Annotated in this window: 113 protein-coding genes, 1 pseudogene, 1 riboswitch and 1 other annotated feature (2 of these 116 running past the window's edge); of the genes and pseudogenes, 74 read left to right on the top strand and 40 right to left on the bottom strand. The window is 52.4% G+C overall.

Annotation, left to right across the window (positions count from 1 at the left end; translation table 11 throughout):
- Together ABE504_RS17940 and ABE504_RS17935 are read right to left on the bottom strand one after the other, a co-directional pair.
- Window positions 1–309, bottom strand: the start of a protein-coding gene (locus tag ABE504_RS17940) for a YpdA family putative bacillithiol disulfide reductase (protein WP_430091193.1). It extends 675 nt beyond the left edge of the window; only the first 309 of its 984 coding nucleotides appear in the window; its start codon is at window positions 307–309; the stop codon falls past the left edge of the window.
- An 83-nt stretch (window positions 310–392) separates the two neighbouring features.
- Window positions 393–569, bottom strand: a complete 177-nt coding sequence (locus ABE504_RS17935) for a hypothetical protein (protein WP_430091192.1) — start codon at window positions 567–569, stop codon at window positions 393–395.
- 178 nt (window positions 570–747) lie between these two features.
- Between ABE504_RS17935 and ABE504_RS17930 the strand changes: the two genes are divergently transcribed.
- A complete protein-coding gene (locus tag ABE504_RS17930) occupies window positions 748–1002 on the top strand; it encodes a DUF2164 domain-containing protein (protein ID WP_430091190.1) in 255 nt (84 codons plus the stop codon).
- Between the two features lie 24 nt (window positions 1003–1026).
- Entirely contained in the window at window positions 1027–1668 is a 642-nt protein-coding gene (locus tag ABE504_RS17925; protein ID WP_430091188.1) for an NUDIX hydrolase, read from the top strand.
- A 221-nt stretch (window positions 1669–1889) separates the two neighbouring features.
- Here the strand turns inward: ABE504_RS17925 and ABE504_RS17920 are convergent, their stop codons facing one another.
- A complete protein-coding gene (locus ABE504_RS17920) occupies window positions 1890–2054 on the bottom strand; it encodes a hypothetical protein (RefSeq protein WP_430091186.1) in 165 nt (54 codons plus the stop codon).
- Between the two features lie 15 nt (window positions 2055–2069).
- The gene (locus ABE504_RS17915) at window positions 2070–2324 is read right to left on the bottom strand and encodes a YpbS family protein (RefSeq protein ID WP_430091184.1); all 255 of its coding nucleotides are present in this window, start codon (window positions 2322–2324) and stop codon (window positions 2070–2072) included.
- Between the two features lie 176 nt (window positions 2325–2500).
- Here ABE504_RS17915 and ABE504_RS17910 point away from each other — a divergent pair, with 176 nt between their 5' ends.
- From ABE504_RS17910 to ABE504_RS17895, 4 genes are read left to right on the top strand one after another with little or no spacing between them, the layout of a single operon-like run.
- Window positions 2501–2689, top strand: coding sequence for a hypothetical protein (locus ABE504_RS17910; RefSeq protein ID WP_430091182.1), 189 nt, complete (start codon window positions 2501–2503; stop codon window positions 2687–2689).
- Window positions 2670–5156: an ATP-dependent helicase HrpB gene (gene hrpB / locus ABE504_RS17905; RefSeq protein ID WP_430091180.1), complete on the top strand. Its 2487-nt coding sequence runs from the start codon at window positions 2670–2672 to the stop codon at window positions 5154–5156. The genes ABE504_RS17910 and hrpB overlap by 20 nt, the downstream gene beginning before the upstream one ends.
- Before the next feature lie 27 nt (window positions 5157–5183).
- Window positions 5184–5930 carry a lipase family protein gene (locus ABE504_RS17900; protein WP_430091178.1) on the top strand — a complete coding sequence of 249 codons (747 nt, stop codon included), beginning with the start codon at window positions 5184–5186 and terminating at the stop codon, window positions 5928–5930.
- Complete coding sequence (locus ABE504_RS17895; protein ID WP_430091177.1) at window positions 5896–6162, top strand: hypothetical protein; 267 nt, start codon at window positions 5896–5898, stop codon at window positions 6160–6162. The genes ABE504_RS17900 and ABE504_RS17895 overlap by 35 nt, the downstream gene beginning before the upstream one ends.
- 849 nt (window positions 6163–7011) lie before the next feature.
- On the opposite strand, the gene ABE504_RS17890 is transcribed toward ABE504_RS17895, so the two are convergent.
- Window positions 7012–7515, bottom strand: a complete 504-nt coding sequence (locus ABE504_RS17890; RefSeq protein ID WP_430091175.1) for a hypothetical protein — start codon at window positions 7513–7515, stop codon at window positions 7012–7014.
- A 157-nt stretch (window positions 7516–7672) separates the two neighbouring features.
- Here ABE504_RS17890 and ABE504_RS17885 point away from each other — a divergent pair, with 157 nt between their 5' ends.
- The 6 genes from ABE504_RS17885 (at window position 7673) to ABE504_RS17860 (ending at window position 12690) form a co-directional block, all read left to right on the top strand.
- Complete coding sequence (locus ABE504_RS17885) at window positions 7673–8773, top strand: GntR family transcriptional regulator (RefSeq protein ID WP_430091173.1); 1101 nt, start codon at window positions 7673–7675, stop codon at window positions 8771–8773.
- A gap of 92 nt (window positions 8774–8865) precedes the next feature.
- Window positions 8866–10353, top strand: a complete 1488-nt coding sequence (gene araA / locus ABE504_RS17880) for an L-arabinose isomerase (protein ID WP_430091171.1) — start codon at window positions 8866–8868, stop codon at window positions 10351–10353.
- 134 nt (window positions 10354–10487) lie between these two features.
- On the top strand, window positions 10488–11489 hold the full coding sequence (locus tag ABE504_RS17875) for an aldose 1-epimerase (protein ID WP_430091169.1): 1002 nt from the start codon (window positions 10488–10490) through the stop codon (window positions 11487–11489).
- A gap of 97 nt (window positions 11490–11586) precedes the next feature.
- On the top strand, window positions 11587–11760 hold the full coding sequence (locus ABE504_RS17870; RefSeq protein WP_430091167.1) for a hypothetical protein: 174 nt from the start codon (window positions 11587–11589) through the stop codon (window positions 11758–11760).
- A 76-nt stretch (window positions 11761–11836) separates the two neighbouring features.
- Window positions 11837–12175, top strand: coding sequence for an ASCH domain-containing protein (locus ABE504_RS17865; RefSeq protein WP_430091165.1), 339 nt, complete (start codon window positions 11837–11839; stop codon window positions 12173–12175).
- Between the two features lie 68 nt (window positions 12176–12243).
- Window positions 12244–12690, top strand: coding sequence for a hypothetical protein (locus tag ABE504_RS17860; RefSeq protein ID WP_430091163.1), 447 nt, complete (start codon window positions 12244–12246; stop codon window positions 12688–12690).
- A 147-nt stretch (window positions 12691–12837) separates the two neighbouring features.
- Here the strand turns inward: ABE504_RS17860 and ABE504_RS17855 are convergent, their stop codons facing one another.
- From ABE504_RS17855 to ABE504_RS17835, 5 genes are all read right to left on the bottom strand, one after another.
- Entirely contained in the window at window positions 12838–13068 is a 231-nt protein-coding gene (locus ABE504_RS17855; RefSeq protein WP_430091161.1) for a cold-shock protein, read from the bottom strand.
- A 62-nt stretch (window positions 13069–13130) separates the two neighbouring features.
- Window positions 13131–13331: a cold-shock protein gene (locus tag ABE504_RS17850; RefSeq protein WP_430091160.1), complete on the bottom strand. Its 201-nt coding sequence runs from the start codon at window positions 13329–13331 to the stop codon at window positions 13131–13133.
- Between the two features lie 267 nt (window positions 13332–13598).
- Window positions 13599–14291, bottom strand: coding sequence for a class I SAM-dependent methyltransferase (locus ABE504_RS17845; protein WP_430091158.1), 693 nt, complete (start codon window positions 14289–14291; stop codon window positions 13599–13601).
- 155 nt (window positions 14292–14446) lie between these two features.
- Complete coding sequence (locus ABE504_RS17840; protein WP_430091381.1) at window positions 14447–14875, bottom strand: threonine/serine exporter family protein; 429 nt, start codon at window positions 14873–14875, stop codon at window positions 14447–14449.
- On the bottom strand, window positions 14875–15651 hold the full coding sequence (locus ABE504_RS17835) for a threonine/serine exporter family protein (RefSeq protein ID WP_430091157.1): 777 nt from the start codon (window positions 15649–15651) through the stop codon (window positions 14875–14877). The genes ABE504_RS17840 and ABE504_RS17835 overlap by 1 nt, the downstream gene beginning before the upstream one ends.
- A 143-nt stretch (window positions 15652–15794) precedes the next feature.
- On the opposite strand from ABE504_RS17835, the gene ABE504_RS17830 reads away from it, so the two are divergent.
- From ABE504_RS17830 to ABE504_RS17760, 15 genes are all read left to right on the top strand, one after another.
- Window positions 15795–16274: a GNAT family N-acetyltransferase gene (locus tag ABE504_RS17830; protein ID WP_430091155.1), complete on the top strand. Its 480-nt coding sequence runs from the start codon at window positions 15795–15797 to the stop codon at window positions 16272–16274.
- Window positions 16275–16307: 33 nt separating this feature from the next.
- On the top strand, window positions 16308–16862 hold the full coding sequence (locus ABE504_RS17825) for a DUF1697 domain-containing protein (RefSeq protein ID WP_430091153.1): 555 nt from the start codon (window positions 16308–16310) through the stop codon (window positions 16860–16862).
- Window positions 16863–17339: 477 nt separating this feature from the next.
- Window positions 17340–17573, top strand: a complete 234-nt coding sequence (locus ABE504_RS17820; protein ID WP_430091152.1) for a hypothetical protein — start codon at window positions 17340–17342, stop codon at window positions 17571–17573.
- Window positions 17574–17665: 92 nt separating this feature from the next.
- Window positions 17666–18508 (top strand): polysaccharide deacetylase family protein, encoded by an 843-nt coding sequence (locus ABE504_RS17815; RefSeq protein WP_430091151.1) that lies wholly within the window; start codon window positions 17666–17668, stop codon window positions 18506–18508.
- Window positions 18509–18602: 94 nt separating this feature from the next.
- Complete coding sequence (locus tag ABE504_RS17810) at window positions 18603–19535, top strand: manganese-dependent inorganic pyrophosphatase (protein ID WP_430091149.1); 933 nt, start codon at window positions 18603–18605, stop codon at window positions 19533–19535.
- A 250-nt stretch (window positions 19536–19785) separates the two neighbouring features.
- Window positions 19786–21399, top strand: a complete 1614-nt coding sequence (locus ABE504_RS17805; RefSeq protein ID WP_430091148.1) for a hypothetical protein — start codon at window positions 19786–19788, stop codon at window positions 21397–21399.
- An 81-nt stretch (window positions 21400–21480) separates the two neighbouring features.
- The gene (locus ABE504_RS17800; RefSeq protein ID WP_430091146.1) at window positions 21481–22440 is read left to right on the top strand and encodes an ABC transporter permease; all 960 of its coding nucleotides are present in this window, start codon (window positions 21481–21483) and stop codon (window positions 22438–22440) included.
- Window positions 22441–22470: 30 nt separating this feature from the next.
- Window positions 22471–23358, top strand: a complete 888-nt coding sequence (locus tag ABE504_RS17795) for a carbohydrate ABC transporter permease (RefSeq protein ID WP_430091144.1) — start codon at window positions 22471–22473, stop codon at window positions 23356–23358.
- Window positions 23359–23484: 126 nt separating this feature from the next.
- On the top strand, window positions 23485–25263 hold the full coding sequence (locus ABE504_RS17790; RefSeq protein ID WP_430091142.1) for a sensor histidine kinase: 1779 nt from the start codon (window positions 23485–23487) through the stop codon (window positions 25261–25263).
- A complete protein-coding gene (locus tag ABE504_RS17785) occupies window positions 25238–26848 on the top strand; it encodes a response regulator transcription factor (protein ID WP_430091140.1) in 1611 nt (536 codons plus the stop codon). Before ABE504_RS17790 ends, ABE504_RS17785 begins: the two co-directional genes overlap by 26 nt.
- A 188-nt stretch (window positions 26849–27036) precedes the next feature.
- Window positions 27037–29142, top strand: a complete 2106-nt coding sequence (locus ABE504_RS17780) for a hypothetical protein (protein WP_430091138.1) — start codon at window positions 27037–27039, stop codon at window positions 29140–29142.
- Window positions 29117–30046, top strand: coding sequence for a hypothetical protein (locus ABE504_RS17775; RefSeq protein WP_430091136.1), 930 nt, complete (start codon window positions 29117–29119; stop codon window positions 30044–30046). The genes ABE504_RS17780 and ABE504_RS17775 overlap by 26 nt, the downstream gene beginning before the upstream one ends.
- A gap of 134 nt (window positions 30047–30180) precedes the next feature.
- Window positions 30181–31161, top strand: a complete 981-nt coding sequence (msrB, locus tag ABE504_RS17770) for a peptide-methionine (R)-S-oxide reductase MsrB (protein WP_430091134.1) — start codon at window positions 30181–30183, stop codon at window positions 31159–31161.
- A gap of 80 nt (window positions 31162–31241) precedes the next feature.
- The gene (locus ABE504_RS17765) at window positions 31242–31496 is read left to right on the top strand and encodes a DUF3892 domain-containing protein (RefSeq protein WP_430091133.1); all 255 of its coding nucleotides are present in this window, start codon (window positions 31242–31244) and stop codon (window positions 31494–31496) included.
- 121 nt (window positions 31497–31617) lie between these two features.
- Window positions 31618–32568, top strand: a complete 951-nt coding sequence (locus ABE504_RS17760; protein ID WP_430091131.1) for a hypothetical protein — start codon at window positions 31618–31620, stop codon at window positions 32566–32568.
- Between the two features lie 54 nt (window positions 32569–32622).
- Here ABE504_RS17760 and ABE504_RS17755 read toward each other — a convergent pair whose 3' ends face one another.
- Window positions 32623–33513, bottom strand: a complete 891-nt coding sequence (locus tag ABE504_RS17755) for a cation diffusion facilitator family transporter (protein ID WP_430091129.1) — start codon at window positions 33511–33513, stop codon at window positions 32623–32625.
- Window positions 33514–33730: 217 nt separating this feature from the next.
- Here ABE504_RS17755 and ABE504_RS17750 point away from each other — a divergent pair, with 217 nt between their 5' ends.
- Window positions 33731–33994: an HPr family phosphocarrier protein gene (locus ABE504_RS17750; RefSeq protein WP_430091127.1), complete on the top strand. Its 264-nt coding sequence runs from the start codon at window positions 33731–33733 to the stop codon at window positions 33992–33994.
- A gap of 129 nt (window positions 33995–34123) precedes the next feature.
- Here the strand turns inward: ABE504_RS17750 and ABE504_RS17745 are convergent, their stop codons facing one another.
- Together ABE504_RS17745 and ABE504_RS17740 are read right to left on the bottom strand one after the other, a co-directional pair.
- Window positions 34124–34933, bottom strand: coding sequence for a YitT family protein (locus ABE504_RS17745; protein WP_430091380.1), 810 nt, complete (start codon window positions 34931–34933; stop codon window positions 34124–34126).
- 112 nt (window positions 34934–35045) lie between these two features.
- Window positions 35046–35426, bottom strand: a complete 381-nt coding sequence (locus tag ABE504_RS17740; protein ID WP_430091126.1) for a hypothetical protein — start codon at window positions 35424–35426, stop codon at window positions 35046–35048.
- 159 nt (window positions 35427–35585) lie between these two features.
- Here ABE504_RS17740 and ABE504_RS17735 point away from each other — a divergent pair, with 159 nt between their 5' ends.
- From ABE504_RS17735 to ABE504_RS17720, 4 genes are all read left to right on the top strand, one after another.
- Window positions 35586–35777, top strand: a complete 192-nt coding sequence (locus ABE504_RS17735) for a hypothetical protein (RefSeq protein WP_430091124.1) — start codon at window positions 35586–35588, stop codon at window positions 35775–35777.
- Between the two features lie 136 nt (window positions 35778–35913).
- A complete protein-coding gene (locus ABE504_RS17730) occupies window positions 35914–36423 on the top strand; it encodes a hypothetical protein (protein ID WP_430091122.1) in 510 nt (169 codons plus the stop codon).
- Between the two features lie 30 nt (window positions 36424–36453).
- A complete protein-coding gene (hisA, locus tag ABE504_RS17725; RefSeq protein WP_430091120.1) occupies window positions 36454–37206 on the top strand; it encodes a phosphoribosylformimino-5-aminoimidazole carboxamide ribotide isomerase in 753 nt (250 codons plus the stop codon).
- Window positions 37178–38602 (top strand): PDZ domain-containing protein, encoded by a 1425-nt coding sequence (locus ABE504_RS17720; protein ID WP_430091118.1) that lies wholly within the window; start codon window positions 37178–37180, stop codon window positions 38600–38602. Before hisA ends, ABE504_RS17720 begins: the two co-directional genes overlap by 29 nt.
- 12 nt (window positions 38603–38614) lie before the next feature.
- On the opposite strand, the gene ABE504_RS17715 is transcribed toward ABE504_RS17720, so the two are convergent.
- A complete protein-coding gene (locus ABE504_RS17715; protein ID WP_430091116.1) occupies window positions 38615–39355 on the bottom strand; it encodes an alpha/beta fold hydrolase in 741 nt (246 codons plus the stop codon).
- A gap of 324 nt (window positions 39356–39679) precedes the next feature.
- On the opposite strand from ABE504_RS17715, the gene ABE504_RS17710 reads away from it, so the two are divergent.
- The 7 genes from ABE504_RS17710 to ABE504_RS17680 all read left to right on the top strand — a co-directional run bounded on the left by ABE504_RS17710 (window position 39680) and on the right by ABE504_RS17680 (window position 45539).
- Window positions 39680–40585, top strand: coding sequence for an S-layer homology domain-containing protein (locus ABE504_RS17710; protein WP_430091114.1), 906 nt, complete (start codon window positions 39680–39682; stop codon window positions 40583–40585).
- A gap of 238 nt (window positions 40586–40823) precedes the next feature.
- The gene (locus ABE504_RS17705; RefSeq protein WP_430091112.1) at window positions 40824–41816 is read left to right on the top strand and encodes a DUF3231 family protein; all 993 of its coding nucleotides are present in this window, start codon (window positions 40824–40826) and stop codon (window positions 41814–41816) included.
- A gap of 142 nt (window positions 41817–41958) precedes the next feature.
- Window positions 41959–42132: a hypothetical protein gene (locus ABE504_RS17700; protein ID WP_430091110.1), complete on the top strand. Its 174-nt coding sequence runs from the start codon at window positions 41959–41961 to the stop codon at window positions 42130–42132.
- Between the two features lie 78 nt (window positions 42133–42210).
- Window positions 42211–42885: a cupin domain-containing protein gene (locus ABE504_RS17695; RefSeq protein ID WP_430091108.1), complete on the top strand. Its 675-nt coding sequence runs from the start codon at window positions 42211–42213 to the stop codon at window positions 42883–42885.
- A gap of 236 nt (window positions 42886–43121) precedes the next feature.
- Window positions 43122–43598, top strand: coding sequence for a hypothetical protein (locus ABE504_RS17690; RefSeq protein ID WP_430091106.1), 477 nt, complete (start codon window positions 43122–43124; stop codon window positions 43596–43598).
- Window positions 43599–43616: 18 nt separating this feature from the next.
- Window positions 43617–44525, top strand: a complete 909-nt coding sequence (locus ABE504_RS17685) for a Gfo/Idh/MocA family protein (RefSeq protein ID WP_430091104.1) — start codon at window positions 43617–43619, stop codon at window positions 44523–44525.
- 21 nt (window positions 44526–44546) lie between these two features.
- Entirely contained in the window at window positions 44547–45539 is a 993-nt protein-coding gene (locus tag ABE504_RS17680; protein WP_430091102.1) for a Gfo/Idh/MocA family protein, read from the top strand.
- 303 nt (window positions 45540–45842) lie between these two features.
- Here the strand turns inward: ABE504_RS17680 and ABE504_RS17675 are convergent, their stop codons facing one another.
- The gene (locus ABE504_RS17675) at window positions 45843–46907 is read right to left on the bottom strand and encodes an LLM class flavin-dependent oxidoreductase (RefSeq protein WP_430091100.1); all 1065 of its coding nucleotides are present in this window, start codon (window positions 46905–46907) and stop codon (window positions 45843–45845) included.
- Window positions 46908–47028: 121 nt separating this feature from the next.
- Here ABE504_RS17675 and ABE504_RS17670 point away from each other — a divergent pair, with 121 nt between their 5' ends.
- Entirely contained in the window at window positions 47029–47907 is an 879-nt protein-coding gene (locus ABE504_RS17670; protein WP_430091098.1) for an RNA polymerase sigma-70 factor, read from the top strand.
- 68 nt (window positions 47908–47975) lie between these two features.
- Complete coding sequence (locus tag ABE504_RS17665; protein WP_430091096.1) at window positions 47976–48419, top strand: carboxymuconolactone decarboxylase family protein; 444 nt, start codon at window positions 47976–47978, stop codon at window positions 48417–48419.
- Between the two features lie 47 nt (window positions 48420–48466).
- On the opposite strand, the gene ABE504_RS17660 is transcribed toward ABE504_RS17665, so the two are convergent.
- The 6 genes from ABE504_RS17660 to ABE504_RS17635 form a co-directional block, all read right to left on the bottom strand.
- Window positions 48467–52657 carry an Ig-like domain-containing protein gene (locus ABE504_RS17660; protein ID WP_430091094.1) on the bottom strand — a complete coding sequence of 1397 codons (4191 nt, stop codon included), beginning with the start codon at window positions 52655–52657 and terminating at the stop codon, window positions 48467–48469.
- A gap of 29 nt (window positions 52658–52686) precedes the next feature.
- A complete protein-coding gene (locus tag ABE504_RS17655) occupies window positions 52687–54570 on the bottom strand; it encodes an S-layer homology domain-containing protein (protein WP_430091092.1) in 1884 nt (627 codons plus the stop codon).
- A 280-nt stretch (window positions 54571–54850) separates the two neighbouring features.
- The gene (gene tatA / locus ABE504_RS17650) at window positions 54851–55048 is read right to left on the bottom strand and encodes a twin-arginine translocase TatA/TatE family subunit (protein WP_126144654.1); all 198 of its coding nucleotides are present in this window, start codon (window positions 55046–55048) and stop codon (window positions 54851–54853) included.
- Between the two features lie 20 nt (window positions 55049–55068).
- On the bottom strand, window positions 55069–55803 hold the full coding sequence (gene tatC / locus ABE504_RS17645; protein WP_430091090.1) for a twin-arginine translocase subunit TatC: 735 nt from the start codon (window positions 55801–55803) through the stop codon (window positions 55069–55071).
- 34 nt (window positions 55804–55837) lie between these two features.
- A complete protein-coding gene (locus ABE504_RS17640; protein WP_430091088.1) occupies window positions 55838–57559 on the bottom strand; it encodes a GMC family oxidoreductase in 1722 nt (573 codons plus the stop codon).
- Window positions 57560–57584: 25 nt separating this feature from the next.
- Window positions 57585–58364 (bottom strand): gluconate 2-dehydrogenase subunit 3 family protein, encoded by a 780-nt coding sequence (locus ABE504_RS17635; RefSeq protein ID WP_430091086.1) that lies wholly within the window; start codon window positions 58362–58364, stop codon window positions 57585–57587.
- A 173-nt stretch (window positions 58365–58537) separates the two neighbouring features.
- On the opposite strand from ABE504_RS17635, the gene ABE504_RS17630 reads away from it, so the two are divergent.
- Window positions 58538–58945, top strand: a complete 408-nt coding sequence (locus ABE504_RS17630) for a c-type cytochrome (protein WP_430091084.1) — start codon at window positions 58538–58540, stop codon at window positions 58943–58945.
- A 49-nt stretch (window positions 58946–58994) separates the two neighbouring features.
- Here ABE504_RS17630 and ABE504_RS17625 read toward each other — a convergent pair whose 3' ends face one another.
- Entirely contained in the window at window positions 58995–59948 is a 954-nt protein-coding gene (locus tag ABE504_RS17625; RefSeq protein WP_430091082.1) for an NAD-dependent epimerase/dehydratase family protein, read from the bottom strand.
- Window positions 59949–59960: 12 nt separating this feature from the next.
- Window positions 59961–61268 carry a UDP-glucose dehydrogenase family protein gene (locus ABE504_RS17620; RefSeq protein WP_430091080.1) on the bottom strand — a complete coding sequence of 436 codons (1308 nt, stop codon included), beginning with the start codon at window positions 61266–61268 and terminating at the stop codon, window positions 59961–59963.
- 287 nt (window positions 61269–61555) lie between these two features.
- On the opposite strand from ABE504_RS17620, the gene ABE504_RS17615 reads away from it, so the two are divergent.
- Both ABE504_RS17615 and ABE504_RS17610 read left to right on the top strand, forming a co-directional pair.
- Complete coding sequence (locus ABE504_RS17615) at window positions 61556–62062, top strand: hypothetical protein (RefSeq protein ID WP_430091078.1); 507 nt, start codon at window positions 61556–61558, stop codon at window positions 62060–62062.
- A 431-nt stretch (window positions 62063–62493) separates the two neighbouring features.
- The gene (locus tag ABE504_RS17610; RefSeq protein WP_430091076.1) at window positions 62494–63936 is read left to right on the top strand and encodes a transposase; all 1443 of its coding nucleotides are present in this window, start codon (window positions 62494–62496) and stop codon (window positions 63934–63936) included.
- Between the two features lie 304 nt (window positions 63937–64240).
- On the opposite strand, the gene ABE504_RS17605 is transcribed toward ABE504_RS17610, so the two are convergent.
- Together ABE504_RS17605 and ABE504_RS17600 are read right to left on the bottom strand one after the other, a co-directional pair.
- The gene (locus tag ABE504_RS17605) at window positions 64241–65383 is read right to left on the bottom strand and encodes a glycosyltransferase family 4 protein (RefSeq protein ID WP_430091074.1); all 1143 of its coding nucleotides are present in this window, start codon (window positions 65381–65383) and stop codon (window positions 64241–64243) included.
- A 20-nt stretch (window positions 65384–65403) separates the two neighbouring features.
- On the bottom strand, window positions 65404–67431 hold the full coding sequence (locus tag ABE504_RS17600; RefSeq protein WP_430091072.1) for a CotS family spore coat protein: 2028 nt from the start codon (window positions 67429–67431) through the stop codon (window positions 65404–65406).
- A gap of 291 nt (window positions 67432–67722) precedes the next feature.
- On the opposite strand from ABE504_RS17600, the gene ABE504_RS17595 reads away from it, so the two are divergent.
- From ABE504_RS17595 to ABE504_RS17570, 6 genes are all read left to right on the top strand, one after another.
- Window positions 67723–68331 carry a hypothetical protein gene (locus ABE504_RS17595; protein WP_430091070.1) on the top strand — a complete coding sequence of 203 codons (609 nt, stop codon included), beginning with the start codon at window positions 67723–67725 and terminating at the stop codon, window positions 68329–68331.
- 300 nt (window positions 68332–68631) lie between these two features.
- Window positions 68632–69654 (top strand): phosphotransferase, encoded by a 1023-nt coding sequence (locus tag ABE504_RS17590; RefSeq protein ID WP_430091068.1) that lies wholly within the window; start codon window positions 68632–68634, stop codon window positions 69652–69654.
- Window positions 69655–69925: 271 nt separating this feature from the next.
- Complete coding sequence (locus ABE504_RS17585; protein WP_430091067.1) at window positions 69926–70555, top strand: class I SAM-dependent methyltransferase; 630 nt, start codon at window positions 69926–69928, stop codon at window positions 70553–70555.
- A 126-nt stretch (window positions 70556–70681) separates the two neighbouring features.
- The gene (locus tag ABE504_RS17580; protein WP_430091065.1) at window positions 70682–71638 is read left to right on the top strand and encodes an acetylxylan esterase; all 957 of its coding nucleotides are present in this window, start codon (window positions 70682–70684) and stop codon (window positions 71636–71638) included.
- 257 nt (window positions 71639–71895) lie between these two features.
- Window positions 71896–72909, top strand: a complete 1014-nt coding sequence (gene bioB, locus ABE504_RS17575) for a biotin synthase BioB (protein WP_430091378.1) — start codon at window positions 71896–71898, stop codon at window positions 72907–72909.
- Window positions 72910–73015: 106 nt separating this feature from the next.
- The gene (locus ABE504_RS17570) at window positions 73016–73597 is read left to right on the top strand and encodes a YdeI/OmpD-associated family protein (protein ID WP_430091063.1); all 582 of its coding nucleotides are present in this window, start codon (window positions 73016–73018) and stop codon (window positions 73595–73597) included.
- A 120-nt stretch (window positions 73598–73717) separates the two neighbouring features.
- Here the strand turns inward: ABE504_RS17570 and ABE504_RS17565 are convergent, their stop codons facing one another.
- A complete protein-coding gene (locus ABE504_RS17565; RefSeq protein ID WP_430091062.1) occupies window positions 73718–74611 on the bottom strand; it encodes a LysR family transcriptional regulator in 894 nt (297 codons plus the stop codon).
- Window positions 74612–74734: 123 nt separating this feature from the next.
- On the opposite strand from ABE504_RS17565, the gene ABE504_RS17560 reads away from it, so the two are divergent.
- From ABE504_RS17560 to ABE504_RS17545, 4 genes are read left to right on the top strand one after another with little or no spacing between them, the layout of a single operon-like run.
- A complete protein-coding gene (locus tag ABE504_RS17560) occupies window positions 74735–76018 on the top strand; it encodes an adenylosuccinate synthase (protein WP_430091060.1) in 1284 nt (427 codons plus the stop codon).
- A gap of 15 nt (window positions 76019–76033) precedes the next feature.
- Window positions 76034–76489: a RidA family protein gene (locus ABE504_RS17555; RefSeq protein WP_430091059.1), complete on the top strand. Its 456-nt coding sequence runs from the start codon at window positions 76034–76036 to the stop codon at window positions 76487–76489.
- A 13-nt stretch (window positions 76490–76502) separates the two neighbouring features.
- On the top strand, window positions 76503–77195 hold the full coding sequence (locus tag ABE504_RS17550) for a hypothetical protein (RefSeq protein WP_430091057.1): 693 nt from the start codon (window positions 76503–76505) through the stop codon (window positions 77193–77195).
- A gap of 35 nt (window positions 77196–77230) precedes the next feature.
- Window positions 77231–78037: an ABC transporter ATP-binding protein gene (locus tag ABE504_RS17545; protein WP_430091055.1), complete on the top strand. Its 807-nt coding sequence runs from the start codon at window positions 77231–77233 to the stop codon at window positions 78035–78037.
- Here the strand turns inward: ABE504_RS17545 and ABE504_RS17540 are convergent.
- Window positions 78017–78235 (bottom strand): hypothetical protein, encoded by a 219-nt coding sequence (locus ABE504_RS17540; protein ID WP_430091053.1) that lies wholly within the window; start codon window positions 78233–78235, stop codon window positions 78017–78019. The genes ABE504_RS17545 and ABE504_RS17540 overlap by 21 nt on opposite strands.
- Window positions 78236–78468: 233 nt before the next feature.
- Here ABE504_RS17540 and ABE504_RS17535 point away from each other — a divergent pair, with 233 nt between their 5' ends.
- On the top strand, window positions 78469–78714 hold the full coding sequence (locus ABE504_RS17535) for a spore germination protein (protein WP_430091051.1): 246 nt from the start codon (window positions 78469–78471) through the stop codon (window positions 78712–78714).
- A 68-nt stretch (window positions 78715–78782) separates the two neighbouring features.
- Here the strand turns inward: ABE504_RS17535 and ABE504_RS17530 are convergent, their stop codons facing one another.
- Window positions 78783–80528 (bottom strand): chloride channel protein, encoded by a 1746-nt coding sequence (locus ABE504_RS17530; protein WP_430091049.1) that lies wholly within the window; start codon window positions 80526–80528, stop codon window positions 78783–78785.
- A 140-nt stretch (window positions 80529–80668) separates the two neighbouring features.
- Between ABE504_RS17530 and ABE504_RS17525 the strand changes: the two genes are divergently transcribed.
- On the top strand, window positions 80669–81070 hold the full coding sequence (locus ABE504_RS17525; protein ID WP_430091047.1) for a MarR family winged helix-turn-helix transcriptional regulator: 402 nt from the start codon (window positions 80669–80671) through the stop codon (window positions 81068–81070).
- A gap of 18 nt (window positions 81071–81088) precedes the next feature.
- On the opposite strand, the gene ABE504_RS17520 is transcribed toward ABE504_RS17525, so the two are convergent.
- From ABE504_RS17520 to ABE504_RS17505, 4 genes are read right to left on the bottom strand one after another with little or no spacing between them, the layout of a single operon-like run.
- Window positions 81089–82252 carry a Ger(x)C family spore germination protein gene (locus ABE504_RS17520; RefSeq protein ID WP_430091045.1) on the bottom strand — a complete coding sequence of 388 codons (1164 nt, stop codon included), beginning with the start codon at window positions 82250–82252 and terminating at the stop codon, window positions 81089–81091.
- A 5-nt stretch (window positions 82253–82257) separates the two neighbouring features.
- Window positions 82258–83832, bottom strand: a complete 1575-nt coding sequence (locus ABE504_RS17515) for a spore germination protein (protein ID WP_430091043.1) — start codon at window positions 83830–83832, stop codon at window positions 82258–82260.
- Between the two features lie 40 nt (window positions 83833–83872).
- A complete protein-coding gene (locus tag ABE504_RS17510) occupies window positions 83873–84976 on the bottom strand; it encodes a GerAB/ArcD/ProY family transporter (RefSeq protein WP_430091041.1) in 1104 nt (367 codons plus the stop codon).
- A 24-nt stretch (window positions 84977–85000) separates the two neighbouring features.
- Window positions 85001–85243: a hypothetical protein gene (locus ABE504_RS17505; protein WP_430091039.1), complete on the bottom strand. Its 243-nt coding sequence runs from the start codon at window positions 85241–85243 to the stop codon at window positions 85001–85003.
- A gap of 183 nt (window positions 85244–85426) precedes the next feature.
- On the opposite strand from ABE504_RS17505, the gene ABE504_RS17500 reads away from it, so the two are divergent.
- The 3 genes from ABE504_RS17500 to ABE504_RS17490 all read left to right on the top strand — a co-directional run bounded on the left by ABE504_RS17500 (window position 85427) and on the right by ABE504_RS17490 (window position 87643).
- Window positions 85427–86224 (top strand): hypothetical protein, encoded by a 798-nt coding sequence (locus tag ABE504_RS17500; RefSeq protein ID WP_430091037.1) that lies wholly within the window; start codon window positions 85427–85429, stop codon window positions 86222–86224.
- Window positions 86211–86672 carry a hypothetical protein gene (locus ABE504_RS17495; RefSeq protein ID WP_430091035.1) on the top strand — a complete coding sequence of 154 codons (462 nt, stop codon included), beginning with the start codon at window positions 86211–86213 and terminating at the stop codon, window positions 86670–86672. The genes ABE504_RS17500 and ABE504_RS17495 overlap by 14 nt, the downstream gene beginning before the upstream one ends.
- 170 nt (window positions 86673–86842) lie before the next feature.
- Window positions 86843–86975, top strand: a riboswitch (cyclic di-AMP (ydaO/yuaA leader).
- Between the two features lie 5 nt (window positions 86976–86980).
- The gene (locus tag ABE504_RS17490; RefSeq protein WP_430091033.1) at window positions 86981–87643 is read left to right on the top strand and encodes a CAP domain-containing protein; all 663 of its coding nucleotides are present in this window, start codon (window positions 86981–86983) and stop codon (window positions 87641–87643) included.
- A gap of 78 nt (window positions 87644–87721) precedes the next feature.
- On the opposite strand, the gene ABE504_RS17485 is transcribed toward ABE504_RS17490, so the two are convergent.
- Window positions 87722–89206: an oligosaccharide flippase family protein gene (locus ABE504_RS17485; RefSeq protein ID WP_430091031.1), complete on the bottom strand. Its 1485-nt coding sequence runs from the start codon at window positions 89204–89206 to the stop codon at window positions 87722–87724.
- Window positions 89207–89450: 244 nt separating this feature from the next.
- Between ABE504_RS17485 and ABE504_RS17480 the strand changes: the two genes are divergently transcribed.
- The 6 genes from ABE504_RS17480 to ABE504_RS17455 all read left to right on the top strand — a co-directional run bounded on the left by ABE504_RS17480 (window position 89451) and on the right by ABE504_RS17455 (window position 94299).
- Window positions 89451–90818, top strand: coding sequence for a hypothetical protein (locus ABE504_RS17480; RefSeq protein ID WP_430091029.1), 1368 nt, complete (start codon window positions 89451–89453; stop codon window positions 90816–90818).
- 111 nt (window positions 90819–90929) lie between these two features.
- Window positions 90930–91496, top strand: a complete 567-nt coding sequence (locus tag ABE504_RS17475; RefSeq protein WP_430091027.1) for a sigma-70 family RNA polymerase sigma factor — start codon at window positions 90930–90932, stop codon at window positions 91494–91496.
- Window positions 91497–91500: 4 nt separating this feature from the next.
- Window positions 91501–92268, top strand: a complete 768-nt coding sequence (locus tag ABE504_RS17470; RefSeq protein WP_430091025.1) for an anti-sigma factor domain-containing protein — start codon at window positions 91501–91503, stop codon at window positions 92266–92268.
- A gap of 84 nt (window positions 92269–92352) precedes the next feature.
- Entirely contained in the window at window positions 92353–93102 is a 750-nt protein-coding gene (locus tag ABE504_RS17465; protein WP_430091024.1) for a stalk domain-containing protein, read from the top strand.
- A 268-nt stretch (window positions 93103–93370) separates the two neighbouring features.
- Window positions 93371–93721, top strand: a complete 351-nt coding sequence (locus ABE504_RS17460) for a VOC family protein (protein WP_430091022.1) — start codon at window positions 93371–93373, stop codon at window positions 93719–93721.
- Window positions 93722–93843: 122 nt separating this feature from the next.
- Complete coding sequence (locus ABE504_RS17455) at window positions 93844–94299, top strand: GNAT family N-acetyltransferase (protein WP_430091376.1); 456 nt, start codon at window positions 93844–93846, stop codon at window positions 94297–94299.
- 69 nt (window positions 94300–94368) lie between these two features.
- Here the strand turns inward: ABE504_RS17455 and ABE504_RS17450 are convergent, their stop codons facing one another.
- The 6 genes and pseudogenes from ABE504_RS17450 to ABE504_RS17425 all read right to left on the bottom strand — a co-directional run.
- Window positions 94369–95049 carry an ABC transporter permease gene (locus ABE504_RS17450; protein ID WP_430091020.1) on the bottom strand — a complete coding sequence of 227 codons (681 nt, stop codon included), beginning with the start codon at window positions 95047–95049 and terminating at the stop codon, window positions 94369–94371.
- Window positions 95024–95965: an ABC transporter ATP-binding protein gene (locus ABE504_RS17445; protein WP_430091018.1), complete on the bottom strand. Its 942-nt coding sequence runs from the start codon at window positions 95963–95965 to the stop codon at window positions 95024–95026. Before ABE504_RS17445 ends, ABE504_RS17450 begins: the two co-directional genes overlap by 26 nt.
- 14 nt (window positions 95966–95979) lie before the next feature.
- Window positions 95980–96915 carry a sensor histidine kinase gene (locus ABE504_RS17440; RefSeq protein WP_430091016.1) on the bottom strand — a complete coding sequence of 312 codons (936 nt, stop codon included), beginning with the start codon at window positions 96913–96915 and terminating at the stop codon, window positions 95980–95982.
- 1 nt (window position 96916) lies between these two features.
- On the bottom strand, window positions 96917–97615 hold the full coding sequence (locus tag ABE504_RS17435; RefSeq protein ID WP_430091014.1) for a response regulator transcription factor: 699 nt from the start codon (window positions 97613–97615) through the stop codon (window positions 96917–96919).
- Between the two features lie 75 nt (window positions 97616–97690).
- Window positions 97691–98485, bottom strand: coding sequence for an ABC transporter permease (locus ABE504_RS17430; protein ID WP_430091012.1), 795 nt, complete (start codon window positions 98483–98485; stop codon window positions 97691–97693).
- Window positions 98486–98540: 55 nt separating this feature from the next.
- A pseudogene (locus ABE504_RS17425) lies at window positions 98541–99230 on the bottom strand (ABC transporter ATP-binding protein); the annotation flags it as partial.
- 192 nt (window positions 99231–99422) lie between these two features.
- On the opposite strand from ABE504_RS17425, the gene ABE504_RS17420 reads away from it, so the two are divergent.
- Both ABE504_RS17420 and ABE504_RS17415 read left to right on the top strand, forming a co-directional pair.
- On the top strand, window positions 99423–101879 hold the full coding sequence (locus ABE504_RS17420) for a prolyl oligopeptidase family serine peptidase (protein WP_430091010.1): 2457 nt from the start codon (window positions 99423–99425) through the stop codon (window positions 101877–101879).
- A gap of 165 nt (window positions 101880–102044) precedes the next feature.
- Window positions 102045–103247, top strand: coding sequence for an MFS transporter (locus ABE504_RS17415; protein ID WP_430091009.1), 1203 nt, complete (start codon window positions 102045–102047; stop codon window positions 103245–103247).
- An 846-nt stretch (window positions 103248–104093) separates the two neighbouring features.
- Here the strand turns inward: ABE504_RS17415 and ABE504_RS17410 are convergent.
- Window positions 104094–105545 carry a stalk domain-containing protein gene (locus ABE504_RS17410; protein WP_430091007.1) on the bottom strand — a complete coding sequence of 484 codons (1452 nt, stop codon included), beginning with the start codon at window positions 105543–105545 and terminating at the stop codon, window positions 104094–104096.
- Window positions 105546–105769: 224 nt separating this feature from the next.
- Window positions 105770–106032, top strand: a binding site (T-box leader).
- Window positions 106033–106162: 130 nt separating this feature from the next.
- Between ABE504_RS17410 and asd the strand changes: the two genes are divergently transcribed.
- The 7 genes from asd to ABE504_RS17375 all read left to right on the top strand — a co-directional run.
- Window positions 106163–107248, top strand: coding sequence for an aspartate-semialdehyde dehydrogenase (gene asd, locus ABE504_RS17405; RefSeq protein WP_430091005.1), 1086 nt, complete (start codon window positions 106163–106165; stop codon window positions 107246–107248).
- Window positions 107249–107365: 117 nt separating this feature from the next.
- On the top strand, window positions 107366–108043 hold the full coding sequence (locus tag ABE504_RS17400; protein WP_430091003.1) for a response regulator transcription factor: 678 nt from the start codon (window positions 107366–107368) through the stop codon (window positions 108041–108043).
- On the top strand, window positions 108040–109419 hold the full coding sequence (locus ABE504_RS17395; protein WP_430091001.1) for an ATP-binding protein: 1380 nt from the start codon (window positions 108040–108042) through the stop codon (window positions 109417–109419). Before ABE504_RS17400 ends, ABE504_RS17395 begins: the two co-directional genes overlap by 4 nt.
- A gap of 67 nt (window positions 109420–109486) precedes the next feature.
- Window positions 109487–110614, top strand: coding sequence for an ABC transporter permease (locus tag ABE504_RS17390; RefSeq protein WP_430090999.1), 1128 nt, complete (start codon window positions 109487–109489; stop codon window positions 110612–110614).
- The gene (locus ABE504_RS17385; RefSeq protein WP_430090997.1) at window positions 110611–111288 is read left to right on the top strand and encodes an ABC transporter ATP-binding protein; all 678 of its coding nucleotides are present in this window, start codon (window positions 110611–110613) and stop codon (window positions 111286–111288) included. The genes ABE504_RS17390 and ABE504_RS17385 overlap by 4 nt, the downstream gene beginning before the upstream one ends.
- A gap of 128 nt (window positions 111289–111416) precedes the next feature.
- The gene (locus ABE504_RS17380; RefSeq protein WP_430090995.1) at window positions 111417–112184 is read left to right on the top strand and encodes a sugar phosphate isomerase/epimerase family protein; all 768 of its coding nucleotides are present in this window, start codon (window positions 111417–111419) and stop codon (window positions 112182–112184) included.
- A gap of 423 nt (window positions 112185–112607) precedes the next feature.
- Window positions 112608–113936, top strand: the 5' portion of a protein-coding gene (locus ABE504_RS17375) for a protein adenylyltransferase SelO (protein WP_430090994.1). 147 nt of this gene lie beyond the right edge of the window; 1329 of the gene's 1476 nt are visible here — the first part of the coding sequence; its start codon is at window positions 112608–112610; its stop codon lies beyond the right edge, outside the window.

The raw sequence follows: 113936 nt of genomic DNA, 5'->3' as shown, positions 1-113936 counted from the left end.
GTCTCCGATGCGTTCGATCCGCACCGCTTCCTCATAGCTGTGAATGCGCAGCTGCTCCCGGCGAGCGACTTCCCGATAGTAGACAAGCGCTTCCTGGCGGTATGGCTTCTCGTGCGGCGTTGTGAATGAATATCCGCCAATTTCAAGCAGCTCCGGCGTACTGAAAAACTGCAAATACGTCGGATACAAGTAAATGGAATGGACGATGCAGTTTTTTTCTATGAGTAATGGCGAAAGCCCTTCCCGCTGCAAGGCAACGGCTGCGGATAAGCCGCAAGGGCCGGCACCGATGACAATGACGTGTTCCATAATTATTTCTCCTCCCGTGTCCCAAATCCAACCTTAATAGTAGCGCAACCGGGAGGAGATGCCAAGTGCAGCCGAGGTGCTGCCTACTTTTGATTCAGCTGCTTTTCTTCGTTATTCTCGCTGATATCGTCTTTGGCGATATTGACAGGCGTCGTGTTTGGCGCATTTTCCAATGTGTCGTTAACGAAGGCCATGTCTTGATTCTCAGCGTTCGTATTCGTAGTTCCGGTATAATTGCCTGCGTGTTTGTTGTTTTCCATTGTGGCACGTCCTTTTCTCTCATGGGTTGTTGTTGTGTAGTGAAACACTTTTAACGTGTACAGGTGGGTTCATTTTTATTCCCTTTAAAAGGAAATTGCCGCATATCGCGCGGGGGAGCTGTTGGAAGATAGTTCCGCGTGCCAAAATCCGCTATAATAATTGGGACAGGAGGAACTTATGAAACCGATTAAACTGCCAAAAGAAGAAAAACAGACGCTGATTGACGACTTGCAGGCGCATTTGGAGCTGGAGCATGGCGTCACGTTGGGGCAATTGGCCACTGAACAATTAGTGGATTACATGATAAATCAGTTGAAGGAACCGATCTATAATCAAGCGATTGAAGATGCGTGCCGAACGGTGAGTGACCGTATGGCGGTGCTGGAAGAGGATTTGTACGCATTGAAAGTGTCCAAACGGGCAAGAAGATAGCGAGCGAGGTTGAGGAGAATTAGCATGATGCAGGCAAAATCAGAAGAACAATTCGATATTTACGATGAAAATCGGAAATGGCTCGGCGTTGCGCCACGTTCGGAGGTGCATGCTAAGGGTTTATGGCACCAGACGTTCCAATGCTGGGTCGTCAATAGGTCGATGGAGACGCCTCAGCTTTATTTGCAGCTGCGCGCACCGAATAAAGACCTTTTTCCCGACTTGCTGGACATCTCTAGTGCCGGTCATTTGGCGGCTGGAGAAACCGTGGAAGCGGGAGTACGGGAGTTGGAGGAGGAACTGGGCCTGACGGCTCGTTTTGAGGATTTAATCCCTTGCGGTATGTTTGCGGAAGAGGATGTCATTTCGCCCACGCTGATTGATCGTGAGTTCTGCCATGTATTTCTCTATGAGGTAAGCAAGGACATTAGGGATTTCATTTTACAGGTTGAGGAAGTCAACGGGTTGTTTGCGGTGGATTTGCAGGCGTTCGCCAGGTTGGTTCAGGGGGAATTGACGGAAATTCCGGGGACGGGGATCCAAATCGGCGACGCTGGCGAGTACCAGGAAGCCAATATGACGGTGACGCGGGAAAATTTAGTTCCGCATCCGCCTGCGTATTATGAGCTTCTTTTTGGGGAGATGGCGAGGCAAGGATGGCTTTAGGGCGAGTCTGAATGCTCAGAGGGCCGCAGATTTTGCCGAATTTTCGTTCCATGCAAGGAACTTTTGTGAAGGCGTACCGGGGGTACGTCAAGCGAAAGTGACGCAGCAGGGGGCGAAAAGGTGGTGAAAGATGCCCCTGAGCGGGTTTTCAGACACGCCCTGGGCGGATACGAAAAAAGAACCGGTTCAGCCAGACTGAACGGTTCTTCCTGCGGGTCACACTAGACAAAGTAGGCATTTGCGATGTAGACATAGGCTACGTAGCAAACGATAGAAAGCGCGATGCATAGAATGCCAAACGTAATTTTACGCTTGAACAACAGCAGGAAGCCGGCGCTGAAAGCCGAACCCATCAGCAGCATCGAAATAAAGGTTAATACGCCCATAAATTATGTATCTCCTTACCCTTTTTTCACGTAATTACGGACCATTTCCTCGGTTACATAGGAACGAAGAGGAGAAATGCCTTCTTTGGCGTGTGCGATAATCTGAGCCGTTACCTGATTGATGGCGCCCACGGAAAAAGGAAGTCCGCGTCTGCACAGATCGACTGCAGCTTCAATGGCCTGCTCACGCTTGGCATCCAGCTCGGCAAAACGGACCAGGTGCTGGTGCTGCTTTTTTGAATGTTGGGATATAGCTTCATGTACATTCATGTAGAAAGTTCTCCTTTAAATAGGCAGATTCACACTGTAGTGCGAGTTCAAAAAGTCGGGTTTTCAGCACCGAGAAGATTGCGAGAAGCTGAAGAAGGAGGAGCGGAGTGTAGGCAAAACCTACATGAGCACCGCACTTCGAAGGTGAACGCAAGATTCGAAGTCGAGTCCGCTTCATGGATTACATCGTGATCAAAAGACGACTTTCTGAACAACCTCTTAATAGTATACACGATTGGAAAGAGAAGGAACAGGCTAGTCAAGGGAAAAGGAATGAAGAAACTGTGATTTTTAATTATCAACATGAATCATTAATGGTATTAACTAAAAGGCGGGGTGATCACGGTGCCGGTTTTACCGATTGACGCGATCCTGACGCCCCTGCTTGAAACGCTCGACCAAAGCGCGTGCGCGCTAGTCGTGGCCCAACCAGGCGCGGGGAAAACGACCCGCGTGCCGCTGGCCCTGCTGCGGGCGGAATGGCTGCAGGGCCGCAAAATCATCATGCTGGAACCGCGAAGGTTGGCGGCTCGGGCGGCAGCGCGATTTATGGCACAACAGCTTGGGGAATCCGTCGGCGAGACCGTCGGCTATCGGGTCAAAGGGGATACGCGTGTCAGCTCCGCCACGCGGATTGAAGTGATCACGGAAGGCGTCCTCACCCGGATGCTGCAGAACGATCCGGCGTTGGAGGGCGTCGGGATCGTTATTTTTGACGAATTCCATGAGCGCAGCCTGCACGCCGATCTTGGACTGGCGCTGTGCCGTCAAATTCAGACGGTGCTTCGCGACGATCTAAGGCTGCTCATCATGTCAGCGACGATGGAAGCCGAGGCGGTGTCCGCGCTGCTGGACGGCGCGCCGATTCTGGAAAGCGAAGGCCGCACGTATCCGGTCGAGACGCATTATGCGCCGAAGCCGATCACAGGGCCGATTGAGAAGGCCGTTGTGGCGGCGGTCGCGCAGGCGCTCAGGGCGCATGAGGGCAGCGTGCTGGTATTCCTTCCCGGTACGGCGGAGATCCATCGTACGGCGAGCGGCCTCGCTGCGCTTCAGCTTGGCCGGGAGGTGGAGATTGCGTCGCTCTACGGGAATTTGCCGCAGGAGGCGCAGGACCGTGCTTTGGCGCCTGTGCGCACGCCAGGCCACCGGAAGGTCGTGCTGGCGACCTCCATCGCCGAGACAAGCCTCACCGTGGAGGGCGTCACGGTGGTGATCGACAGCGGGCTCATGCGTGTGCCGCGCTTCTCGCCCCGCACCGGCATGACCCGTCTGGAGACGGTGCCGGTGTCGGTCGCCTCTGCGGATCAGCGCAGAGGCCGGGCGGGCCGGCTCGGTCCAGGCGTGTGCTACCGCCTGTGGACCGAGCCCGAGCACCGGCAGCTCCCGCCAAGCTCGGTGCCCGAGATCCGCGAGGCGGATCTCGCTCCGCTGGCTCTGGAGCTCGCCGCCTGGGGCGAACCTGACCCTGCTGCGCTGGTCTGGCTGGACCCTCCGCCGGAGGCTGCGTACCTCCAGGCGCGGGATCTGCTCGTTCAGCTCGGCGCGCTGAACGAGAGCGGCGGCTTGACGCCGCATGGGGGGCGCCTCGCTGTGCTGCCCCTGCACCCCCGGCTTGCGCACATGGTGCTGCAAGCCATTCCGCTCGAGCTCGGCGCGCTGGCGTGCGAGCTCGCGGTGATGCTGAGCGAGCGCGATGCCCTGCGCGCCGCAGCAAAGGATGCGGATGTGCGCAGCCGCATCGAACTGATCCGACGCGCTGCCGCAGGCGAGCAGCGCGAGGGTGTCGACGCCCGCGTGTGCCGCCGCATGGCGGCGGAAGCGGGCGAGTTGATGCGGTCGCTCGGCGTGAAGCCGAGCGGCGCGGACCCGGCGGCGAGCGGCTTGCTGCTCGCCTTCGCGTACCCCGACCGCGTCGCACAGCGGCGATCGACGGGGCGTTTTTTGCTCAGCGGCGGGCGCGGCGCTGAGCTGCCGGAGCTGCAATCGCTCTCGAACGAGCGGTATCTGGTTGCGGCCGAGCTCGAGGACAGCGGCGTGGACAGCCGCATTTATTTGGCGGCGCCGCTGGAAGAGGGGGCATTGTATGCGGCTTTTGAGGGACGCATCCGCAAGGAGAAGCTCATGCAGTGGGACGCGGCAGGCGGAGCGGTCAAAGCCAGGGAGCGTTGGCAGTTCGGCGCTTTGACGCTGAAAGAGACGGTGCTGGCGAATCCAGACCCGGAGCGTGTGCTGGAGGCGCTGTTGAGCGGCATTCGGGCGGAGTCGCTGGATATCCTGCCGTGGACGCGGCAGGCCAGACAGTATCAGCAGCGATGCCTCTTTTTACATCGCTTCGTGGAGGACTGGCCGGATATGCGCGAGGAGTCTCTGCTGGCTACGCTCGAGACGTGGGCAGGGCCGCATCTGTACGGCGTGAAATCCAAAGGCGGCTTGGAACGCATCAACTTGACAAGCCTATTAGAAGAAATGCTAACATGGGAGCAGCGGCGCTCCCTTGACGAATGGGCGCCTACGCATATCACCGTGCCGAGCGGTTCTCGCATCCCCGTCGACTACAGTGACCTAGAGTCGCCAAAGTTGTCCGTGCGGCTGCAGGAAATGTTCGGTTTGACGGATACCCCGAGGATTGCGAAAGGGCGGGTGCCGATCACAATCCACCTGCTGTCGCCTGCGCAGCGGCCTGTTCAGGTGACGAGGGATTTGGCAAGCTTTTGGCGGGATGCCTATTTCGAAGTGAAAAAAGACCTCAAAGGCCGTTACCCCAAACATTACTGGCCGGACGACCCGATGGCGGCAATGCCGACGAATCGGGCGAAGCCGCGCACGTAGCCGGCAAGGAAGGAAGCTGAGCGAGCGATGACCCATCAGACAGAGAAGCCCGCGATGGCGGTTTATGTGACGGCCGGCTTTGCGACAGCGCCCAATTTTCTGGACGAGTTCGCGGATAAGCTGGTTGCGCGATTGGTGCAGGAGGGGATCTCCGCGCGTGCCGTCATCCATTTTCCGTATGGCGACTGGCATCGATCGAAGCGGAATCAGCTTTTCGAAATCGCGAGCGACATGTGGCTTCATACGCACAGGCGGCCAACGAAGTTTGGCGGCATCGACATGGCGCGACTGATTCGGCAGGACGCTGCAGCAGACGAACGCCTCCTGCTCATTGGGCACAGCGCCGGTGCCGTGGCGGCTTTGATATCGGCGCAGTTGCTGCGGGGGGAGGGGCGCACGATTGCCGGCGTCATCCAGATCGGATCACCGCGATGCGCGGTCCCGGCGGCACTGCAGGATGTGGTGCTGAATATCGAGGGCGTGCATCCGGAGACGAGGCGGCGCGACGTGATCCCGCGTTTTGGCACCTGGGGCGGATTAAGCTGGCGCAAATGGTTTACGTTGGGTTGGCACCGAACAAAGCATGCGCCGGTTCATCGCATATCCCTGCCGCTGATCGGCGGGCATCCGGATTATTTTCGGAGCGGCGCTCCTTATAGATGGCAGGAAATAACGAATTTACAAGCAGTCATCGATGTCATTTGGCGGTGGCTGCAAACTCGCGAGGAGGCAACAATTCATGCTGGATATTATGAAAGCAACGATGGAACATAGCAAAGAAGACGGCTATCTTGGGCATGTGGCGTTTACGGTGAAAGGGCACGAGCATCCGTACGAAATCACGCTCCAAGACCCAAAGGGGAAGAATGACTGGAGCTATGCTCTGAATTTTTTGAACGAGTCCGGTAAGGAAGAGGATATTGAAGCCGTTGAGGAGCTGCTGGAGGACGATGAGATTTTCGATCAACTGATCGAAGCGGCGAGAGGGGCTTTGGCAGCGAAGTAAGCTGCGGCAGATGAAATCGAGCGGGTCGCCTTGTGGGCGACTCGCTTTTTTTAAGTCCTCTCCACTTTCTCGGCTGATGCACAAAGCCCATTCCCGGTTGTTGTAGCGTCCAGAGCGCTGTGGGGGACTGGAGCATTGGATGAGGCGGCGGTGTGCAGAAAATAGCGGAACCTCGTGCTGCTATTTGCACGGATTCGGCTAGTTTGGGTGAGCGAAGGGAGCGAGAGGTCGCTATTTGCTTCGATTTTGAGTGAAATGGCCGATTCAGTGCCAAATAAGGTTTCCTCGCTCCGCTTCCTCACTAAAATCGGTGAAATATACTGAAATAGCGGCGTATCGTTCCGCAAAGCAGAGCGGACATGGGAAGAACTAGCCAGTCAGCGTAAACTGTGTGGAAGTTGGAGGCATTCTTACTCATTCTCTATAGCTCAGCCACCCGGGTAAAAAGTATGAATTGGCGCAAACGACTTGCAGATACCACAGAATCAGCGTTCTGTCGATATTCCACTTCCGAAACTTGCAGATACCACAGAATCAGCGTTCTGCCGATATTCCGCTTCCGCAAACTTGCAGATACCACAGAATCGTCGTTCTGCCGATATTCCGCTTCCGCAAACTTGCAGATGTCACAGAATCAGCGTTCTGCCGATATCCTGCTTCCGTAACATGCACTTACCACAGAATCCCCCCATCACCAACTAGGGTAGGTAGGGCTATGACACAACGTACACAGTGATACGCTAGACGAGAGCACCTGCCGCCGGGCAAGAGCTGCACAAGCATCCTCATGCCACACGGCACAGCAGATTTAACTAAGCTGTCTCGCTCACCGTCTTTTCCGTCCTCTCCTCACGCTCGGCCCCTTTTCCCGCCCGGCTTGAACACCGACAGCAGGAACATCGCGACCAACGCGATAATCTGTATACCGATACCTGCGAAGAACATCAGGCTGTTCGACACATAAGCGCCTTGCGTCGCGCCGCCAATCCCTGTATCCTGAAGAAGTTCGATGCCGCGTAACGTCCATAGGTACATGCCGAATGGGCCGATCAGGATGACGAGCAGGGTGAGCACTTCTTTGGCGATAATCCAGCGGTGTTTGAAAAGTCCCCAGTGCGTCCAGACGGAAAGCAGAATGCCAGTGACTGTGGTGCCGATTGTCGAGGCTCGGATGGAAGTATCCGAAAGGACGTGCATGCTGCGATAGCAGGCAAGCACCAGTCCGGCGTCATTGGAAGCAGCGGCTGTAATACTCAGAATAAGAAAGACGACACTGGTTCCGAGCAAAATAGCAGAAAATAGAATGTGGAGGCTGAGCAGCCATTTTTTCGACTTCATCGAGAGAGTTGGCATTGTGATTCGCTCCTTGGTTCATAGATTAGCCCTAGCTTAACAGGCAGAGTTTAACACAAGCTAATCGATCTCTTAAAATTTTCTAAACTCGTTCATATGTACATACAAGTTGGAGGAATGGTATAATACGTTCACCATCAAGGCTTGGAGGAACCGCATGTCAGAAAAGCAATTACCGAAATACATACAGCTGAAGCAGGAAATTTTGACGTGGCTGCAAAACGGCAAACTGAAGCCAGGCGACCAGATGCCGTCGGAGAATGAGATTGCCGAGCAGTATATGATGAGCCGGCAAACGGTCCGGCAGACGTTCGGCGAGCTGGAAAAAGACGGCTGGCTATACCGCATGCAGGGCAAGGGGACGTTCGTGTCAACGCCGCAGCAGGCGGAAAAGGGCAGGGATGTACAGACGATCGGCATTATCACCACGTACATTTCGGACTATATTTTCCCGAATATTGTGCGAGGGGCGGAAGCTGCGCTGAGAGAGAGAGGCTACAGGCTGCTGCTGTCCTCGACGGACAACGACAAAGCGAGGGAGCGGGAGAGTCTGGAGATGATGCTCAGTGAGCCGCTGAGCGGGCTTATTATCGAACCGACGAAAAGCGCGGAGGGCAACCCGAACCTGAGCTATTATTTGTCGCTTGATTATCAGGAGATTCCGTATTTGATGATCAACGAGCGGTACTCCGGCCTGCAATGCCCGGTCATGATGATCGATGACGAGGAAGGCGGCTTTCTGGCAGCGCGGCACTTAATTGAGCTGGGGCATCGGCAGATTGCGGGCTTTTTCAAGATCGATGACTTGCAGGGGATGAATCGATTAAAAGGCTTCGTACGCGCGCACCAGCAGTACGAAATTCCGCTGCTGCCGGAGAATGTCGTGCACTACACGACCGAGCAGAAGTGGCAAAAGCCGTTCGCTGCCGCAATGGACATGCTGAAGCGGGAGCAGGCTTGTCCGACGGCGTTTGTCTGCTATAACGATGAACTCGCCGTTCATCTGTTGGAAGCTGTCCGCTCGCTGGGCTTGCAGGTGCCTGCCGACGTGTCTATGGTCGGTTTCGACGACTCATCGCTGGCGACAGCGACGGAAGTGAAGCTGACGACGCTCTCGCACCCAAAAGCGGAGCTTGGCCGGGAGGCGGCGGAGCTGCTCATCTCGATGATTGAGCAGCCCAAAGGAGATCAGCCCAAGCAAGGCAAGCTGTATAAGCCAGAGCTGATTGTAAGGGAGTCTACGCGACGATTCGCGTAGCTCCTCTTTTTTTGCCTGCCCACTTTTCAACTTGTACGTACAAGTGCTATACTGAGGATATGAGTTCGAACTTTTAAAAGGAGGCAATTCCTATGCATTCATTTGAAAATAAACAGTTTTGGTTCGTTACCGGCTCTCAGCACTTGTACGGACCAGAGACACTGCTGCAGGTTGAAGATCACTCCAAGCAAATCACAACCGGTATTGCGCAATCCGAGGCAATTCCGTATCCAATTGTCTTTAAAGACGTTCTGACGACGCCGGACAGCATCCGCAGACTGCTGCTCGATGCCACTTCGGACGACAGCTGCGCAGGAGTCATTACGTGGATGCATACGTTCTCTCCGGCCAAAATGTGGATTGCAGGCCTCGCAGAGTACCGCAAACCGCTGCTTCACCTGCACACGCAGTTCAATCGCGATATTCCATGGGATACGATCGACATGGACTTCATGAACTTGAATCAGGCGGCGCACGGCGATCGTGAATACGGTTTCATCGGCACGCGGATGGGTGTGGCTCGCAAGGTTGTTGTCGGCTACTGGGAAGACCCGGCTGTGCTGGAACGGATCGGCGGTTGGATGCGCATGGCGGCGGGCTACATGGAAAGCCGCAATTTGAAGGTTGCGCGCTTTGGCGACAACATGCGCCATGTAGCGGTGACGGAAGGCGATAAGGTCGAGGCACAGATCAAGTTCGGCTGGTCGGTGAACGGCTTCGGCGTAGGTGATCTCGTGCAGCGCGTGAACGACATCTCGGAAGCGGAAGTCGATCGTTTGATGCAGGAATACAGCGAGCTGTACACGATAGCAGAAGCGGGACGTGCAGATGGCCCAGTTCGCGATGCAATTCGCGAGCAGGCGAGAATCGAGCTGGGGCTGAAAGGCTTTTTGCAGGAAGGCGGTTTCGGTGCGTTCACGACGACCTTCGAAGACCTGCACGGGCTGAAGCAGCTTCCGGGACTTGCCGTACAGCGTTTGATGGCGCAGGGCTACGGCTTCGGCGGGGAAGGCGACTGGAAGACGGCGGCGCTGACGCGTGTCATGAAAGTGATGGCGGGCAACAAAGGTACGTCGTTCATGGAAGATTATACGTACCATATGGCGCCGGGCGAAGAGCTCGTGCTGGGTGCGCACATGCTGGAGATTTGCCCGACGATTGCGGCGACTCGTCCGACGGTGGAAGTCCATCCGCTTGGTATCGGCGGCAAAGCCGATCCTGCACGTCTCGTTTTCGACGGCGCTTCCGGCGCAGCGCTTAACGCTTCGCTGATCGACATGGGGCACCGTTTCCGGTTGCTGATCAACGAAGTGGACGCCGTTCAGCCGGTGCAGGCGATGCCGAAGCTGCCGGTCGCCCGCGTACTCTGGAAGCCGCAGCCGTCGCTGCGCGATTCTGCAGAAGCGTGGATTTACGGTGGGGGCGCGCACCACACTGTATTTTCATACCAGGTCAGCACCGAGCAGTTGATCGATTTCGCCGAGCTCGCGGGGATTGAAGTGGCCGTTATCAACAAAAACACGTCGGTTCAACAATTCCGCAACGAGCTGCGTTGGAACGAAGCCATTTATACGAAATAAAATGTCACATTTATCAATATCGCCATAATTTATGTCCATTGACTTCGGGAAAGCCGATGGGCTAAAGTAAAATGAGAGCATGGCCCGTCCAGGGTCTTGCTCTCATTTGGAATTTCAGGAGGAGAACGTAGAGGATGACGACGAAAGCTTTTCAAGGTACATTCCACGGTGAGCCCGTGATTTGGCTGCAAGCAGGACGTTACGAAGCGGCGGTGCTGCCTGAAGTAGGCGCGAATCTCATCGCATTTCGAGATACAGAGAATCAATACAACTTTCTGAGAGAGCCAGGAGCGGAAGAAATGGAAGCGTTTAAAGCGCGTCCGGTCGTTCACGGAATTCCGGTGCTTTTCCCGCCGAACCGCTATGAAGACGGCAAGTTTCCATGGAACGGCAAGGTGTATCAGCTGCCGGTGAATGAAGCGAAGACAGGCAATCATCTGCACGGCTTTGTGCATTACATTCCTTGGCAGGTTGAAAAGTTCAGCAGTGACGAGACAGAGAGCCGAGTAACGCTTGCTTTGCAGGTTAGAGAAGGGCACTCCGTGCACGCGTTTCTGCCTTTTGAATTTACGATCCGCTTAACCTACACGCTGTCGGCGCTCGGTTTGCAGCAGCAAGTTTCCGTACATAATGAAGGTAAGGAAGCGATGCCTTGCTTGCTCGCGTTCCACACGACGCTGAATACGCCATTTGCGTCAAACAGCGCGGCATCCGATTATACGTTCCAAATGACGATCGGCGAACGCTGGCACCTGAATGAGCGTATGCTGCCGACGGGCGATTTTCAAGCGCTTTCGGCTGATGAGGAGAAGATGAAAGTCGGCGGATTGTCGCCGTTTTTCGAATCCATGGACAACCACTACACAACGCTGCCGCAAAACAACCGCAGTTTCATGGCGCTGACGGACAGCCGGAACGGCGTCAAGCTGATCTATGACATCGGCACGTCTTACAAGCAGTGGATGATTTACAACAACGGCGCGCAGGAAGGGTGGTTCTGTCCGGAGCCGCAAATCAACCTGGTCAATGCGCCGAACGTGAATTTGCCGGCTAACCAAATTGGTCTTGCATCCCTTGCACCGGGCGAGATTTGGGAAGAATCGTCCAGATTGTACGCGATTCCTGCAGGTCAATAAACGATAAGGCAGTTTCAGCCCCCTTTTATGCATGCAGAAGTGCTTTCACGGCGCCGGTGCATTCAAGGGGGTATTCGATTGTAAAGGGGGACGTCAAATGCACAACTGGAATGAGCTTGATAAAGCGGAGTTGGTGGCCAAAGTGCTGGAACTGACCGCGGAGAATGACCGTTTGAAGCAGGAAATCGCTAAGTTGCGCGGAGCCAAGCGGCCGGCAAGCCATGCAATGGACACGATGGCGACAAAGCTCAAGGAGGCGCTGCGTGAGTAGCCGGTGACTTGAGCGTTGCTTGCGCTACCTGCGGTTTATTCGCTATAATGGGGTCTGGTAAAAGGAGGGAATACGCATGAATGTGAATGAAGCATTACCGCCAAAGACATGTTCCATTGATCGGCTCGTTACGAAAGAAGCGGAGGTAAGTAAGGTACTTGCGGGCCAGAAAACAGCTTGCCGCCGCAACGGACGTTATGCCGACATCGGTGAGATCATGGAGCTTGAGGGCAAATCGTTTGTCGTTACGAATGTCTACCAGCAAAGCCTGGGCGAGTTGACGGTTGAACACGCCAAGATGGAAGGTCATGAGACGGTTGAGGAGTATCGTGACAGCATTCTGTCTATGCATCCCGGCATGCCTTGGCTGCCGCAGATGAAGGTATGGGTGCACGAATTCGAGCAAGCGGAGTAAAATGAACGACACGAAGCAGTGCGCAGCCGGGAAGGCGCGCACTGCTTTCAATAAGTGTACAGAAACGGATGAGTGCATTGTCTTGGTATGTTGTACTGCTGTATTTACATATTTGTAGCGTTGTGTTAAGCATTGGGCCTTATTTCATTCTGTTTCCATTATTAAGCAAAATCAGATCCGCCCCGTTCGAGCTGCTGCCGGACTACCTGGAGCCGTTTCGGATCACCGTTCGGCTGACGAAGCATGCGGGCCACGTGCTCGTTGCGACCGGCATCATACTAACGTGGCTGACCTCGTGGACGTGGTCGACGTCCTGGATTGTGGCGACGGTGCTCATCATGGTCGCGTCGCTGTATTTTATCGCGCGGGCGTTCTCCCCACTGCTGCGTCAGTTGAAAGCGCCCCATGACGAACGCCAGTCGATCGTGGACAAGCTGCGCCGGGCGCTGGTCTTGTATGTCCTCATCACGCTCACGATGATGTGGTTCATGGTGGCGAAGCCGACGCTGTGGTGAAAGCCCATATTTTTTACGATTCGTTCCACACAATGAATTTCCGATACTTAAATTCGAAAAGGCCATGTAAAGGAGGCAACCTAACAAAAGGCAGCCTCCCCAAACAGTCAATCCCTTTCATAACTTGTGTCACACGATAGCAACAAACTAGGAAATCAGCCTGCCTTTATGAAGAGATTTCATATTTTTATTGGAGTTAGAAACGATAGGGAGCATTTTCAAGCTGCTAATCATGGGAGAAAGGCAGAGATGACAAGTTGGGACGTGTTCGAACGAAAAATTGTCCCGAATCCACCCATTACAACCTTCTCTTTTGCATGCCCATATTTTCGTGTTTTCTTGAACGAGATCCTCTGAAGATTTTTTACGAAAATACATAGTTTCTCCTCCTTAGATAAAAAAACTGCCCTCAACATGTGTTTAGGACAGTTCACTATGAATTACAGTTTTACAACATTTTCAGCTTGAGGACCGCGGTTGCCTTGAGCTATATTAAATTCAACGCGTTGTCCTTCGTCCAACGATTTGAAGCCGTCCCCTTGAATCGCGGAGAAATGAACGAATACGTCATTTCCGCCCTCCATTTCGATAAATCCAAAACCTTTCTCTGCGTTAAACCATTTCACTGTTCCTGTTTCCATAATTAAATTACCTCCAAATTGTTATTAACATGCTTTTTCAAAATAAAAAAACTCGCACATTGAAAAGGGCACCATTACACAAATGATCACTTTTCAATATGTGAGTTTATGTTCAAGCTATTTATAATCTAATACTAGCACACAATCGTGTGATAAGCAAAGCAATTTATTTAAACCCATGCTCCCAGAGGCTAGCGCATTCTCGAAGCAGCTCTATGCTGCTCGCAAACGCTGCCGTCCCCGAAGGGACGGCGAATCCGTTAATCTTTACAGCTTGCGCCCGTACATCACGACAAAATTATAGGACTTGAACACGCAATCCACATCCGCAAACCCACACTCGCGCAGCCACCCCAGCTGATCGTCCAGCGGCGCCATGCGGTCGAGCTTCGTCCGCTCGTAAGCGGCATTAAGTTCGTCACGCGTGAGGTCGGTCGCCTCGATTTTCGCCTTCCAGTCTGAACGATACAGCTCGTCGATATAAGGCGTTTTGCCTTGCACTTGATCGGCATTGACAAAGACGCCGCCAGGTTTCAGCAGCCCGTAAATATGATGGTACAGCGCCTGCTTCTCACTATCCTCCAGATGATGAATGGAGAGAGAGGAGATCACCGCGTCAAAAGGTGCGTCTCCAGTAAACTTCGTATAATCTTCTGCGATATACGTGATGTCGGAAGGAATGCCGTCAAAGCGTTCTTTCGCTTTGTCCAGCATGCCGACGGACAGGTCGATGAGCGTGAATGCGGCTTGCGGATATTTGGTGTAGACATACGATGAAAACAAGCCGGTACCAGCACCGAGATCAAGGATACGAGGGTGCTCGGACGCAGTTTGGACAAGGGCCGTTGCGCTTTGATAAAAGCCGTCAAAGCAAGGAATCAGCTTCCTGCGTTGGCTGTCGTATTTTTCGGCGACTTCGTTAAACTTGCTCAAAATTCTCGCGTGATCGTGTTCATTCATGGAAAATCAGCTCCATTTCGTTTCCCTGATAGTGGTAATGTGTTCATTGTAGAAGGTACGGCGCAGGAAATCCAAGATATAGTTCCGATAAAGCTTATAGGCAAAAATTATAAACAGTCATTTCGCTATAGTGTTATGATATAGTTCCAGAGCAGTTAAGCCTCACGTTTGCGCAGCAGTTGATTCAGCACTTCGGAGAAAACAAGGCCGATCGCGATGGCGCCGGAGAGCAGGAAGGCTTGAACCGCCAGCTGTACCGCAACGTCATAATGGTGAAGCACTACGTTGCGCATCGCGTCGTAAGCAAGACCGCCGGGCACGAGCGGAATGATACCGGAGACGCTGAAGACGATAACCGGCATTTTGAACGCTTTGGCGCATAAATGGCTGACTAAGGTCACGCTGAACGATGCGAGCAGCGTCGCCAAAATCGTATCGACTGCGTACTGCGTCATCAGCGTGTAGTGCACCCAGCCCAGCATGCCGACGAACCCGCATTGCAGCAGGGTGCCTCGGGGCACGTTGAACAAAATGGCAAACGCTGCCGTTGCGATAAAGCTCGTCACGAGCTGTTCCATAAGCATCATGCTGCATAACCTCCTGCATAGAGGGATAGCACAAGGGCAATGCCGGCTCCGATCGCAAATGCGGTCAGGAACGCTTCTGCGCCTTTGGACACGCCGGAGACGAAATGGCCCGCCATCAAGTCGCGGACGGCATTCGTAATGAGCAATCCGGGCACGAGCGGCATGACGGAACTGATAATGATCGTGTTCAACTCCTGCCCGAGCCCCGTGCGGACGAAGAGGTAGGCGACGGCGCCAATCAGCAGCGAAGCGAGAAACTCCGCGAAAAACTTGATCGGCAGCAGGCGGTGGAAATAAGTCAACGCCAGGAGCCCGGCGCCGCCGGTGACGAACGCGGGCGCAAAATCCGCCCACAGGCCCTGGAACATGATCAGGAAGCAGCCGCTGGCCAAGGCCGCTGCCAGAATCTGAAACCAGACGGGATACCTCGTCTGGTCTTGATCGACGGCCGTCAACTCGCGCATCGCCTCGTCCGGTTGGAGCTCGCCTTGCGAGATCCGACGCGAGATCGCATTGACGAGCGTCACTTTGCGCAGGTCGGTTGAGCGAGTGGAAATACGGATTAGCCGAGTGATCGGCGAGCTGCCGTCAATGGCAAAAATAATGCCCGTCGGCGTCACGTAGCTATGTGAATGGTCGGCGCCGAATGCGCCTGCGACGTGGTTCATCGTGCTTTCCACGCGGTACGTTTCGCCACCGCTTTCAAGCATGATTTTACCTGCCAGCAGGCAGACTTGGGCGATGTTGTCGTTGGATGGAGCGGGCTGAGACATGAGGGACGTCCTTTCTTTTTGCGATACTACGCTCAAGTATATCGGATTGGGGGATCTAATGAAAATTGAAAATTGAACATAGTTCAGTTACGATAGAGAGAAATTTATTTTGCTAGATAAGAGAGTTCATGGGAGGCCCGGTAATGCTGGAGTTAAAACTATTCTTCGTGCCCGATACCGATCCGGATTTGCACGCATTAATTGCCAAGTTGGACGACGATTTGATGCTGCGCTATCCGAAAGAAGATATATTTGTCGTGGACTTTCATGCGGCTTATGTGAAAACGATGAAATTTGCCGTCGGCTACATTGACGATAGAGCTGTGGCCTGCGGCGCGCTGCGGCCGATGGATGAGGAGAGCACGGAGCTCAAGCGCTTCTTTGTCGATCCGGCGTACCGGAAGCAGGGGGTTGCGTCGAGGCTGCTTGCTTTTCTGGAAGGGGAGGCGCTGCGGCAGGGCAGACGCTGGATTCGCCTGGAAGCGGGAGCCCCGCAACCGGAGGCGCTTGCCCTATATATGAAACATGGCTATTATCCTATCCCAAGGTTTGGGGAATATGTGGCATGCGCAAGTTCCCTCTGCTTCGAGAAAGCCATCGGCGGGGCGGAAAGTGTGGTATAATTTTCAGTAATTTTTTGGATGGAGGCGATCAACATGAGTGTCTATATTGCATTGCTTCGCGGCATCAATGTCAGCGGTCAGAAATCGGTGAAAATGGACAGGCTGCGCCAGCTTTTTGAAGGGTTGGGCTATACGGATGTCGCCACCTATATTCAAAGCGGCAATGTGGTGTTTCGGGCGGGATCGCAGCTGGCTGAGGGGCTTGAGTCAACAATTCACGAAGCGCTGCTCGCTCAGCTTGGCTACGATATCCCGGTGCTCGTGCGGACGCCCGCAGAGCTGCGGGCTATCGTTGCGGGCCTGCCTTGGCCGCTTCCGCAGAAGGGAGCTGCGTCAGAGCCGCAAGTGTATGTGACGCTGCTAGCGCAGCCGCCATCAGAAGCTGGATTAGCGAAGCTGCAGGGTGTGCAGAGCGGGGAGGATGCGTTCGTCGTCGTGGACAGGACCGTCTACGTGCTGGTTCGCCAGCGCTACGGTGATACGAAGCTCAGTAACCAGACGATGGAGAAGAAGCTCGGCGTCTCCGCCACGACGCGGAACTGGGAGACGATCAACCGGCTGATTCAATTAGCTGAAGCGACAGAGTAGGTCGGGGCTAGTTGGCGCTGGATGGGATGGCAGTTGTAAGCGGCAGAGGCAGATAAATCGGCTGAGTTAACTTGAAAAACCTGCGATAAAGCAGGCTTTTTTTGCAAATGGGGCTCATTTGGCTGAATGCCTGCGAAATGGCAGGTTTTTATGCGAGTTTCCTCCAAATGAGCGGAAATGGAGATAAAAGCCTGCTTCTGCGCAGGCATTTTCGAAAACCGAGGCGATTTGCGCAGAAAAGATGCTTATTTGCAGGTTTTGGAGGCAGCTTAGGGAGGGGGGAGCTACCATGCGCTCTCTGCGCTCTCTTGTCATTCATATAGTTGATGGATTTCAACGCGCTTCTAACACTCCCCATACGCTCAACTGGAATTTCTCCAGTTCATTGTGCCGAATCGGCGACAGAGAGCTTCCTGAACTGGAAAACCTCCAGTTTATTTCAGAGATTTCCTTAGAAATAGGGGAATTTCAAATGAGATGGAAAAATCCAGTTCAGATGCCCATTTATGCGAAAAGACAGTTCATAAGCGGGAGCTTTTCCAGTTCAGCAACGGAGTAACCGGTGAACAGGTAGGATTTCTGCCCAATTGTCCGGATTGGAGCGATTATGCCAAGATTTGCATAGTCCCGCGTCGGGCGGGAAAGCCTGAGAGGAGAGAAGCGGCGCTGCCTGTCAGCAAAGAGTCGTCGGCCGGCATCACGCTGCCGTAAGCTCAGAGCGACCACCGGCAGGCTGCCGCCACGCTGCGACAAGCCGCGTGGGGGTAGCGGCGCCGCTCAATTCGACGAAGCGGGTGAAAGCTATGCGAAGAAGAACGAGACCGGCTGCGACATACATCGCAGCCTTCACGATACTGGCGCTGCTCTGCGCAGCAGCAGCGCTGACACTAGCGCGGCCCGTCGCGGCGGCGGGCCGGGCGGAGCACGGGGCGGCCATCCCCGTGCTGAACTACCACAGCATCGGGATGGAGCACGGGAATCCGTACGTGCTCCACCCCGATGCGTTCGCGCGGCAAATGAACTACTTGGCCGCGCAGCACTTCACCCCGCTCACACTGGACGCCTTCGTCCGTGTGCTCGCGGGCCAGATGCCGTCACCGAACAAGCCCGTGCTGCTCACGTTCGATGACGGCTATGCCAACAACGCGGAGACGGCGCTGCCGCTTCTCCGCGAACATCACTTCCCGGCGACGTTGTTTCTGTCGACGGGGCTGATTGACCTGCCAGGCTATCTGAGCTGGCAGCAGGTTCGCGAGCTTGCGGAGGCAGGCTGGGACGTCATGCCGCACACGGTGACGCATTCGCATCTGCCCAAGCTCGATCAAGCGCACCAGCGCGCGGAGATCATGGACGCGCGCCGGAAGATCGAAGCGGTGCTGGGCAAGCCCGCGCGGGTTTTTGCATATCCATATGGGGAGTACAACCGGACGACGCTCCGCATTTTGCGGAAAAACGGTTTCCGCTACGCGTTTTCAACGGACGATGGGTGGGCAACGAACCGGCAAAATCCTTATAAGCTAAAGCGGATCGTCGTCCGCAGCGAGGACTCGTTTGAGACGTGGGTGAGGAAGCTGACGGATCGCGATTTTGCGGAAGGGAAAGAAGCTTGGGTTCCAAACTTGTCATTTCATATGAACGCTTTCTGAAATGCAGTGGATTTACTTGGATTTTTGAGTATAATCGTATAAGAGATACGTGCTTATGAGAATTTCAATAAAATACCGTGTAAGGAGTCGTCCCATGTCAAAAACACTAATTTTCGGACATAAAAATCCGGATACTGATTCAATCTGCTCGGCCATTGCTTATGCAGCGCTCAAAACCAAACTCGGCCAAGAAGTGGAAGCTGTCCGCTTGGGCGCGGTGAACGGCGAAACGCAATTCGCGCTGGACACGTTCAAAGCTGCTGCTCCTCGCCTTGTCGAAACGGTTGCGAATGAAGCTCAAAACGTGATCCTGGTTGACCACGTCGAGCGTCAGCAAAGCGCTTCGGATATTGACCAAGTGCGTGTCGTGGAAGTGATCGACCACCATCGTATTGCCAATTTTGAGACGAGCCACCCGCTGTACTACCGCGCAGAGCCTGTCGGCTGCACAGCGACAATCCTGAATAAATTGTATAAAGAAAACGGCGTTGCCATCGACCAAGACATCGCCGGCCTGATGCTTTCCGCTATCATTTCCGATTCCTTGTTGTTCAAATCCCCGACTTGCACAGAGCAAGACGTTGCAGCAGCTCGCGAGCTTGCGGCGATCGCTGGCGTTAACGCTGAAGAGTATGGTCTGAGCATGCTGAAAGCGGGCGCGGATCTGAGCGATAAAACGGTTGCTCAACTGATCTCCCTGGACGCGAAAGAATTCACAATGGGCAGCTACAAAACGGAAATCGCACAAGTGAACGCGGTTGACGTAAACGATGTGCTGTCCCAGCAAGATGAAATTGAATCTGCGCTGCAAGCGATCATCGCCGAGAAAAACCTGGACCTGTTCCTGTTCGTTGTCACAGACATCTTAAACAACGATTCCGTCGGTCTGGCGCTTGGCCGCAAAGCGGATGCCGTTGAGAAAGCGTACAACGTGACATTGGCCCACAACAAGGCGCTCCTGAAAGGCGTCGTTTCCCGTAAATCGCAAATTGTGCCTGTGCTAACAGACGTGTTCAACAACCTGTAAGCACAAGCTCATCTTCATAAAGGTTCCGTCAGCATAGTATCTGACGGAGCTTTTTTTTGTTGCGATGAGATATGTAACCGCTTACGTCAAGTCGCGATGTTTCTTGATTAGACACACCATTTCTTGAACCAGTCTGCTAGTTATGTCGATAAGCAGGACCTATAATAAATTCAAGTAAACGTTAACAAATTACGACATGCATGGGGTTTATGTTTACAAACGCACAGCAAACAGAAGGGTGTTGAAAGAGATGAAGAAAAAATGGCTAGTCATTGCCATGACAACAATGGTTGCGCTTACAGCATGTTCAAAGGACGACCCGTCCGCAACAGGGACGCCGGGTTCCACAGGCAATTCCGCTAAGACAACGGAAGCCGCCAAGCAGCCCAAGCTATCGCTGAATTGGTCCGTTACCAGTGCTTTCCTAGCGAATGTCACGCTGCCGTCAGCCGACAAGGATTTTGTGAAAAAAACAATTGAAGAGAAGTTCAATGTGGATTTGAAAATCGATTACATGGTCATTGGCAAAGAGTATCATGACAAGCTGAATGCTACGCTTGCCGGCGGAAGCGCGCCGGATCTGTTTATCTCCGGCGCAGCGGAGTCGCAAAAGTACATAAATGACGGCATCACGGCGAATTTGAGTTCGTTCGTCACACCGGAAGCGATGCCGAATTACTTCAAGTGGGTCAGTAAAGAGGAAGTGGATGCTTTCCAATTGAAGCAAGGGGAATTCTCGCGTGCCATGCTGCCTTTCCAGCGCAATACCTACGCTTCTTGGTACATTCGGCAGGACTGGCTGGATAAATTAGGGCTGAAGGCGCCGCATACTTACGCGGAATTGACCGAAGTGATGACCCAGTTTACCAAAGGGGATCCAGACGGAAACGGCAAGCAGGACACCTACGGATTCTCAGCGGCAGGGAGCGGTCAAAATTTACCGTTAGATTTTCCGCAATGGCTCAATAATGGCTTTGTCGCCGACTTTATGATTGTGGATAACAGCTATGTCGACAACCGGACGGATCTGAAAGTGCAAAACGTAATTGATCAAGTGGTTGATTGGAATAAAGCCGGCATTGTCGATCCCGATTGGTTCCTGAACAAGGCACCTGCGCATATCGACAAAGCCGCGCAAGGCAAGGTAGGCATGATTTTCACGCCGGGCGACAAAACCATCGCGTTGGACAGTGTGGCGACTTCGCTGCAGAACCGAAGCAAAGCGCTTGATCCGAAAGCGAACTGGCAGCCGATCTACCCGCTCGATAAGCCGGTAATGTGGAAGTACAACGTGCCGGAGAATACGATTCTGATCAGCAAGGCGACAGCCGACAAAAATCCGGAGAAAGTGAAACGCTCCTTGGAAATTGTCAATTGGCTGGGCAGTGAAGAAGGTTTCTTGCTGACCCACTATGGGCAAGAAGGCAAGCACTATACGAAAGACGGCAAGAAGATCACTCTCAATGTGGCCGCCTTTGAAAGCGATATCGCGAAAGCCGGCAACTGGCTGAACGTGTACGCCGTTTTCACTCCGGACGAACCGAATGTACTCGGTCTGGAATTGATCGACTCCCGTGTATCCGAGCATGATCGTGCCATTCTCAAGACTGTCGAGGGGTTCCCGAAAAACAACGCACTGCCGCCAGTAAGCTTGGTTCCACCGGATGGCATTAACATCGGAGATTTCCGTAAAGAAATGAGCAAATTCCATGCCAAAGCCGTTCTCGATGACAAAAGCGGCAAAAACTGGCCGCAATACCGCGAAGAGCTGATGACCAAGTTCAGAGGGAAAGACATTTTTACAGAGTATACCAAACAGATTAACGCAGCGCTGAAAGATAAGAAGCTGAACGACTTTAAATAAAAATGCCAGATCGGTAGGGAACTCTGAGAGGTTCGGAGTTTCCTTCTGCATTCGGATAGGATCACCAAGGAGGGAACGGCGATGGCCGAAATCGTAAGCGCAAAGATCGAAAATACAGCCGTGCCGCGCTTGGTCAAGCGGGACAGAGTGCGCAGCATCTACCGCTTAAAATGGTTTTACTTGATGATGGTGCCTGGGTTGATCTATTACATTTTATTCCATTATACGCCAATGGCGGGAACGCTTATCGCTTTCCAGAACTACAACTTGATGAAGGGCATCTGGGGGAGTCCGTGGGTCGGGTTTGATAATTTCCGTGTGATCTTTGATAGTCCCGAATTTCTGCATATTCTTCGTAATACGCTGTTAATCTCTGTCTATAAAATCGTAGGCAGCATGGTGCCGGATGTGATCTTGGCGCTGATGCTCAATGAGATTCGCGTCGGCTGGTTCAAGCGCGTTGTGCAGACGATTACGTACGGGCCATATTTTTTATCCTGGGTGATTGTATATGGTCTGGTTTTCTCTTTTCTGGCTCCAGGCTCTGGACTCATCTCAACATGGGTTCGCGATATGGGATGGGGGCAAATGGATTTATTAACGAATCAGGATTTCTTCAGACCGCTGCTCGTATTTACAGAAATTTGGAAAAACACCGGGTTTGGCGCGATTATCTATTTGGCTGCCGTGGCTTCCATAAATCAGGAGCTGTACGAAGCCGCTGTCGTAGACGGGGCAAGCCGTTGGCGCCAGCTCTGGCATGTGACGCTGCCCGGCATCCGCGATGTCTTTGTGCTGCTGCTGATTATTCGAATTGGCGGCATTCTGGACGCGGGTTTTGATCAGGTATTTATTTTCCTGAACGCGCGCGTCTATGAGGTGGGGGATATCGTTGATACGTGGGTCTATCGGTACGGCTTTGAACGGTTGGAGTTTGGTGTCGCCGCAGCGATGGGTGTGTTTAAATCGGTCGTAGGTTTCGTACTAGTGCTCGGTGCAAACCGGTTAGCCAAAAAAGTGGGAGGTTCGGGCATATGGTAAAGAATCAACGTGAAAAGGAGGAGGCAACGTATGTCTCTTGTCGTACATAAATCGAAAACGGACAAGGCGGCTGATGCCGTCATCTACGCTTTGCTGACGCTGTTCGCGCTTCTTGCGCTATTTCCGTTATACTACGTCTTTATTGTTTCGGTTACGCCTTATATCGAAGTAATGCGCAACGGCGGTTTTGTCATTTGGCCTGAACAGTTTACCCTTGATGCTTACAAGGAGATTTTTGGGAGTCCCCGAATTCCACAGGCGCTTAAAATTACGGTGTTTATTACGGTGGTAGGTACGTTGTTGAATATGGTCGTAACGACGTTGCTAGCTTACCCGCTGTCGAAAAAATTCGTGCCGGGGAGAAATTTCATTCTGATGGCGCTAGTCTTCACGATGATGTTTAGCGGAGGCATTATTCCCTTGTATATCATGGTACGAAGTCTTGGCTTGTACGATACCGTGTGGGCGATGGTCATTCCAGGCATGGTCTCCACGTTCAACTTATTAATTGTCAAAACGTACTTTGAAAATTTGCCGGCGGAAGTGGAAGAAGCGGCAAAAGTAGACGGGTGCGGCGATTTGTCCACCTTGTTCCGGATCGTGCTTCCATTGTCAGCGCCCATCATGGCAACGATCGGGTTGTTTTACGGCGTCACCCACTGGAACGAATATTTTAAAGGGATTTTCTATCTGTCGGATAAGTCGCTAATGCCGATGCAGGTTGTCCTAAGAAGCATGATTCAATCGCCGAATGTCAGTACGGAGCTTTCTCTGAACTCCCTGGCTCTGGATACGCTGCCTCCGGAAACGATCAAGATGGCTGTCGTCGTGGTGGCTACGCTGCCCTTGATGATTATTTATCCGTTCCTGCAAAAATATTTTGTCAAAGGAGCCTTGCTGGGCTCGGTGAAAGGGTAGAACCAAGGAGCGAATTTGGAAAGAGGCTGCGGAGAGCTGCGTACAGAGCGGCAAGGGTCATGCTATAATATGGTGAATATTGGCATGATCTGTTGAAACAGCTCACATGTAAGGGAGTGCACATGCATGATTCGTCGTCGACTCACAGGAGCAAGCTTTATTTCCAGCGTCAGCACCAAGCTGTTCATTCTAACCTTTTTGTCCGTCGTCGTCGTCTTCGTCGTGATCGCTTTTTTCGGATACCAGCGCTTATTTGCACCGATTCGTCAAAATAATGAAAAACAGCTGCAAAGCTCTGTCGTACAAATCGAAAACTATATAAAAACCGTCATGAACTCGCTCCAAAGTCAGCTGATCTTTCTTGCGAATCCGGTTCTCTACGACAACATGGACGAAGACGGATTCAGCCAACTGATTGATAATATTATGACGTTTCATCAGGATCAGCTTCAAAGCATCTATTTAATCGAGAACGGCAAGGTAAGGATCAGCTCGCCCTACGGCTATCAATTCTACATCGCGCCTGAGCTGATCACCGAGATTATGACACAGACGAGCAAAACAGGCTTCTGGTGGAGTCAACCCCACGCGGTCAGTCAACGTTCGGTCATAACCGTCGCCAAACAGGTCGATAGCAGACGCTTAATTGTACTGGATTTAAATTTGGATGCCCTCACCGGTCCGCAAATCATTCAAGGTGAGCAGCAGCGCATCTATTTGTTCACAAGTCAAGGTGACTATTTGTCAACGAATACGTATCTCGCCTATCCGAACTCGTACAAGGATCATTTGGAGATGAAAGACGCTTTGCAAGCGTTAACGCGCAAGAGCGGAACCTCTTACAACAACGTGCACACGTCCTTTGGCGATTATGCCGTGCTCAGCTCCAATCAAAATCGCTGGGACTGGGTTGTCTTTTCCGTGATCGAGGAATCGCAAGCGTTTCCTTTGCTGGCGCCGCTGAAGCGGCAATCAATTTTTGTCCTGCTGACAGCCATCATCCTGGCGATAATTGTATCTGTGTGGATTGCGAATTACATCCATAAGCCGGTAACGGTCATTACTCGTCAGTTTAAAGCTGCGGCACGCGGTGAGTTGGAAGCCCGCATCAAACTCCGACGAAATGATGAGTTTACATTTATTGCCGACGGCTTTAATCGGATGATGGGGAATATTCAGTCGCTGTTCGACGATCTGAGAGCTTCCGAAGAAAAGAAGCGGCATCATGAGTTGAAGGTGCTGCAATCGCAGATTCATCCGCATTTTTTAAATAATACGCTCAACGCGATTTACTGTTTAGGCGAAGCTGGCTATTCCGGGCAAATGGGGGACATGCTGCGATCGCTAATGGGGCTCCTGCAATATTCGACCGATAAAGTCGGAGATATCGTGACCGTTGAGGATGAACTCCTACAATTGGAAAACTACGCTCAGCTCATGAACCTGAGATATGGGGATGTGTTCGAAATGGATATCGCCATTCCTGAAAGCTTTTACAGCACGCCAATTCCTAAGTTAACGATCATTACGTTAGTGGAAAATAGTATTTTTTACGGACTGAGCAAAAAAGGGGTCAATCATGTCATCGTTTCCGGGAAACGGAGTGAGAATGGTTGTGTTGCCCTGGAGGTTTCCGACACAGGTCCTGGCATCGATCCGGCGAAACTGGCTGCCATGATGGCCGAAACGGAAACGTCTAATCCGCATAAAGGCTTGAATAATTTAGGGCTGCGCAATGTGCATGAACGGCTGCGCATGACGTTCGGCTTGGCGTATGGCCTGCAGTTCCACAACGAACCGGAGGAAGGACTGAGCGTCACGATTCATCTTCCTTCCGAGGAAGTATGGAAAAACCAATCCAGCCAAGGAGGGATGTCTCATGTTAAAGCTGCTGATGGTCGATGACGAGCAGTGGATTCGGGAGCGATTTTCAGAGCGGATTCCTTGGTCGGAAGCGGGTTTTACATTTCTGGGAGCAGCTTCCGGGGCGGAGGAAGCGATTGGCATGATCGAACGGAACATGCCGCATGTGCTGTTAACGGATATTACGATGCCGAATATGAACGGTTTGGAGTTAGCCGCCTATGTGCGCACGCGATGGCCGCGAATCCGAATTGTTATTTTGACGGCCTATGGTGAATTTGAATATGCCCGTCAAGCGATTGAGCTGGGCGTAGATAATTATTTGATCAAGCTGGCCCAAACCCCTGCGCAAATCCTTGATGCTTGCCGCAAGGTCGCCGAATCGATCGAGCAGGAGTTGGATGTCGACCAGAAGCTGGTCATGCGGTTGGAGCTGGAACGGGAGAAGGAATGGCTGCGAAAGCGCCAATGGACGGAGTATGTGTTGGAAAATGAAGGGAAGGGTGATCAGCGATTGCTGCCCGAGGACTGGTTCGGCAGCCTACATACGGCCAGCTATCTGGTTGATTTTACCCTCGGATGGCGGTTGCTCCCGGAATTTGGGCAAGCTGATCTTCAGACTGAGACGATCATTCAGTTTCAAAGGCAACTAGCTGAAGAGCTTGAACGGAAGATGGATTCGCAGCTCGGCGATGACTGTAAGCTTACTGTTCTGCCTCTGCGGCAGCGGAGACTAAGCCTGTTGGTGAGTTCGAAGCAGCCGATAAACGCGTTTCGTCTGAAACAGATTGCGATGCTGGCGCTGGACACTTTGAAAGAGCATCCGCTTGCACATACCTATTTGCATATTGGCGATGTGCGGGAACTCGGTAAGCTGCCTCTCAACGAGAAGCTGCTTGGCCAAATGCTTAGGGAGGGACTCGATCGTCTAGCTGCTTATTTCTATAAGCCAGATACGGCGATGATTGGCAAGCAAGCTGCACCGCTGCGGAGACTTGATCCGGATGTTAGCCGGGAATGGATCGCGAGCATCGTCAAAGCGCTGCGGCGGGGAAATGTCGAAGCATTCCGGGATAGCGCGTCCCGCCTGATCGAGCGGGCAGAGGCTCCGATTCATCCGGCAGATCTGCTGCGTTTGACGAAGCAAATCTTTCAACCGGAGCTTGTTCAATTGCCGGATTCTGTCATTCTGCGTTTGTCCGAAATCGACCAATTGGAAACGTGGGAGGCGTTCTGCGGATGGTGGGCGGAAACGATGGATGCTATCACAAGTTGGCAGATGGAGCGCTTCCAACCGCCGACTGCCGTTCGGAAGGAAATCCAGATGATGTTCCGTTACATTCACGAGCACTACATGGATGATATGCAAGTTGCGGAACTTGCGAAGCTCGTGCACATGCATCCCTCTTACGTGGGGCAGATGTTCAGGCAAGAGGTTGGCGAAAACCTCTCTGATTATGTCAACCGGGTGCGCATGGAAAAGGCGAGCGAGCTGTTGGAGAATACAACGATGAAAATTTATGAAGTATCCAGCGCTGTCGGTATTTCGGATTACCGTTATTTTTGTAAAGTATTCAAAAGCTATACCGGATTTACGCCAACGCAATTCAAAAGCAAACACAGCTAGCGGCCCAACTTATGTCCGTTATCAGGCTCTTCACACAAATAGAACCATGCCCCAATCGTCCCCACTGGTCACGACTTTCCATCAGGCGGACGATTTTTATTTTGCTTGAAGAAAGGAGGTGAGGATTGTGTAAGGCTGATCGAGCTTCAGCAAGAATGACAGTCAATCTTATGTGAGGAGTGATAAGAATGAGTTCAAGAAAGGTTCGCCAGTTGTACGTTCGCCTCGTCTGCCTGCTGCTATGCGGTTTGCTTGCCTTGCCCTTGTTCGATCACCAAGAGGCGCAGGCAGCCGGCATCACGATGTCTGTGGCCAATTCTTCGTTCGAGGAGAGCAGTACGACGCTTTCGCATTGGAGCACGCATCCCACTTATGGTACGGCTACCGCAACGCTTTCGAATGAAAGGGCTTACACGGGGACGAATAGCATGAAAATGGTAGACATCAGTTCTTCAAGTTCGCTGGCACGCGTGAGCGAAAAAATCAGTATTTCGCCAACGGAACAGGTGGCATATACGGCATCAGCGTACGCTTACATTGAGCAAGGCTCGATCGAAGTGTTTCTGATTTTTTACAACGGGACCGCTCAAACCGTCGTGACTCCCGTAAACGTTACGCCGCCCGTTCTCAACCAGTGGAACAAACGGTCGATTACCGCAGAAGCGCCAGTCGGCGCCACGGAAGTGGCCGTCATGATCTATAGCGGACTGAACAGCATTACGACGGCCTATGTGGACGATGTCTCGATCGGCAAGACGGTGAAAAATCCAGGTTTTGAATCGGCTTTGAGCGGAACCTGGAGCGTGTCGGGGGCAGCGGCATCGACGACGATGAAAACAGGAGGGACCTCCAGTCTCAAGTTGGAGGATGCCAGCACATCGGCATCAAGCTACGCGGAGAGCAGCGATGTCCCCGTTTCCTCCAGTGCGCGAGTATCCGCGGCAGCTAACGTTTATGTGTCGAGCGGCGACACCGGCGTAAGCCTTCATCTTCGCTTCAAGAATGCCGCCGGCACGGTGATTAAAGAGGTGGAGAACGTCTTTCAAGGTCCTGCGTCACAATGGACCCCGCTTGCGATATCGGCGACCGCACCCAACGTAACGGGGGCCAAAACCGTTTCCGTCTATCTTACGACGCAGAATGCCGCAACAACGGTTGCCTATGTGGACGATGTTACACTCGATACGCCGATTGACTATAATTTGGGCACGCCGATTATGAACAATCCGCTGGATGGTGCGGTGTTCGGCAGGGATGCCAGCGGCAGCTATGATCTGATGTACGTCGGTTCCAGTGGGTATCCGTCCAAGCTCGCCGTTTATGATGCGCGAACCGGCGAAAAGCTGGATGACCGAAATCTTGATCAAATCGAAGCCGTCTGGGGGATGACGGTCGCGCCTGATCAATCTGTCTACCTGGGCACGGCGAATAAAAAAACAATTTTTCGGTATGTGCCTGGCACGGTGATCGGTTCCGCGGGGAATCGAAGCATCCCTGACAGCTCGTTAGTGCCAATCCCGCTGCCCACAGGCTTGGATCTGATTTGGGATGTTGCCGCAGGGAGCAGCGGCAGCGTTTACGGCGGTACAGGCACTGCCGGTAAAGCCTTCCGATACAATCCGACGACGGATAGTGTAACCGTTTTGAACAATGATCAAGCGATTGTCAGCGGTGTGGCTCAAGTAAGGTCCATCGCTTATGCAAGCGATACCGAGGTGTATATGGGGATGGGGCCGACCTCCAATGCCACGATCATTCGTTTTGATCCAACAACCAGTACACAATCGACGATATCTCCAATCGGCTACGGAAGTACGTATGTGCTTGGACTTGATTACGTTCCGAATGGTACGGATTCCAGGTTGTTTGCCAAGCTTTCGAGCGAGCCGCTTATCGTCATAAATCCCGCAACCGGCGGTGTCGATGCTTCGCTTGGCAATGTGGATTCGATTGGCGTATCCATGAAACAGCCCGCGGATGATAAAGTGTACTACACGAAAGGAACGCATCTCTACGTCTACGATATTTCGGCGAAGACCCAAACCGATTTAGGCGACGTAGGGGGCAAAGCCGCGGGCTACACCTTCTTGACGGACGGGGGCAGCACCTATCTGTATGCCGCGCTTTCCTCAGGGAAAATTTTAAAATATAAGCTTGCCTCCACCCCAACCATTGACACCTCGACGTCCTTCACAATTCCTGAATCTCCGACCAAAATTCGCTCACTCGTCAAAGGTCCGGGGGATAACATCTATAACAAGCGGTTATTTGCGCGGAGGACTGAGTGTCTATGATCCGAGCAAGGGGCTGTTAACGCGCAATAAAGGCGCAGGCCAGGCGGAAAATATGACGACAATCGGCAACAATTTATATTTGGGCATCTACCCTGGCGCTTGGATCAAAAAATACGATACAACCGCATCGTGGAACGATATCACGAATCCAGCGCTCCTATTTGACGATATGGATGGCTCGCCTTTCTATCAGGACCGCCCATTCGGCATGCTGGCCGATCCTGCGCTGAACAGACTTTATGTCGGCAGCGTGGCAAGTTCCGGCAAACTGAACGGCGCTTTCACGGTGTATGATCTCACTACGAATCAACAAATCACGACTGTGCCTGACATCGTTGAACACCAAAGCATTATCGCTTTAACCTACAAGAACAATAAAGTATTCGGGGGCTCATCTGTCTACGGAGGCATTGGCAGTACGCCAGATCCGAGTGTAACGGAAGGAAAAGTGTTCACCTGGCAAACAACCGGCACGAATACACTTCCGGTTCCGCAGTACGTTCCGGTCGCGGGCAGGAAAGTCATTTCCGATCTCATCGTCGGTCCGGACGGCAACATCTGGGGACTTGCAGAAGGGAATTCATCCACCGACCCTTCACGTAATCTCACAGCCGATTTGTTTATTTTTGATCCGAACCATCCTGATGCCGCTCATACGACGATTTATACCAACAAGTTTAGTTCAGGCGGCAATGTGAGCTGGCAGGGCGGGAAAATGGTTGTTGGAAATGACGGCAACGTCTACGTTAGCATCGGTGGGAAATTATATGCGGTAGATGTGAACTCTCCCACGAAAGACGCGGTCGTGCTCGTCCCAACAGGGGTGTCGCTGCTGGCCTCGGATAAGGCTGGCGATCTGTATTACGTGAAGTACGAAACAAATCTGTACAAGTACGATAAATAGTTTTGTTCATCGCCCTCCCCTTGGCTGCTGTCAAACGGGAGGGCGATGTGTTTCAGCCTGCACCGCGCAACTTTGGTATTCCCGGAGGAATTTGCTATGATAGAGAAGAAACTTGAAAAAGAGGTGAGTGGAGTATGACGGAATTATCGCAGTCCCTATATGAAAAGGCGACATTTGCTGGCGGATGCTTTTGGTGCATGGTGACGCCATTTGATCAACTGCCGGGTATTCAATCAGTGGTCAGCGGTTATATTGGCGGGAACACGGTAAACCCGACGTATCAGGAGGTATGTTCGGAAACGACAGGCCATGCCGAAGCGGTGCAAATTACGTTCAATCCCGAGCTTTACTCCTACGATAAATTGCTGGACACGTATTGGCGTCAAATCGACCCGACGGATGCCGGCGGGCAGTTCCATGACCGGGGTTCTTCGTACCGGACGGCGATTTTTGCCCATACGGATGAGCAGTACGCGAAGGCGGGAGCGTCCAAGGCGGCGCTGGAGCAAAGCGGCCGGTTCGATCGGCCGATTGCCACGGAAATCGTACGCATCGACAGCGACGCTTTTTACCCGGGTGAGGAGTACCATCAGGATTATCACGTTAAAAATCCGGTGCGCTACAAGGCGTATCGCAAAGGCTCGGGACGTGACGCGTTTATCGAGCGGCACTGGAACACGGTGCGGGATAAAGAGGCGCGCAAGCAAGCGCTGACGCAGCTTCAATACGAAGTGACGCAAAATAGTGCGACCGAGCGCCCGTTCCAGAACGAGTTCTGGGATCATCACGAAGATGGGCTGTACGTGGACATTGTGTCCGGCGAGCCGCTGTTCACGTCCTACGATAAATTCGATTCGGGCTGCGGCTGGCCGAGCTTTACGAAGCCGTTGTTTGAAGGGCATGTGAAAGAAAAAGTGGATACCAGTCATTTCATGGTACGTACTGAGGTTCGAAGCCATGAAGCGGATTCGCATCTGGGGCACGTTTTTAACGACGGGCCTGGGCCGAATGGGCTGCGGTACTGCATCAACTCGGCGGCAATGCGTTTCATTCCGTTGGCTGAGTTGGAAAAGGAAGGATACGGCGCGTATCTGCGCTATTTTGATAAGCAGTAAGCGGCGTTCCCCACGATGTTATGCTCTAGATGCATCATCTCCCGTTCTTGGAGGCATACTACAAGCGGGAGGCGATTAACATGGATACAACATTCAACCAGAACAATGGACAGCCAGAAGAGGTCGTAGCAGTCCGCAAAAACGGTGACGGCGATATCGTCGAGCTGAAGCTGACGTCCGGCCGCGTTGTTGACTACAAGACGGCGCAGTCGATGGTCAAAAACAACGAAATTCAGCACCTGAATGTTTTCAAAGGCCGCGACCATGAAGAGCATCTGCGCTCCGATCCAGACGGCCGCAAGGACAACAATCTCGATAATTTGCCAACGTTTTAAAGGCGAACTGCAAGCGCCCCTTCTCCGAATGCTGGAGGAGGGGCTTTTTCTTCGCGCATGAAAGGAAAAATCAGTCAACTTGTCGAAGAGATGGACAAGTCGTTTTGTAGGGAGTGTTCCTATGTCCGTTTTAGAGTCTAGTGACATTGTACTCATGTGTAAGGATGAAGAAGTATTTGAAGTTGATACAGAAAAAATAATCCGCCGCGAACTGCTTCCCGGCACTCTTAACGTAAAGCCAAGCAAAGAGACCTTTTTTAGATGGATGCAGATTCGATATTCGCAAAATACAAACACGTTCGCCAGATCTCTCAGGGCTTTCACTTTCGGGCAAGGCAACAGAAAGCAGATTGATCTGACCACACATTCCTTTAGCTTATCTGATTGCTACTGGATAAAGAGAAGACAAGATCGTCTGAAGTTCAAGGATTTGTCCCCTTATCACGCGAATTTCTGGAGAGGGGATTCGGACTATCCTGGCGGGGCAGTTCCGACGTTATATGTGAATGGATTTCTGCCAAAATACTGGAAGGACAAAGATACTTTAGTTAAATCAAAAGACATTAAAGAAGTTTATTGTTATCAGTTGGCTAAAGAATTAGGCATACCTTGCGCGGAAGTTACGCCTTTTAAAGAAGGCATTGCAGTGAAGAATTTCACGAATGTTGATGTGATGTTCGAGCCCGCGAATTGTTCCGGAAGAATCCATCCAGAGGACTTCCTAGATGAAGACGTTGTTCGCGAACTAGGATATTTTGGATTCAGTATGTTGTTTTTCGATGCTCTAATCGCCAATGGAGATCGGCACTCAGGCAACTTCGGCTTTTTGAGAGACGCTAATACGGGAGCCTATTTGGGGCCAGCGCCGATGTTCGACTTCGATCATGCTTTTGAAAGTCACAACGCCAATGATATTCTTATACGTTCTGTCAAGGAGTTACAAGCAGTAAATGATGACTACCGGTTAAAAGGTGATGCTATGCTGGATACGTTGGATACGATGACAAGCATCGAGATCACGCCTTATCTGAGAGATCGGGCTATAAGTTTACGTTCTTTTGCCGAACAATAGCAACATAAAAACACACGGCCCCTGCGTCTTGCAAGCCGTGTGTTTTTGTGTTTATCAATCCGCATACCACGGATTCAAATGAATCAACACCTCGTCGACATCGGGATGTGCCTCCATGATCGACTTCTTGATGACGCGCGAGATGTCATGCCCCTCTTGAATCGTCAGCTCGCCAGAGACGGAAATCCGCGCGTCCACGAGGATGTAATGGCCGTGCTCGCGGGCGCGCACGCGGTCGATGCGCCGCACGTCGGGGCAGGCTTGAATCAGCTCCGTGATCTGCTCGAGCTTGTCATGGTCGACGATTTTCTCCATGAGAATATCAAACGATTCTCTGGCCATTTCGATGCCCAGCCGCAGAACAAGCAATGAGACGACGACACCGCCGGCCGCATCGCCGTAAGCCAGCCAGCGAATGTCGTAGTGCGATCCGACGAAGGCGAGACCGATCCCGACAACGGCGGCGAAGGACGCATAGACGTCGGCCAGATGATCCTGCGCAGTCGCGATGAGGCTCTTGCTGTTCGTCATCTTGCCGATGCGAATGGTGTAGACGTAGAGCCCATACTTCCAGGCCATGGAGATGGCGGCGGCGATAAAGGCGATGAGGCTCGGGGCGTCCGGCTCGTGAAAAAAGGCGGTAGCGGCGTGGTAGCCGATGTAGAGTGCAGCCAACACCAGGATGAAAGCGACGAAGCCCGAGCCAAGCACTTCCGCTTTGCCATGCCCGTAAGGATGGTCCTCATCCGCGGGCAGCTTGGAGATGCGCATGGCGCTCAGCGCCGCGACGGTGGCGATAATGTCCCCGGCGTTGTGGACGCCGTCGGCAAGCAAGACTTCACTATGAAAAATAAGTCCGATAACAATTTTGCCGATCGTCAGCAGAATGTTGCTGATCAGGGAGAGCCAGATGGCCCATAGGGACGAGGTGTTGCTGTTGCTCATCAATGATGACCTCCTGCGAAAGTGTTTCCTGAAGGAAAAAAAATCCCTCGACCGGGGGTCAAGGGATGGATTAGCGTAATCAGAGATATTGGCCTAATAGAAAAAGATAAAAAAGACATTGTCAACCACTTCACTTTACACAAAGATCTTTGTATAATACCACACATAACCGCAAATCACAATGCGGTCATGCGACTAGGGGAAGGAAGCAGAGACGATGCGAGTACATGAATTTACGATTCACCGTGAGCTAGAACGCAGCGACCTAGCAGGCCTGTCGGCCAAATCATCTCATTTTATGTCGGACATTACGCTAGATTTCGATTACGACGACAAGCACCATACGGTGGATGTGAAAAGCTTGCTGGGCATGCTGCTCATTCCAATCCGATCAGGCACACTGCTGCGGCTCTTGACGCGGGGCAAAGATGAGGAAGAGGCGATGCACTTTATTTTCGATCAATTCAAGCCTTTTCTCTAACCAGGCATTCGGCTGTGAAGTAAAATGTGACCGTTTTCATTGGGGAATGAGAACGATGATAAAAAAATGGCCTCCGTCCGCATAGGACAGAGGCCATTTGCCTTCTTAGGAGACTTTCCGAAAGCTCCTTTAGTGAATATCTTTCTTCTTAAATCGACCGCCCTTGACATCGTGAATGTTACCGATCGCGAGGAAAGCGCGCGGGTCGAGCTCTTCGACGATGTTTTTGAGCTTCGCTTCTTCCAGCCGCGTGATGACGCTGAAAATGACCTTTTTCTCGTCGCCCGTATAAGCGCCTTCGCCTTTCAGGTACGTCACGCCGCGTCCGAGCCGCGAGGTGATGGAATCGCCGATCGCCGCATACTCGTCGCTGATAATCCAGACGGATTTCGATTGATCCAGACCTTCGATCGTAATATCAATCATTTTGAAGGCGATGAAGTAGGCGATCAGCGAGTACATGGCGCGGTCCCAACTGAACACGAAGCCCGCGCTCGCTAGAATGAATAAGTTGAAAAACATGACGATCTCGCCGACAGAGAACGGCGTTTTCTTCGTAAACACAATTGCCACGATTTCAGTGCCGTCCAGCGAGCCGCCGGAGCGGATGACGAGTCCGACACCGATGCCGAGCACGATGCCGCCAAAGACGGCCGCGAGCAGCGGATCGATTGTAATCGCCTGCACCGAATGCAGCAGACTCGTGCCAATGGACATCAGAACGACGGAGAACGTCGTCGAGATGGCGAACGTTTTTCCAATCTGCTTGTAGCCAAGAATGACGAACGGTAAATTTAACAGAACCAAAAAGATGCTGAGCGGGATGCCGGAGAGATGGGAGACGATAATCGAAATCCCGACAATGCCGCCGTCGATAATGTGATTAGGAACCAGAAAAATTTCAAGGGCAACCGCAACGAGAATTGTCCCGATTATCATGAACAGAATGCGCTGTGCGAATTTCTGTCGCGTTAATTTTCCATGTTTTGCTTGAAAATTCGGATCTGTTTGTGCAAGTGAATTGGCCATGTCTCTTCCTCATTTCTTCAAATCATTTCGTAGGATGTACAGAATGAGAGGGAAATATCAGGCCCATGTACGTCGAAGTGAATTTGAGGAAAGCGAGGAGCAGCACTTTGAGCCGCTTCCAGATCGGATAAATGAGATACACAATGAAGATCACGAATACGGTCGTGTCGTAGCGCTGCTGCGCATCTTCATAAACCGGTTGGCTTGGCAATTGAAGCTGGATGATTTCTTTCGTAGGCAACCCCGGCTGAGCGGTGAGCACTTGCGATGTGCTCGCCAGCACTAGCGCGTCGGTATTCACTTCCGGCTGATGCGAGATTGGCGGGGTTAGCGGGAAAACAAACAAGCCAAGTATGATCCAGACCAGTAGTGTCCATTGCCATTTCCGTGTAAAAGGATGCATCCCAAGTCGTTCCCTCCCTTCGCCGAAGTATAGAAAATGTGTAAAAATTGTAGCACTTCCTTGTGGGATGAGTCAAACCCGCCCCCCTACGCATACAGTGTTAATAATGCTCTTCCATGAAGTTCATGAGAGGAAGACGCGCAAAGGTGGAGGTAAGACGTGAAAAGCCGTGTGCTCGTGATCAAAATGAATCTTTTGCCTTGGTACAACGAATTGGACGATGTCCTCGAGGTGGAGCGGCTCACCTTTCCGACAGCCGTACGTGAACGCATCCTCGCGTTTGGCGAGTACCGCATTGTTTCTATAGGCCGCAATCAGACCCGGCTGCGCAAAATACGTAAAGCAGAATAACGTTCCGGCCCGGTTGCTTACACGGAAGCGAAATGTGTTATAATGAAAGGCAGGATTTAGGAAAGAGGCAGGCTGAGTCCTGCTTCTTTTTGCGTAATGGTACGCATCACAGGACGGGGGTTCGTGAAAGGAAACTATGCTAACGTTAGAGCAAAAATTACGTATAATTGAGTCATTTCCAGAGCTGCAGCGCAAGGATGTGTCGCTGGGCCGCATTAACTTTCATTATGAAGAAAGCGTGTACGATAAGAAAAATGTGGTGTACCATTTGCACCCGAATGGCAACGGCTTCGTCTATGCGGAGCTGATCCATGGCTATGCTACGGATGACAGAGGCCTAGTCAACATCCGGGATTTTTCGGAGGACGAGATCCGCGACGTTGTGGCGAAATCGATTCTTTCGCTCACGGGTGTGTCCGTATCCAGAGGCGATGCATTGCCGGTGGCCGAAGCGGATGAGCCGACTGTGAGCGATGAGGAACAGCATCGGGAAGAATGGCGGGACGGGGAAGGGCATACGCTGACGGTCTTTTTCCTGGAGGATCTGTGGTACGTCTATGCAGGGGAGAATCTGGACTGCGCGTTTGAGACGTACGAGGAGACGGTGGAGTATTTGGAAGAGGAAGGCTTTATGAAGCACGACTAACATATGCGGTGAGGGGAAGTTGAACGTCGAATGAAATTCAGACCTTGTATCGATTTACATAGCGGCAAAGTGAAACAAATTGTAGGGGAAACGCTAGGCGGGGAAGGGGAATCCGTCGTTGAAAATTTCGTGTCTGTCCATGACTCTGCATATTATGCGGAAATGTTCAAGCGAGATCGTTTGACGGGTGGACATGTCATTATGCTGGGCGGCGGGAACGAGGAAGAAGCGGTCAAAGCGCTTCAGGCGTATCCCGGCGGCTTGCAGATCGGGGGCGGTCTCACGGCGGACAATGCGGCTTCGTATCTGGTGAAGGGCGCTTCGCATATTATTGTAACGTCGTATATTTTCAAGGACGGTCAGCTGAACATGGATCATTTGCAAAAAATCGTCGCTGCTGTCGGAAAAGAGCGGCTGGTCATCGATCTGAGCTGCAAGGAAAAAGACGGCCGATGGTTTGTGGCGACGAACCAGTGGAAGGTGCTTAGCAACTTTGAGCTCACGCCGGATAACATCAAGTTCCTAGAGCAGTACTGCGACGAGTTCCTGATCCATGCGGTCGATGTGGAAGGTAAACAAAGCGGCATTCAGCAAAGCCTTGTCAGCTTCCTGGCCCAGTGGGTATCGATCCCGACGACGTATGCGGGCGGCGCGCGTTCTTTTGAAGATTTGGCGCTCTTCCGTGAGCTGTCCGGCGGCAGGTTGGACATTACGGTCGGCAGTGCGCTCGATATTTTCGGTGGCAAATTGTCCTATGAGGAAGTCGTGGAACAGCTCGCTTGATTCTTGGGCCAAATGGGGGATGCGCATGGTGCTCGCGCGCAAGTTTTATTACAGCGGCATGTTGCTGCTGTTAGTGCTGATGATTGTGGGGGAGCTGATCTGGCTGCCTGACCCTCTGCGCTTCGGAGGCGGTACCTACTGGATCGATGCGATCGATTATGCGATTTATGTACTGGCGTTGGTACCGGTGATGTGGCTCGTTGGCGGCGTAAGACGGTTGTGGGCTGAGAAGCGCGGAGGCGTACGCGTGCTGCTAAGCCTAGTCGTTCTGGTGAATCTGTGCAGCGCAATCCTGCTCGTCACGATTCCGAAAACGATCACGTACTCGGGCGGCGCGCTCGCCCTGAGTTGGCTGCTCGTGCTCGCTGACCTCGGCGTGCAGGAGAGACAGAGGCGCAGAGTGCCTCGGCGGACCCTGTGGACGTTCGGTCTATCCCTCGTTGTGTTGGTGCTGCTCTTCTGTCCGACGAATTATCTCGTGACGTATCCGGGCCTGACGCTGCCGATGAATCGTTACGCCCAAGCGGGCGGGGGCGAGGCGCACGGGGAGATTACCGGCGTGCTCGTCTTTGAGCGGCCGGCTTTTCCGATCGATTGGGTGTATGCGAAGCTGTTCAAGGATTACTCGTTCGAAATTGAAAACCTCGGCATGAGCATCTCCGAATACAACCAAGAGGTGCGCACCGAGAAGGAAGAAGCGAATGCGGCGGGCAGCGCGATTGCGTTCCAGAAGGTCGGGCTCGGCAAAGGCATCACGTCCGAAGGGGTTCGGATTACGGCGATTCTCAAGATCAGCCAGGCGAATGAGGTGCTTCAGCCGGGCGACGTGATTGTTTCGCTTGGCGGCAAAGGGATCCGCACCGTGGAGGAACTGAGCGCACAGATGAAAGGTGTTCAGCCGGGGCAACCGGTTTCGGTGACGGTAAAAAGGGACGGCACGTCACGCGAGCTGAGCGTGAAAACGAGACCGAGCAGCGATGACCCGAATCGGGCGTCCATCGGAATTCTGATCGCGAATCAGATGAACTACGATATTCCGGATACCGTGCAGTATCACAATTATTTCCTGCATGAAGGCGGCCCTTCGCATGGCGCGATGCTGGCGCTCACGCTGATCGATCAGCTGACGCCGTGCGGCGTCACGTACGGCCATCATGTGGCGGGTACAGGCACAATCGAGCCGGACGGCTCCGTTGGAGCGGTAGGCGGGCTGGAACAGAAAGCCTACACGATTTCCCGCACGGACGCCGACGTCTTCTTCGTGCCGGAGAGCAATGAGGCCGACGCGCGCAAAGGCGCGCCGGAGTTGAACATCGTGCCGGTGCGCACGCTCGATGATATATTGAACTGGCTGAAGGCGCACCCTCAGCCAGGTTATGAAGCGGCCTGCCGGTAACGGAGGCCGCTTTTAGTCGCGCGCGGCCTCGTAGAGCTTGCGGGCGACCAGTTCGCCATCGAACATCGTCGTCGACATATGGTCGCCATGCAGTTGAATGAGCCGGTACAGGCCGAGCCGGCTGGACATGTGGGGGTGCCACCCGTAGCGCGGATCGCCAAGTGGAATGGCGGTATCTTCCAGGAGGTGCACGTAGCTTTTAGGGACAGGAAGCGCGTAAAATTTCTTCAAATTGAGCTTTTCAAAAAAGGGCCGAGCCGGTTCAGGCTTGACACCTTTGTAGATGCGCTGCGCATCGCTGAGGCTGGCGAGGTTCGTGAACGTTTCGCGGAACAGGGGAAAGGGCAGCATTAACGTATTGTTGCCGGAGCTGGCGATGAGCTGACGAAACTGCTCCACAACGGCCGGCGGAAATTCGTCCGCGAGCATGCCGCCGTCCTGGATTACGAACGCATTCAGGAAGACAAGCCGTTTGAGCCGATCCGGGACGAGTTGGGATACCGTTTGCACGAGCGACCCGCCGAAGCTGTGTCCGACTAGAATCACATCATGGAGGTTATGCTGGATGATAAAATCGGCAATGGACTTTGTCATCGTGCTGTGGGAGACGTTGGTGTTTGGGTCAGCGCCGTGTCCAGGATATTCGGGGACGTAGACGGTGTGGCCCATTTTTGTCAGCTCGGCGGCAACGGGTGCCCAGAAGCTGGTGTCGGCCCAGGCGCCATGGATGAGCACAAACGTTAACGGCTGCAACTGATCCCGCTGGGGAAATGGGGGGTCCTGCCGCCAGATGCCGGGCGAATAGGTCCAGGCGGGCTGGGCGTAGGTTGTCTGGGTATTCGCCAGCATGGCGGGCCAATCCGGGTACATCTGAACCGGCGGTTCAGGAAATTGCGTGAAAGTCATCGAAAGCAAATCCTCTCTATCCGTGATAAATGCCTATGGGATTACCATATGCCCAGGGCTTGAAATGTGTCCGTGCAACATGAGGTGCACGTGCAACCTTTTGCCGGGAGAAGCCGTTTAGAGGGTACAAGGGGGCGTCAGGAACGCCTCGCAAGAAAGGAGCTTGGGACGATGAAAAAAATGATGGCGATGGCAATGACGGTGCTGTTAGCGAGCAGTTTGACGCTAAGCTCGGCTTACGCGTTCTCGGATTTGGATGAGGGACAACAAGAGGCGATTATGTCGCTGAAGGACCGCGGTATAGTGAGTGGGTTTGATAACGAGCATTTTGTCCCGCGCGGGAAAATCAGCTATGCGCAAAGTGTGCAAATGATCGTGAAGGGGCTTGGGCTTAATCTGGATCATATTCAGTTTTTTAAAAAGCCACAGGCGTCCGATTCGTTCACGAACGTGCCGGATGACGCTTGGTATGCCGACGCGTTTATCATTGCCAACTTCAACAGCATGTCCATTCCGCGCGACGTGAACCCGAACGGGACAATTACCCGCGAGCAGTTCGCCAACCTGCTGGTCAGCGCGCTGGAGTCGAAGGGCGACTTCCCGATGGTCAAAATGTTCATGATCATCAAGGACGAGGATCAGATCACGCCCGAGCTGCAAGGTACGATTCAGCGGCTCTTGCTCTATAAAATTGCCGCACTTGACGGGAACGGTAATTTCAATCCCAAAGCGGAGCTGACGCGCGGAGAGGCGGCCGTATGGCTTTATAACGCGATCAAGATACTAGATGCGCACTCGCATGCGGAAACGCCGCAGACGGAGAATGTGAGCGTATCGGTGGAGAAGGTAACGGACGATGTGAACAAAGTTACGCTGTCCCGCGGCAGCAAGCCGACCGGCGGCTATGCAATAGACATTCAATCGATCCAGTTCACGGATCAGAGTCACGCAGTCGTAACGTACGTACTGCGCAATCCGGCGCCGGGCGAGATGGTGACGCAAATGGTGACGGAGCCGAAGGCGGTCACATATGTGGCTTCGGGTTATGAGGTGACGGCCGAGCCGGCTGCGAAGTAAGGCGATATGGCGTCGCTTTGTCTCGCCTCGCTGGTGCATAGCGGTATTTTAGAACGCTTCTTTCCTCTTTCGTGCGAGGGGAGGGAGGCGTTTTTCTTTGTGCCGTGCCGAGCTAAGCACGTATGTTCTAACCGGTGAAACCTGGGAATTAATGAAGATTACACATAGATATTAATCGTTTGGGTATAATTACAATAAATTTTTGCAACTTTGGCTGTAGAAAAGAGGACTTGGTATTATGAAATCAGTGTTAACGGCAACTGAAATGGGGAAACTTTGGGCGACTTATATCGGAAATACAATGGGTAAGTGCGTCCTTAGTTATTATCTTAAGCATATAGATGATCCTGATATTAGAGTTGCTTTAGAACACGCAATGGAGTTAAGTAATAATAATATCCAAACGATTGAGCTTTTCTTTAATCAAGCAGACTTTCCTATACCGACTGGATTTAGTGATAGTGACGTTGACTTAAAAGCGCCTCGTTTATTTAAGGATGAGTTTTATCTTCATTATTTGAAATATGCGAGCAAAGCAGGTATGAGTCTCTACTCAATTGCTGTTCCATTGGTGACGAGAAGTGATATTCGGGATTTTTTTATTAAATGTGTTGAAGGAACAATGAAATTGCAGTCTGCTATTGCTGTTATTTCAGAATCAAAAAATGAACTTATGAATTCACCTGTTATCCCTCCCCCCGATAAAGTTGATTTTGTACATAGCGAAAAGTTTCTAGGCTCTTTTTTCGGAAAAAGCAGACCTCTTCAAGGATTGGAAATTGCGCATATCTTTGGAAATCTGAATAACGATATCACAAGTAAAGCTCTTATTATTGGGTTTGCTCAAGTAACGAATGACAACAAGGTAAGAGCATTTCTTGAGCGCGGAAAGAATATTAATCAAAATCATATTGAATCATTATCTGAAAAGTTGTCTCACGATGGATTACCATCCCCGACATTAATAGATCATTTTGTGACTTCATCGACCGTCTCACCATTCTCTGACAAGCTCATGGTTTTTCATAAAGTTGACATGTTTAATGTGAAAATAAGGGAGTATGCCAATGGCATATCGCTTGACGGTAGAAAAGATATTGGTGCTTTATTTACGAAATGCCAAGCGGAAGTAATGTTATATGTGGAAGATGGTGCAAATCTCTTGATTGAAAATGGATGGTTAGAAAAACCGCCAGAGGCAGTTGACCGTAGTAAATTCTTAAAAAAATAAATGCTTAATCAGACGCCATTCTAGCAGATTCCACATTCCTCCCCATGATTCTGTACGTTTGCTACCGTTCACTTGGACAGGTCGTCTCATTCCAACTCCGCATACAATAGAGCATCCTACGGAGAACAGGCGGTGAGACTTCATGAATGTGAACTATTACACACTTGCGCTCGGCTTGCTTGGTGCGGTAAAGCTGATTTTAAACGCATTTGGCGTTGAGTTGTTTACAGACGAGACGATGAACGCTGTAGCCAACGGCTTGGCTGCCATTATGGCGGTCGTCGGCGTGTACACGAACCATCACAAAGAGGAGTAGGCTGTTGTCACGCTTATCGTTTCGCTGCATATCATGCCTGTAGTGCGATTGATATGTGATTGGAGTGAGCTTGGCACGATGGATCCATATGTGGAATATACAAATCCGAATCTCCAATTCTCGTTCGATTTGAACAAGAACAGGCTGTTCACCAGAAACCAGGAAAATTTTATTAACCGGCTTGGACGGGACAATCTGAATACACTTGGCAATGTGTCGCTATTGGATATTTATTTGAGCCGAGGCCATGTCGTCGAACCGCATTATCATCAAAATGCTGCAGAACTCGTATACGCGACCGCAGGTTCGGCTGCGGTGTCGCTCATCAATCCCTTTACGAATCAAGTGACGACAGTGATGATTTCACCAGGCCAAGTAGCGAACATTCCGCAAGGCTGGTGGCATTGGGAGGTCGCGTTGGAGGATAACACGCATTTGCTTGCGATTTTTGACGCGCCGTATCCCGAATATATTTTCGGGTCGGACATTTTGACGAAAACCCCGATTGACGTGCTTGCCCATACGTATTGTCTTGATCGCGAATTGCTTAGCAAGGCACTGCAACCGCTCAATAACGAAACGATTATTATTGGGCCGACCGATCAATGCGTCATGCAGATGCACCGCAATCAGCAAACGGCGGGATACACCCAGCAAAGCTATGAACAGCAGGCGTACCCGAGCTACAGTCAGCAGCAGCCTGTCGTCGATTTTAACACGCCATATCCCGTGCAAGGGCAAACTTATCGTTAGTCGTTGAAAATAAATAGAAAGAAGCTGCCTGGTGAGAACGCTCAGGCAGCTTCTTTTGTGTGAGTAAAACAGGAAATCATCGGAAAAGGGTTGTTTCTTTACTGGTATCGACCTATACTAAGTAAAAAGAAAGCGCTGTCATCATGCGGTATTCAAATTTTATAGACATTTAAAAGACTTGTCTTTTATATAAGGCATTGATTATGATGACTATAGCGACATCAAGGGGGCAGTTCATGAACTACGATTGGAAAATTGCTTTTGTGTCCGACACTTACATGATAAACGGAGAGAGGGAGGGCGCGGTGCCCGGCCAGCAAGATGTTCATACGGAGCAGCATATTTCTTATGCGGATGACAACGAGGATCAAGCAACGATTACGGTTCAGACACGGCTGCATCATGACAAGGCGAAGGCTTGCGACTGCGCCGTGACGGTGTACTTGGTAGATATGGAGCGGGGCATCGTTGTCAGCCAAATGTCCTCCCGCACGACGCTGCTTGAACCGACGCAGGAGATTTGTTTTGAGCAGCGCGTGCTGGCGCTGTCTCCACGGCATGAACATCCGAATTGCCCGGCGAGCTATTCCTTGTATACGTTTATTTATGTGGATGATGCAATTGTACACGAACTGACGGCGTCTGTCGGCATCGGCCGGCCTTGCGTCGTCAACTTCCTGTCCGAAACTTCATGTCTGCTCCCGCGAGTATGAAATAGTGGAGGGTAACCCATGACAGCATCTACGTTACGAATTGGCATTATCGGTCTTGATTCATCCCATGCCCCGGCATTTACAGGACTTCTTCACGATGAGCAGCATCCCTATCATGTGCCGGGCGGAAGAGTGACCCATGCGTATCCCGGCGGTTCGGACGATTTTGAAATGAGTTATTCCCGTATTGAGGGGTTTACGCAAAAAGTACGCGATGAGTACGGCGTGGCGATTGTTTCGTCGCCGGAAGAGGTTGCCGAGAACTGCGATGCGATCCTGCTGACAGCAGTTGACGGCCGTGCGCATTTGGATCTGTTCCGGCGTGTTGCCCCTTATGGCAAGCCGGTTTTCATCGATAAACCGATGACGGTCTCGTCGGCGGACGCAGCAGCCATTCTTGAAATTTCAGAGCGCTATCGCGTACCGTTCATGAGCTGTTCTTCGCTGCGCTATGCCGAGGAGTTAACGCTTGCGCTGCAGGACGCGACACATGGCGATGTGATCGGTATGGATTGCTACGGTCCAATGGCGCTGCAGACGACGCAGCCGGGGCTTTTCTGGTATGGCGTGCATACGGTGGAGATGCTGTACCGAACGCTTGGCAGAGGTTGTGAGAAGGTAGCGGCTCAAGTGACGGAAGATCATGATATGGTGACAGGCATTTGGAAAAATGGCACGATCGGCACGATTCGCGGCAACCGCCGCGGCAATAACCAGTTCGGCGCTTTGCTGCACCGGGAGAAGAACACCCAATTCGTGGATGTCTACAACCATCCCAAGCCTTACTACGCTTCATTGCTGGAAGTGATCATGCCTATGTTCCGTACCGGTGAGCATGGGATTGATCCAGCGGAAACGTTGGAAATTATCCGCTTCATGGAAGCTGCGAACATCAGCAGGGAAACCGGCGAGCCGGTGTATCTATAAATGAGCGGGGAAGCGAGAAACATGTCTTCATCAGAAGCGATGCCTTATAAAGTTGCCGTTCTGGGCGCTGGCGCAATTGCCAAAAGCCACTTTGATGCGATCGCGCTGTCAGCCAGCTATACGGCTTGCGCGGTCGCCGATATTCATCTGCAGCGAGCGGAGGAAGTTGCATCAGCGTACGGTATTCGAGCGTATCAGGATTACCGGGAGCTGATCGTAACGGAGCGCCCCGATGTGGTGGCGATTGCGCTGCCGCACTTTTTGCATAAGGATGCGGCGATTTTTGCCGCGGAGCACGGCTGTCATCTCATGCTGGAAAAGCCGATGGCCCTGAATGTGGCCGAATGCGACGCCATTATCGAAGCGGTGCGGAAAGCCGGTGTCCGCATGCTGGTCGGGCACACGCAGCATTATATTGCGGAGAATATCCAAGCGAAGCGGATTCTGGCTTCCGGCGAGCTCGGAGAGCTCGTCATGATTCATGATGCGCGGCATTTGAATTATTTTCAGGATTCGCGTCCGCAGTGGTTCCTTGAGAAAGATAAGTCCGGCGGGGGGATTCTGGCGAATCTCGGCACGCATTCCATCGATAAAATCCAATGGTTGACGGACAGCGCCGTCCGCAAAGTCAGCGCATCGAACACGTATTTCGGTCATCGCGGCGATGTGGAGGGCAGCGGCATGATTTACTTGGAGCTGGCATCCGGTATTCCGGCGACGATCGTGCAGTCCGGCTACCTTGGCGCGAACCGCAATGAGACGGAAATCATCTGCACCGGGGGCATGCTGAAACTGCTGACAGGCAGCAGTTTGTGGATCTCGCGCGGCGGGCCTTACGAGCAAGTGGCGCCTGAGCCGATTCCGTCGTCGTTCGAGCTGCAGTACGCTGACTTGCTGGAGGCGATTCAGGCGCAGCATGACCCGAGCTGCACGCCGGAGTACGCACGCGGCGTGATCGTGGCGCTGGAAGCCGTATACCGCGCGGCGGAGACGGGCGTGGAGCAATTTTTGTAAGTTGAGGGACACATCGGCCGAGGGGCTGGTGTGTTTTTTGCTTTCGGGGCGGGAATAAGCAGAGTCAACCACTTTTATTTCTTGTATATCAGCCGCATCCCTGTTGATAAGCGGGGTTAACCACTTCTATTTGCTCATACAAGCCTCGAAAATCGGGGCTCTCGGTAGGATAAGAGCGGTTTGCCACGCTTATTTTCGGAAGAAGCGGCGATGCTTTCAAAATAAGCGTGGTTCACCGCTTCTATCTGATGGTTAGTACGACAAAGAGGAGCCGCGTTCGGTTGAACGCGGCTCCTCTTTTCGTTACTTCGATCCGATCGCTTTGCGGACGATCGGGGCGACTTTCGTGCCGAGCAGCTCGATGGCGCGCAGCACTTCTTGATGCGGCATCGTGCCGACGTTCACGTGCAGGAAAAACCGAGTGATCCCCAGATTCTTATGCAGCAGGATGATTTTCTCTGCGACGTACTCGGGATCACCGACGTACAAGGCGCCGCGCAGGCTGCGCGCGGCATCGTAGGTGGCGCGGGTGTAGGCCTGGCCCCACCCGCGTTCGCGGCCGATTTTGGTCATTTGCGCCGCTGTCGGCGCAAAGAACGACTCCGCGGCCGCTTCCGTCGTATCCGCCACGAAGCCATGCGAATGCGTGGCGATTTGCAGTTTGCTCACGTCGTGGCCGGATTTCGCCGCAGCTTCTTTATAGAGCGCGACGAGGGGCGCGAAGCCCTCGGGCATGCCGCCGATGATGGCGAAGGCGATCGGCAGTCCCAGGACGCCGGCGCGAATCGCCGACTCGGGGTTGCCGCCGCTCGCGATCCAGACCGGCAGCGGCTCTTGAACGGAGCGCGGATACACGCCGAGGTTCGGAATCGGCGAGGTGTGATTGCCGCCGGGCCAGTTTACTTTTTCCGAAGCGCGAATGGCGAGAAGCTGGCTGAGTTTTTCCTCGAACAGCTCATCGTAATCTTCCAGACTATAGCCAAAAAGCGGAAAGGACTCGATAAACGAGCCGCGTCCGGCCATAATTTCAGAACGACCATTGGAAATCGCGTCGAGTGTCGAGAACTGCTGGTAAACCCGGATTGGATCGTCCGAGGAGAGAACGGTCACGGCACTCGTCAAGCGAATGTGCTTGGTCATGGCTGCCGCGGCAGCGAGCACGATCGCTGGCGCCGTTCCAGCGTAATCGATGCGGTGATGCTCGCCAATGCCGTACACGTCCAGACCGGCTTGATCGGCCACGACGATTTCTTCGACCGCTTGACGAAGGCGTTCAGCGTGGGAAATCGCGATGCCTGTGACCGAGTCCGGCGTTGCTTCCAAAAACGTACTGATCCCAATTTCTATCGATGATGCGGATGTATGCATGTATCGTAACCTCCTTACTTTTCGTACATATTGTCTCACGAAGTGCTTGGCGTTTCAAGTTCATTCGATTATGATGGAGGACAGAGTTAGGTCGAGACGAGTGAAACGGAGGTTGAATTGGATGGATTTGGAAGAAATTTACCGCAAGCATCATGCGTTGTTCTTCTCCGTGGCGTATCGGCTATTAGGGACGGTAGCGGATACGGAGGATATTTTGCAAGATGTTTTTGTTTCGCTGCAGGGGTTGCCGCTGGAGGGCATTTCCAACCTCAAAGCTTATATTGTTAAAATGATTACAAACCGGTGCCTGAACGAGCTCAAATCGGCACGGAAGCGAAGGGAGAGCTACGTTGGCCCTTGGCTGCCTGAACCGATACTTCAAGGCAGTGATTCCGGGCCTGAGGCCAGATTTTTGCAGGAAGAATCGATTTCCTACGCTTTTCTAGTGCTGCTGCAATCGTTATCGCCGACAGAGCGCGCTGCCTTTGTTTTGAAAGAAGTGCTGGGTTACGACTATGCGGAAGTGGCCGACATGCTGCTGAAGAATGAAGTGAACTGCCGTAAAATCGTTAGCCGAGCCAAGGCGAAAATTGAGGAAGCTCGCAAACGTGAATGGCGGGAACAGGGCGATGCAAGTCCCTTGGTCCATTCGTTCCTGAGCGCCGTGCAGACTGGCGATTTTCAAAACTTCGTCTCGTTGCTCACCGAGGATGCGGTTCTCGTCTCCGATGGCGGAGGGAAGCGCCGCGCTGCGGTGCGACCCATTCTGGGCAAGTCGCGCATCCGCGGCTTTTTCGAGGGGATTTTTGCGAAAGGCTCGCTGGATGGGGAGATTCGGCCGGTATGGTTTAACGGACAGGCGGGAATACTGCTGCTGAAAGCCGACGGCACGCCGGATATGTTGATGGGTTTTGACCTAGGCGAAGGCGAGACGGCTGCGCGGCACATGTACATTTTAAGCAACCCCGATAAATTAAAACATCTCGTATTTCCGACGTAATGTCACAAAACCTCTAGCTCAATTGTCTTATGTGTGTAAAAAGAAAAATGAACCTGGAGGGATTCACAATGGAAGTTCGTATCAATCATGGGATAGTCAATCCAGAAGCATATCAAACGATGCAAAAGCTGGAAAGTTTTATTAAAGCAAGCGGCCTCGATCGCACCCTATACGAGTTGATTAAAATTCGCGCTTCGCAAATCAACGGCTGCGCATTCTGTCTCGATATGCATACGCGGGATTTGAAAGGGCTGGGCGAAACGGATCAACGCATTAACTTGATCTCGGTCTGGCACGAATCGCCGATCTACTCGGATCGGGAAAAGGTGGCACTGGAGCTGACCGAATACGTAACGCGGATTGCCGATAAGGGCGTGCCGAACGATGTATACGCTCGTGTGCGGGAGCAATTTACGGAGAATGAATATGTGACGCTGATCATGGCGATTAATACGATCAACAGTTGGAACCGCATCGCGATCTCGACGGGGATGTTTCCGGGGTGTATGTGACGAATTGAGAAAAGGGAAAAGACCTGGCGGTGGCCAGGTCTTTCTATTTAGTTCGTAAAATGTCCGAACCTTGGATAAATGATGTCGTTAATTACAGGTGTCCACTGGAAAAAATGGAAGAGGCTAACACCCCCGAGCATGCCTGGTTTTCTCATGACTGCACCTCCGGTCGGCATGAACGTGTTTTCAGTTGTTGCTAAATAATCTCCAAGCACGTCGATAATTTTGCCCGATGAATCTTTAATTACGTAAGCATTGATGCTGAAGTTGTTTGGATTATAGAAGAAAGGGTCTGGATCAATCATGGCGAAACCCGGCGCTTCTGTGAAGTCTTGGAAACTATAGAAGATTGCGTTGACAATAATAAAAGGATAATTATCTGGCTGTGGGAAAAAATCAAACTCTTTTGTTTGAACTACTTGGTGCGTATCTTTCTGATAGCGATAAGTCCAAAGTGAGTAATTTGAGCTGTAATTGGACAAGTTCGCAGTATGAGCCACCTGGATAGCAATTTGCCCGTTTCCGGCATCCACATAATCCGTAAAGAACAATCCCGGATTAAACATAACCGTCTTAAATCCCCAATCCGTTGACGAGGAAATCGCGGCGCTGACAATACCCTCCTGATTTTGGAATGCTCCTCCTTCTACTGTAACATAGTAGTCCGTATTATCGGACAAAGCCGCGTGCTTAATCGTAACCGTACTGCCGTTTGTCGAAACTTTCGAAGCATTTCCTGCGTCTATGGTATCGATCAATGCGTTGTTCGATTGTTTATATACTTTAATGTTTTTGCCAGCAACTCCGGTTACTGCAGTGTCAAAAGTAAGTGTCAGATCTCCGTTCGGATCGGCTTCATAGGAATTTGCCACGGGAGCAAGCGCAGATGGATGCAATTCTGGTTCCAAGGTAGCTGTAATCGTCATATCACCGGTTGAAACGCTTTTGCCGGACGTTAGTTCGCTTCCATTCAGAGTAAGTTTGAAATTTGTTACATCTTCATCGAAGTCAGTGCCATCAAAAAATAATAAAACATGCAAATTGTCTTGCGACCAGTAGGATTCAACTATAGACAGTCCCATTGGCGCATTTGAAAGTACATATGAGCTTACATCCGGTGCATTTTGCAAATCTTTCAGCGTATCGCCCGATAAGTTGATTTTAAACTCGATGCCGTATTCCGCATTCAATTGTTGCTCCGTAAATGGAACGGCACTCTCCAACGTGAAAATACGATTATCCGGCGACCAGAAGCTCCAAGTTGTATCATCGGTCCATCCTGTAAAAGGGTTCCCTGTTAGATCCGTAATAGCGCCGCTATCCATGGTTAGGTAATAGTGCGTAAAGTAATTTAATTCTGAGTGGGGGATCGTAAGTATACGATCCGAGACTACGATATCCTGACTTTCAATGTCAAAGTCTACAGGCGGCAAGTCTGGATGCATTTTATCGTATAAATGGACTTTACCTGTGCCCTTTTTAATCTTCTCATTAAACGTAATCGAAAAATCCGCCGTACGGCTAACTTCCTCCGCTTGATTCAACGGCAATAGACTTGCAACAGCAGGCGGCATCGTATCCGGCGTGGTAAAACTCCAACCTGTCAATCCTGAGATGCCGGCATATGGATTGTCGGACAAGTCGGAAAAGGCGCCGCTGTCGATTTCGAGGTAATAGCCGGATTCATCCGCAAGTCCAGGATTGGCTATTACTACTTCAGCTCCGCTGATGGATACTTTGGACGAATCGGTTACCAAGTATGTCGCAACAGCGGTGTTATCGCTTTCTTTGCGAATGGTAATAGATTTTCCGCTGACAGCTTTCACATCCTCACTGAAGGTGAGTGACAATGGCGTTTGTCGGTCAACACCCGTCGCCAGTTTCTCCGGCGTGAACGAAACGGCTGTTGGTGCCGTTAAATCCGGCGTTGAGAGCGTCCAAGCCGAAGTTTCTGGGATGCCGGTGTAGTCATTGCCGGCATCGTCGGTGAAGGCGCCGGACTCGATGATGACTTCGTAGTCTTGTTTCTCTGCCAAGCCAAGATCGGAAAGGGTCACGATGTTGCCCGTGATCTGGACGTGATCTTTATCGTCAGAGGCAAACGAAATCACGGTGCTGTGATCACCAGCATTCTGAACTGTGATGTACTTTTGGCTGCCAGGTATGATGTTTTCGCTAAACGTTAAGGTCAGATCCGCATCGACAACGGATGTTTTGCCGCCAATCACCGGGTTTGATGCGGTCAAGGAAGGGGCAATCGTGTCAACGGTGGCAAAAGCCCAATTATCTGCGCCGCCAAAGGCGAGAGCGTCATTGCCAGCCGTATCTTTGAACGCGCCGGCAGGCACTTCAACGTAATAGGCTGCATCCGTATTCAGTCCCGCGGCAGTGATAACGACTTCAGCGCCATTAATCGTGACTTGCGCTAGATCATCGACATCGAAGGTGGCGACTTGGGCATGAGTAACGGCATTTTTGATCACAATTTGCTTGCCGGCAACGGGCTGCACATTTTCGTTAAACGTGATTTTGAGATCGTCGGAAGTCATAATCCCTTTGTCGCCGTTGCTCGGTGTCAAACTGCTGGCAACCGGCGGCGTAATGTCCGGTACATAGAACGTCCATTCCGAATCGGTGTCGAAGCCAGCGTAGGCGTTGTCCGACAAGTCGGTAAATGCGCCGTTGTCCACGGTAATGTAGTAATGTTCAGTTTCCGTGAGATCGCTGTGATGAATCGTTACGGTTGAACCGCTAATCGTGACGTACTGCGTGTCGTCGGCGGCTATAACGGCAGTTGGATTATGATCGGCTTTATAGATCCTAATGTTTTTGCCGGCTACTGCTTTAACATTTTCGTTAAAGGATATCTGGAAGTCATCACCTTTTTTAACATCAACTTTCTCATTCGCTGGAAGCAACGAATTACGCTCTGGCTGTGTGGTGTCCGGCGTTGTGAAGGTCCATTTCGTAGAACCACTGATGCCTGCGTACGGGTTATCGGCAAGATCAAGAATGGCGTCTGGCGAGACTTCCAAGTAGTACTCCGTCACGTCGGCGAGTCCTGGATTGGCAATCGTAACCGTCAGGTTGTTGAACGTAACCTTGCCGGTATCGGTGACATCAATGGTCTCTACGATGCTGGAATCGGATTTTTTGTGCAAAGTGATGGTACCTGTGCCGACTTTAATATTTTCGTTAAATGTCATGACAAAATCACTATCCATCTGCGATTTGCCAATCGTATTCAGCGGCTGCAGCGAACCGTTAAGCTCAGGTGGCGTTGTGTCCGGCACAGAGACAGGCGTTCTTACAGAATATGACTGTCCGACTAATGTTCCCGTTGAAGCGGAAGGTGTAACTTCGGCCCACAGATAACTGCCAACATCGTCACCAACGATGGTATAAGAGCTTGACGTTGCACCTGGAATCGCGGTTCTATCACTGCCGTCGCTTTTCGTTCCGCGATACCATTGATAGGTGAGGGAGGCTTGAGCGTCACCTTCTACGTCCTGATATTGCGCAACCGCACTGAGTGTTTGCTGGATGCGGAGGTCGCCATTGATAGCCGTCTGAGAAAGGATTGGAGCATCATTGACCTCCTTCAGGCTGACAATGTAGGTGCTGGCGACTGCGCCGCTTTTGCCGACATAATTGCTTAACAGTGCGGTAGAATCCTCTTTGGTCAATACGCCGTCGCGATTAATATCCAACCGGTTGATGATCTCCGGATCGGTGACAGGCGGCTTCGTGTTGACGACTTTGGTGATATACAGAGCATCGGCTGAAGTGACGTTACCGTCGCCGTTCGTATCGCCGATGCGCGTCAAATCCACTTGAATCGTATCGACAGCCGTTTCTCGGCCAGCTTTGGCTGCTCGCAGCTCGATCTGTGTGGTTCCAGCACTGATCGCCGTAATGCGCAACAGGTTGCCGTCGATCATCGCAGTTGCAATCCCTTCATTTTTCGAAGAAGCGGTCAGTGTCATGTCGGTTTCGTTCGCCCATTGCGTATGGGAAGAAATATTCACGGACAGGGTATCACCGCTTACATTGCTGTCAGGGATACTAGCCCAACTTATATCTTTTACCGCGACTGTCTTGGCGATAGTCGCTGAGCTTGCAGCATGAGCTGGAATGGCACCGATAAAGGGACTGAGCGCCAACACGGAAGAAAGCGTCAGCACCACATGCTTGGCGTGTGGGCGAGGAAGTACGCGTTCCCATAAGTTTCGTTTCATATCCATTGAATCCTCCTGGTCGTCGATGTCTAGGAATTAATGAGCTGAGCTTTCAATAGCATTCGGCGAATCATAGCTGCCGTCTGTGCGCGTGTTAAGTTGGCTTGCGGTGCAAGCTCATTGTGATCGGCTCCCTGCGCAATGCCTTGTTTTACGGAGGATGCGACGGCTTGACGGGCCCAAGGCTGAATGTCGGCTTCATCGGCAAAGGCAGCCAGAAGCGCATTCGCGGCTTGTGCGTCCTGAATCAGACTGAGATGTACGAGCGGCATCGCCCGTTCGAGCATTGTCATCGCTTCTGCGCGAGTGATAAGGCCGTCCGGTTGGAATGTACCGTCATTGTAGCCGCTGATCAGTTTATAGGAGACAGCGGTCCCGATACTTTGTCCAAACCAGTCGGAGGCCGATACGTCGCTAAATTGCACGAGTGGTTGATCGGTTTGCGGTGTATGTAGACCTAGAGCACGCAGAAGAATGGACGTAAATTCGGCACGCGTAATTGATCGGTCAGGACTGAATGTATCCGCAGAGGTGCCCTGCACGATTAATCGGGAGGCGAGATCGTTGACATCGATTTTGCTCCAATGTGTGGCAACGTCCGCGAACGTTTTCGGATTCCAAATCACAGCATATGTACTGTTGGTCAAGCTTTTAATATCGGCATAATAGCGGTTATCTTGTTTGCGTACATTCGTTGGTACATGGGACAGCCCGCCATCGCCGTTCAAGACGGTGCCGGTCGTGATTTTCGCAGGATCAATGCCGTCTGGCAGCGCAATAGTACGTTCCACATAATCATTGAATTGATGAACGGAAACAGTCTTGTCTCCATGGGTGGCTTCGACTTCAAAATCGACCGGAGAAATAAGGGTATCAATGTTCGTCGATTTGGCAGCGTTCGCTAACTGCTCTTTATGGTCTGCTGAACTTTCTGAAATGGCGACCCGGATTTTAATATCTTCCAGCGCAACGTCTTTTCCCATATCCTGCGAAATGTTGTCGATGCGAATTTGGGCGGCAGGAAGGGTGTACGTCGCGCGATCGGTTTGAATTTGCACGGAAGCCTCTTTACCTTCCATCGCTTTAACAAGTTTGCCGTTCAGTTCGCCGACGACGACATCGGATTTGGTGTTGACAACAGGAAGCAGTAGGTTCTTCACTTTATTGTTTTCAAATTGCTGGATGACTTTATTATTATCGACAGTTACAGTCGTTCTGACTTGATTGTTAACGGTTTCAGACTTCGCTGTTGCGGATTTCTCCTGCAGTTTGCCGTCTACGTACACAGGAATATCGGTTGTCAGTGCAATCGGGCCGGAAGCGGAAGGCGGGTCGCTAATCGAAAAAGTACCGCTTTTCACCTCAAGCGCAAAATGATTCGGTTCACTGCCTTGGAAATGGCCGTCCGTGAAGGTGATGTTCTCTGGACTGGTAGCATCAATGCTAAACTGCTTGGATCCGACAAGCTGCTTAGTAGTCCCCTTAATTTCGAATAAAACTTGATCGGACGTAATTGGATGCTCCGGTTCGCTGCCCGTCGTAGCATCAATCCAGATTGCGCGAATCCACCCCTCATCATTGTTAAACTGGGAGGTAAAGCAGCCGTCCTCTGTGTTGCCGCAACTGCTCAGCTCGGCGTTTCCATACTTGGGTACAATGCTGGTAATCGTAAAAGCGGATGGATCGAAATCAATTTGCATGTTGTAGGATGCGATTTTACCAGTGGGCTTTACAGAGACGGGGATCGTGAACGAGGTGTTCGTGTCCAGACTGGAGCTGCCGATGGTAACTTGAACGGCGGAGGGCTGGATGGCGGCTGCCGAGGCCCATGCGGGGAAAGCTTGCAAGCTTCCGGCAGCTAAGATAAGCGCCATAGTGCTTTGGAGACGTGTTGATTGGAATACTTTTCGCATTGCGTGACCTCCGAGAATTTCATGTTGTCGAAAATTAAAACGATACACAGTAGCAATAGGAGAAGGATCTGCCCATTGAAAGTTTCGCATAAGATCGTCCGATCTCCTTTAAAAATCGACCTATCCAATTGTTGGAAAATGTCGAATATAGATCTTTAGAACTATAATATTCGCAAGTTTAAGTGGACGTAAAGAACTAAAATTCTTGAAAATATTGACAAGCAAAAAAGACCTCCGGAAAAATTTCCGGAAGTCTTTGCGATGCAATGGAACCGCTGTATTACAACGGCTTTTTCCCTTCATTCTCTAGCAAATGATCGTGTTCGCCGTCTTCGATAATCGTCCGAGTGGAGTTGCGGAACTCGCGGAGCGTCTCGCCAAAAGCGCGGCCGAGCTGCGGCAGTTTCGCCGGTCCGAAGACGATCAAAGCGATGGCGAGGATCAAGATAAGACCCGATACGCCGATATTGTTGAACATGGGAGCATCCTCCTTTCTTATTAAGTCGTCGGGTTCGCCTCACGATGCTGCATAGCCCGCCACTGCCAGCCTGCGGCCAGCACGCTGATCTCGAACAAGAGAATGAGCGGCATGGTGACGGAGAGGTGCGACATCATATCGGGAGGCGAGATGCACGAGCCTGTGATCGTTAAGGCAAGGTAGGCGTATTTGCGCGACGTCTTGAGGAGCTGCGGAGTGAGCAGACCGATTTTGGTCAGAAACAGCAGCACCACCGGCAGTTCGAAGGCGATTGCCATCGGAAATACGATTTGAAACAGAAAAGCAAAATAGTTGTCGATCCCGTACGTTTCCGCTGCGCCAACCGTCTGATTCATCCGCATCATAAAGCGGACCATCATCGGGAAGACGACCCAGTAGCTGAACGCCACGCCGCTTAGAAACAATGCAAATGCCACGGGAATGTAAGGAAGCGCGCTGCTGGCTTCCCGTTCCGTCAAGCCGGGCTTGACGAACGCCCAAGCCTGATAGAGAAACACCGGCACGGTAAACAACAGGGCAAAGAGCAGCGCACACTTCATATAAATCATGAGCCCGTCGGTGAAACCGAACACATTCCAATGGATTTCACCGATGAGCGGCTGCGATTTGAGATAGCGCAGGATGTCTGTCGACAGGTACAAGCCGGCCCCGAGCGCGGCCACGAACCAGACGGCGATCACGATCAGCCGCTTGCGAACTTCGGTCAGATGAACGATCCAGTCTTCCTGTCCCATGTCCGTCTCCTTTCCTTCGGGCGCTGATAGCCAATTAAACAAGCATGCCGCCGGATTTCAAATACTTAGCGATGCCTTCGGCCGCCCGGTAAGCGAGCGCGCCAACGGTCCCGGTCGGGTTGTAGCCGCTGTTATGGGCAAACGCCGAAGCGCCCACGACAAATACATTTTCCGCGTCCCACATTTGCAGGTAGTTGTTGACGGCTGAGGTAGACGGATCGCCGCCCATGACGACGCCGCCGGTATTGTGGGTGGACTGGTACGGTACAATGTTGTAGGGCCCGAGCTGATCGGAGGAACCGATCGTCGTCGCTTTCATTTCCTTCATGATCTCCGCGGCTTTGCCTGCCATGAACTTGACCAGTTGGCGATCCTGCTCCTCAAAATCGAACGTAATTCGCGGGAGCGGCAGTCCATATGCATCCTTGTAGGTCGGATCGAGATCAACGTAGTGGTGGCGCCACGGCAGGGAGCTGCCCTGCGGAGCGACGGAAATGACGCTGTTCGCATATTTCAGCGACTGCGCTTTGAAATCTTTGCCCCAGCCCGGTGTTCCCTTCGGTACAGAATTGTTTTGGATCGGCCGCTGGCCGGTCTGAGAAATCCGAATGCCGGCGCCGTGCAAGAAGTTCAAGCTGCTGTGGTCAAAGTTGTCGCCGTTGAAATCGGGAATTTCCATGCCGAGCGATCCTGCGCCTGCGTACGTATTGAATTCCTTATCGTCAAAGAAGCCGGAAGCGGTGCCGCCGTTCGTTTGATAACAGTAGTTTTTACCGATAACGCCTTTGCCGGAAGCGGGATCGTACGGCTTGCCGAGCTTGGAGGTGAGCAAAAGTTTAATGTTGTTAAAAACATAACTCGCCATGATGACCACGTCGGCGGGCTGCTCGAACTGCTCGCCGGTCACTGTGTTGACATAGACGACACCGCTGGACTTCTTGCCGTCATGCAGAATCTGAATGACATTCGAGTAGGAGCGAAGCTCGAAATTGCCGGATTTCTGCGCAATCGGCAGCACAGTGACGACGGCGTCGGCTTTGGCGCCATACTCGCAGCCGAAGCGCTCGCAGTAGCCGCAGTACTGGCAACCCGCACGGGTAATCCCGTCCGGATTCGTGTACTGCTCCGAGAGGTTGGCGGACGGCATCATATAAGGGTGATAGCCGAGCTTTTTGGTTGCATCCTCAAACAGCTTGAGGATCGGCGTCTTGACCATCGGCTTCGTCGGAAACGGAGCTGATCGCTTGCCGACGAGTGGATTTTGCTCCGCGTCGCCGGAGATGCCGGCCATTTTTTCGAATTTATCGAAATAAGGCTCAAGCTGGTCATAGGTGATGCCCCAGTCCTGCAGCATCATGCCTTCGGGGATTTTTTGCTTGCCGTAGCGCTCGACGGTTTTGCTGTAAATTTCAAAATCATACGGGAGAAACCGGTACGTCTGTCCGTTCCAGTGAATGCTCGCACCGCCTAGGCCTTCGCCCAGGAGGAAGGAGCCGTATTCCCGCATCGGCACGGCAGCGATTTTGTCGGTATTGCGGAATGTTACAGTTTCTTTGGACAGGTCCTGCATCAAATCATAGCGGGAGGCATAGCGCAGCTCGTCGTGCACCATGTAGTAGTCCTGCGTGCCCCGCGGTTTGCCGCGCTCGAGGCCTACAACTTTGACGCCCTGCTTCGTCAATTCGGCAGCGATGATGCCGCCGACCCAACCTACGCCCACGATGACGACGGGCACTTTCGGCATTTTGGTAGCCATAAATCGTATCCTTTCTTGGTGGGGGTTAATGAATAAAATGATCGTGCAAGCTGCGCGGCTCCATGGATACGAACGCATCCTTGTCCATCATGTTGGCGTAGCTCATTTGGTTGCCGGGGTATTTGCGCATTTTCCAGCCGGCCATGTTTTTGTTGCCGCCATACAGTGGATCGGAATACACACCTTCCATGACCAGTACGCGGAACAGGTTGAAGAATGTTTTGCCCGTGATGCCGTTCACGACGTTGATTTCGCCCTTCTCCATGGACGTGAGAATCGTATCCTGCTCCTCCGGTGCCAGTTCCGTGAAAGATTTGCTGTGCTTTGTTTTGCTCGTTTCTTCCAGGGTGTTCAGCCCCATAGTGATCAGCTCATGCCGTTCGATGCTCTGGTAGTCTCCTTGCGTCGCTTCGCCTTTGACGAAAGGTCCCATGCGGTATGTACGCGCATTGACGCCCCACGGACTGGCGAGCTGATGATCGATGTAGAAGGCGACCCCAAGATCGGTTGCGCCCGGATACTTATCGTCTTTTGGGAAAATGCGCTCGGCGGCCGCTTCCGTAATCTGCAGCTGCAGTTGATTGAAGAACATCGGGGCCTGGTTAAAATCGGAAGGTGCCTGCGCCTGCGGTGCGGCAGATGCGGATGGGGAGGGAGAGGGCTCCCCTGCCGATTTTTTGAAGCCGCCGGAAACGGCGCTGCCGATAACACCTCCTACGACGGCTCCGCCGATAGCGGTTCCCGTGTATTTAAGAAAGCTGCGGCGAGATTGGTCTGGTGCCTGTTCATTTGGTCGTTCTGCCAATGGTATGACCTCCTTGGAAGATTGTGCATATGCAGGTGAATACGGGTAGCTTTTGCAAGGGAGATTTTTCTTATACAGTCTTGCGCATAAATGTTAGGCGAGGGGGCATCTTAGGGATGGAAGAAGCGTTACCATTTCCCATGAGAAGCGATAAGATTAGGAGAAGCCTCATCATGAAGAAAACATCCTTGATCGTCCTTGCATTATTGGTGGGCGGTTCGCTGTCGGCATGCGGCAAAAGCGAAACGACGCCTAGCGCCACACCGGCGGCAACGGCAAGTCCCAGCGCGGCAACAAGCCCGAGTGCAACAACAAGCGGCGGCGCCGGCGGGGTAGGCGGCGGCACGACGACGGCCTCCGGCGATGCGCAAACGGTGTTTAAAGCAAATTGCGTGGCCTGCCATGGCGCAAATCTGGAGGGCGGAGTCGGCCCCAACCTGCAGAAAATCGGCGGCAAATTGTCCAAAGATCAAATTACCGCCACAGTGACAAACGGAAAAGGTGCCATGCCAAGCTTTAAAGGGAAACTCTCTGACGGCGACATCAGCTCGCTTGCCACTTGGCTCGCAGACAAAAAATGAAAAAACAAAAATCCTGCTTGTCAATCACTTGACAGGCGGGATTTTTGCATTAATCCGGATCTATGTGGGAGGTCAAATATTTGAACTCGGCTGCAAGCCCGGTCTGCAAGTCCGTTTCCGGAGCATAGCCGAGCAGCAGCTGCGCCTTGCGAATATCGGCCCATGTATGATTCGGCTCGCCGACTGGCTTGCCCATCAGCTGCACATCGATTTTGCGGCCGAGCAGCCTTTCGATGATCGCGATGCATTCCAGCACGGATGCCCGTTCTTTGCCGCCGATATTGATCGTTTCACCGATAATCTGCTCGGCGTGGACGGTTGCGGCGATAGCGGCAACGCAATCGCCGACATACGTAAAGTCGCGGGTCTGCGTGCCGTCTCCGTTCAGCGGAATCGGCTTGCCCGCTAACGCGTGGGCAATGAACTTGTGAAACGCCATATCCGGCCGCTGCCTCGGTCCATATACGGTGAAAAAGCGAAGAATGACGAGCGGCAGCTTCGTCGTATGGGCGTAAACCTTGCAGAGATATTCGCCGGTCAGCTTGCTCACGCCATAGGGAGAGAGCGGCGCGGTCGCCGCAGCTTCCGACACTTGGCCGAGCTGCTCACCGTAAACCGACGAGGTCGAGGCGTATACAAACTTGTGAATCGGGAAGTTTCTGCATCCTTCCAGCAGCCGCTGCGTTGCGGCGATATTGTTATCGATATACTGCTTGAAATCTGCGCCCCAACTGGACCTGACCCCCGGCATCCCCGCCAGATGATAAATGATATCCACACCCGGCAAGATGCGCTCCCAATCGGCTGTCAACAAATTCTCTTGTAAAAAAGTAAACCTTGGGTGAACGAGCAGTTCCTTGATATTGTTCTCTCTCATAGAGACTGGAGTTGAGCTGGGGATGAGCCCGTCCAGTCCGATGACATGCGCAGCCGGATCTTCGAGGAGCTTCTCGCAGAGATGGGAACCAATAAACCCGGCGGCGCCGGTGACGACTATTTTCATCCAAAAAACCTCCTAATTACGCGCTGCACTACCTATGCCAATGCCCGAATAGGTGTACCCGAGCTCGGTTAACCGCTGGCGATCAAGCACGTTCCGTCCGTCAAAAATGTTCAGCTGCTTGAATTCATCCCGCAGCTGCCCCCAATCCGCGTTGCGGTAGACGTCCCATTCCGAGCACAGAATGGCGGCGTCGCAGCCTGCGACGGCGTCTTCCAAATGCTCCAGCTGCCGCACCCCGGCCAATTGCAAGCTCGCCGGAAGCTTGGCGACGGGATCGTGCACACGCACTTGCGCCCTTTGTGCCGTTAAATAGCGAATGACGGCCAAGGAAGGCGCTTCCCGCAAATCGTCCGTATTCGGTTTAAAGGAAAGACCGAGAATCGCGATGCGTTTACCGGCAAATCCGCCGAGTTTTCGCTCCCAGAGCTTCAGAAAATGTTCAGCTTGCGTTTCATTGACTTCATGTACCTGCTCCAGAATGGAGAGCTGGGTATGCTGCTCCTTCGCCATGTGCAGCAGCGCTTTAATATCTTTGGGAAAGCAGGAACCGCCATAGCCGATGCCTGCCTTCAAGAAATGCGGTCCGATGCGGTGATCGTACCCCATACCGATGGAGACATCGCCTACGTTGATGTCCAACTGCTCGCATAGGCGAGCCAGCTCGTTTGCGAACGATATTTTGGTAGCCAGGAAGGAATTGGACGCATATTTGATCATTTCGGCGGTTGTAGGCGTTGTGAGAAAGCAGGGCGCATTTAATTTCTCATAGAGCGATTGAACGTGAAGTCCTGCGGCCTGATTGCGGCTGCCGATAATGACGCGATCCGGATGAAGCGCATCCTGCAAGGCGCTGCCCTCCCGCAAAAATTCGGGATTGGAGACGACGTCGAAGGGAATGGGATGAGGCTGAGCTCCAGCGATCCAGGTTGTGAGGCGTTCGTTCGTATGGATGGGGACGGTGCTCTTGATCACGATGACTTTATAATCGTCCATGCTTTGACCGATTTGCTCGGCGACCGCACGGATGTAGCGCAAGTCCGCGCTTCCGTTCTCATCGGAAGGCGTGCCGACACAAAGGAAGAGAACCGTGTTCTGCCGAATCGCTTCCTTCGCTTCAGAGGTGAAATGGATCCGTCCCGCAGCTAAATGCCGATCCAGCAAATCTTGCAATCCGGGCTCATAGAACGTAAGCTTCCCCTCCGATAAGGTCTGCACTTTGCGCTCATCGGCGTCCAGTCCGGTTACCTCGAAGCCGAGTTCTGCAAATACAAGGGCGGTCGTCACCCCGACATACCCTGTTCCAATAATTAAAATATTCAAGCATACCCCTCCTTCAGATGAAGCAAAAACGACCTCTGTCTGCGCAAAAGACGAGTCCTTCGTGAGCTTGGCTTACCTCCTTGTCTTATCGTAGACACTATTAATTTATGTTGAAAAATTGTAAATGCTAGGGCGATTGCTAAGGGGCGAACAGCGGAGAAGCGGAGACGGCGACATTCCGCACATGGACTCTATCAATCGCCTACGCATTCAGGCCGGAAAAACATACTATACAAAGAAACCAGAATGGTTCGTAAACATCGTAAATGAAGAAGGGATTGGTTGCCTTGGCTCATACGGACAAAGCGAAACAAGTAGAAGAAAGTGAACTGGAAGAAATGGTTCGAATCTCTTCGACGGAAGAGGAAAGTGACGAAGAGGAAGCCCAAGAGGCAGAAGGCGATGACACAAGCAGCGAAAGTGACGACGAGGAAGCCGAAGTGGCAGAAGGCGACGACACAAGCAGCGAAAGTGACGACGAGGAAGCCGAAGTGGCAGAAGGCGATGACACAAGCAGCGAAAGTGACGATGAGGAAGCGGAAGAGGCAGAAGGCGACGACACAAGCAGTGAGAGTGACGATGAGGAAGCCGAAGTGGCAGAAGGCGACGACACAAGTAGTGAGAGTGACGACGAGGAAGCCGAAGTGGCAGAAGGCGACGACACGAGCAGTGAGAGTGACGATGAGGAAGCCGAAGTGGCAGAAGGCGACGACACGAGCAGTGAGAATGAAGATGAGGAAGCCGAAGTGGCAGAAGGCGACGACACAAGTAGTGAGAGTGACGACGAAGTCTAGTCTGGGTCATCCATAACTGCCGGGGGCACCATCCGTGCTGGTAGTTGTACGAGTTACGCATGGATCTGCTTGACGGTTCTCTGACCGTGGTGGACAAGTAAGATGAAAAAGTGTGTATAAGATTTGTAAGAATAGGCGAATGCCTGCCCATGTGCAGCTTTTCGTCCTATTTTTTCGTTTTAGGCCATCAGGATGCGGAGGGGCTGGGAAAGCGTATTCGGAACGGGGATTCAAAGCCTGCAAATCTGCAGGAATTTTCATCGTTCCCTTCTTGATTCGATGAAATGCCTGCGAATAAAGTTAATTTCATAATTCTAAATTCCTTATTCTTTCAAGGATTTTAAGCATGCAAAAAAGGAGCACCTCCCCATTTTCTCGAAGTTTAGGTTACCACACCAACAAACTTTGAAAAAAGAGAAGGAGGACTCCGTATGTATAATATTCAACAAGGCGAGCTGTTTTCCTTCGAGGAATTGTTGGGAATGTCTGTTGAGCAGAAATACGCTGCCATTCTGGAGCATCTTCCCATGGAGCGTATTCTTCGCAGTGTGGCTAAAAAGAGTATTTTGGGGCGCGCGGAAAGCCTCAATACGCGTGCGATGGTGTACTCACTTATCATTGGAAAAATCGAGCGCATTCGCTATACGAAAGATCTCATTGGGCGCTTGCGAACGCAAACTGAATTTAGAAAAATGTGTCGCTTTACGGATTCCGACCGCATCCCCAGTGAAGCAGCCTATTCGCGTTTAGCTAAGAAATTGGAACAAACCGGTGTATTACAAAGTGTCATGGACATCTTGGTGGATAGAGCCATAGCAGTCGGATGGATTTCGGGAAACGTACTGGCTATGGACGGTTCTCACATCGAATGCTTCGACCGTAACCCGCACTTGGACAAAAAGAAAATTGCCGTGCCTGCGACCGATTCTACCTCGAATGATCAAAGCCAGAGCCTCGTAGCTACGGAATCCTTCACAACGGCCAAGCCATCCAAACCAAAGCGCTCGAAGCGAGGCCGCGTTCCTAAGGCAGAAGAAGCCGCATGGCAACAACAGTTGCAAGCCTACAAGGCCTCCTTAAGCTGGTTCGAACGGGATGTTGCTGACATGCTGGACGCTAGTTATGACGAGCTCATTCGCGACATGCCCATAGCGCCTGGTATTGGGGCAAAAGGTGACGTAAGGGGCAAAGGTACTACGAAATATTGGTACGGCTACCGGTATCACGCCATGGTGGATACGTCTAGCCAGTACATTGTGACGGGCGAAATTTGCTCAGCCAATGTAAGCGAGCAGCGATTAGCGATTGTGATGCTGAAACGAATCAAAGAACGATTTTCTGCTCTGAAAATCTCACACGTACTCGCAGATAAGGGATACGATAGTGAACCGGTCTACCAACAAATTCGGCGTCTAGGCTCACTACCGCTCATTCCGCTTATCCACCGGAGTCCACTACCGGAAGGCGTAGATCGGTACTTCCGCCCGCTCTGTGGGCAAGGGCATCCGTATCAGTACGACAGTTATGATGCTAAGCGAAAAACAGTGAAATACACCCGGCCAAAGGAATGCAAGACCTGCTCACTCGCAGGCGAGAAATGCCAACGGGTGTACAAATTTCGTATTGACGAGGATGTTCGTCGCTATTCGGCGCCTGGCCGCGGGAGCAAAAAATTCGCGGAGCTGTTCAAACAACGCGTCGCGGTTGAGCGTGTGTTTGCCTACTTGAAGTTATATTTTAATTTGGATATGACCCGAAAACTAAAGAAACGTGCGTTTGTGGACTACCACTTAAGTTGTCTGACCTACAACTTGTGCAAGTATTCGCTAGATCATCTTAACCGAAGCATTCGAGAATTAAACCATGTAGCTTAGCTCATATTTTTTTGAAAAATCTCCCCTAAAATTGGGGAGATGCGGGCACTCTAAACTCTTAATTTTGAAATTAACTTAATACGCAGGCATTTTGGACGAGAATGCTCGTTTTGAGCGAGCTAGGCGGAAAAAACTGCTTTTTCGCAGGCATTCTGCCGAAAAGGCCATTTTTGCAGGAAATTCCTGCATAATCGCAGGCTTCTCCTGCCACACACGATTGTGCAGCCCCTTCTCCATAGAGGAGCGGCGTACGCCAAACGATAAAAAGCCTGTTGGACGTATCATCCAACAGGCTTATTCCCATTTACCGGCCTTCCCATACGGATAAAATGTCGGCAGCCACCCGAGGCCATGAAAAGTTGCCTTCGGCCATACGACGGCCGTTCATGCCCATTTGACGCGCTCTGCCCATATCGGAGAGCACATAGTTCAGCTTTTCCGCATATTCGGCTGGATCTTCCGGATTGTTAATCAGCAATCCGTTATTATTGGCGATAATCTCGGGATTGCCGCCGCGCGCCGTTGTCAGAAACGGCAGTCCGGCAGCCATCGCCTCATAATGCACCCTGGCCAGAGGCTCCTGCCAGATGGACGTACAGACGAACACGTCGCCGGCACAGAACCAGCGATGCACATCGTGCGCCTGGACGTAGCCTGTCGTGATGACGGGGAGCGGCGCTTGTTCGGCAAGCGCTTTGACATAGGCGATATAGTCGCTGATCGTATTGTCGCTGTACCAGGCGCCGCCGACGATGACGAGCGCGGCATCGGAATGCCTCAGCTGTGACATGGCGCGAACGAGGACGTGCGGCCCCTTGTTGCGGGTGAGCCGGCCGACGAAGAGGATGATCTTCTTATTGCCGAGATTATGCTCTGCGCGCAGAGATTCCCTTGCGCTGCGCGCCTGCTGCGATTCGAGCCACGGCGCAAAGCGGTCGAGGTCGACGCCGGAGTAGATGGTTTTCAGCTTCGGCGCAGCTTGCGGATAGTAGTCGGTAATAGATGTGCCAATATAATTGCTGATTGTAATAATGCGCTCCGTTTGTGCAATCACTTCGTTGCCTTCGACGGGGTGCAGCTTGAGCGGATGAAACATATCGTTATGCATGCTTAAAATAATGCGCGAGTTCGGGGCTACGCTGCGGACGGGCAGCACCAGCTTCGGCCGGTTGAAAATATGAATGATGTCGTAGTGTTCCAGAGCGGTAGCCAAGAAAGCGACGACCCCCTGCGCATACACTTCGAGAAGCCCTTCAGAAAGCACGCGCACGTAACGGATGCCGTCGACGACTTCCTCTTGCGGCAAATCAGGATCTGTTCGGCCCAATATCGTCAGACGGTGCGAGCGGCTCAGCATGGAAGCGACGCCGCAGATGTAAGTCTGAATCGCACCGCCGCGAATATTGGGGACAGGGAGCTTTTCGGTGCAAATCATTAAGATATTCACGAGGTAACAGCTTCCTTTCGTCAAGCAGTTCGCTTTTTCGCGGTGAACTTGCTCTTTTTAGTAGAAGGCAGCTTGCTTCGATGATGTTTGAGCGGCGTGCCTTTCCTTGGCGTTTTCGCTTTGAGGCTCTTTCTCTTCGGTTTCAAAATTGCAATCTTCCATACAACCGGTTGTTGGGTGCGCCTTTTCATTCTCCGCTTTTGCAAACGCCAATGCACTAGCCGTCTCGATTTTCTCCGCCGTTTAAACCCGCTTGATTTCCGGAACTTCGTGGATTTGCGTTTTTTCGGGACAGTCATCGTAAACCTGTTGGGAGAATCGTTCGGTAGCATGACGAAAACTGGAGCGGCTGGAAGCCCTGCATGTGCACCTGTCCCGATACCAGCATCTGTCCCTGTCCCCGGCCCAGTCCCTGCACCTGCACCGACAGGTGCAAATTCAGGAGTCGATTGGGGCAAGGCACGTTTATAGCTATATTTGGATTTAGATTTAGATTTAGATTTAGGCACCTGTGCACGCACGGGTTCCAGCTCTCTCGCAGGCTCCAGCTCAGCCGCAGCCGGCTCACGCATCGGCTTAGATGTCGGATCCATCCGAGGCAAGCTGACAGGTTCTCCAACCAGTACCGGTTCAGGCGATTGTGCAGGCATGGGCTCTCTCACAGGCTCCAGCTCAGCTGCAGGCTCGCGCACGGGCATGGGTTTCGGATCGGCTGCAGGCAAGCTGACAGGCTCCTGAACGGCTATTGGTTCCAGCACAACCGCAGGCTCCTGAACGGCTATCGGTTCCAGCTCGGCTGCAGCCGGTTCTTGCATCGGCACAGATTCCGGTGCTGCTGCGCGCTCACCAGCCGGCAGTGTAAAGGACGGCAGCGGTGTTACGAGCTCGCGATTCGGCCGGTCGAAGACCAGAGAAGGCATGTCGACTGTCGTGTAATCGCCGGGGAGGTAGCTGGCCATATCTTTTTCCAGCTCGCGCAAGGCTTCCCATTTACTGGGCTCGGTGGCCATGACGCGATCCAGAATCGGTGCCAGTTCCAGCTCCATGAAAGGTCCAGGATTGAAAACAATTTCCTTGACATGTTTATAGAATTCATTCGGAAACGCCATATCCAGCCACAAAATTTCGAACGTCTCGCGATCCATCGGGTTCCCTTTGTGATACGCTTCGATCATGCCGCGAATCCAGGATAGATCCCAGACGCCCATGTCATCCATCGTGGAAGTAATGATTTTGCGGAGATCCCGGAAGGGCAGATCATACGAAACGCCGTCGAGGTCGATGACCCAGATGCCGCCTGTTCCCATTTGTCCGTTGGACCAGCCGTAGTCCTGATGGGCAAGACCCCAATGAGGCTCGCCTTTGGCCGTCATTTTCGTGTAGGAAGACGCTAGGAAACGCGTATAAATGTCGTTTGCCTGCCGTTCGAACTCGTCGATCACGGACAGGAGCCGACTGCTGGATGCGGCGCCCGGGTAAGCGAGGGCCAAGTCGCGAAACCAGCCGATTTTCGCGATAATTTTCTCGTAGTTTTTTCCCCATCCGTAGAGTCGCGAAGATTTCTCTGCGCCGAACGGAGGAATGTAGCCCTTGGAGCTCGCGTGAAATTCGCCTAGGCCGTAACAAAGCTCCGCAGCACCTGTCAAATCGACTTTGGATACCGGGGTCAGCGGCTCGATCCATTCCGTGACGATCCACAGCTTGCCGCCGGCTTCCACGCAGTTATTGCCGTCTTTCGTCAAGATAAAAGCCGGTACCCGATGCCCCTTTTCCGACAAATAAGCTTGTGCGCCAATGCTGAACAAACTGCGCTTGGGACTGCGGTGCAAAACCTTGATGCTGCGGTTGCCTTTGTCCGTACCGATTTTCCAAATGGCGCCGCCCTTGTCGGGTTTGGATGTAATAAGCACCATCTCGTGAACTTTCATGTCATACTGTTCCATGACTTGTCGTGCCAAGGCTTCTAATTCAGGAGGAACATACTGTTCATGCACGATGTCCGGAGATAGCATGTGATCTATCCAAGGGACAATTTGATAATTTTCCACCACCATCACTCCATCACTTCATCGAAATGGTTGCACTACGAACTACTTTTATCTCATAATAAAAGGAATTGGATGCCTAACGCTGGCGAGCCGCCTCTCTCGCTTCGCAGATAGGTTTCTATTTCTATGCATATGTCATTAAGTGATTCGTTGAAATGTACATTAGTGGAATTCTGCTCGTCAGCGGGCAAGTTTCTTTCCGCAAAAACCGGGGGAATGCCGGGGACGCATGTTCCGCAAATTCCCTGGATACATTAAGAAGTAAGCGACTTCATGCGTAGGTGGTGAAATATGGCACAGAAACCGGCAAGTCAAAAGTGGAATGATGTATTTGAGGGCGCTATGGCGCTTCTCGCGGTGGGGTGTGTAGTGTATTTCGGGATCAAGGGCAATGGGCCCAAAATTTTCGAACCGGTCTTAATCCTCATCGTACTGGCTTCGATCAGGCTGATTGTGCGATGGACGCGAACACCGCTGTTTGCCTCGCTTCGGTTTATCGTATTGCTCTTTATTTTCATCACGATGTTCTTGGCGAATGAATTCGGGTTCTACGGCATTATTCCGCATCTGGATAAAATCGAGCACTTTTTCTCCGGCGTTATTCTGACCTTCATCGGCCTGTTGATTTATCGCAAAGCGACGCAGCACGAAGGGGAAGGTGCGCCCAGCGCGCGCATTGCCATTTGGCTGAGCTTGTTTTTCGCCGTGGCGATGGCGGGTGTGTGGGAAATTTTCGAGTACAGCATGGATGTCTTCTTCGGGACGAACAATCAGAACGGCAGCTTACAGGACACGATGACTGACATTATCTGCGGAACGATCGGAGCGGTGCTGGCAGCGCTGTACCTCCTCACGCGTGCGCGCAAGAAGCGTCTGCCGCTGATTCATACGGAGAGCTGAGCGCATATTTTCGTCTTCCTTGCGTCATCTTATAGAGCATAGAGGCGTCAGCTCTGTGTGACGAAGGAGGAGGAAACGTGCAGCTGTACCATTTGGGCTATATTGTATTTTTTAGTGTGCTGCTGGCAGTGACAATCGCGGGGGCGGGATGGTTTGTGTATCATAAAAGAAAACGAGGAGCCCGCTGAGCGCTCCAGAGAAGGCCGTTACGGGAGTAACGGCTTTTTTCATTTTGGACGCAACAAGGCACATTCATCCAAGCTTTCTGGCTGTTAGAACATACACTAACAAGAGCGAACGATGACAAAGGCGACGGATGTGGTGCAGATGGACGACGAGTTGAAGGCGCTGATTGAGGAAATCTACGGTTTGATGATTGCGCGGACGGAAGTTTTGCATGATACGAGCCGCACCTTGGTAGTCAAGCTGGAGACGGAGCAGGGTACGTATTTGTTGAAGAGCATTTATGTGAGCGAAGCCCGGGTGCGCTTTATGCTGGATTGCGAACAGTTTCTTCGGGGCCGCGGGATTCGGATTCCGGCCATTCGGAAGGCGCGGGGAGATCAGTTGTTTTTCTCGTGGAAATGGAAGCATTATGTGCTCCAGGAATGGATTGCTGCCGTGCCGTGGGCGAAGTCGCCGGAAGAGATGGCGGTGTTGATGGCGGGCTTGGCCGGACAGGTTCACTTTCGATCCAAATCGTATCGGCCTGATGAGGAAGAAACGGATAACGGACTTCTTTTGTGGGAGCGCGAATATGAGGACGTACAGGCATTCTTGGCCCGATGGCGGGAAGAGGGTACGAGTGTGAAAAAGAAGAACCGCAAAGCTGTCCGCAAGCAGCTGGACTTCTTTCTCGCCGCAGCTGGGGAGGTGCAGGAACGTCTGACGACCCGCCTCAGCGATTGTGCGCTGCACGGAGCGCTGACGCCCGTGATCAGTCATAACGATTTTCATACGAAAAATGTATTGATCACCGCGCAACACGAAGCATACTTGATCGATTGGGAGTTCGTGCGGTTGGATGGTCCTTCTCGGGACTTGAACCGAATTCTTCATTCTCTTATAAAAAAGACAGCCGAATGGAACGCGGACGTCTTTGAACGAATCAAAGACGCGTACATGGCCGAGCATCCGCTCTCGGAGGAGGAGCTTCGCTTCGTCTACCTTGATCTGGCTTTTCCGCATAATTTGTACCGGTATCTGTATTGGAAAAGATTTGATCGGATGCCGCTCGAGCGTGTGCAGTGCATTCTGGAGGCAGAGGCGGCGAAAACGGCGTATTTTTTGCAGGAGGCTCGAATTTCGTGTCATGATAGTTGACATATATCGTAAAGCGATTTATAATGCAAATAATCGCACAACGACGTGCAATCATAACGAAGGCAACGACGCCTATCCCATTCGCGGATAGGCGTTTTCTGTCTTTCTAGGAGGATGAACGAGATGATGCAACGTTTGAAGGATGTTGTTTTGTTTTTCCAATGCCTGCCTGCTGCACTGACTTGGTACTAGACGTCAAAGGTTGCGCCGTCCGCGCGGAGTCTTTATGATCAGGATATAGCAGTTCATTTCCTGAAGGGAGACCGCGCCGATGAACACATTGAAGCAATATTGGAACGACGTATATAGGGAATTTGGCTTTCATCCGGACCGGGAGAGCTGGCTTGTGCGCTACATGGACGATTTGTCCCAGCCTGAGGGCATCATTGTGGATTTGGGCTGCGGGCTCGGCAATAACGCTCTTTACTTGCTGGACCATGGCTTGCCGGTCGTCGCATGCGACGTGGCGGAGGAGGCGCTTAAGCAGCTGCAGGCCTACAAGCCGGATCTCGTTACCCAATGCTTCGACATGCGGAACGGACTTCCGTTTGACAACCGCTCGGCAAAGGTTGTGATCGTCGATCTGAGCCTGCATTATTTTGACGAGCCGACGACGTTTGACATTCTTGCGGAGCTGCATCGGGTTCTGCGTGAAGACGGGCTGCTGGTCGGTCGGGTGAACGCGATTCAAGATATGCCCAATAAGCAAGACATTCAGGCGGCGGTGGAGCGGCACTTTTATGAGCATGAAGGTATCTATCGGCGTTTCTTTGACAGGCAGGACATTACACATTTCTTGAATGCTGTGAAGTGGTCTCTGGAAGTTGTAGAAGAACACGATCTTGTTCGGTACGGGAGCCGCAAGGTGCTGTGGGAGTTCGCAGCAAGGAAGCGGTCATGAACCAACTAACAACGAAGCTTGGGTCTCCACGGAGACGCAGGCTTTTTTCTGTCCCAAGGGAGGAAATGGTTGCCACATGTAGAAGTGGTAGACCATCACAAAGAAGATAGGAGAACGAAAATTTCTATGAATGCGATTGCTAAACGTAAAAGTGAACTGCAGCGTTACGAAGCCCCTGTATCCCTGGATGCCGCGGCGGTCGATGCTTTTTGGGAAGCCAAGCTCGCGGAATCGCGCGAGGTGCCGCTGCAAGCCGTCAGAGTGCAGGAGCACTCGCTGTTTCCAACGGTGCGCGTCGACAAGCTCATCTATGCGGGGCACGATGGCACCCCGATTCACGGCTGGTTCCTCGTTCCGACGCATGCCGGAGACTCCAAGCGTCCGTGCATCCTGACGTTCCCCGGCTACACGGGCGACAAAGGCTTGCCTGAGCGCTATGCGCAGTGGCTTATGCTCGGCTATGCCGTGCTCGCGATCGATGCGCGCGGTCAAACCGGCGAGACCGGCAATTTGCTGCCGGATCTAAGTGGCGCAGCGCCGGGTTGGGTCTCGACGAACATTATGGATAAGGATCGCTGCTATTATTTGGAGCTGGCGCTGGACATCGTCCGCGCGGCGGAAATCGCGGCGCAGCAGCCGGAAGTGGATGCGAACCGAATCGCTTCCATGGGTTCCAGCCAGGGAGGCGGTATGGCTTTGCTGGCGGGGGCGCTCAGTCCGCACATCGGCGCGGTTGTGGCGAATATTCCGAATATGTGCCACATGGATTTTGGCGTTCTGAATTCGACAGGCTCCCTGACGGAAATTGCCCGTTACGTGAAACGATACCCCGATAAGCTGGAGGATGTTCTTGCCACGCTTGCGCATTTTGACATTGTGAATCTGGCTCATCGCATTACGGCGCCGGTCTTGATCGCTGTGAGCTGGAAGGATACGGTCTGTATGCCGGAGACGGTGTACGGTGCGTATAACCGATTATCTTGTCCGAAGCGGATCTATGACTATCCATTCAACGGGCATGAAACCGGCGAGGAGCATCAGCGAAAGGTAATGTTGTTTGTTCAGGAGATTTTTGGGGAATAGCGGATTGGATATAGTCGAATGGCCTTGCATCTCGCCTTACTTGAGTGTTGACAGCGCTCAAGGGAAGGGCGGGGGATGCAAGGCTTATTTACGTTATAGCCGTCTGCGTTCGCAGTTTTCGCGATGTTGATGTTCCTGACGAGTTTACACCTTTTCGATCTTTTGCTAAAATGATCCACAGTCCTATTGTAAACCTGATTTTTCATTTGTTGGTTGACAATAAAAAACGAAATAAGATTAGAGGGGAACGTGTGATGATGTTTGCGAAGACGAGAGATCGAGACTGGCAGCTGCTTGCGCAGAAAGCGTTGACTGGAGAATGTCTGACGATGGACGAGAGTTTGGCCGTGCTGGAGGCGGAGGATGATGAGGTGCTGGCGATTTTGCAAGCAGCATTCGCGGTACGCAAGCACTTTTACGGAAAAAAAGTGAAGCTGAACATGATCATTAACGCAAAAAGCGGGCTCTGCCCGGAGGACTGCGGCTATTGCTCGCAATCGATTCGCTCTCAGGCTCCGATTGAGAAGTATAAGATGCTGGATAAAGATACACTCATCGCAGGCGCAAGGGAAGCGTTGAATCGCAAAGCCGGCACGTACTGCATTGTAGCGGCCGGCAGGGGGCCGACCGAGCGTGAGCTCGAGCAGGTCATTCTTGCGGTGCAGGAAATTCGGGCAACATTGCCGCTTAAGATATGCGCATGTCTGGGTATTTTACGAGGCGATCAGGCTAAACGATTAGCGGATGCAGGCGTCCATCGGTACAATCACAATTTGAATACATCCAGCGCCAATTATGCTGCAATTACATCAACCCACACGTACGATCAACGGGTCGAGACGGTTCAAAAAGTGAAACAACAAGGGATTTCTCCCTGCTCGGGTGTCATCATCGGGATGGGCGAGACGCATGAGGAAATTGTTGAAATGGCAGTCGCCTTGCGGGAACTGGATGCCGATTCCATCCCCGTTAATTTTCTTAACCCGATTCCGGGAACGCCGCTTGAAAACGCCGAACACACACAGCCGATGAAAGCGCTCAAGGTGCTTGCGTTATTCCGATTCATCTGCCCCTCGAAGGAAATCCGTGTAGCCGGAGGGCGGGAAGTCAATCTCCAATCGCTGCAGCCGCTTTCGCTTTATGCCGCCAATTCCCTGTTTGTCGGGGACTATTTGACGACGCAAGGACAAGCGATAGCGGCCGATCATCAGATGATCGAAGATTTAGGATTTGAGATTGAACGATGCGCATTGAAAAAAGGGGGGGAGTAGGAGGCGAAACCGTTTGTAAACAAGTGAGCTGATTTCTGGTAAAATAAGGAGAGAACCGTCAAATTTGCGCGGTGCGGCTGGCACCGAGGTAGCAGGAGGAATCGTTGTGGCTTCAAAATCTGAATTAACCGTACTGCATGTTGAACATCAAGCTGCTTGGGAAAGCTGGCTGTCGCAGCAGCATGAGGCTTCTCCCGGCGTTCGGCTTCGAATCGCCAAGAAAGGCAGCGGTCTTTCGTCCGTGTCCTACGAAGAGGCGCTGGAAAGCGCGCTCTGCTATGGCTGGATCGACAGCCAAAAGGAAAAAGGGGACGAGCAGTCCTGGCTGCAGCGGTTTACACCGCGCGGGCCCAAGAGCCTGTGGTCCCTGGTGAACAAGGAAAAGGCGGAGCGGCTGATCGCCGAAGGTCGAATGAAGCCGTCCGGGCTTAGCGCGATTGAGACCGCTAAGCAGAACGGACAATGGGACAAGGCGTATGCTTCGCAGAGCCGATCGGCCGTGCCGGATGATTTTGCAGAGGCGCTTGCGCGAAACGGCAAGGCGAAGGCGTTTTTCGAGACGCTGGACAGTACCAATCGGTATGCGATGATTTTCCGCATTCAGCAGGTGAAGAAGGCCGAGACTCGGTCGAGGAAGATCGAGCAATACATCGAGATGCTGGAAAAAGGCGAGAAAATTCATTCTTGATGCGCATAGACGGATTCAAGCCTGCAGCGGCTGCTGCAGGCTTTGCTCGCATCATAGGGACGGACGTATTCGGACGATACGAGTTGGTAACACAGGGGTAAAGTTTAGCGAAAGCGTGTTTTATCCGAGGCTGCTCTCCAGCAGCTGCTTGTAAAATTGTTTCGCCGCCGCCGACAGCGGCGTGCTCTTTAATCGGGCTATGCCGACTTTGCGCGGCGGCAGCGGGGGCGTGAGCTGGATTTCATGCAAACGGCCCTGTGCAAGGTCGGCGTGGATAAATTCCTTGACAACGCACGCGATGCCCAGGCCGCTTTGAGCGAATTCCACGAGCAGGTCCATGCTGCCCAGCTCGATTTCGGGCTTGATTTTAACGCCAAGCTTGGCTGCGTGTGCATCCAGATACGCCCGGGTCTGGCTGCTTTTCTCCAGCAGAATGAGCGGATATGCCGCAAGCTGCTCCATCGTCAGCTCGCCGCCGGTCACATGCTGATAGCGGTCGCCCGCGACAAAGCAATCCTGCAAGGATACGCTTTCTTCGATGTAGACGGCCGAATCTGTGAAAGGCAAATGGATGAGGCCGATGTCGATTTTGCCTTCTTTTAACATGGTGACCGTGTCTGCCGTTGTTCGGTTGAAGATCTGGAGCTTGATCTGCGGGAACGCTGCGTGAAACGCTTGGAGCTTAGGCAAAAGTATATGCTTGCACAGCGTATCGCCGGCCCCGATTTTCACCTCGCCGTGGGTGAGTTGATGCATTTCGCTAATTTTCCGCTCGCCGTTTAAAATAAAATGATAAGCTTGCTCAATATAGGTGAACAAGGTTTCGCCTTCCGTCGTGAGCGTCACGCCTTTGGACGTGCGAACGAACAACGGGCCGCCCAGCTTCGATTCCAATTGCTTAATGGCGTGAGTGACGGCAGGCTGCGTAATATACAGCTCCTCTGCGGCTCTCGACAGGCTGCCGGTGCGGGCGGTGAAATAGAAAGCCTGGTATAAATCCATATTATGTACCATGCGATATCCTCTTTGCTATTAGTTTTATTAATATCAGAGATTACAATTATTCATTTTTTTAATTTCACTATACCCTCTATACTTTGAAATGGAAAGTGAATTTCAAAGCAGGAGGGTCATGACATGACAGTTACAGCGATAATAGGTGCGAATTGGGGCGACGAAGGGAAAGGCAAGATTACGGATCTGTTTGCGCGGCAGGTTGATTATGTGGTCAGATTTCAAGGAGGAAGCAATGCGGGGCATACGATTATCAACGATTATGGCAAAATCGCCCTGCATATGCTTCCGTCCGGTGTCTGCCATCCTCAGGTGACGAATGTGATCGGTCCGGGCGTGGCGCTCAACTTAAGCAAGCTTCGTCAAGAGCTTGAGACGCTGGCTGCGAAGGGCATTCCCGAGCCTCGGCTGCGCATTTCAGATCGCGCGCAAGTGGTGCTGCCGTATCACATTGTGCTGGATGAGTTGGAAGAAGAGCGGCTCGGGGAGAAGAAGTTCGGCTCAACCAAGCAGGGCATCGCGCCCTTCTATGCGGACAAATATGCGAAGCTGGGCATTCAGGTCGCGGATTTGTTCCATGAGACAAATCTCAGAGAAAAAATAGAGACAGCACTTCACATCAAGAACGTATTGTTCACTCATCTCTATCATCATCCTGGCTTCACGGTCGATGAAGTGATGGAACAACTGCAGCGTGATACAGACTGGTTGAAGCCTTATGTCTGCGATACAACGGAGCTGCTGCACGCCGCTTTAGCCCGTGGAGAGCGGATCTTGGCGGAGGGGCAACTGGGGGCGCTTCGGGACCCTGATCACGGGATCTACCCGTATACGACGTCGTCATCCACATTGGCCGGATTTGCCGCCGTCGGCGCTTCACTGCCGCCGCATGAGATCAAGCGGATCGTTGCCGTAACGAAGGCTTACTCCAGTTGTGTCGGTGACGGCGCTTTTGTGACGGAGCTGTCGGGAGACGAGGCGGAGGCGTTGCGGGCCCGAGGCGGCGATGCCGGCGAATACGGCGTATTGACCAGGCGGCCCAGACGCGTCGGCTGGTTCGATAGCGTCGCTACGAGATACGGCTGCCGGATTCAAGGGGCAACGGAAGTTGCCTTGACGAACCTGGATGTGCTAGGCTATCTGACGGAAATCCCGGTTTGCACGGCGTATCGCCTCGAAAGCGGGCAAGTTACGGCGTTTCTAAGCCCGCAGCAGCTATATACAGCAACGCCAATCTATGAAACGCTCCCTGGGTGGGGATGCGATATTTCAGCGGTGCGCACCTTTGCGGAGCTGCCGCCGCAAGCGCAAGCATATGTGCTTCGTCTGGAGGCGCTCATCGAGGTGCCGATCCGCTGGATCTCGGTCGGTCCCGAGCGAAACCAGATCATAGAACGGGGCAAATAAGGAGGAGGAGTTCCCATGCAGGAATCAACCATAACGCAACGTCTAGCCGAGCTTGGCATTGTACTTCCCGAAGTAAGTAAACCGGCCGCACGCTATGCCAATGCCGTAGAGGTAAACAATGGACTTCTATTCGTGTCTGGAAAGGGACCCTCTGGCGCGCCGAAGGGAAAGCTCGGCAGTACGTATACGACGGCCGAAGGCTACGCGTTTGCCCGGCTTACCGGACTCGAAATTCTCGCTGTCGTGCAGGCGGAGCTTGGCTCTCTAGATTTGGTGAAGCGGGTGGTGAAGCTGCAGGGCTTTGTCAATGCGACCGCCGACTTCGAAGAGCATCATCTTGTGTTGAACGGCTGTTCGGAGCTGATGCTGGATGTCTTCGGAGACAAGGGCGTGCATGCGCGCTCCGTGTTTGGCGCGGTATCGCTGCGGGATAACTTGCCGGTTATCGTGGATTCGATTTTTGAGATATGAAAGGAGCTATGCCATGAAAACCACAATCGCTTGCCTGCACGCCCACCATTCGAATATTGCCTACATCGAGCAAGCCGCCGCTTCGGCGGATGTCGAACTGGTTCACTACGTCGATCCTGGGCTGATGCGTCGAATCGGCTCAGATCCGGGCTTCAGCGTGGAGCGAGCGAAAGAGAAAGTTGCCGAGCAGCTCAGGTGGATGCTGCATACGAAACCCGATCAATTGCTGATCACCTGCACGAATTACATTGCACTGCTTGACGAGGAACGGCTCCATACGCAGGTGCCGATTCTAAAAATCGATGAGCCGTTTTTTGAGGAAATCCTCGCACAAAGCGGACCGCAACTTCTGCTGTTCACGAATCCCGCGACCGTAGAAGGGACGATGGCCAGGCTTCACCATTACGCCGCACAGCTGGGAGTGGCGCTTGGGGAGGTGGAAGCTGCCGTCATCGCCAATACGTTCGAGCTCATCATGCAAGGGAAGCAGGAAGCGTACACCCGTGAGGTCGCAGACTACATCGTGCGCTTGCTGGCGAACAATCCTGGCCTCAAGATGTCCGTCGCCCAGCTCTCCATGGTGGAGGCGGCCGAGCGCGCCCGGCGTCAGAGCGGAGCAGCCATCGGCAATCCATTAACGCCATTAACGAAATACTTGATTGAAGTGCCCGCAATGTCCCCACGAGATGGTACAATGGATAGATAAGTTATCCAATTTATCGTTTGAAAGTAGGGATTTTCTTGATTATCGACGTGAAGGACGTAACGTGGCTTCGTGAACAGCAGCCCATCTTGAAGGGGGTGAGCTGGCAGGTGCAGCCTGGCGAGCATTGGTGTATCGTAGGTCTGAACGGTTCGGGGAAAACGACGCTGCTGAATATGATTAACGGCTATGTTTGGCCGACTTCCGGTGAAATTTCCGTACTAGGTCAAAAATTTGGCGAATTCGATCTGCGCGAACTGCGCAAATCGATCGGCTGGGTGAGCTCGTCGCTGCAGCAGCGTCTGCATGGCAGCGAGACGGCTTTGAACACGGTGCTCAGCGGCAAATTTGCTACCATCGGCTTGTACGATAAAGCAGATGAAGCGGATATCGCCAAAGCGCATGAGCTGCTGCAACTGCTCGGCTGCAGCAAGCTGGCGGGCCGCAGGTACGACACGTTCTCGCAGGGCGAACGGCAGCGGGTGCTGATCGCCCGCGCCTTAATGGCGTCGCCGGCGCTGCTGATTCTGGACGAGCCCTGCACAGGTCTCGACGTATTCGCCCGCGAGATGCTCCTTAGCATGGTGGAGCGAATTGCGCTTCAGCCGGATGCGCCGACACTGCTCTTTGTAACGCATCATATTGAAGAAATTATGCCGGTCTTCCGCCACACGCTGCTTGTCAAAGGGGGAGAAGTGTTCCGCGCCGGCCTTACGCAAGATGTGCTGGACGCGGAGCTGTTGTCCGACTTTTTCGGCGCGCAAGTGGAAGTCGAGCAGCGCGGTGACCGGAGCTGGTTGAGACCGATTGGCCGGCTGTCGGACTCACAGCTCGACCTGGAATAGCGTGCCGTCGTCTCGATAATAGATGGAGATGGCATCCGATTTCGTGGTGAGTTGAATCGAGGTTTTCGTGAATTTTTCAATAATTCCGCGCTCTACCTCGCAATAAACACCCACAGCATCCGTCTGCCAGACGGAAACCGTTGATTGAGATAAGGCGGCCGTAAAGAGATCTGCGTCCGATTCGAGCAGTTTCCGCATTGCGTCTTCCTCACTTTCCTCTTGTTACGCCATGATGTCTCCCGCGTACCCTGAGTATATGCGATTGGGATCGGATATGTACAGGACAGGGAAGACAGAATCATAGGGAAGTGTGCAAAGCCCTTGCTTTCTATCAGCAAGGGCTTTCTTTTTATTGCACAAATGGGCGATGATACGAATAAGGTAAAAGGAATACCAGTCATGGAGAGTTCTCCAGAGAGGAATTGAAGTAAATGCCAACTTCTATTGTTTTTAATATGATCAATGTAAACAGTCAGCATAGAAATGCGACAGTTGGAATTGGAGAGAACGCGCAATCCAGTTGGGATTCCCATAGTAAAAACAACTTTGGTACCGGAGAGTTTATCGGAGGTCCCTCCTTTCAAGTTAATGTCATTAATGTGCTGAATGATAATGATTTTATTGATTCACCGATATACGATGAGGATTTTAAACCGGCCTTGACAAATCAAGCATAAGTGGGCTTCAACGGCATATTTTAAGAAGAAAGGGTGCCGATTATCATGCGTTTGGATAAGCTCCTTTCTCAAGTGGTAGCCGAACGTTCGGATCGTCGTTTTATTCTCCGTCCCCACCCATAGACTGGAAGGATACATTCCCGCCGATTCTCTTCTTCCCAAAGCTTTTGCCTGGATTCTAAAATGGATCTCCTTGTCAATAAACCGAGCGGTTTTCCATTAGGGTCTATGATAAAGAAGCGATGTTGCTGAGTACTTAGCATGATATGGCAAACATCACTTATGGTTTGGTCGGGGGATACAACCGGTACACGGGATGTAAAGTATTCCGAAAGGATTCTGTGGCCCAGCTTCCTTTCCATCAGCACTTGTAGATCCGTCTGAACGACTTCGCCAATTAGTGCGCCATCATCCGATAGCAGGGGGTATCCCTTGAAGCGGTATTGGTCCGGGGCAGACTCTATTTTCGACTTGGCGGAGTCGAGGGATTCACTGGCGTTCAAACATTGCAACGGCGTTAGTGTCAACTGGGACACCTTCATTTGATCCAGCGGGTCTACCACGTAATCCCTTGCGACATGGCGTCCCCGGCGGGCAATTTTTTCTGTCAAAATAGACCGGGGCAATATGAGGGCCGAGAACCCGGCCGCGACTGTACAGGTTAGTAAAATGGGCATAATCATCGATACATCATGGGTAACTTCTAGCATGAAGACAACGGTCGTCAGGGGAGAGCGAGTAACGCCGGAGAAAACAGCGGCCATCCCGATCATCGCCCAAATACCGGGATCAGGCATGTGGAAAATTGCGGAAAGCGCAGTTCCGCAGGTACCGCCAATGATTAGTAACGGCGCCATAATTCCTCCGGAAGTTCCCGATCCAAGCGCAACGATCCAAATTATCGTTTTTATGAGTAAGAAGCCGACCAAGAAGAACGTGAACTGCCCAGTTACAAGATCGCGTATCGTATCGTAACCGACACCAAGCACACGGGGATCAATAAGGCCACCAAGCCCGATGATCATACCGCCTAATGCGGGCCACCACATCCAGTGAAGAGGTAATTTTTCAAATAAATCCTCCGTTTTGTAAATGGCTTTTGTGAGAATAAAGGCAATTCCTGCACCGAGAAGGCCGAACAGCAGAGCAACGCACAGCGTTATTGAAAGGTTGGAAGATGCGGCATGACTGGGAAAGACGGGGTCTGACCCAGCCCAAAAATGTCTAAGGTAATCTGAAACAATACTGGCTAAAACGACCGGAAACACACTTCGAGGGCGCATTTCAAATGCAAGCAGCTCGATTGCAAAAAAAACAGCGGCGATTGGTGCATTGAAGGTTGCGCTCATCCCGGCCGCTGCACCGCTTAGCAGCAATATTTTTCGCTCCGCAGATGTCAGGTGGAGACATTGGCCAATAACGGATCCAAGTGCCCCTCCGGACATGATGATGGGTCCTTCCGAACCGAAGGGACCGCCGCTTCCGATCGAAATCGCTGCGGAAATGGGTTTTAATAAAGCAACTTTCGGGGCGATCACACTTTTGCCGTTGAGAATAGCTTCCATGGCTTCCGGTATGCCGTGGCCGCGAATTTTGTCAGATCCATACCGGGCCATGCATCCGATTGCAATGCCCCCGATTACAGGGACGACAAGGGCTCCGAGCCCGAGTGAATTGGGATAAGGCGTAACGAATGCGAGTGAAAATTGATGGAAGTAGAACAAATTGGTGAAGAAACCAATCATTCTTTGTAAAGCTGCAGCGGTGAATGAACCGATTGCGCCCACGAGAATAGCAATCAAAGCGATGTACAAACTGCGTGGACTCATACGGAAATCGGCTAATGGCGTTCGTGGCGGTGCCTGCATGGAATATCAACTGCCTTTCGAATTGATGTTTGATATATCCATTTGTATCGCAATGCGATATAAATTATGTTAAGGGGGCAGGCTTTATGGAAAATAAAACTGTCGACAAACACATGTACGAGCAGTTAGCCAACTTCCGGTACCGGCTTCGTTGTTTTGTCCATTTTAGCGAGCAAGCCGTGCGCCAAATTGGATTAACCCCACAATCCCATCAATTGCTGCTGGCCATTATGGGCTTTCCGGAAAGAGAGTATGCCACGCCTTCGGAACTGGCAGAGAAGCTCCAGTTGAGTCACCACGCATGTACGGGGTTGATCAATCGCTGCAAGCAAATGGGCATCATTGAACGCAGACCGAACTTGGAAGATGGCCGAAGCACTTTCATTCACTTGACGCATAAAGGGAGAATCTTATTGGAAAGGCTTTCCGAAATCCATTTGCAGGAATTGAATCGGATTGGATTCCTGACCCGGAGCGACGGAATCTGATACGAAATCGATGTGTGTTCATTTTTTCACCGAAAAAGGAATGCTGATGTCTTGCCCGGAGTTCTTTATCTGTACCTGAATGTTAAATTCAAATGTGCTGTTCGAAAAAAAATCGTCCCAATTCGGCTTCAGCTGTTTCCATAGAGCCGGATTTTTTCTATACATTTTATTTCCAATGCCAAGAAGATCCCATTTCTCCTGTTGCAATTTGGAAATCGTATGTTTCAAGCTAACCTCGATGTTTTGTTGGATTTGTTGTTCAAGTCGCTTTCCATCCGCTTTTGAACGAACCTTGCTGCATTTGAGCTCCCCGATGGATCCCTTTAACTTGACAGTTATCTGCGTGATGACGGTATTATTTTGCAGGCGCGGTGTTATCTTACCGACAGCAGACATAACCTCAAGGGATTCATTGTGTTCGATGTCTGACAAGGAATAACCCGAGCAGGGGAAAATGATAATCCCACTTTTGTACTGATTGAGTATCATTAGTAGCGACTGGACATCTTCGGGACTCAATGTGCCTGCTAATAAGCCATTTTTAATTGCTGCAATTCCTGCGACAGATGCCAATTCCGGCTTATGGTCGATCTGAATATAAGGGAGCATGGCGATACTCGTTTCGCTGTTCAATTGATTGGCTAGGTCAAGGAGCGGAACCTTGGATGTCTTCGCATTATATTTGGCCCCCGATTCAATCATTCGTCTGATTTGCTGGCCTATTGTGCTCTCTATAAACGGCTTTAGGCTTAAAACCTCGCCAGCCTTTCCTTTCGCAATCAAGACAAAGACATTTTCTCTAGGTTCGTGATCACGCATGAAATAATCCAGAAAGTGGTTAATTTCATTCTTTTTGGCGAAATCCTCCCCGATAATAATGACTCTGAAATGATCCCATTTCGCTTTTCTGCCAAAGTGGATGGGGATGTCGCGGACAGCGTCGAAAGCAGATTCCCCTTTTGTAACAATGCTTACACCTTTGCGGCCTGGGCGACTACCGCTGCTTGCTTCCCCACTCGATGGCAAATAAAAGTGGGTCGTCAGTTCAATCTTCCCATCCTTTGATTGGTCGACAGCAACGGCCTGCACAAAGCCGAATTCGGTCAACTCCGCTTTGTTCCAACATCCGCATAGCGTCCCTAGTAAAAGAAGGCTAATACATGTCGTAAGGGTGTACCTCATGAAGCTTACTTCCTTTCCTTCTCAACTGCATGCCGATGCTGGTTCCTCGGTGATTCAAGCAGTTTTTTTCGGGAAACGCGTATAAAGATATCTCTTAATTGTTTGAAGTGCATAGGAGCAATCGGTGACAAATAGGGTTGTCCTAATGAACGCAGGCAGGTTAGATGTAACAGCATCCACAGAATTCCGATCATGACGCCAAATCCTCCTAAGGTAAAGGCAAGTACCATAAGAGGGAAGCGCAAAATGCGCAAAGCAATCCCCATGTTGTATTGCGGAAGCGCAAATGATGCTATTCCTGTAAGTGACACAATGATAACCATGACAGGCGAAGCGATTTTGGCTTGTATCGCGGCCTGACCGATCACTAGCGCGCCGACGATACTCACTGCTGATCCGATTGGACGCGGGAGACGCAAGCCTGCTTCCCGCAAAAGCTCGAAGAAAAACTCCATTAGAAGTGCTTCAAAAAAGGCAGGGAATGGGATACCCTCTCTGGTATCCAGTAAGGCAAGCAGCAGTACCGTTGGAATCAACTCAGAGTGAAACGTTGACAATGCGATGTAGGTGCTGGGCAACAATAAGGCAATCAGGAACGCGATAAATCGAATAGACCGGATGAGACTGGAAAAAACAGATCGATGGTAGTAATCTTCACTCGTCGTAAAAAATTCAAAAAAACTGACAGGGCAGATGAGAATGCTGGGCGATCCATTGACCATGGCAATAATCTTGCCGTCAAGCAAGGCCCCCACCGCAGCATCGGGTCGTTCAGTATAACGAACGGCCGGGAAGGGGGTGATCGAGTTTTCGCCAATCCATTCTTCCAGATAGGAGGTGTCGATGATATCTTCCTTTTCCACATCGGCAATTCGCCTTTGGAATTCGGTTAGCGTCTCCGGATTAACGGAACCTTCCAAATATCCGTACGAAATTTCCCGCCGTAACTCTTGGCCAACGGTGACGATGACGATCTTAAATTTGGGCGATTTCATTAAATTGCGGATCAAGCCGATATTACTGTTCATATCTTCGATAGTACTCATTCGCGGGCCTTGCACGACAGGCTCGGTTACCGGCTCCGTAATCTGTCGGGTGGAAAGCCCCATCGCTTTGTAACCAAGCGCTTTATCCCAATCTCCTATAAAAATAACAATGTCGCCGCTTAATACGCGGCGAACCGCATCATCAAAGCTGTCGATGATTTCCGCAGTTTGTGTAGACACACCGTTATTGTTGAAGAAGGTAATGATGTCCTTCGGGGTGATTGAATCGGAGGCTAGTCCTTCATTCGAAACAAGATCTTCAAGTGTCTCTTTCATGAAGTTGAATTTTTTCTGCTGAATCAAAGTGGTGAAATAACAAGAGAATGCTCGATATTCCATATAGGGTCCATAGCTCCAGGATTCTACGGTGAAATCCGCACACTCGGAGAAGATCGTTTCTATCTCGCTCCGGTTTTCTTCCAATTTTGTTGAGATTGAAGAAGTAGACATGTATGTTTCCTGTGAAGGATCCGTCAAATGGGGTGACGGCATGGCGTTGAAGGAACGTTTAGGACTAAAAAACCGAAAATTCATCTGCAATCCCTCGTTTGGTCTGAAATGAACGCAAGAAGATCTATTCTATGTTAGTTATCGATTTCTTAACCAAGGCCGCGATCGTCAGAATCAGAATTGGAATTACAGAGACGACAACGCTCATTAAAGGCCTAATGACAGAAACATTCTCAATAAATTCCGATTGATCGGCATACATGGTGATACTTAAAAAAAAGATAATCCAACCGATTGGATAAATGAGGATCTTAGGGTTGGGAAGCCCAAATACTTGCGAGATTCCTAATGTGAGACTGAATAGAATAATTGAAGCTTTCATATAAGATCCAACAATTAGTGTAATCCCAATTAACATTTCAACTCGTTCCATAACCTCCCCGACATTAATCAAACGTCCAAGTTGGTATAGGGAATATTTCATATTGCCTGCAACATTTCCCAAGATCATATTACTGCATATCGTAACTAGAAGAAGACTTCCTGTTGCAAAGAGAAAGGCGATAAATAGTCGGCTGCCCGTTTTATTTCCTTGCTCTTTTCGCGTGAAAGGCAGCAGCACGGACAAAAAAACGACGTCTGTAAACGGAAAACTGGAGGAGATATAGGCGCCGTGGATGACGGGCTTCCATCCGTCGGGGAGCATGGGCAATAAAAATTCCGTATGGTAAAGTGGGAGAACTAACGCCAGAACAATAATGACGGATATGCACATGATGATCAAAAGAAAGGTAAAAAGTCTTGCCATAACTTCAATCCCGGCCTTTACTGTCATTGCCGCTGTAAAAATGATGATTAAGTTAAAGACATAGTTTGGCGTTTCCTTCATCATGGTCGAGGTGAAAAATACTCCGATATCCGCGATAATGTTGGGAAGTAGAATTAGCGGCATGGATAAAAACGGAATCAGGATGAACGTTCCGAGCCATTTACCTAAAATTCGTTTGGCATACTCGAAAATCGTGAGATCAGGGTATTTTAGGTAAATAACATGAATGCAACACAAAAGGATAATCCCTAATAAACTTGCTAACAAAATGGAAATCCAAGCGCCGTTATGAGCCGCATTTAACAGGGGTTGGGGAATATTAACGATCGCAGATCCAATTATGGTAATAATGAATAAAGCATATAGCTGGGATAAGGATATCTGTTCTTGTCTATTCATGCCTTGTGTCCCCCTCAATTGTGATTAGGAAGATCCTTTTAAAGTATTCACGATTTTTTCGGCGGGGGCTAAGAATATCAAATTAATGATATCGTTGTAATTAAGCCAATTCTTGTCAAAAATATAGATCGAAGCAAGGTAAAGTATGACAAGCATTGTTGCAAGATATGCAGCTCTTTCAGCTCGATCAGCCTTTCTCAAGTTACGTGTATCCGCAATGGAAAGCTGAATGAAGATCAGTACAAAGACGAGTAATTTCTCAGCCAATGGGTTAACACCTTCAGACTTTGTAGCTTTGTGGTCAGCGTTATCTTTTCCATTGGAGAATTACATTATTCTTCCAAACCTGATTGAATTGTCGAACCATCCGTTTAAAGATTGGATGGAAATGGGTATATTTGTAAAAGGAATTGGTATGGCTAGACATAGAGAGAAGGGGAATTGATTGGAATGGATTCGTTATTTGCACAGCGCCCTCGCAGAACGCAGGCCATCATATCAACCGACGGCATCACTATGCTTCGCTGGCAAAATCCGATCATCATTGCCTGGTGGTCCGTCACGTTCCCGGGCTTCGGGCATTTTTTGCTGCACCAGTTTATACGCGGTTTTTTACTGTCGGGCTGGGAAGTTGTCATTAACTCACTCGCGCATATCAATCAGGCGATATACTACTCATTTAGCGGAAGAGCGTATTTGGCGGCGCAAGTCCTAGAGACGAAGTGGGTTCTCGCTTATGCGATCGTTTATTTATTTGCTATATGGGACAGTTATATTAAAGCGGTTGCGGCGAACAAGCAATATCATTTGGCCAAGCTCGAGGGTGCGCGGATCGTGCCGTTTATTATCAAGCCGCTGACCATTGATCAAATCGGGTTTAAAAGACCTGGGGCTGCGATGTTCTGTTCTTTCGTCTTTCCAGGATTAGGTCAAATTTATAATAATCGGCTTGCTTTAGGATTTTACGGAGTATTCTGGTGGTTCGTGTATTTAACGCTGTCGCACTCGCATGAAGCCGCTATTCATATGGTTTTGGGGCATGTCAAGGAAGCGACGGCGATGCTCGATCCGCAGTGGCTGCTCTTTATGCCATCGGTTATTTTCGGTGCGATGTACGATGCCTATATGACGGCACACGACCTTAACACACTCTTTTGCACCGAACAAAAGCAGTATTTTACGGAGAGGTATCCCCCTTTTTCCATGGATCTGTTTGAGAAGGAGACACCCTCGCATGCTCATCATTAGCACATTTGAACACTCGGTAGAGGTGGAAGAAGCGTTGGCTGTACTTGAGAAAACGGGGCTCCCGCGCCACCAGATCATGACCGTCATGATGGATAATCACGATGAACGGTTCGATAAGAATGCGAAGTGGCACCCGTCCCAAAAGACACTCGCTTTCGAGGCAGGCATGGCTGGCGCGACAGGATTGTCGGTCATCGGCATCAGTTGCGGCTTTGTGTTGCCTTGGGGGCCGATTTATATAGGCATTCTTTCCGCTCTGTTCGGGTTTGTGCTCGGGTATACGATAACGCGGGTAGTGCAGTCTTCCTATTTCCATAAGGTGATTCGCAAAAAAGAGCGGCTTCCGGAGCTTGCGGTCATTATCCAGTGCCCGGAAGGGAGCTTTCATGATGTGCAGCGCGTCCTGTGGGAATACAGTGCTCTGTCCGTCGGTACATTAAAGCAATAAACGTGAAAAAGCTTGAGCAATCAAGCTTATTTTTGCATGTGGCACATTGGATCAAAAGTCACGGTTTCTGCATATTTGACAGCGCTTACATGATGGAGTGGAAAATTTTGTGCCATGTTCTTCACGTTCAGGCATGATACAATCTGGAAGATCCCTGGGATCGAATCTGACAACTTAGAAGGCCGAAGCTTTTCATGAAGCACGGGGGACCCAATATCCGGGGTGAAGCCGCGCATGCGGCCGGGTGATTACTCTTTGACCCGAATCCGACAGCTAACCTCGCAGGCCGCAAAAAGGAGATGGATGCAATGAAACGTTATAAAAAACTGATGGTGACAGGCGCGCTCGGCCTATCGATGTTGGTGGGCTCAACAGCTGCGTTTGCAGCAACCGGGACGTATACTGTAGCCAAGAACGACACCATGTGGACAATTTCGCAGAAAAATGGCGTGAGTCTGACTTCACTTATTAAAGCAAATCCGCAGGTCGCGAATCCGAATGTGATTTGGTCGGGCATGAAACTGAACATTCCAGGGGCATCGACCGGAGGCAGTACTACGCCTTCTACGCAGGCGGCGTCTGCGCCAAGCACCTCGCAGTCAGCTTTTGCGGCACAGGTTGTGACCTTGGTTAACCAAGAGCGAGCGAAAGCTGGACTGAGCGCCTTGACGGTAAATAACGCGCTTAGTACAATGGCGCTGGACAAGGCGAAAGATATGTACAATAACGGTTACTTCGACCATACATCGCCGAGCTATGGATCGCCATTTGATATGATGACCCAATACGGCATCCGTTACACGTATGCTGGCGAAAATATCGCCAAAGGCCAGCAGACGCCCGAAGCTGTGATGACTGCCTGGATGAACAGCGCGGGGCACCGTCAAAATATTTTGAGTCCAAATTACACACAAATCGGCGTTGCTTATTATAACGGCGAGTGGGTGCAGGAGTTTATTCGCAATTCATGAATGATGCAGTTATAATTGCAAAAGCAGAACCCGGCAACCTCCAATGGTTGCCGGGTTTTTCTACATATTTATAGCATTTTACATGGTTTGCTTACTGCCTGACTTGCCGAAGAGGCGAGGCTGCGGGTTCCGCTCAATTCGCGCGGAGAGGGCGAGCAGCGCCAGAAGTCCCAGCACGATAAAAAAGGGATATCCATAGCCGATCAGCCGGCCCGCCCCAATCGCCGCCATCATCACAAGTGTCGGCAGAAGCGGCTCGCCATAGGCTTTCCACCAGTCCATCGGAAACTTTTCCACATAGTAAAAGCCGACCATCGTCAGTGCTGAAACCGCCCAGCCCCCGGTATAAATCCAGACCGCCAGCACAGGACTTTTCGCCGCCACAAGCGGAACAAAGATGACGACGAAGATCCCGGCCGCGATCATGACCCAGAAGTTCGACTTCGTTTTGCCGATCCCCGCCATAATGCTGCCGCCGAGCCGGCCGACGGAGGAGAACAGCACGCCAAGCGCCATCAAGCGGATGTAAGCCGCCGAATCGCCGGTTGTGTAGCTGTTTCCGAACAGAAAGCCGTTGATTTGATCCGGGAACAGGCAGATCAGCGCGGTCAGCGGATACAGGAGCAGGTTGTTGTACCGGATGCAGCTCGTGCCGCGGCGTCTGCTTTCTTCACGGTCCTGCGCGCTTTCGGCAACGAAGGGCAGGGTGACGATCATAAACGCCCAGGTGATGATACCGATGAAGCCGGTAATGCGGAAGCCGTTCGCCAAATAGCCGACCGCCAGCACGGAGCTGGACCCGACCATCATGACGAGAAAGGGCTGCTGGAACGCTTTTGCAATATTGCCTGCCCATGAGGGGAGCCCATAGGCAAGCATGCTGCGGACCTCCTGCATCGGAAGGGTTCCGAACCATTTCGGTTTATGCACACGTTCAACTTTCAGGCAAATAATAAAGGCTGTCAGCAAAGCGCCTGCGCCCATCCAGAGAGAAATATTTTCAAGCAGATTCAAACGGCCTCGCGGCAGCAGGACACCAAGAATCATACCTAGCGTAGACAGCGCCGTTGTCGTGACCATAAAGAAGGCTTGCGTCCCGAAATCCCGGTTACCGGAAAAGGAAGCGACACCGATATTGAGCATGGAGTTAAAAATAAACATGATCGCACTGAGCATAATGGCGCCGCGCAGCTCCGGCAGATGATAGTAATTGGCGAGTACGGGAGCCAGCGCACACAGCAGGATACCGAACAACAAGCCAAACATCGTGCTGCCTGCGAACGCCACGCGAAAGTTCGTTTGAACCGCTTCGAGCGGCTTTCGCGAGAACGCGTAAATGAGGGAGGAATTGAAGCCGAAATTGAGAAAAAGGGAGGCCATGCCGAAAATTTGCAGAAGCAAATTGACTTCGCCGAACTTGTCGGGATCGTTCAACTCCCGAGCGAGCACGATGCTGCCTACGGTTTGCAGCATTTGGTTGATAAAGAGTCCGAGTCCGATGATGGACACGTTCCGTAGCAGAAATTGCTGGGTTTCTGTCAGTTTGATACGCTTGGTGAGCACAGGGTCGGCCTCTTTTCCATGGGTTAGATCTAGCGTTGTCTTTTAATCACAGGGTAGCAGACGCCAAACTGCTTGACAAACCAAGAAAAGAGAGAAAAGCGAAGCATATGAAAGCAATTTCAAGGATGTATGGGACTCCGATTTCATGTAAGAGAAATATGACGATATTTCTGTGAGACGCCTTCAAACCGTTTACTCAGGATGCACGTTACCTTAAGTAGACCAATGAAGGAGGCGTCCACGTATGAAAATAGTTAAACGAGCTGGATATATGTCGCTGTTTTTGCTGGGAGTTATCGGAGGGATGACAACTGCTGCAGCATCTGCTGCCGAACCGCTGAGCGTTCAAAGTGAATCGGATATTGCCGCTCAGTTAGGCATTGTGCAAGGGGAAGGCAACGGAGTGACCGCTGCATATTTGAATAAAGCGGCTACCAGACTTCAGGGCGCGATCATGTCGCTTCGCTTGCAGGGGCTCGAAACCGAAGCACTGAGTTACCGCGGTGCGAGCCATTTTCAGGATTTAGGCGGATTGTCCAAGGAGAATCAGGCGATACTTGGGTACTTGAGCTCGCATCCGGAACTGGGGTGGGAAGGTGCTACCGGACAGCTGTTTAATCCGCTCGCCGAACTGACTGCCGGAGAGTATGACAAGGTGCTGCTGGAGGCGCTTGGCTACCGGCAAGGCGTGGATTTTGAATTCGCGAATGTGAGTGACTTTGCAGAGAAGATGGGATTAACAAGCTTAGCCAAGCAGTCGGATTTGAGAAATGTACATATGGTCAGCGGAACGCTGGAAGCGCTTCGGCTGCCGATGAAGGGCGGCGGGGGTGCGGCAACACTAGGCAGCTCGCTTGCAGCGAAGGGGAAGCTTGATTCGGCCATCCTTGCCGAACTTCAGAAGCCGACGCTGGGGCTGATGCATAGCGATGCCGCAGGCAGCTATTTGACGGATGAGAAGGGCATGACGTTATATTATTTTAGCAAAGATGTTGCGGATCCGAATGCTTGTACCGGTCAATGCTTGGTGAACTGGCCGGTTTACAGCAGCGATCACTTTATTGTACCTGCTCAATTTCAAGCCTCGGATTTTAGTAGCATAACCAGGACTGACGGTCAGGATCAGGTGACATATAAAGGGTGGCCCCTGTATTTCTTTGTGAAAGATGCCAAACCGGGAGATACGCTGGGGAACAACGTAAATCAAGTTTGGTTCACGGTGCAGCCTTCTGACGGCGGAGTTTCGATCGGGACGAAGCCCGAGCTGGGCAATTATTTGACCGATGCAGACGGCATATCGCTGTATTACTACGAGCAGGATACGAAGGGCGTAAGCCATTGTGAAGGAAAATGTTTGGATAAATGGCCTGTCTTTTACGCATCGTCCATCTCCGTTCCGGCCGGTGTGGATCTGGCGGATTTTGGCACGCTGGTTCGTTCGGACGGGACGCTGCAAACGACTTATAAAGGGTATCCGCTGTACCATTGGGTCGGCGACAAGCTCAGAGGGGATACGACCGGCCAGGATGTCGGACATGTGTGGTATGTCATCGATCCTGCCAAGTTTTCGGGAACGAAAGCCGAGAATGCTTCGGTAATTACGTCGAAGTAGGATCGCCGGGCTTGTGCCTATTCCTCGAAATGTGCTATTGCCAAGCTGATCCGCTGCCGCTAAGGTAGAAGAGAAAACCATGTCATTGTCGATTCGGGGTGTACGGAAACAATGCGCAATCGAACGGATGGGGAGCTTATGAAGCTGGTCATGGATAAGTATCACCCCGCCTTGGAAGAACTTTACGACCGCTATGCGAAGCTGGTGTACTCTTTTGCGCTAAAGTCAGCTAAAGAGGAACAAACAGCCAGAGAAATTGTTCAGCTTGTATTTACGCGGTTATGGACAACGCAAAAAGGATACGATCCCGCTAAAGGCGCGTTCGTCAATTGGATCATTACGATCACCCGCAATGTGACGATTGACTGCCTTCGCAAGAAGCGGAAGGAAGATCAGAATCTGTATCTGGACCGCAGCCATTGGGAAGAGGCGTTCGTCTCCACCGCTCCCGAGCCGGATGCCGCGATGTCGAGCAAATGGCTTGGCGAGCAAATTCAGAAAGCATACGTTCATTTATCTGAAAGTCAAATTCAACTGATTCATTGGATGTACTGGCAGGGCTACACGCTAAGCGAAATCGCCGTCCGTACAAACGAACCCATTGGCACGGTGAAAAGCCGCCTGCATCAAGGCTTGAAAATTCTTCGCAAGCATTTGACATCGTTGAGGGAGGGATGACGTGATGGAAGAACGGGAAATCGTGGATTGCAGCTATGTGATCAATTATTTGACCGGCGAATGCACAGAATGGGAACGTGCCGCCTTCGAACGGCATCTTCGCGCGTGTGTCACCTGCCGGGAAGAATTAAAGGAGCTGAGCGAAGTGTGGGAGGCATTGCCGTTCGAGATCGAGGAAGTGGAAGTACCTGCTGATTTGAAAGCGAAGGTTATGGCGGCTACCAGGCCGCAGGCGGAACCTTCCCACCATGAAGGAAGTGATTGGTCTCAGGCTTTGCAAACTGGAAAGATCGGGTCTAACAAAAAGCGGACGTATACGTGGGTGTATACGAGCGCTGCTGCTATTATTATTGGGTTTGCTGCAGGAATTTGGTGGCATAGCAAGCCGGCTGCACCGGAACTGGTGGGCAGTGTGGCTTTGAACCAGCCTGCCGAGATCGTCTCCACATACCAGCTGAAATCTGTTGAGGCTACGATGCCGACGGCGTCTGGGACCGTGTGGGTGCTGCAAAACGGAGATGCCCATAATGTTGTTATTAATTTGCAGGGACTTAAACCAACGGAAGGCGATTGGACTTATCAAGTATGGTACAACCGGAGCGGCAAGCGCTACAATTGTGGCACGCTGCGCGTCGACGGCCAGGGAGCCGGCATGCTGACGTATGCGATACCGGTCAAAAGCAAGGAACTTCGCATCGATTCGTTTGGCGTAACACTCGAACCGGATCCGAATGGAAGCGCGCCACGGGGCAAAAAGATTTTGGGCACATAGCGAAGTTTCGTCAAACCGATGTCTTGTTTCCTTCGTTTACTTGATCGAGAGATCAAATCGACGATCATGAAGGAGGATATTGCAATGAAGAAACATATTGCCGCATGGATCATCGGCGGAAGCTTACTGGCTGCGCTCGCCGTTCCGGCTGCCGCCGCAGATCACAACATGCCGATGCCGATGGGGGGCAGCCTCATGGCGTCCGCCGAACAAGTCAAATCGGATATGACGATTACGTTGAATGGCAGTCCGCTGGCGCTCGATGAGTCGTACCTGATCGATGACTCGCTTTTTGTTCCCTATCGTGCCTTTGCCGAGGGAATCGGCGCAGAAGTGGGCTATGAAGCGTCAACGCAAACGGTAACCGTTACGAAAGGCGGGAAGACGGTCAAGCTGTCTATCGGCTCCTCATCTGCCGATGTGGATGGCATGCAGGTGACTATGGTCGGGCCGGCTCAGCTCATCAACAGCACGACATTCGTGCATTCCCGTTTTCTGGCGGAAGTGTTCGGCGTTAACGTTCAGTACGACAGTGCGACAAGAACCGTAAATCTCGTTACGGGTTCTGGTCAATCCGTTGCCAAGACGTACTACATTAACATGCAGGGCTTCGCTTTCAGCGACACCGACATCACGGTTGAGGCGGGTTCGACGATTGTGTTCACGAATAAAGATACGGTGAAGCACAATGCGGTAGCGGACGATGGCAGTTTTCACACGGCCCTGCTTGGGGCAGGGGAGTCCGAAAGCGTTACGCTTACGAAGCCCGGCGTGTACACCTACTTCTGTGAGCCGCATAAGGATTTCATGAAGGGGAAAATTACCGTAAAATAAAGAAAAATCCCATGGGTCTCTTACGTGAGATCATGGGATTTTTTTGTTGTCCACGTAATTATGCCAACGGAGATTTTTCTGAACGAATTGGTTCTTATGGAAAACTATAGTACAATTAATATTTCCATTGCACCAATAATGTTTTAGGCGCCTTAGGTCAACTCAGTGACACAGCTGGATACGCCCAGTCTCAAAAAGGCGAGGACGATTCTCCAGGATGTTTTTTTACCTCATTTGACGAGTAAGAGCGGAGAGAAGGAGGTTGAACATGAGGGTTAAACGGATTGTCTGCAACATTGCCGTGCAGGAGACCACGGCAGCTAAACACTTTTATCAGGAGGTGCTTGGCCTTGATGTGCTGATGGATCATGGGTGGGTTGCTACCTATGGCTCGCACGAAGCAATGGATGTTCAGATTAGCTTCGCCTCAGAGGGAGGCTCTTCTACGCCTGTACCTGATCTATCGATTGAAGTCGACGATCTGGATGAAGCGCTTGACAGAATCCAGCGTGCAGGGATTCCGATTGAATACGGGCCTGTGAATGAGCCGTGGGGCGTTAGGCGTTTCTATGTCCGTGATCCCTTCGGGAAGTTGATTAACCTGTTGGCTCACAGTTAAATTGGGATGGTTTGTGCTGGATCACAAAACTGTCGTGGATTGCTTTTCAAAATAAGCTGTTGTCCGCTATGATACAAGGAGTACTAGGAGTGAAGTGGAGTGGAGTGGAGGCATGGGGAACAATGGACATTAAGAAAGACGACTTGACTGGCTCTGAAGTCATTGCCCTTATAGCGGAACACTTGCAAGGCATGTTCACCGCATCGCCGCCGGAGAGCGTGCATGCCCTGAATCTTGACGGGCTGAAGAAGCCGGAAATTACGTTCTGGTCGGTTTGGGAACATGGCGAATTGCTCGGTATTGGAGCGCTCAAGGAGCTGAGCGGGCAAGAGGGCGAAGTGAAGTCGATGCGGACGGCCTCGCAGCATCTGCGCAATGGTGTCGCAAGACGCATGCTCGATCATATCGTGAGTGAAGCGAAAGATCGCGGCTACAAGCGGCTGAACCTGGAAACCGGTTCCATGGAAGCTTTTGCGCCGGCGGTGAGACTTTATGTGAGCTTTGGCTTCAAGGAATGCGGGCCATTTGCGGATTATACCGAGGATCCGAACAGTTTGTTTATGACGTTGGAGCTGTAGCGGACGAGGCAATCCAGTAGCGGAGCAAGCGTAGAGGCTTGCTCCGCTGTTTTGCGTGTGCAGGGCAGCTTACAAGTGATGCCTGCGCATGCCGCCATAAGCAAATATGACGCCAATCGCCACATAACAGAGCGCCAGCATTGAGAACATGCGAATGTTCTGATAGATGGCTTCGTTGTTGACAATCATCATCGCGCCATTGGACAGCACGAAGGAGCTGACCAGGAGCGCGGGCATCGTTTTGCGAAGCATGCCGAAGTACATCGGCACCAGCGCCATCCCGGCGGATGCCACAGCGAAAATAACGATGCGCACGGCTTCCATCAGCAATCGGTCTGTCGTAAGTGTTTCCTCAATGTAGTGGTAACGGGTGTTTGCCGCAAGCAGGAACAACACCACGAAAACATTGCCCACCACGACCGTCAGAAACGTCCATATCCAAATGATGATGAGTTTCGCTGTAAAAAGCATGCGGCGCGGCACCGGGTACGCGAAGATCAGCGTAATCGTCTTGTTGCGGTATTCGTCAATGACCATGCGGGCCATGACGACGGCGGCGAACACAATATACGTGATGCCCACGTAATTCATGATGGAGTTGAACGCACGGTCGTAGCTCCGGACTTCATTGTTTGGGACATCGCTGCCAACGACCCATAAGGCAAGCAGGAGGTTGGCAAGTACGACGCTGAGCAGAAGTCCGCGCCAGCGCGTTTTCAACAGTTCAAGACGAATGAGCATCCACAGCATTGCCGGCGCCCCCTTTCATTAAATCGAGAAAATGATCTTCCAACGAGCGGGTTTTCTTGCTCAGCGCCTCGATATCAATGCCGTGCTCAACAAGCGCGCGATTGACACGCGAAGGCAGGAGGTCGGGATCATAAACGCGGATCGTGCCGAGATCCATGATCTTGTAGCCTCCCGGCGCCGCCAGATCTTCCAGCACAAGCGCCGCCTGGTTGACATCGTTCACGACGATTTCAATGTACGCATTATGCTGCCGGCGAAGCTCATCCATTGTGACTTCTTCGACGAGAGTGCCCCCTTGAATGACGCCAATCGTGTCCGCTAACAGCTCAATTTCCTGTAAAATATGGCTCGATATAAACAAGGTCATCCCGTACTCCTTGCTCAGCATGCGAAACAACTCGCGGAGCTCGCGTATGCCGGCCGGATCCATGCCGTTCACAGGCTCATCGAGTATGAGTAGCTCGGGCTTCGTTGAAATGGCGCGCGCAATCGCCAGGCGCTGCTTCATACCAAGCGAATAGTGCTTGACCGGCTTGTTGCCGAGGTCGTCGACGCCGACCAAAGACAGCGCTTCTTTCACCAGAAGCGGGTCATAGACGCCCATGTAGCGGCAGTGCAGTTCGAGATTGGCATAGCCGGACAAATGCTCGTAAAAGATCGGGTATTCAATCAGGCTGCCGATCCGCTTCATGGTTTCGTAAGACTGCGGGGTAAGCGGCTTGCCGAATAGCTCAATTTCTCCGCTCGTAGGCGGAATCAGGTTCGTCAGCATGCGCATGATCGTCGTTTTGCCGGCGCCGTTGGGGCCGAGGAAGCCGTAGATTTCCCCGCGTTTGACATGCAGATTCACATCGGAAACAACGGTTTGGTTTTTATAGCGCTTGGTTAACTGCCTGGTTTGCAGGATATAGCTCATGAGGATCGTTCCTTTCAGAAGCGGCAGGGGCGAAAGTGAACCGTAAAAACGGTTTGCTCCTGCGGAATGCTGGTTAGCTCGATCGTGCCTTCCATCAATTCGACCAGCCGCTTCGTAATGGTCAAGCCAAGGCCGCTGCCTTGAAAATTCTGGTTTCTGGAGTCTTCCAACGTATATAGGCGTTCGAACACGCGGTCGCGATCCGCTTCTTGAATGCCTTTGCCCCGATCCCAGATCTCGATCGCTACGTTATCCGGCTCTTGCCGAACGGCAATGCCGACGACCCCGCCGTCATTGCCGTATCGGATGGCGTTGGAGAGCAGATTGTGCAGCACGCGCCCAAGGGCATCCGAATTGGCATAAATATAGACGGGCTGTTCAGGAAGCTGGACATCGACTTCAAGGCCGTGGGATTCAATCATTTCATAAAAGAAAAGGATGCTGCTTCGACAAACCGCGCAAGCATCCAATTTGACGAGCGGCACGGTGCGATCTCCGGATTCAAGCCGGGCAAGGTCAAACATTTCATGGATCAAATGCAGCAGGTCCAGCGATTTCTCGTGAACTTTGCGCGCAAGACGCTGGCGCTCATCCGATTCGAGGCGATCGTCAAGTGCAATCGTCTCTGTGAGACCGAGAATGACCGTCAGCGGCGTCTTCAGGTCATGCGACATATTGGCGACCATTTGCTTCATCGCATGCTCTTTGCGAACGTACGTGGCGTCCAGTTTGCGATTGGCCTCCAGCAGCCGGTTCAACACCGTGAGCAGTCCCTGCAGGTGAGGGGAGGAGGTATGCAAATGGACTTTTTCTGCCGTTGGTTCAGCCAGAATGCGGGCAAGCTTGTCTTCGATATAGCGCAGTTCGCGGCTCGGCGTGTGACGCAAACGGTATTGGACGATCGCAAGCCCGATCAATGCGAGGCAGAGGATCAGCAGAACAGCGGTCATGCTAAAATTCCCCCAGTTTGTAGCCGATTCCCCACACGGTTTTGATATAAGCCGGCTTGGCCGGGTCGTCCTCGATTTTCTCCCGGAGCCGAGAGACATGCACTTGAATCGCGTTGTAATCGTCGTAGTAGGCATCGTCCCATACGGCGCGGTAGATTTGCTCCTTGGAGAAAGCGCGCTTCGGATGGCTCATGAGCAGTTTCAGGATGAGCAATTCTTTGGCCGTCAAGTTCAGCGGACTGCCGTTCTTATAGGCGAGATGCGCCTCCACGTCGAGCGTGAGCTCATGAACGCGCAGCAAAGTGGGCTCTGCTGCCGCAGGCGCTCCGGTATACTGGGATGCGCGGCGCAGAATGGCTTTCACTCTGGCGGACAGCTCGATGAGCGAAAACGGCTTCGCTAAATAATCGTCCGCACCGAAGCCGAGACCCAATGCTTTCTCCACGTCAGTGTCTTTCGCAGAAAGGATCAGAACCGGCACGGTGCTTTCGCTGCGGACGCGGCGCAGCACTTCAAGCCCGTCCACGCCGGGCAGCATGAGGTCAAGCAGAAGGAGCGCATACGTATGCGCTGCGAACAACCGCAGGGCGAACTCGCCGTCCGCGGCGTGCTCGACGGTTAACTGCTCTTTTTCTAAATGATGGCGGACCATCTCGGCGATGGAGAAATCGTCCTCCACGAGTAATATCCGATGAGGCATGGCGCTATCGCGGCCCCCTTTTCGACAGTTTGCACTCAGTATACCGTCTTGAAGCCTCGAATGAAAAGCGTCCGGCTAGCCGGCCACGTCCCGTTTCGCAAAAACAAGCCAGGAGAGCCCCAGAAAGCCGATGAGATAAATCGTTAATGCCATTAATGAAAAATGAAGCGTCATACCTGCGAGGATCGGATTGCCGTCCAGATACAGCAAAAGATTGCTGTTCGCAAAAATCAAGTATTTGGACCAGGCAAACGGTTTAAGCACGTAGGCAAGCTGCCCTCCGGCGAGCAGGAAAAACAGCGAAATGCCGATCGCCATCGCACTTGAGCGAAAGACCGTTGAGAACATGAAAGCCAGCGAGACCATCACGACAAGTTCGATCGCACTGCAGCCGAGTGCTTTCCATACATAGCCTGCATCGGTCAATGAGCTTCCGGCGTGGGCAGCCGAGCCGCCGTCAAAGCCGAAGAGGAGACCGCCGATCAGAAAGCCGGACAGCGCAAGCAGCACCATCAGGCATAAGCCGTACAGCAGTGATGCAGCGTACTTGGCAAACAGCAGCGTTGAACGGTGAAACGGGCGAATAAGCAGCAATTTGATTGTGCCGCCCGAGAATTCGGAGGCGACGATGCCGGCAGCCACTATGATCGTGAACAAAGTGACGATGTCCATGAGGTTTGGGATCGCCGACAGGATCAGGTCCATGAACACCCACACGTTCGGCATGTCTAGTTCGTCCGCCCCGGCATAGCGGCAGAGGAGAGCGGCGCCCAGAACGAGCAGGGGAAGCAGGGCGGTCATCACCCAATTGCCTGTTTTGCTTGCAAGTTTGATGAGTTCGTTATAAATCAGCTTTTGTACATTAAGCATAGCTCCGGCCCTCCGTCAGTTCGATAAATTTCTCTTCCAGCGTCATCTTGTTGGCATCATCCTTAGAAGACTGTAAGTCGTTCAGGGCAAAAGTGTCCGTCATCCGGCCCTGCATCACGATCCCGAAACGGTCGCACAGCAGCTCCATCTCCGCCAGCAAATGGGAGGAGACGAGCACAGCGATGCCTTCTTCCTCCGCGAGCTTGCGGACAAGGAGGCGCATATCCCGAATGCCGGCGGGATCGAGGCCATTCGTCGGTTCGTCGAGAATGAGCACGGCGGGCTGATGGAGCAGGGCTTGGGCGATGCCAAGCCGCTGGCGCATACCGAGCGAGTAGGTTTTGACCTTGTCGTGGATAGCCGAAGTAAGGCCGACTAACTGCACAATCTCTGCGATGCGCTTTTCAGAGACGGTCTCACGGCCCGTCATGCGGGCGAAGTGCCGCAGATTGTGCAGGCCGGACATGTACTTGTACATCTCCGGATTCTCGACGATGGCGCCGATGTGCGAGATCGCCTCGCGAAAGTTGGTACGAATGCTGTGTCCGTTAATCGTCACATCGCCTTCGCTCATGCGAATAAGGCCAACGATCATGCGGATCGTTGTCGTTTTGCCAGCGCCGTTAGGACCGAGCAAGCCGAACACTTCGCCGGGAAACAGCTCGAAGGAAATGCGGTCAACCAGCGTTTTATTGCGGATACGTTTGGTGAGTTGATGAACATGGACAATCGGTTTCTTTGTCATGGTACAGCCTCCTTGGTTCTCATAGGTCTATCATAGCGGGCAACCCATGCATCCTTCTTTCTTAAATCTTAAGAAAGTCTTTCGATAGGAGAAAATCTATGAAACTTTCTATGAACCTATTTTTTTTACCCTGTTATGGTATATAATGGCACGTATGACGATTTGTCGCATTCACATTACAGGAGGCTTTCTATGAAAATAGCTTTACGTACCAAAGCTGCTTCTTTCCTTGCGGCAGCCCTGATCTTTTGTGCCGCTTTGCCGGCGTACGCGCAGGCCTGCAGCCTCCCGAGCGCGTATCCGGACGTTCCGCCGGACCATTACGCCGCGCAAGCCATCGGCAGCTTGAAGCAGCAGGGTATCGTGGACGATGCCGAGGCGGACGGCGGCTTTCATCCCGATGAAGCCGTTACCCGTGGCGACGCCGCAGTGTGGCTTGCCAGCGCGCTGCATGCCGCAAAGCCCAAAGCTCTGAATGGCTTTGCCGACGTACCGGCCGCAAGTCCTTATGCGGAGGCCGTGAACGCCCTGAAAGAGCTGAACATCGTGCAGGGGGACGGCGGTAACTACGAGCCGGACGCACCACTGACGCGCGAGCAAATGGCGAGCTTGCTTGTGCGCGCTTTTAAGCTGAACGATAACGGCATCCAGACGTGGCTCAAGGATGAGGCCGAGATCGGTTCGGCGCATCATGCCGATGTCGTCAAATTGAAACAGCACGCGATTACCGAGCAGCTGACGTTTATGCCGAAGGAGCAGGTGACCAGGGCGCAGCTCGTGCTCTTTTTATACCGCACCCTCACGCAAAAAGAAGAATTAACGCAAGGCGGCGTTTCGCTGGAGGAGCTCCTGCAGCTGCCGGATAAAATCCAGCTTCGGCTCTCGCCGGACGGCACGATGCTGGCGTACTTGCACCCGTGGGAGAATCGGATGAATCTGTACGTTCAGAAAGTTGGGGAAAGGGAAGGCGTTCGTCTGACGAACGCTAAGGTGGATAATATCCAGAGCATCTACTGGGTGACCGATCATGTGTTGGTGTACGGGATCGACAGCGGCGGATCGGAGAATACGCACATCCACGCAATTCAGGTCGACGGCACGAACGATCGCGATTTGACACCATTCAAGAATGTCAAGTCGGACTTGCTGGACGTATGGCCTGCGAAAAATGAAAGTGATTATGAGCTGCTCCTAACGATGAACCGCCGCGATCCGAAAGCGATGGATGTCGTGCGGGTCAATTTGATGACGGGCGAACCGACCATGTATGTGCAAAATCCGGGCAATGTCGAGCTCTGGGCCGTCGATAATTGGGGCGAAGTGCGCGCAGGGCTGGCGCAGGACGGAGAGACGACAAGCCTCTTGTATCGGGAGGATGACGGCAAAGACTTTGAGAAGATAGCGACGTTTGCGAAGGACGATACGTTTATCCCGGTCATGTTCACAGCTGACAACAAGCAATTGTATGCGGCATCGTCGGTCGGCCGTGACAAGCAGGCGCTGGTTCGCTACGATCCGGCGGCCAAGAAGGAAGCGGAAGTGATCTATGCCAACGAAGACGCCGATGTGAACGATTTGATCTACTCTTATAAAAAGAAAGCGATTCTCGCGGTCAGTTACGAAACGGAAGAGAAGCATACGGCCTTTCTGGACCCGGAGCTCAAGGCGAAAGCGCAAAAAATCGAAGAGCAGCTTCACACAACGCACTGGGGCTTTGTTGGTTCCTTGGACAAGGATCTCGTCCTTTTGTATACCGACAGCGACAAATCGTACGGAAGCTACTATCTCTGGGACCAACGATCGGATCGAATCGAGAAGATCGCCGACATTGCTCCGCAATTGAAAGAAGACCGGATGGCGGATATGAAGCCGATCTCATTCCAGAGCCGGGACGGCCTGACGATTCACGGCTACCTCACGCTGCCGAAGGGCGTCATCGCGAATAAGCTGCCCGTGATTGTGAATCCGCACGGCGGACCGTGGGCGCGCGATTCCTGGGGCTTCAACATGGAGGTGCAGCTGCTCGCCAGCCAAGGGTACGCGGTGCTGCAGCTGAATTACCGCGGCTCTGATGGCTACGGCAAGGCGTTCCTGCACGCCGGGGATAAGCAGTGGGGCGCCGCGATGCAGAACGACATCACCGACGGCGTGAACTGGCTCGTGAAGCGGGGGATTGCCGATCCTAAGCGGGTCGGCATCTATGGCGCCTCCTACGGCGGATATGCGACGCTCGCTGGCATGGCGTTCACGCCGGATGTGTACGCGGCGGGTGTTGATGTCGTGGGACCGTCGAGCCTGCTGACGTTCCTGCGCACCATGCCGCCGTATTGGGAGAACGGGCGCCAGCAAATGTATGCGCAGGTCGGCGATCCGGTGAAGGATCGCAAGCTGCTGGAGGCGGCCTCGCCGCTGCTGCATGCGGATCAGATCCAAGCGCCGCTGATGATCGTGCAGGGCGCGAACGATCCGCGCGTGAACAAGGCGGAGTCGGATCAGATGGTTGCTGCGCTCCGCAAGCTGGACTTCGATGTCCCTTACATGCTGAAAGCCAATGAGGGACACGGGTATCAAAAGCTGGAAAACGAACGCGATTTCTACGAAGCACTTATTCATTTTCTTAGTAAAAATGTGAAAAACAGAACGGAATAAGAGGAAAGAGCCGGGGTCTCCGCAGGTTAGCGGGGAGGAACGGCTCTTTTTTGCTGTATGTAGCGTTGGGCGCAGGAATCGCGAAGCGGGAGTCGAATTGTGTAAGTCAGCCAAGCACGTTGTTTCAATAAATGTTAGTACACTTCCAAGAAGGCGGCTGAAACTATGCAATTAAGCGGAGCCATGAAAAGACTGCTGCTGATGAACGCGGCATCGACCATTATTTTTAACTACATCGGAATCTTCGTCAATCTGTTTATTTGGGAAAAAAACAACAAAATCTCCGAGGTCGTCTGGTTCAATCTCGTCCTGTTCGTGATGTGGACGCTGGCGTTTGGCGTGGGCTCACGCCTGTTGACCAGCTTTACGACGCGCGTCCTAATTCGTTCGAACGCGATTTGCGGCGGACTCGTATTCTTGCTGCTCTCCACGCTCGAGCTGGACAATCGGCTGCTGTGGATCGCCATTATCGCCATGCCGATCGGCATTATGTGGGGCTTCTACGCCTCCGCGCAAAACATTACGCTCAGCGTTTTCGGCAAAGGACGCGACTTTGAGCAGTACTTCTCGATGTCGAATATTATTAACCAGGTTATTTCAATTGTGAATCCGATTGCATTCGCCTTGATTATCAAGTGGATCGGCTATTCGGGTTCTTTTTTGCTGATGTTTTTGTTCGTGGCGCTGCTTATGGCCGTTTCGTTCTTCATTCCGACGATTACGCTGGCCGGCAGCACGGAGAAACTGTTTCAAGGCTTGCGATTTCAGCTCGTATTCTCGACTTCCGCACTGCGCTGGATGGTGCCGTCGTTGTTGGCTGCGGGCGTGTTCTTGCAATTTCAGATGCTGTTCGCGCTGGTGTTCACGTTTTCCGTGTCCGAGGATAAGCTGATTATCGCGCTATTCAATGTGCTGTACGCTTCCTCGGCAATTGGCGCGATGATGCTGTATCGGCGGTTGCGGGTGAAGGAGGGCCTCTGGCTTAAAATCGGCATGACGTTCCTGGCCGTCGGGATTTTGCTGCCGCTGCTGCCGAAAGCGCCGATCTTGATCTTGTCGAATCTGTTCACGACGATCGGCATGTTTTATTTCGGAACGGTGTGGAACACGCGGCAGTTCCGGATTATTTCGAAGCAGCCTGCGATGCAGCAGGCGCGGATTTTTCTGTGGCGGGAAGGGTGCCTGAACGTCTCCCGGATCGGCTTGCTCGTCGTGGCGCTATCCGTGCAGGATCTGCACGGTGGCACGTTCTACCTCCTGATCGCGCTCGCGTTGGTGTGTGCTTTCATCGTGCCTTTGTTCTCGGGCAAAAGCACGGAACTGTTCGAGCGACAAGGGGAAGCTGGGGGCGCGGAGGTAGGGAGGTAGTTGGGACTTGCTCGGGTGGGGCAGAAGCGGCGTTGGCGTGTTAGCAGACCGCTTCTGACCCGATTCAAACTAGCTTCATGCCCGAGCAAACTTGATTGAGACTCAATTGAGACCCAACTCAGACCCGCTCCAACTAGTTCCAGACTCGACTCAGTCCTCTTCGTCCCAGATCTGATAAGGGTGGTGAACCACTTCTATTTGGGTGGGAGAAGAGAGCTTCAGCGAAATAGAAGTAGTAAACCACTCCTATTTGGAGGCAAGCTCGCCGAAAGCGAGCTTTTTCTGTGCGATAAAAGTGGTTTTCCACGCTTATTTTCGGCGAAAGGAGTGAATCGGTCAGAATAGCAGTGCTTTACCGCTCTTATTTGGAGAGAGGTTGTTGGCAAGCAGGTATGGGGGAGAGCTAAGAGAGCCTAGCCCTAGTTAAAGTAGCCGATTGGCCGGAATTATGGAAACTAAGAGGGTTTGCAACCGGTTACATCGGTAAAAATAGGCTAGTTTGACGATATGCAGCGGAGCTAAGAGGGCCTAGCCCTAGCTAAAGTAGTCGATTCGCCGGAATTATGGAAACTAAGAGGGTTTGCAACCGGTTACACAAGCGGGAGTGAGGGATTTTGAGCAGTGGGGGATCGAGGCTAATGGAGATACAGGGGGTGTCCGAAAGTGAATAGGTGGGCGGGCGCACAATGGGGGTGCATTAGATGAAAGTTTCGTGGGAGAGTCAAGGTTTTAAAGTAGCTAATGTTATTGAACTGGCTGCGTTCTCGCAGCAAGTCGTGCCCCTGGAATGCAGAACAAGCCAACATAGCGCTGGCTTGTTCTCAATTAAAGCAGCTGTGCGCGGCCCTACGGCAGCTGGATCGAGGCGCGGTACAGCTTGCTGTTCCACGTGACTTTGCTGTTGAGCGACTCCGCAACGAGGCGGAGCGGGACGTACATCCGGCTGTCGCTCATGATCTGGAGCGGCACCGGAACCGCCACGGCTTTGCCGTTCACAGTGGCGGTGGACTTGCCGTCCTGCAGCTGCAGTGTGACGCCGCCGCTGGTAATGGTCGCGGTGCGCGTCGCCGCATTCCACGCAAAGCTGGCGTTCATCGCGGTGATGAACGGGCGGATCGGCACAACGGTCGTCTCGCCGACGATATAGCCTTTGTAGTCGGTCATATAGCTGCCGTTGATTTCGATTTGCACGATGGGCTTGTCCAGCTTGCGGACGACCAAGGCATTGCTGAGCTCGCGCCCCGCGTACGTCATCGTGGTTCCGTTCGCATACAGCGCGGAACTGGACCCGCCGTCCATGTTCATCGCTTCCTTCAGGCCGAGCGCGACCGCAATGGCGGCGAGCTGGGGCAAGGTCGCGCTGGGGACGGTTCCCATCACGAGGTGATCGGAAGCGTCCACGCCGACGAAGCTGCGCGCAGCAGCGCTGGAAGTTACCTTCGGGTCGCTGAAGCCGTCGCGGCTGTAGTTGATGTCCACGGCGCCGCCGCTAACCAGCTTCGGGCCAACGCCGATCGCCGCAAGCCACGACTTTGCGTCCAGATTGCCGTTTTCGCCTTTGGCCAGCAGCGAGGTCGTTACCCGATCTCCTAAGTCGACCTTCGTCAGCACGTTGGACTTATTGTTGGCGCTGTTGCCGACAAACAACACGTAGCCATCATCCGGTACAGAGACGGAATCCTGCGTAATTTTGGTCACGAGGCCGTCCTGAATGACGACTTTCGTTCCGCCTGGGTAGCCGATCCAACTACCAAACTGCGGTGTGTACCATACAATCTGGTCGGTGCTGGCATCGCCATAATATTTGTTAATTCCCCAAGGGGAGATCGTATACGTGCCACCGCCCTCGCTTACCTTGACTGAAATATCGAGATCGACAAATTGAATATCCGGTACTTTATTTTTATCCAGAATCAGCGTTTGGTTCTCGCCGGAATGGATCGCTTCGCCTGACTTCACCATGGAGCCGTTGGGAAAGCGGATGTAAGGGTTGGATTCATAAGCGTTAAAAAACGTACCATTAATAGCCGCTACAGCGTTTTCACGCTCGACAATGGACGAGAACGAGGCATCGTGGCCGATACCGCCGTCTGCGAGCGCTGGGGCGATTTCAAGCATAGGATCCGTCAGATCGACGGTGACAACGTTGACGGTAAAGTTTTTGCCGGCGGCATAGACAAGCTTCGTACTGGCGTTAACAGATGGAGAGTATGCGGCAAAAGCGGATGTCCCGCCGGTCAATAAAGCTGTAGACAAAAGCAAGGCCGCGCCAAGCTTGAACGGTGAGCGAGTGAACATGGGTAGGGTCTCCTTTTTCATCGGGTCGTATTGGACGGCGAAGCTGGTTATCTTGGCTGGATTAGGACTTCGGACCTGTTTCTCATATCATTCGGAGGCTTGGGTACTTATTGTGTCGCTTTATGGCGGGAAGGAGGAATTGGCAGGGCTTATTTTTTGGATTTTTTTAAAATTATAGTTTACCTGGCCCCCGTTATCTGATAATATAATCCCAACATTGAATTTGAAATGCGATGAAGAGACGAGTAGATAAATACATTCTTTCACAGAGAGCTCCGGCAGCTGAAAAGGAGTAAAGCGTTGTTTATTGAAAAAAGACTCAGAGCAGCTCATCGGAACCGTAAGCGCGGGGGATGGTGTGCCAGGAGCTCCTGTTACAGAGCTAAAGTATAAGCATTGCATGCAATGCCGTACTTGAAGAGGCTGGCATGGCGACATGTTGGCGAATCTAGGGTGGTACCACGAGTCGATCAATCTCGTCCCTGAGACTTAATCAGTCTTGGGGGTGGGATTTTTTTGTTAGCGGATGTCGCACCACGCGGCGGGGTACACCAATTGCTGAAAAGCTGAATACGTTTTTAACATAAAGACCTTACATGAAAGGAAATGAAGTTCACATGACACAGAAACTAAAAGCAGGTATTGTTGGCGGCACAGGCATGGTTGGGCAGCGTTTTGTGCAGCTGCTGGATGGACACCCTTGGTTTGAAGTTACGGCGATTGCAGCAAGCGCTGGCTCGGCCGGCAAAACATATGAAGAATCCGTGCAAAACAGATGGAAGCTCGCGACTCCGATCCCGGAAGCGGTGAAAAAAATCGTCGTGCAGGACGCATCCAAAGTAGAAGCGTTTGCCTCCGAAGTTGATTTTATTTTCTGCGCGGTCGATATGAAAAAAGAAGAAATCAAGGCGCTAGAAGAAGCTTACGCGAAAACCGGCACGCCTGTCATTTCCAACAACTCTGCGCACCGCTGGACGCCGGACGTTCCAATGATCGTACCGGAAATCAATCCCGGCCACATGGACGTCATCGCGGCGCAAAGAAAGCGCCTGAATACAACGACTGGTTTCATCGCGGTGAAGCCGAACTGCTCGATCCAAAGCTACGTGCCGGCGCTGAACGCGCTGAAAGAGTTTAATCCGACGACGGTTGTCGCATCGACGTACCAAGCGATTTCCGGTGCGGGCAAAAACTTCACCGACTGGCCGGAAATGCTCGACAACGTGATCCCGTACATCGGCGGGGAAGAAGAAAAAAGCGAGCAGGAGCCGCTCCGCATCTGGGGCAGTGTGCAAGACGGCGCGATCGTGAAAGCGAGCTCTCCGCTCATTACAACACAGTGTATCCGTGTTCCGGTTACGGACGGTCACTTGGCAACGGTGTTCGCTTCCTTTGAGAAAAAGCCGTCCAAAGAAGAAATCCTGGCGCGCTGGCTGAACTTCAAAGGCCGCCCGCAAGAGCTGGAATTGCCGAGCGCTCCGAAGCAGTTTATCACGTATTTTGAAGAAGAAAACAGACCGCAAACGAAGCTGGATCGCGACATCGAGGGCGGCATGGGCGTTTCCGTAGGCCGACTGCGTGAAGATTCCCTGTACGACTTCAAATTCGTCGGTCTTTCCCACAACACGCTGCGCGGCGCAGCAGGTGGTGCAGTGCTGATCGCGGAATTGCTGAAAGCCGAAGGCTACATTCAAGCAAAATAATGTTAAAACGAAAGACTGCTCCGTTCTGTAACAGGGACGCGGGCGGTCTTTTTTTTCGTAGTCGTAGGAAATATGCTATGCTAGCAGCAACGCAGGGATGGGGAGGAGACGTGGAGGATGAAGCAGGTATTGGTTGCGGACGATGATCCGCATATCCGTTCGTTGGTGCGCTATGTGCTCAGCCGTGAAGGGTATGCGGTCCATGAGGCACAGGATGGGAAACAGGCGCTGGAGCTGATGGGCGAAACGGCGATCGATCTGGCGATTCTGGACATTATGATGCCGCGCATGGACGGGTTGGCGCTGTGCGAAACGATTCGTAGTGAGTACGATATTCCGATTATTTTGCTGACGGCTCGGGCGCAGCTGACAGATAAAGAGCAGGGTTATCTCAAAGGCACGGACGATTACGTGACGAAGCCGTTTGAGCCGGAGGAGCTGCTGTTCCGGGTGAAAGCGCTGTTTCGCCGATATCAGCGGACGGCCAGCGACAAGCTGGTTTTGAACCGGATCGTGATTGACCGGAGCAACGTGGAGGTGACAGATGGCGAGAACGTGCTGCTCTTGCCGATGAAGGAGTTTGAGCTGCTTTCCCAGCTAGCCCAGTTTCCGGGGCGATTGTTCGCGCGCGAGGAGCTGATTCGGCTCGTGTGGGGCGCAGATTACGAAGGAGACGACCGCACAGTCGATGTCCATATCAAAAGGCTGCGGCAGCGTTTCGCCGATTATATCGACGATTTTGCCATCCAAACCGTGCGCGGCATCGGCTATAAACTCGAGGTGAAGGACCGTTGAAATCCTTGTATGTTCGTGTGCTATTTATGACGCTCGCCGTTATTTTGATCAGCAGCATGTTGGGATTCCTGTTGTCGAACATCTACTATCACGTAAAGCTCAAACCGTTCAATGACACCAAGCTGATCGCCATTGCGACGCAAATGAAGCAGTTTCTCGAGCAAGATGGGGCGAAGATGGATCGTTATTTGGGCAATGCCGCCGCACTTGGCTATGAAATTTATGTCACCGACGGACGGGAAAATCAGCTGTTTTTCGGGCGAGAGTTTCGGGAACAGGATCTGACGGCGGCGGCCGTGGCAGAGGTGCTGCAAGGCGGCGAGTATCACGGTGTTGCACAGTTTCCGAACAAGCTTTATATTTCAGGATTTTTTGAAAATACACTGAGCAATACGGTCGGGGTACCTGTCGTTCACGGTGGTCACACTTACGCCATGTTCGTGCGGCCGGACGTGTTGCTGCAGTTCGGGGAATTGCGGACGTTTTTTGCGCTGATTTTTGGCTTGACGATCGCGATCAGTGTGCTGTGCTTCTTGCTCAGCACGAGGTATTTGGTCAAGCCGATCACGCGGCTGTCGGAGGCTACCAAACGGATCGCGCAGGGGAACTACAACCTGAAGCTGCCGGACAAGCGCAAGGATGAGATCGGCCAGCTGGCAGGACATTTTATGACGATGAGCCGGGAGCTGGAGCGGATTGACGAGGCGCGGCAGCAGTTTGTCGCCAACGTCTCGCACGAAATTCAGTCGCCGCTCACGTCGATGCAGGGGTTTGCGCATATTTTGTCGGCGCGCGAGCTGCCGAACGAAGAGCGGGAACATTATGCGAAAATCATTGAAGCGGAGACGAAGCATCTGTCCATGCTCGGCAAGCAGCTGCTGACGTTGTCGTCGCTGGAGCAGGGCGCTGAAGCGATGCATCGAACGAGCTATCCACTGAAGGGGCAGCTTCGGCAAGCCGTGCAAGTCATGCAGTGGCAGCTCGATGAGAAGGAGCTGTTTCTGAAGCTGGCGGTGCCAGAGACGGTCACCGTTTACGGGGAGGAAGTGCTGCTTATGCAAGTATGGATGAATGTGATCGGCAATGCCATTCAGCATATTCCGGCAGGAAGCTCGATCGAAATCAGCGCAGAGAACGGCAGAGCTGGGTGCGTAGTTGAGATTCGTGATACTGGGGAGGGTATTGCCCCTGAGCATGTGCCGTTTCTTTTTGACCGGTTCTATCGGGTCGACCGCGCTAGGGAGCGTGCCTCAGGACGTACGGGACTGGGACTGGCTATTGTCAAAAAAATCGTGGGGCTCCACGGCGGCGATATTACGGTTCATTCCACCCTCGGCGAGGGAACGACGTTCAAGATTGAGCTTCCGCATTTGTAATCGGCCGTTCATGCGCCGTTCATTTTCGCTTCCTAAACTGGACACATAGTCAAAGGAGGGAAGCAAGATGTATCTCGCACTTCGTGAATTAAGATTTGCCAAAGCCAGATATTCGCTGATTGCCGTCATTATGCTGCTTGTGGCGTTTTTGGTGCTGTTCGTAACAGGCCTCGCCAAAGGGCTCGCCTACGATAACGCAGCTTCGATTCAAAATCAAGCCGCCACCCATTACTTGTTGGAGCAGGGGGCGGAGCACCGGTTTACTCGCTCGAAGGTGGATGCCAGCTTGCTTGATCAGGCAACTGCCATTGTCGGAGAAGGGAAGGCGGAACCGTTTGGACTAGCCATGACGACCGTTATTCCCAAGGGGATGTCGCAAAAGCTGGACGTGACGCTGATGGGCGTGAACCCGGCGGGGTGGTTGGCACCGCAGGTGGTGTCGGGCGAGGGAATTGCCGCGGCATCGCCGTCTGGCACGGTGCTGGTTGATCGCAAGCTGGCGGACGCCGGGGTGAAGCTTGGCACTGTGCTGGTGGATCAGGCGTCAGGCCTCAGCTGGACGGTCAGCGGGTTTGTGAAGAATGAGTCATTCAGCCACTCGGCCGTCGTTGTGATGAACTTACAGGATTGGGCTAAGCTCCAGGCGGTTAAACCTGCGATTGGTGGAGCAGCCGGTGAAGGCGTGCGCTACTCGGCCGTCGCGCTGCAAGCGACGAAGGCGCAAAGTGAACAATTGGCAGCCGCGTTCGGCGGTAAAGCTGAATTTATATCCAAGTCGGATGCGGTGTCCGCGATTCCTGGCTACAAAGAGGAGCAGGGCTCACTGCTCATGATGATCGTCTTTTTGTTCGTGATTTCAGCGTTTGTGCTGGCTGTTTTCTTCTACGTCATTACGATTCAAAAAACCAGCCAATTCGGCATTCTGAAAGCAATTGGCACACGGACACGGTATTTGATCCAAAGTGTAACGCTGCAAGTGCTTGTGCTCGCTATTGGCAGCCTTGCGATTAGTTGTGCCGTGGTGCTGGCGTTGGCGGCGGTTTTGCCCAGCGGCATGCCGTTTCAACTGACAGGCGCAACGCTGACGTTTACTTGCTTGGCTTTTATACTGATGTCCGTGCTCGGCTCGCTGCTCTCCGTATGGCAAGTCGTCCGCGTAGACGCGCTTGATGCGATTGGGAGGTCTGCGGCATGAGGAATCGACTGGAGATGAAGGGGATTTCCCGGAGCTTTGACGATGGCGGGGCACAGCGCATGATTTTATGCGACCTTGATTTGCAGGTGAAAGCCGGGGAGTTTGTGGCGGTCATGGGGCCGTCGGGCTCGGGAAAAAGCACGTTCCTGTCCATCGCTGGCGCCTTGCTGGCGCCGTCCGGCGGCTCGATTGAAGTCGACGGCGAGCCGATTGTCGGCTTGGATCAGACCGGACTAGCCGACTTACGGCTGCGGAAGCTGGGCTTTATTTTCCAAAGCTCGAATCTGATTCCGTATCTGAAAGTTGCAGAGCAGTTGGAGCTTGTCGCCAAGCTAGCCGGGGTGAAAGGGCGAGAAGCGGAGGAGCGCTCCGAAGATTTGTTGGAGCGACTCGGATTGCAGCATCGCCGTCAGGCATACCCGGAGAAGCTGTCCGGCGGTGAGCGTCAGCGGGTGGCGATTGCGAGGGCGCTGATGAACGATCCGGCCGTTATCCTTGCGGATGAGCCGACGGCTAGTCTCGACGGACTCCGAGGGCTTGCGGTCGTCGAGATGATTGCGCTGGAGGTGAGGACGCAGGGCAAAAGCGCGGTGATGGTTACGCACGACGAGCGCGTGCTGCCGGCTTGCGACCGGGTGTTGTGGTTGGAGAACGGGCGGTTGGTAGCGCGTTAAAGACTTTTTAAAGGAAAAGCGATTTTGACAAAAAGTTAAATTGTTTTGCCATACTACATCCGACTTCCCTTATGCTACGCTTATCGAAACAGACATGAAGTATTCGATAAGCGAAAGGGATGAGAGGCATGCGTTCTTTTGGATGGTGCAGCCCGATTGAGGATGCGGGTGAACTTCGGAAACGGGGCTTTGATTACATCGAGTGTGCGGTCGTTTCGCTCAGTTTGGAAAATGAACGGGAATTCGCGGAGAAGCTCCCGCTGTTTATTGAGAGCCCGCTGCCGGTGCGGGCGATGAACATCTTTTTCCCCGGCGACTTGAAGGTCGTGGGGCCGGATGTGGACGATGCGCGGATCGCGCGCTATGTGGAAAAAGCAGCCGAGGCCTTGCACCGGATCGGCGTGGAGACGGTCGTGCTCGGCAGCGGCAAAGCACGGCATAGCCCGGACGGCTGGGAGCCTGCGCGCGCCGATGAGCAGTTCCTCGGGCTGCTCAGCCGCATGGCTGATGCGTTCGCGGGAACGGGCACGGTGCTGGCGATCGAGCCGCTGAACCGAAAGGAAACGAATCTGGTGATGACGATTGCGGAAGCCGTTTCGTTCGCCGAGCAGGTGAATCGGCCGGAGATTCGGGTGTTGGCGGACTTTTATCATATGCAAGAAGAAGGAGATCCGTTGACGTCGCTGGTCACGTACAGCAAGTGGCTCCAGCATATTCATCTGGCGGATACGGGAAGGCTTAGCCCTGGTACTGGAGTTTATCCGTACGCGGATTTTACGGCGGCGCTCAACCAGGCGGGGTATGCCGGCATGATTTCGGCGGAATGTACGGTGAAGGATAAGGAGCGGGAACTGACGGCGAGCTTGGATTTTATGAGGAGGGTGTTTGGTCGCTGATGGTGAGTATCGCCTCGTTGTGGTTGTCAAGATGACAGGCTATGCGCATCAATTGACAACAAGGGGAGCTAGGCAAGTCACCTAGCACTGCAAGTCCATGAACTGGAAAACCTCCCGTTCATTTCAACTGGAGACCGCTCATGCGCCAGATGAACTGGAAAACCTCCTGCTCATTTCAGCAGTTTCGAGGTGTTTGCCGCCAAAAGGGTAAATGTACGGGAAGAATTCCAGTTCAGTACCCAGATTTGGTTGAAAAGACGAAAATGTACTGGAGAAATTCCAGTTCATGTGATAAGTGGAAGACTTCCATTGAGGGAGTCTTTTTTCCATGCCGAGCCAGTCATCCCCGCGCCTGTTGATCTCCCCGCGAAAAGGGTATAATAGTTGGCAGAACTTAACTCCCTCTAAAAAGGACTAATCCCTATGACAAACGAATTCTCATCGCATGAAATGGGCTGGCAGTTCGACAACTCGTACACGAATTTGCCGTCTTCGCTTTTTACCCCTTGCAAACCGACGCGAGTTGAAGCGCCGGAGCTTGTAGTGTTGAACCGCACCTTGGCGGCGGAACTGGGGCTTGACGTCGATGCGCTGGACAGCGAAAAAGGCGCGTCGATCTTTGCCGGCAATCGACTGCCTGACGGCGCGGAGCCGCTGGCGCAGGCATACGCCGGCCATCAGTTCGGGCACTTGAACTTGCTGGGCGACGGCCGGGCGATTTTGCTGGGCGAGCAGTTGACGCCGCAAGGCGTCCGCGTGGACGTCCAGCTCAAAGGCGCAGGTCAGACGCCGTACTCGCGGCGCGGCGACGGCCGGGCGGCGCTCGGCCCTATGCTGCGCGAGTACATCATCAGCGAGGCGATGCATGGCCTGCGCATCCCGACGACGCGCAGCCTGGCGGTGGCCGCCACCGGCGAGACGATCTACCGTGAGACGGTGCTGCCCGGCGCGGTGCTGACGCGCATCGCGGCGAGCCTCCTGCGCGTAGGCACGTTCCAGTACGCCGCGCACTGGAAAACGGAGGCCGAGCTCCGTGCGCTGGCCGATTACACCTTGCAGCGCCATTACCCGGCGCTGGCTGCAGACGAGCAGCCTTATCTGCGGCTGCTGGAAGCTGTCATCCAGCGTCAAGCCGAGCTGATCGCCCGCTGGATGCTCGTCGGCTTCATCCACGGCGTCATGAATACGGACAACGTGGCGCTCAGCGGCGAGACGATCGATTACGGGCCGTGTGCGTTTATGGACGCCTACGATCCGGCGACGGTGTTCAGCTCCATCGATACGCAAGGCCGCTACGCTTACGGCAATCAGCCGTATATCGGCGGATGGAATTTGGCGCGCTTCGCCGAAGCGCTGCTGCCGCTGCTCCACGAGGACGAGGAGCAGGCTGTGCAGATCGCGCAGGACACGATTGCGACGTACTCCGCGCACTACCATCAGGCATGGTTGTCGGGCATGCGGGCGAAGCTCGGGTTATTTGGCGAAGAAGCCGAGGACAGCGCGCTTGCGCACGATTTGCTGGAGGCGATGAAAGGGCACCAGGCGGATCTTACGAATACATTTGTCGCATTGACGTTTGGCAAGCCAGAAGATACGCCGATGCATGGCTCGGAGCAATTTGACAGTTGGCTGAAGCGCTGGGAGGAGCGCCGGTCCCGCCAAGCCGAGACGCTGGAAGCGTCACAGCTCCTTATGCGGAGCAGCAATCCCGCGATCATCCCGCGGAATCACCGCGTGGAGGAAGCGCTGGAC

Source organism: Paenibacillus oryzisoli, assembly GCF_050467285.1.
Classification (GTDB): domain Bacteria; phylum Bacillota; class Bacilli; order Paenibacillales; family NBRC-103111; genus Paenibacillus_E; species Paenibacillus_E oryzisoli_A.
This window is presented reverse-complemented; position numbering and strand designations above follow the sequence as displayed.

What these genes read in the sequence shown, in the direction of transcription:
- ABE504_RS17935 (WP_430091192.1), bottom strand. Translation starts at nt 569, where the DNA reads ATGGAAAACAACAAACACGCAGGCAATTATACCGGAACTACGAATACG.
- ABE504_RS17930 (WP_430091190.1), top strand. Translation starts at nt 748, where the DNA reads ATGAAACCGATTAAACTGCCAAAAGAAGAAAAACAGACGCTGATTGAC.
- ABE504_RS17925 (WP_430091188.1), top strand. Translation starts at nt 1,027, where the DNA reads ATGATGCAGGCAAAATCAGAAGAACAATTCGATATTTACGATGAAAAT.
- ABE504_RS17920 (WP_430091186.1), bottom strand. Translation starts at nt 2,054, where the DNA reads ATGGGCGTATTAACCTTTATTTCGATGCTGCTGATGGGTTCGGCTTTC.
- ABE504_RS17915 (WP_430091184.1), bottom strand. Translation starts at nt 2,324, where the DNA reads ATGAATGTACATGAAGCTATATCCCAACATTCAAAAAAGCAGCACCAG.
- ABE504_RS17910 (WP_430091182.1), top strand. Translation starts at nt 2,501, where the DNA reads ATGGATTACATCGTGATCAAAAGACGACTTTCTGAACAACCTCTTAAT.
- ABE504_RS17900 (WP_430091178.1), top strand. Translation starts at nt 5,184, where the DNA reads ATGACCCATCAGACAGAGAAGCCCGCGATGGCGGTTTATGTGACGGCC.
- ABE504_RS17895 (WP_430091177.1), top strand. Translation starts at nt 5,896, where the DNA reads ATGCTGGATATTATGAAAGCAACGATGGAACATAGCAAAGAAGACGGC.
- ABE504_RS17890 (WP_430091175.1), bottom strand. Translation starts at nt 7,515, where the DNA reads ATGCCAACTCTCTCGATGAAGTCGAAAAAATGGCTGCTCAGCCTCCAC.
- ABE504_RS17885 (WP_430091173.1), top strand. Translation starts at nt 7,673, where the DNA reads ATGTCAGAAAAGCAATTACCGAAATACATACAGCTGAAGCAGGAAATT.
- araA (WP_430091171.1), top strand. Translation starts at nt 8,866, where the DNA reads ATGCATTCATTTGAAAATAAACAGTTTTGGTTCGTTACCGGCTCTCAG.
- ABE504_RS17875 (WP_430091169.1), top strand. Translation starts at nt 10,488, where the DNA reads ATGACGACGAAAGCTTTTCAAGGTACATTCCACGGTGAGCCCGTGATT.
- ABE504_RS17870 (WP_430091167.1), top strand. Translation starts at nt 11,587, where the DNA reads ATGCACAACTGGAATGAGCTTGATAAAGCGGAGTTGGTGGCCAAAGTG.
- ABE504_RS17865 (WP_430091165.1), top strand. Translation starts at nt 11,837, where the DNA reads ATGAATGTGAATGAAGCATTACCGCCAAAGACATGTTCCATTGATCGG.
- ABE504_RS17860 (WP_430091163.1), top strand. Translation starts at nt 12,244, where the DNA reads ATGAGTGCATTGTCTTGGTATGTTGTACTGCTGTATTTACATATTTGT.
- ABE504_RS17855 (WP_430091161.1), bottom strand. Translation starts at nt 13,068, where the DNA reads ATGTATTTTCGTAAAAAATCTTCAGAGGATCTCGTTCAAGAAAACACG.
- ABE504_RS17850 (WP_430091160.1), bottom strand. Translation starts at nt 13,331, where the DNA reads ATGGAAACAGGAACAGTGAAATGGTTTAACGCAGAGAAAGGTTTTGGA.
- ABE504_RS17845 (WP_430091158.1), bottom strand. Translation starts at nt 14,291, where the DNA reads ATGAATGAACACGATCACGCGAGAATTTTGAGCAAGTTTAACGAAGTC.
- ABE504_RS17840 (WP_430091381.1), bottom strand. Translation starts at nt 14,875, where the DNA reads ATGCTTATGGAACAGCTCGTGACGAGCTTTATCGCAACGGCAGCGTTT.
- ABE504_RS17835 (WP_430091157.1), bottom strand. Translation starts at nt 15,651, where the DNA reads ATGTCTCAGCCCGCTCCATCCAACGACAACATCGCCCAAGTCTGCCTG.
- ABE504_RS17830 (WP_430091155.1), top strand. Translation starts at nt 15,795, where the DNA reads ATGCTGGAGTTAAAACTATTCTTCGTGCCCGATACCGATCCGGATTTG.
- ABE504_RS17825 (WP_430091153.1), top strand. Translation starts at nt 16,308, where the DNA reads ATGAGTGTCTATATTGCATTGCTTCGCGGCATCAATGTCAGCGGTCAG.
- ABE504_RS17820 (WP_430091152.1), top strand. Translation starts at nt 17,340, where the DNA reads ATGGAAAAATCCAGTTCAGATGCCCATTTATGCGAAAAGACAGTTCAT.
- ABE504_RS17815 (WP_430091151.1), top strand. Translation starts at nt 17,666, where the DNA reads ATGCGAAGAAGAACGAGACCGGCTGCGACATACATCGCAGCCTTCACG.
- ABE504_RS17810 (WP_430091149.1), top strand. Translation starts at nt 18,603, where the DNA reads ATGTCAAAAACACTAATTTTCGGACATAAAAATCCGGATACTGATTCA.
- ABE504_RS17805 (WP_430091148.1), top strand. Translation starts at nt 19,786, where the DNA reads ATGAAGAAAAAATGGCTAGTCATTGCCATGACAACAATGGTTGCGCTT.
- ABE504_RS17800 (WP_430091146.1), top strand. Translation starts at nt 21,481, where the DNA reads ATGGCCGAAATCGTAAGCGCAAAGATCGAAAATACAGCCGTGCCGCGC.
- ABE504_RS17795 (WP_430091144.1), top strand. Translation starts at nt 22,471, where the DNA reads ATGTCTCTTGTCGTACATAAATCGAAAACGGACAAGGCGGCTGATGCC.
- ABE504_RS17790 (WP_430091142.1), top strand. Translation starts at nt 23,485, where the DNA reads ATGATTCGTCGTCGACTCACAGGAGCAAGCTTTATTTCCAGCGTCAGC.
- ABE504_RS17785 (WP_430091140.1), top strand. Translation starts at nt 25,238, where the DNA reads ATGTTAAAGCTGCTGATGGTCGATGACGAGCAGTGGATTCGGGAGCGA.
- ABE504_RS17780 (WP_430091138.1), top strand. Translation starts at nt 27,037, where the DNA reads ATGAGTTCAAGAAAGGTTCGCCAGTTGTACGTTCGCCTCGTCTGCCTG.
- msrB (WP_430091134.1), top strand. Translation starts at nt 30,181, where the DNA reads ATGACGGAATTATCGCAGTCCCTATATGAAAAGGCGACATTTGCTGGC.
- ABE504_RS17765 (WP_430091133.1), top strand. Translation starts at nt 31,242, where the DNA reads ATGGATACAACATTCAACCAGAACAATGGACAGCCAGAAGAGGTCGTA.
- ABE504_RS17760 (WP_430091131.1), top strand. Translation starts at nt 31,618, where the DNA reads ATGTCCGTTTTAGAGTCTAGTGACATTGTACTCATGTGTAAGGATGAA.
- ABE504_RS17755 (WP_430091129.1), bottom strand. Translation starts at nt 33,513, where the DNA reads ATGAGCAACAGCAACACCTCGTCCCTATGGGCCATCTGGCTCTCCCTG.
- ABE504_RS17750 (WP_430091127.1), top strand. Translation starts at nt 33,731, where the DNA reads ATGCGAGTACATGAATTTACGATTCACCGTGAGCTAGAACGCAGCGAC.
- ABE504_RS17745 (WP_430091380.1), bottom strand. Translation starts at nt 34,933, where the DNA reads ATGATAATCGGGACAATTCTCGTTGCGGTTGCCCTTGAAATTTTTCTG.
- ABE504_RS17740 (WP_430091126.1), bottom strand. Translation starts at nt 35,426, where the DNA reads ATGCATCCTTTTACACGGAAATGGCAATGGACACTACTGGTCTGGATC.
- ABE504_RS17730 (WP_430091122.1), top strand. Translation starts at nt 35,914, where the DNA reads ATGCTAACGTTAGAGCAAAAATTACGTATAATTGAGTCATTTCCAGAG.
- hisA (WP_430091120.1), top strand. Translation starts at nt 36,454, where the DNA reads ATGAAATTCAGACCTTGTATCGATTTACATAGCGGCAAAGTGAAACAA.
- ABE504_RS17720 (WP_430091118.1), top strand. Translation starts at nt 37,178, where the DNA reads ATGAGGAAGTCGTGGAACAGCTCGCTTGATTCTTGGGCCAAATGGGGG.
- ABE504_RS17710 (WP_430091114.1), top strand. Translation starts at nt 39,680, where the DNA reads ATGAAAAAAATGATGGCGATGGCAATGACGGTGCTGTTAGCGAGCAGT.
- ABE504_RS17705 (WP_430091112.1), top strand. Translation starts at nt 40,824, where the DNA reads ATGAAATCAGTGTTAACGGCAACTGAAATGGGGAAACTTTGGGCGACT.
- ABE504_RS17700 (WP_430091110.1), top strand. Translation starts at nt 41,959, where the DNA reads ATGAATGTGAACTATTACACACTTGCGCTCGGCTTGCTTGGTGCGGTA.
- ABE504_RS17695 (WP_430091108.1), top strand. Translation starts at nt 42,211, where the DNA reads ATGGATCCATATGTGGAATATACAAATCCGAATCTCCAATTCTCGTTC.
- ABE504_RS17690 (WP_430091106.1), top strand. Translation starts at nt 43,122, where the DNA reads ATGAACTACGATTGGAAAATTGCTTTTGTGTCCGACACTTACATGATA.
- ABE504_RS17685 (WP_430091104.1), top strand. Translation starts at nt 43,617, where the DNA reads ATGACAGCATCTACGTTACGAATTGGCATTATCGGTCTTGATTCATCC.
- ABE504_RS17680 (WP_430091102.1), top strand. Translation starts at nt 44,547, where the DNA reads ATGTCTTCATCAGAAGCGATGCCTTATAAAGTTGCCGTTCTGGGCGCT.
- ABE504_RS17675 (WP_430091100.1), bottom strand. Translation starts at nt 46,907, where the DNA reads ATGCATACATCCGCATCATCGATAGAAATTGGGATCAGTACGTTTTTG.
- ABE504_RS17670 (WP_430091098.1), top strand. Translation starts at nt 47,029, where the DNA reads ATGGATTTGGAAGAAATTTACCGCAAGCATCATGCGTTGTTCTTCTCC.
- ABE504_RS17665 (WP_430091096.1), top strand. Translation starts at nt 47,976, where the DNA reads ATGGAAGTTCGTATCAATCATGGGATAGTCAATCCAGAAGCATATCAA.
- ABE504_RS17660 (WP_430091094.1), bottom strand. Translation starts at nt 52,657, where the DNA reads ATGAAACGAAACTTATGGGAACGCGTACTTCCTCGCCCACACGCCAAG.
- ABE504_RS17655 (WP_430091092.1), bottom strand. Translation starts at nt 54,570, where the DNA reads ATGCGAAAAGTATTCCAATCAACACGTCTCCAAAGCACTATGGCGCTT.
- tatA (WP_126144654.1), bottom strand. Translation starts at nt 55,048, where the DNA reads ATGTTCAACAATATCGGCGTATCGGGTCTTATCTTGATCCTCGCCATC.
- tatC (WP_430091090.1), bottom strand. Translation starts at nt 55,803, where the DNA reads ATGGGACAGGAAGACTGGATCGTTCATCTGACCGAAGTTCGCAAGCGG.
- ABE504_RS17640 (WP_430091088.1), bottom strand. Translation starts at nt 57,559, where the DNA reads ATGGCTACCAAAATGCCGAAAGTGCCCGTCGTCATCGTGGGCGTAGGT.
- ABE504_RS17630 (WP_430091084.1), top strand. Translation starts at nt 58,538, where the DNA reads ATGAAGAAAACATCCTTGATCGTCCTTGCATTATTGGTGGGCGGTTCG.
- ABE504_RS17625 (WP_430091082.1), bottom strand. Translation starts at nt 59,948, where the DNA reads ATGAAAATAGTCGTCACCGGCGCCGCCGGGTTTATTGGTTCCCATCTC.
- ABE504_RS17610 (WP_430091076.1), top strand. Translation starts at nt 62,494, where the DNA reads ATGTATAATATTCAACAAGGCGAGCTGTTTTCCTTCGAGGAATTGTTG.
- ABE504_RS17595 (WP_430091070.1), top strand. Translation starts at nt 67,723, where the DNA reads ATGGCACAGAAACCGGCAAGTCAAAAGTGGAATGATGTATTTGAGGGC.
- ABE504_RS17590 (WP_430091068.1), top strand. Translation starts at nt 68,632, where the DNA reads ATGACAAAGGCGACGGATGTGGTGCAGATGGACGACGAGTTGAAGGCG.
- ABE504_RS17585 (WP_430091067.1), top strand. Translation starts at nt 69,926, where the DNA reads ATGAACACATTGAAGCAATATTGGAACGACGTATATAGGGAATTTGGC.
- ABE504_RS17580 (WP_430091065.1), top strand. Translation starts at nt 70,682, where the DNA reads ATGAATGCGATTGCTAAACGTAAAAGTGAACTGCAGCGTTACGAAGCC.
- bioB (WP_430091378.1), top strand. Translation starts at nt 71,896, where the DNA reads ATGTTTGCGAAGACGAGAGATCGAGACTGGCAGCTGCTTGCGCAGAAA.
- ABE504_RS17565 (WP_430091062.1), bottom strand. Translation starts at nt 74,611, where the DNA reads ATGGTACATAATATGGATTTATACCAGGCTTTCTATTTCACCGCCCGC.
- ABE504_RS17560 (WP_430091060.1), top strand. Translation starts at nt 74,735, where the DNA reads ATGACAGTTACAGCGATAATAGGTGCGAATTGGGGCGACGAAGGGAAA.
- ABE504_RS17555 (WP_430091059.1), top strand. Translation starts at nt 76,034, where the DNA reads ATGCAGGAATCAACCATAACGCAACGTCTAGCCGAGCTTGGCATTGTA.
- ABE504_RS17550 (WP_430091057.1), top strand. Translation starts at nt 76,503, where the DNA reads ATGAAAACCACAATCGCTTGCCTGCACGCCCACCATTCGAATATTGCC.
- ABE504_RS17540 (WP_430091053.1), bottom strand. Translation starts at nt 78,235, where the DNA reads ATGCGGAAACTGCTCGAATCGGACGCAGATCTCTTTACGGCCGCCTTA.
- ABE504_RS17535 (WP_430091051.1), top strand. Translation starts at nt 78,469, where the DNA reads ATGCCAACTTCTATTGTTTTTAATATGATCAATGTAAACAGTCAGCAT.
- ABE504_RS17525 (WP_430091047.1), top strand. Translation starts at nt 80,669, where the DNA reads ATGGAAAATAAAACTGTCGACAAACACATGTACGAGCAGTTAGCCAAC.
- ABE504_RS17520 (WP_430091045.1), bottom strand. Translation starts at nt 82,252, where the DNA reads ATGAGGTACACCCTTACGACATGTATTAGCCTTCTTTTACTAGGGACG.
- ABE504_RS17515 (WP_430091043.1), bottom strand. Translation starts at nt 83,832, where the DNA reads ATGAATTTTCGGTTTTTTAGTCCTAAACGTTCCTTCAACGCCATGCCG.
- ABE504_RS17510 (WP_430091041.1), bottom strand. Translation starts at nt 84,976, where the DNA reads ATGAATAGACAAGAACAGATATCCTTATCCCAGCTATATGCTTTATTC.
- ABE504_RS17500 (WP_430091037.1), top strand. Translation starts at nt 85,427, where the DNA reads ATGGATTCGTTATTTGCACAGCGCCCTCGCAGAACGCAGGCCATCATA.
- ABE504_RS17495 (WP_430091035.1), top strand. Translation starts at nt 86,211, where the DNA reads ATGCTCATCATTAGCACATTTGAACACTCGGTAGAGGTGGAAGAAGCG.
- ABE504_RS17490 (WP_430091033.1), top strand. Translation starts at nt 86,981, where the DNA reads ATGAAACGTTATAAAAAACTGATGGTGACAGGCGCGCTCGGCCTATCG.
- ABE504_RS17480 (WP_430091029.1), top strand. Translation starts at nt 89,451, where the DNA reads ATGAAAATAGTTAAACGAGCTGGATATATGTCGCTGTTTTTGCTGGGA.
- ABE504_RS17475 (WP_430091027.1), top strand. Translation starts at nt 90,930, where the DNA reads ATGCGCAATCGAACGGATGGGGAGCTTATGAAGCTGGTCATGGATAAG.
- ABE504_RS17470 (WP_430091025.1), top strand. Translation starts at nt 91,501, where the DNA reads ATGGAAGAACGGGAAATCGTGGATTGCAGCTATGTGATCAATTATTTG.
- ABE504_RS17465 (WP_430091024.1), top strand. Translation starts at nt 92,353, where the DNA reads ATGAAGAAACATATTGCCGCATGGATCATCGGCGGAAGCTTACTGGCT.
- ABE504_RS17460 (WP_430091022.1), top strand. Translation starts at nt 93,371, where the DNA reads ATGAGGGTTAAACGGATTGTCTGCAACATTGCCGTGCAGGAGACCACG.
- ABE504_RS17455 (WP_430091376.1), top strand. Translation starts at nt 93,844, where the DNA reads ATGGACATTAAGAAAGACGACTTGACTGGCTCTGAAGTCATTGCCCTT.
- ABE504_RS17450 (WP_430091020.1), bottom strand. Translation starts at nt 95,049, where the DNA reads ATGCTGTGGATGCTCATTCGTCTTGAACTGTTGAAAACGCGCTGGCGC.
- ABE504_RS17445 (WP_430091018.1), bottom strand. Translation starts at nt 95,965, where the DNA reads ATGAGCTATATCCTGCAAACCAGGCAGTTAACCAAGCGCTATAAAAAC.
- ABE504_RS17440 (WP_430091016.1), bottom strand. Translation starts at nt 96,915, where the DNA reads ATGACCGCTGTTCTGCTGATCCTCTGCCTCGCATTGATCGGGCTTGCG.
- ABE504_RS17435 (WP_430091014.1), bottom strand. Translation starts at nt 97,615, where the DNA reads ATGCCTCATCGGATATTACTCGTGGAGGACGATTTCTCCATCGCCGAG.
- ABE504_RS17430 (WP_430091012.1), bottom strand. Translation starts at nt 98,485, where the DNA reads ATGCTTAATGTACAAAAGCTGATTTATAACGAACTCATCAAACTTGCA.
- ABE504_RS17420 (WP_430091010.1), top strand. Translation starts at nt 99,423, where the DNA reads ATGAAAATAGCTTTACGTACCAAAGCTGCTTCTTTCCTTGCGGCAGCC.
- ABE504_RS17415 (WP_430091009.1), top strand. Translation starts at nt 102,045, where the DNA reads ATGCAATTAAGCGGAGCCATGAAAAGACTGCTGCTGATGAACGCGGCA.
- ABE504_RS17410 (WP_430091007.1), bottom strand. Translation starts at nt 105,545, where the DNA reads ATGTTCACTCGCTCACCGTTCAAGCTTGGCGCGGCCTTGCTTTTGTCT.
- asd (WP_430091005.1), top strand. Translation starts at nt 106,163, where the DNA reads ATGACACAGAAACTAAAAGCAGGTATTGTTGGCGGCACAGGCATGGTT.
- ABE504_RS17400 (WP_430091003.1), top strand. Translation starts at nt 107,366, where the DNA reads ATGAAGCAGGTATTGGTTGCGGACGATGATCCGCATATCCGTTCGTTG.
- ABE504_RS17390 (WP_430090999.1), top strand. Translation starts at nt 109,487, where the DNA reads ATGTATCTCGCACTTCGTGAATTAAGATTTGCCAAAGCCAGATATTCG.
- ABE504_RS17385 (WP_430090997.1), top strand. Translation starts at nt 110,611, where the DNA reads ATGAGGAATCGACTGGAGATGAAGGGGATTTCCCGGAGCTTTGACGAT.
- ABE504_RS17380 (WP_430090995.1), top strand. Translation starts at nt 111,417, where the DNA reads ATGCGTTCTTTTGGATGGTGCAGCCCGATTGAGGATGCGGGTGAACTT.